Annotated in this window: 110 protein-coding genes and 3 pseudogenes (1 of these 113 running past the window's edge); 63 read left to right on the top strand and 50 right to left on the bottom strand. The window is 68.6% G+C overall.

All coding sequences use genetic code 11. From position 1 onward, the window contains the following. Window positions 1-30 precede the first annotated feature (30 nt). Window positions 31-873 carry an alpha/beta fold hydrolase gene (locus ACZZZQ_RS05530; RefSeq protein ID WP_056276350.1) on the bottom strand — a complete coding sequence of 281 codons (843 nt, stop codon included), beginning with the start codon at window positions 871-873 and terminating at the stop codon, window positions 31-33. Window positions 874-967: 94 nt separating this feature from the next. On the opposite strand from ACZZZQ_RS05530, the gene ACZZZQ_RS05525 reads away from it, so the two are divergent. Next, entirely contained in the window at window positions 968-1,531 is a 564-nt protein-coding gene (locus tag ACZZZQ_RS05525; RefSeq protein WP_463507075.1) for a TetR/AcrR family transcriptional regulator, read from the top strand. A 98-nt stretch (window positions 1,532-1,629) separates the two neighbouring features. Continuing rightward, the gene (locus ACZZZQ_RS05520) at window positions 1,630-2,424 is read left to right on the top strand and encodes a TspO/MBR family protein (protein ID WP_072590580.1); all 795 of its coding nucleotides are present in this window, start codon (window positions 1,630-1,632) and stop codon (window positions 2,422-2,424) included. Between the two features lie 131 nt (window positions 2,425-2,555). Here ACZZZQ_RS05520 and ACZZZQ_RS05515 read toward each other — a convergent pair whose 3' ends face one another. From ACZZZQ_RS05515 to ACZZZQ_RS05490, 6 genes are read right to left on the bottom strand one after another with little or no spacing between them, the layout of a single operon-like run. After that, the gene (locus ACZZZQ_RS05515) at window positions 2,556-3,227 is read right to left on the bottom strand and encodes a response regulator (protein ID WP_053098537.1); all 672 of its coding nucleotides are present in this window, start codon (window positions 3,225-3,227) and stop codon (window positions 2,556-2,558) included. Next, window positions 3,224-5,746 carry an ATP-binding protein gene (locus ACZZZQ_RS05510; RefSeq protein ID WP_463508088.1) on the bottom strand — a complete coding sequence of 841 codons (2,523 nt, stop codon included), beginning with the start codon at window positions 5,744-5,746 and terminating at the stop codon, window positions 3,224-3,226. The genes ACZZZQ_RS05515 and ACZZZQ_RS05510 overlap by 4 nt, the downstream gene beginning before the upstream one ends. 14 nt (window positions 5,747-5,760) lie before the next feature. Then, window positions 5,761-6,360, bottom strand: coding sequence for a potassium-transporting ATPase subunit KdpC (gene kdpC / locus ACZZZQ_RS05505; RefSeq protein WP_463507074.1), 600 nt, complete (start codon window positions 6,358-6,360; stop codon window positions 5,761-5,763). Between the two features lie 41 nt (window positions 6,361-6,401). Beyond that, window positions 6,402-8,546, bottom strand: coding sequence for a potassium-transporting ATPase subunit KdpB (gene kdpB / locus ACZZZQ_RS05500; RefSeq protein ID WP_463507073.1), 2,145 nt, complete (start codon window positions 8,544-8,546; stop codon window positions 6,402-6,404). Window position 8,547: 1 nt separating this feature from the next. Further along, entirely contained in the window at window positions 8,548-10,233 is a 1,686-nt protein-coding gene (gene kdpA, locus ACZZZQ_RS05495) for a potassium-transporting ATPase subunit KdpA (RefSeq protein WP_463507072.1), read from the bottom strand. Further along, window positions 10,233-10,322, bottom strand: a complete 90-nt coding sequence (locus ACZZZQ_RS05490) for a potassium-transporting ATPase subunit F (protein ID WP_056276367.1) — start codon at window positions 10,320-10,322, stop codon at window positions 10,233-10,235. The genes kdpA and ACZZZQ_RS05490 overlap by 1 nt, the downstream gene beginning before the upstream one ends. A gap of 283 nt (window positions 10,323-10,605) precedes the next feature. Here ACZZZQ_RS05490 and ACZZZQ_RS05485 point away from each other — a divergent pair, with 283 nt between their 5' ends. The 9 genes from ACZZZQ_RS05485 to ACZZZQ_RS05445 all read left to right on the top strand — a co-directional run bounded on the left by ACZZZQ_RS05485 (window position 10,606) and on the right by ACZZZQ_RS05445 (window position 21,069). Further along, window positions 10,606-10,797, top strand: a complete 192-nt coding sequence (locus ACZZZQ_RS05485) for a hypothetical protein (protein WP_150115145.1) — start codon at window positions 10,606-10,608, stop codon at window positions 10,795-10,797. A 95-nt stretch (window positions 10,798-10,892) separates the two neighbouring features. Further along, window positions 10,893-12,167 (top strand): RNA polymerase sigma factor, encoded by a 1,275-nt coding sequence (locus tag ACZZZQ_RS05480; protein WP_463507071.1) that lies wholly within the window; start codon window positions 10,893-10,895, stop codon window positions 12,165-12,167. Further along, entirely contained in the window at window positions 12,164-12,520 is a 357-nt protein-coding gene (locus ACZZZQ_RS05475; RefSeq protein WP_053098543.1) for a YciI family protein, read from the top strand. Before ACZZZQ_RS05480 ends, ACZZZQ_RS05475 begins: the two co-directional genes overlap by 4 nt. Window positions 12,521-12,655: 135 nt before the next feature. After that, entirely contained in the window at window positions 12,656-13,744 is a 1,089-nt protein-coding gene (locus ACZZZQ_RS05470; RefSeq protein ID WP_463507070.1) for an RHS repeat-associated core domain-containing protein, read from the top strand. A gap of 36 nt (window positions 13,745-13,780) precedes the next feature. Further along, window positions 13,781-14,887 (top strand): DUF4240 domain-containing protein, encoded by a 1,107-nt coding sequence (locus ACZZZQ_RS05465; RefSeq protein ID WP_463507069.1) that lies wholly within the window; start codon window positions 13,781-13,783, stop codon window positions 14,885-14,887. A 1,084-nt stretch (window positions 14,888-15,971) separates the two neighbouring features. Then, a complete protein-coding gene (locus tag ACZZZQ_RS05460; protein ID WP_463507068.1) occupies window positions 15,972-16,949 on the top strand; it encodes an RHS repeat-associated core domain-containing protein in 978 nt (325 codons plus the stop codon). Window positions 16,950-18,234: 1,285 nt separating this feature from the next. Continuing rightward, window positions 18,235-19,413: an SLC13 family permease gene (locus tag ACZZZQ_RS05455; RefSeq protein WP_463507067.1), complete on the top strand. Its 1,179-nt coding sequence runs from the start codon at window positions 18,235-18,237 to the stop codon at window positions 19,411-19,413. 212 nt (window positions 19,414-19,625) lie between these two features. Then, window positions 19,626-20,366, top strand: coding sequence for a GntR family transcriptional regulator (locus ACZZZQ_RS05450; protein ID WP_072590588.1), 741 nt, complete (start codon window positions 19,626-19,628; stop codon window positions 20,364-20,366). A gap of 1 nt (window position 20,367) precedes the next feature. Then, window positions 20,368-21,069 (top strand): GntR family transcriptional regulator, encoded by a 702-nt coding sequence (locus ACZZZQ_RS05445; protein WP_053098545.1) that lies wholly within the window; start codon window positions 20,368-20,370, stop codon window positions 21,067-21,069. Here ACZZZQ_RS05445 and ACZZZQ_RS05440 read toward each other — a convergent pair. Genes ACZZZQ_RS05440 through ACZZZQ_RS05430 form a run of 3 tightly spaced genes read right to left on the bottom strand, consistent with a single transcriptional unit; the run spans window position 21,033 to window position 23,227 of the window. Further along, entirely contained in the window at window positions 21,033-21,656 is a 624-nt protein-coding gene (locus ACZZZQ_RS05440; protein ID WP_394194886.1) for a GNAT family N-acetyltransferase, read from the bottom strand. The two genes, ACZZZQ_RS05445 and ACZZZQ_RS05440, sit on opposite strands and share 37 nt — an antisense overlap. Before the next feature lie 9 nt (window positions 21,657-21,665). Further along, window positions 21,666-22,277 (bottom strand): FMN-binding negative transcriptional regulator, encoded by a 612-nt coding sequence (locus tag ACZZZQ_RS05435; RefSeq protein ID WP_463507066.1) that lies wholly within the window; start codon window positions 22,275-22,277, stop codon window positions 21,666-21,668. Continuing rightward, window positions 22,277-23,227: a DMT family transporter gene (locus ACZZZQ_RS05430; protein WP_463507065.1), complete on the bottom strand. Its 951-nt coding sequence runs from the start codon at window positions 23,225-23,227 to the stop codon at window positions 22,277-22,279. The genes ACZZZQ_RS05435 and ACZZZQ_RS05430 overlap by 1 nt, the downstream gene beginning before the upstream one ends. On the opposite strand from ACZZZQ_RS05430, the gene ACZZZQ_RS05425 reads away from it, so the two are divergent. Beyond that, a complete protein-coding gene (locus ACZZZQ_RS05425) occupies window positions 23,226-24,632 on the top strand; it encodes an aminotransferase-like domain-containing protein (protein ID WP_463507064.1) in 1,407 nt (468 codons plus the stop codon). The two genes, ACZZZQ_RS05430 and ACZZZQ_RS05425, sit on opposite strands and share 2 nt — an antisense overlap. Window positions 24,633-24,638: 6 nt before the next feature. Here the strand turns inward: ACZZZQ_RS05425 and ACZZZQ_RS05420 are convergent, their stop codons facing one another. Both ACZZZQ_RS05420 and ACZZZQ_RS05415 read right to left on the bottom strand, forming a co-directional pair. Beyond that, entirely contained in the window at window positions 24,639-26,726 is a 2,088-nt protein-coding gene (locus ACZZZQ_RS05420) for an APC family permease (protein ID WP_463508087.1), read from the bottom strand. 92 nt (window positions 26,727-26,818) lie between these two features. Further along, window positions 26,819-27,178 carry a nuclear transport factor 2 family protein gene (locus ACZZZQ_RS05415; RefSeq protein ID WP_056276387.1) on the bottom strand — a complete coding sequence of 120 codons (360 nt, stop codon included), beginning with the start codon at window positions 27,176-27,178 and terminating at the stop codon, window positions 26,819-26,821. A 108-nt stretch (window positions 27,179-27,286) separates the two neighbouring features. On the opposite strand from ACZZZQ_RS05415, the gene ACZZZQ_RS05410 reads away from it, so the two are divergent. From ACZZZQ_RS05410 to ACZZZQ_RS05390, 5 genes are all read left to right on the top strand, one after another. Then, window positions 27,287-27,985, top strand: coding sequence for a GTP pyrophosphokinase (locus ACZZZQ_RS05410; RefSeq protein WP_053098552.1), 699 nt, complete (start codon window positions 27,287-27,289; stop codon window positions 27,983-27,985). Between the two features lie 83 nt (window positions 27,986-28,068). Continuing rightward, window positions 28,069-28,338 (top strand): hypothetical protein, encoded by a 270-nt coding sequence (locus ACZZZQ_RS05405; protein WP_053098553.1) that lies wholly within the window; start codon window positions 28,069-28,071, stop codon window positions 28,336-28,338. 84 nt (window positions 28,339-28,422) lie between these two features. Next, complete coding sequence (locus tag ACZZZQ_RS05400) at window positions 28,423-30,063, top strand: molybdopterin-dependent oxidoreductase (RefSeq protein WP_463507063.1); 1,641 nt, start codon at window positions 28,423-28,425, stop codon at window positions 30,061-30,063. Between the two features lie 41 nt (window positions 30,064-30,104). After that, window positions 30,105-30,593: a MogA/MoaB family molybdenum cofactor biosynthesis protein gene (locus tag ACZZZQ_RS05395; protein WP_285363782.1), complete on the top strand. Its 489-nt coding sequence runs from the start codon at window positions 30,105-30,107 to the stop codon at window positions 30,591-30,593. Then, on the top strand, window positions 30,590-31,030 hold the full coding sequence (locus tag ACZZZQ_RS05390) for a molybdenum cofactor biosynthesis protein MoaE (protein WP_463507062.1): 441 nt from the start codon (window positions 30,590-30,592) through the stop codon (window positions 31,028-31,030). Before ACZZZQ_RS05395 ends, ACZZZQ_RS05390 begins: the two co-directional genes overlap by 4 nt. 125 nt (window positions 31,031-31,155) lie before the next feature. On the opposite strand, the gene ACZZZQ_RS05385 is transcribed toward ACZZZQ_RS05390, so the two are convergent. From ACZZZQ_RS05385 to ACZZZQ_RS05370, 4 genes are read right to left on the bottom strand one after another with little or no spacing between them, the layout of a single operon-like run. After that, window positions 31,156-31,392, bottom strand: coding sequence for a MoaD/ThiS family protein (locus ACZZZQ_RS05385; RefSeq protein ID WP_187248955.1), 237 nt, complete (start codon window positions 31,390-31,392; stop codon window positions 31,156-31,158). After that, entirely contained in the window at window positions 31,389-31,868 is a 480-nt protein-coding gene (gene moaC, locus ACZZZQ_RS05380) for a cyclic pyranopterin monophosphate synthase MoaC (RefSeq protein WP_053098558.1), read from the bottom strand. The genes ACZZZQ_RS05385 and moaC overlap by 4 nt, the downstream gene beginning before the upstream one ends. Further along, entirely contained in the window at window positions 31,865-33,112 is a 1,248-nt protein-coding gene (locus ACZZZQ_RS05375; protein ID WP_463507061.1) for a molybdopterin molybdotransferase MoeA, read from the bottom strand. Before ACZZZQ_RS05375 ends, moaC begins: the two co-directional genes overlap by 4 nt. After that, on the bottom strand, window positions 33,109-33,879 hold the full coding sequence (locus ACZZZQ_RS05370; protein WP_285363787.1) for a HesA/MoeB/ThiF family protein: 771 nt from the start codon (window positions 33,877-33,879) through the stop codon (window positions 33,109-33,111). Before ACZZZQ_RS05370 ends, ACZZZQ_RS05375 begins: the two co-directional genes overlap by 4 nt. A 150-nt stretch (window positions 33,880-34,029) precedes the next feature. Here ACZZZQ_RS05370 and ACZZZQ_RS05365 point away from each other — a divergent pair, with 150 nt between their 5' ends. From ACZZZQ_RS05365 to moaA, 6 genes are all read left to right on the top strand, one after another. Next, a complete protein-coding gene (locus ACZZZQ_RS05365; protein ID WP_056276411.1) occupies window positions 34,030-34,422 on the top strand; it encodes a TOBE domain-containing protein in 393 nt (130 codons plus the stop codon). Window position 34,423: 1 nt separating this feature from the next. Continuing rightward, window positions 34,424-35,203 carry a molybdate ABC transporter substrate-binding protein gene (gene modA, locus ACZZZQ_RS05360; RefSeq protein ID WP_463507060.1) on the top strand — a complete coding sequence of 260 codons (780 nt, stop codon included), beginning with the start codon at window positions 34,424-34,426 and terminating at the stop codon, window positions 35,201-35,203. Further along, window positions 35,200-35,988 carry a molybdate ABC transporter permease subunit gene (gene modB, locus ACZZZQ_RS05355; RefSeq protein ID WP_072590601.1) on the top strand — a complete coding sequence of 263 codons (789 nt, stop codon included), beginning with the start codon at window positions 35,200-35,202 and terminating at the stop codon, window positions 35,986-35,988. The genes modA and modB overlap by 4 nt, the downstream gene beginning before the upstream one ends. After that, window positions 35,985-36,770: an ATP-binding cassette domain-containing protein gene (locus tag ACZZZQ_RS05350; RefSeq protein WP_463507059.1), complete on the top strand. Its 786-nt coding sequence runs from the start codon at window positions 35,985-35,987 to the stop codon at window positions 36,768-36,770. Before modB ends, ACZZZQ_RS05350 begins: the two co-directional genes overlap by 4 nt. Then, window positions 36,767-37,063 carry a hypothetical protein gene (locus ACZZZQ_RS05345; RefSeq protein ID WP_463507058.1) on the top strand — a complete coding sequence of 99 codons (297 nt, stop codon included), beginning with the start codon at window positions 36,767-36,769 and terminating at the stop codon, window positions 37,061-37,063. The genes ACZZZQ_RS05350 and ACZZZQ_RS05345 overlap by 4 nt, the downstream gene beginning before the upstream one ends. Window positions 37,064-37,231: 168 nt before the next feature. Next, window positions 37,232-38,317, top strand: coding sequence for a GTP 3',8-cyclase MoaA (gene moaA, locus ACZZZQ_RS05340; protein ID WP_295101794.1), 1,086 nt, complete (start codon window positions 37,232-37,234; stop codon window positions 38,315-38,317). 116 nt (window positions 38,318-38,433) lie between these two features. Here moaA and ACZZZQ_RS05335 read toward each other — a convergent pair whose 3' ends face one another. Together ACZZZQ_RS05335 and ACZZZQ_RS05330 are read right to left on the bottom strand one after the other, a co-directional pair. Continuing rightward, entirely contained in the window at window positions 38,434-39,648 is a 1,215-nt protein-coding gene (locus tag ACZZZQ_RS05335; protein WP_463507057.1) for an amidohydrolase, read from the bottom strand. A gap of 9 nt (window positions 39,649-39,657) precedes the next feature. Further along, window positions 39,658-40,305: a TetR/AcrR family transcriptional regulator gene (locus ACZZZQ_RS05330; RefSeq protein ID WP_053098566.1), complete on the bottom strand. Its 648-nt coding sequence runs from the start codon at window positions 40,303-40,305 to the stop codon at window positions 39,658-39,660. A gap of 166 nt (window positions 40,306-40,471) precedes the next feature. On the opposite strand from ACZZZQ_RS05330, the gene ACZZZQ_RS05325 reads away from it, so the two are divergent. The 6 genes from ACZZZQ_RS05325 (at window position 40,472) to ACZZZQ_RS05300 (ending at window position 48,295) form a co-directional block, all read left to right on the top strand. Further along, window positions 40,472-42,139: an ABC transporter substrate-binding protein gene (locus ACZZZQ_RS05325; RefSeq protein ID WP_072590603.1), complete on the top strand. Its 1,668-nt coding sequence runs from the start codon at window positions 40,472-40,474 to the stop codon at window positions 42,137-42,139. A 71-nt stretch (window positions 42,140-42,210) separates the two neighbouring features. Then, window positions 42,211-43,035: an ABC transporter ATP-binding protein gene (locus ACZZZQ_RS05320; RefSeq protein ID WP_053098568.1), complete on the top strand. Its 825-nt coding sequence runs from the start codon at window positions 42,211-42,213 to the stop codon at window positions 43,033-43,035. Then, entirely contained in the window at window positions 43,032-43,838 is an 807-nt protein-coding gene (locus ACZZZQ_RS05315) for an ABC transporter ATP-binding protein (RefSeq protein WP_053098569.1), read from the top strand. The genes ACZZZQ_RS05320 and ACZZZQ_RS05315 overlap by 4 nt, the downstream gene beginning before the upstream one ends. Then, complete coding sequence (locus tag ACZZZQ_RS05310) at window positions 43,835-44,923, top strand: ABC transporter permease (RefSeq protein ID WP_463507056.1); 1,089 nt, start codon at window positions 43,835-43,837, stop codon at window positions 44,921-44,923. Before ACZZZQ_RS05315 ends, ACZZZQ_RS05310 begins: the two co-directional genes overlap by 4 nt. A gap of 1 nt (window position 44,924) precedes the next feature. Beyond that, complete coding sequence (locus tag ACZZZQ_RS05305; protein ID WP_463507055.1) at window positions 44,925-46,049, top strand: ABC transporter permease; 1,125 nt, start codon at window positions 44,925-44,927, stop codon at window positions 46,047-46,049. Next, window positions 46,049-48,295 (top strand): exo-beta-d-1,3/1,6-glucosidase, encoded by a 2,247-nt coding sequence (locus tag ACZZZQ_RS05300; RefSeq protein ID WP_463507054.1) that lies wholly within the window; start codon window positions 46,049-46,051, stop codon window positions 48,293-48,295. The genes ACZZZQ_RS05305 and ACZZZQ_RS05300 overlap by 1 nt, the downstream gene beginning before the upstream one ends. 17 nt (window positions 48,296-48,312) lie before the next feature. On the opposite strand, the gene soxR is transcribed toward ACZZZQ_RS05300, so the two are convergent. Next, complete coding sequence (soxR, locus tag ACZZZQ_RS05295; protein WP_053098572.1) at window positions 48,313-48,789, bottom strand: redox-sensitive transcriptional activator SoxR; 477 nt, start codon at window positions 48,787-48,789, stop codon at window positions 48,313-48,315. 79 nt (window positions 48,790-48,868) lie between these two features. Here soxR and fdxA point away from each other — a divergent pair, with 79 nt between their 5' ends. From fdxA to ACZZZQ_RS05280, 3 genes are read left to right on the top strand one after another with little or no spacing between them, the layout of a single operon-like run. After that, a complete protein-coding gene (gene fdxA, locus ACZZZQ_RS05290; RefSeq protein ID WP_053098573.1) occupies window positions 48,869-49,195 on the top strand; it encodes a ferredoxin in 327 nt (108 codons plus the stop codon). Further along, window positions 49,192-49,716, top strand: a complete 525-nt coding sequence (locus tag ACZZZQ_RS05285; protein ID WP_053098574.1) for a flavin reductase family protein — start codon at window positions 49,192-49,194, stop codon at window positions 49,714-49,716. Before fdxA ends, ACZZZQ_RS05285 begins: the two co-directional genes overlap by 4 nt. A gap of 10 nt (window positions 49,717-49,726) precedes the next feature. Then, on the top strand, window positions 49,727-50,356 hold the full coding sequence (locus ACZZZQ_RS05280; protein ID WP_053098575.1) for a superoxide dismutase: 630 nt from the start codon (window positions 49,727-49,729) through the stop codon (window positions 50,354-50,356). Window positions 50,357-50,529: 173 nt separating this feature from the next. Here ACZZZQ_RS05280 and ACZZZQ_RS05275 read toward each other — a convergent pair whose 3' ends face one another. After that, on the bottom strand, window positions 50,530-50,934 hold the full coding sequence (locus tag ACZZZQ_RS05275) for an arsenate reductase ArsC (protein WP_053098576.1): 405 nt from the start codon (window positions 50,932-50,934) through the stop codon (window positions 50,530-50,532). Then, window positions 50,931-52,264, bottom strand: a pseudogene (locus ACZZZQ_RS05270) (NAD(P)-binding domain-containing protein). Before ACZZZQ_RS05270 ends, ACZZZQ_RS05275 begins: the two are co-directional and overlap by 4 nt. Before the next feature lie 83 nt (window positions 52,265-52,347). Between ACZZZQ_RS05270 and ACZZZQ_RS05265 the strand changes: the two are divergent. The 3 genes from ACZZZQ_RS05265 to nhaA all read left to right on the top strand — a co-directional run bounded on the left by ACZZZQ_RS05265 (window position 52,348) and on the right by nhaA (window position 54,259). Then, window positions 52,348-52,689, top strand: a complete 342-nt coding sequence (locus ACZZZQ_RS05265; protein WP_053098578.1) for an ArsR/SmtB family transcription factor — start codon at window positions 52,348-52,350, stop codon at window positions 52,687-52,689. Between the two features lie 51 nt (window positions 52,690-52,740). After that, window positions 52,741-52,914 (top strand): hypothetical protein, encoded by a 174-nt coding sequence (locus ACZZZQ_RS05260; protein ID WP_171821976.1) that lies wholly within the window; start codon window positions 52,741-52,743, stop codon window positions 52,912-52,914. Window positions 52,915-52,978: 64 nt separating this feature from the next. After that, window positions 52,979-54,259 carry a Na+/H+ antiporter NhaA gene (nhaA, locus tag ACZZZQ_RS05255; RefSeq protein ID WP_463507053.1) on the top strand — a complete coding sequence of 427 codons (1,281 nt, stop codon included), beginning with the start codon at window positions 52,979-52,981 and terminating at the stop codon, window positions 54,257-54,259. 9 nt (window positions 54,260-54,268) lie between these two features. Here nhaA and ACZZZQ_RS05250 read toward each other — a convergent pair whose 3' ends face one another. The 5 genes from ACZZZQ_RS05250 to ACZZZQ_RS05230 form a co-directional block, all read right to left on the bottom strand. After that, window positions 54,269-55,768 carry an arylsulfatase gene (locus ACZZZQ_RS05250; protein WP_463507052.1) on the bottom strand — a complete coding sequence of 500 codons (1,500 nt, stop codon included), beginning with the start codon at window positions 55,766-55,768 and terminating at the stop codon, window positions 54,269-54,271. A gap of 85 nt (window positions 55,769-55,853) precedes the next feature. After that, window positions 55,854-56,747, bottom strand: coding sequence for a formylglycine-generating enzyme family protein (locus ACZZZQ_RS05245; RefSeq protein WP_463508086.1), 894 nt, complete (start codon window positions 56,745-56,747; stop codon window positions 55,854-55,856). 94 nt (window positions 56,748-56,841) lie between these two features. Further along, window positions 56,842-58,314, bottom strand: a complete 1,473-nt coding sequence (locus ACZZZQ_RS05240) for an alanine/glycine:cation symporter family protein (protein ID WP_187248937.1) — start codon at window positions 58,312-58,314, stop codon at window positions 56,842-56,844. A gap of 46 nt (window positions 58,315-58,360) precedes the next feature. After that, the gene (locus tag ACZZZQ_RS05235) at window positions 58,361-59,368 is read right to left on the bottom strand and encodes a LacI family DNA-binding transcriptional regulator (RefSeq protein ID WP_187248936.1); all 1,008 of its coding nucleotides are present in this window, start codon (window positions 59,366-59,368) and stop codon (window positions 58,361-58,363) included. Window positions 59,369-59,458: 90 nt separating this feature from the next. Beyond that, window positions 59,459-61,120, bottom strand: a complete 1,662-nt coding sequence (locus ACZZZQ_RS05230; RefSeq protein ID WP_463507051.1) for a glycoside hydrolase family 13 protein — start codon at window positions 61,118-61,120, stop codon at window positions 59,459-59,461. Between the two features lie 139 nt (window positions 61,121-61,259). Between ACZZZQ_RS05230 and ACZZZQ_RS05225 the strand changes: the two genes are divergently transcribed. Then, on the top strand, window positions 61,260-61,688 hold the full coding sequence (locus tag ACZZZQ_RS05225; protein ID WP_053098583.1) for a DUF1761 domain-containing protein: 429 nt from the start codon (window positions 61,260-61,262) through the stop codon (window positions 61,686-61,688). On the opposite strand, the gene ACZZZQ_RS05220 is transcribed toward ACZZZQ_RS05225, so the two are convergent. Then, on the bottom strand, window positions 61,685-62,134 hold the full coding sequence (locus ACZZZQ_RS05220) for a VOC family protein (RefSeq protein ID WP_400340002.1): 450 nt from the start codon (window positions 62,132-62,134) through the stop codon (window positions 61,685-61,687). The genes ACZZZQ_RS05225 and ACZZZQ_RS05220 overlap by 4 nt on opposite strands. Window positions 62,135-62,289: 155 nt before the next feature. Here ACZZZQ_RS05220 and ACZZZQ_RS05215 point away from each other — a divergent pair, with 155 nt between their 5' ends. Beyond that, window positions 62,290-63,546, top strand: coding sequence for a hypothetical protein (locus ACZZZQ_RS05215; RefSeq protein WP_463507050.1), 1,257 nt, complete (start codon window positions 62,290-62,292; stop codon window positions 63,544-63,546). 233 nt (window positions 63,547-63,779) lie between these two features. On the opposite strand, the gene purQ is transcribed toward ACZZZQ_RS05215, so the two are convergent. The 3 genes from purQ to ACZZZQ_RS05200 all read right to left on the bottom strand — a co-directional run bounded on the left by purQ (window position 63,780) and on the right by ACZZZQ_RS05200 (window position 65,343). Continuing rightward, the gene (purQ, locus tag ACZZZQ_RS05210; protein ID WP_053098585.1) at window positions 63,780-64,487 is read right to left on the bottom strand and encodes a phosphoribosylformylglycinamidine synthase subunit PurQ; all 708 of its coding nucleotides are present in this window, start codon (window positions 64,485-64,487) and stop codon (window positions 63,780-63,782) included. Beyond that, window positions 64,484-64,732: a phosphoribosylformylglycinamidine synthase subunit PurS gene (gene purS, locus ACZZZQ_RS05205; protein WP_053098586.1), complete on the bottom strand. Its 249-nt coding sequence runs from the start codon at window positions 64,730-64,732 to the stop codon at window positions 64,484-64,486. The genes purQ and purS overlap by 4 nt, the downstream gene beginning before the upstream one ends. A gap of 80 nt (window positions 64,733-64,812) precedes the next feature. Further along, window positions 64,813-65,343, bottom strand: a complete 531-nt coding sequence (locus ACZZZQ_RS05200) for an adenine phosphoribosyltransferase (RefSeq protein ID WP_056276456.1) — start codon at window positions 65,341-65,343, stop codon at window positions 64,813-64,815. 181 nt (window positions 65,344-65,524) lie between these two features. On the opposite strand from ACZZZQ_RS05200, the gene ACZZZQ_RS05195 reads away from it, so the two are divergent. The 5 genes from ACZZZQ_RS05195 to ACZZZQ_RS05175 all read left to right on the top strand — a co-directional run bounded on the left by ACZZZQ_RS05195 (window position 65,525) and on the right by ACZZZQ_RS05175 (window position 71,429). Continuing rightward, on the top strand, window positions 65,525-66,832 hold the full coding sequence (locus ACZZZQ_RS05195; protein WP_072590620.1) for an ABC transporter substrate-binding protein: 1,308 nt from the start codon (window positions 65,525-65,527) through the stop codon (window positions 66,830-66,832). Window positions 66,833-66,944: 112 nt separating this feature from the next. Beyond that, window positions 66,945-68,051 carry a carbohydrate ABC transporter permease gene (locus tag ACZZZQ_RS05190; RefSeq protein ID WP_053098589.1) on the top strand — a complete coding sequence of 369 codons (1,107 nt, stop codon included), beginning with the start codon at window positions 66,945-66,947 and terminating at the stop codon, window positions 68,049-68,051. Then, on the top strand, window positions 68,048-68,935 hold the full coding sequence (locus ACZZZQ_RS05185) for a carbohydrate ABC transporter permease (protein ID WP_463507049.1): 888 nt from the start codon (window positions 68,048-68,050) through the stop codon (window positions 68,933-68,935). Before ACZZZQ_RS05190 ends, ACZZZQ_RS05185 begins: the two co-directional genes overlap by 4 nt. Window positions 68,936-68,940: 5 nt before the next feature. Then, window positions 68,941-70,377 (top strand): GH1 family beta-glucosidase, encoded by a 1,437-nt coding sequence (locus ACZZZQ_RS05180; protein ID WP_463507048.1) that lies wholly within the window; start codon window positions 68,941-68,943, stop codon window positions 70,375-70,377. Between the two features lie 56 nt (window positions 70,378-70,433). Then, window positions 70,434-71,429 carry a LacI family DNA-binding transcriptional regulator gene (locus ACZZZQ_RS05175; RefSeq protein WP_056276469.1) on the top strand — a complete coding sequence of 332 codons (996 nt, stop codon included), beginning with the start codon at window positions 70,434-70,436 and terminating at the stop codon, window positions 71,427-71,429. 97 nt (window positions 71,430-71,526) lie between these two features. Here ACZZZQ_RS05175 and ACZZZQ_RS05170 read toward each other — a convergent pair whose 3' ends face one another. Further along, a complete protein-coding gene (locus tag ACZZZQ_RS05170) occupies window positions 71,527-72,330 on the bottom strand; it encodes a DUF1266 domain-containing protein (protein ID WP_463507047.1) in 804 nt (267 codons plus the stop codon). Between the two features lie 116 nt (window positions 72,331-72,446). Between ACZZZQ_RS05170 and ACZZZQ_RS05165 the strand changes: the two genes are divergently transcribed. Continuing rightward, the gene (locus tag ACZZZQ_RS05165; protein WP_363519347.1) at window positions 72,447-73,112 is read left to right on the top strand and encodes a TetR/AcrR family transcriptional regulator; all 666 of its coding nucleotides are present in this window, start codon (window positions 72,447-72,449) and stop codon (window positions 73,110-73,112) included. A gap of 34 nt (window positions 73,113-73,146) precedes the next feature. On the opposite strand, the gene ACZZZQ_RS05160 is transcribed toward ACZZZQ_RS05165, so the two are convergent. Beyond that, complete coding sequence (locus tag ACZZZQ_RS05160; RefSeq protein WP_053098594.1) at window positions 73,147-73,803, bottom strand: GntR family transcriptional regulator; 657 nt, start codon at window positions 73,801-73,803, stop codon at window positions 73,147-73,149. 173 nt (window positions 73,804-73,976) lie between these two features. Here ACZZZQ_RS05160 and ACZZZQ_RS05155 point away from each other — a divergent pair, with 173 nt between their 5' ends. From ACZZZQ_RS05155 to ACZZZQ_RS05135, 5 genes and pseudogenes are all read left to right on the top strand, one after another. Then, window positions 73,977-75,254 carry an NRAMP family divalent metal transporter gene (locus ACZZZQ_RS05155; protein WP_053098595.1) on the top strand — a complete coding sequence of 426 codons (1,278 nt, stop codon included), beginning with the start codon at window positions 73,977-73,979 and terminating at the stop codon, window positions 75,252-75,254. A gap of 4 nt (window positions 75,255-75,258) precedes the next feature. Further along, entirely contained in the window at window positions 75,259-76,023 is a 765-nt protein-coding gene (locus ACZZZQ_RS05150; protein WP_053098596.1) for a LamB/YcsF family protein, read from the top strand. A gap of 1 nt (window position 76,024) precedes the next feature. Further along, a complete protein-coding gene (locus ACZZZQ_RS05145) occupies window positions 76,025-76,825 on the top strand; it encodes a putative hydro-lyase (RefSeq protein WP_463507046.1) in 801 nt (266 codons plus the stop codon). Further along, window positions 76,825-78,414: a 5-oxoprolinase subunit B/C family protein gene (locus ACZZZQ_RS05140; RefSeq protein ID WP_463507045.1), complete on the top strand. Its 1,590-nt coding sequence runs from the start codon at window positions 76,825-76,827 to the stop codon at window positions 78,412-78,414. The genes ACZZZQ_RS05145 and ACZZZQ_RS05140 overlap by 1 nt, the downstream gene beginning before the upstream one ends. Next, a pseudogene (locus tag ACZZZQ_RS05135) lies at window positions 78,411-80,122 on the top strand (acetyl/propionyl/methylcrotonyl-CoA carboxylase subunit alpha). Before ACZZZQ_RS05140 ends, ACZZZQ_RS05135 begins: the two are co-directional and overlap by 4 nt. Before the next feature lie 81 nt (window positions 80,123-80,203). On the opposite strand, the gene ACZZZQ_RS05130 reads toward ACZZZQ_RS05135, so the two are convergent. Then, a complete protein-coding gene (locus ACZZZQ_RS05130) occupies window positions 80,204-81,559 on the bottom strand; it encodes a uracil-xanthine permease family protein (RefSeq protein WP_056276489.1) in 1,356 nt (451 codons plus the stop codon). A 222-nt stretch (window positions 81,560-81,781) separates the two neighbouring features. After that, complete coding sequence (locus ACZZZQ_RS05125) at window positions 81,782-82,660, bottom strand: phosphoribosylaminoimidazolesuccinocarboxamide synthase (RefSeq protein ID WP_295103404.1); 879 nt, start codon at window positions 82,658-82,660, stop codon at window positions 81,782-81,784. A gap of 99 nt (window positions 82,661-82,759) precedes the next feature. Here ACZZZQ_RS05125 and ACZZZQ_RS05120 point away from each other — a divergent pair, with 99 nt between their 5' ends. The 6 genes from ACZZZQ_RS05120 (at window position 82,760) to ACZZZQ_RS05095 (ending at window position 88,199) form a co-directional block, all read left to right on the top strand. After that, window positions 82,760-82,975: a hypervirulence associated TUDOR domain-containing protein gene (locus ACZZZQ_RS05120; RefSeq protein ID WP_072590630.1), complete on the top strand. Its 216-nt coding sequence runs from the start codon at window positions 82,760-82,762 to the stop codon at window positions 82,973-82,975. 88 nt (window positions 82,976-83,063) lie between these two features. After that, window positions 83,064-83,675, top strand: coding sequence for a PadR family transcriptional regulator (locus ACZZZQ_RS05115; RefSeq protein ID WP_400340027.1), 612 nt, complete (start codon window positions 83,064-83,066; stop codon window positions 83,673-83,675). Further along, window positions 83,672-85,249: a DHA2 family efflux MFS transporter permease subunit gene (locus ACZZZQ_RS05110; RefSeq protein WP_463507044.1), complete on the top strand. Its 1,578-nt coding sequence runs from the start codon at window positions 83,672-83,674 to the stop codon at window positions 85,247-85,249. Before ACZZZQ_RS05115 ends, ACZZZQ_RS05110 begins: the two co-directional genes overlap by 4 nt. A gap of 96 nt (window positions 85,250-85,345) precedes the next feature. Further along, window positions 85,346-85,876, top strand: a complete 531-nt coding sequence (locus tag ACZZZQ_RS05105; RefSeq protein WP_072590632.1) for a GNAT family N-acetyltransferase — start codon at window positions 85,346-85,348, stop codon at window positions 85,874-85,876. A 119-nt stretch (window positions 85,877-85,995) separates the two neighbouring features. Next, window positions 85,996-87,474 (top strand): amino acid ABC transporter substrate-binding protein/permease, encoded by a 1,479-nt coding sequence (locus ACZZZQ_RS05100; RefSeq protein WP_072590633.1) that lies wholly within the window; start codon window positions 85,996-85,998, stop codon window positions 87,472-87,474. After that, window positions 87,471-88,199, top strand: coding sequence for an amino acid ABC transporter ATP-binding protein (locus ACZZZQ_RS05095; protein ID WP_056276496.1), 729 nt, complete (start codon window positions 87,471-87,473; stop codon window positions 88,197-88,199). The genes ACZZZQ_RS05100 and ACZZZQ_RS05095 overlap by 4 nt, the downstream gene beginning before the upstream one ends. A 61-nt stretch (window positions 88,200-88,260) precedes the next feature. Here the strand turns inward: ACZZZQ_RS05095 and ACZZZQ_RS05090 are convergent, their stop codons facing one another. The 4 genes from ACZZZQ_RS05090 to ACZZZQ_RS05075 all read right to left on the bottom strand — a co-directional run bounded on the left by ACZZZQ_RS05090 (window position 88,261) and on the right by ACZZZQ_RS05075 (window position 92,145). Next, entirely contained in the window at window positions 88,261-89,580 is a 1,320-nt protein-coding gene (locus ACZZZQ_RS05090) for an MFS transporter (RefSeq protein ID WP_463507043.1), read from the bottom strand. Beyond that, window positions 89,577-90,041, bottom strand: a complete 465-nt coding sequence (locus ACZZZQ_RS05085; RefSeq protein WP_463507042.1) for a winged helix-turn-helix transcriptional regulator — start codon at window positions 90,039-90,041, stop codon at window positions 89,577-89,579. The genes ACZZZQ_RS05090 and ACZZZQ_RS05085 overlap by 4 nt, the downstream gene beginning before the upstream one ends. Before the next feature lie 98 nt (window positions 90,042-90,139). Further along, a complete protein-coding gene (purD, locus tag ACZZZQ_RS05080; RefSeq protein WP_463507041.1) occupies window positions 90,140-91,417 on the bottom strand; it encodes a phosphoribosylamine--glycine ligase in 1,278 nt (425 codons plus the stop codon). Window positions 91,418-91,464: 47 nt separating this feature from the next. After that, on the bottom strand, window positions 91,465-92,145 hold the full coding sequence (locus ACZZZQ_RS05075) for an NUDIX hydrolase (RefSeq protein WP_320489674.1): 681 nt from the start codon (window positions 92,143-92,145) through the stop codon (window positions 91,465-91,467). Between the two features lie 197 nt (window positions 92,146-92,342). Between ACZZZQ_RS05075 and ACZZZQ_RS05070 the strand changes: the two genes are divergently transcribed. Together ACZZZQ_RS05070 and ACZZZQ_RS05065 are read left to right on the top strand one after the other, a co-directional pair. Next, window positions 92,343-92,714: a sterol carrier family protein gene (locus ACZZZQ_RS05070; RefSeq protein ID WP_463507040.1), complete on the top strand. Its 372-nt coding sequence runs from the start codon at window positions 92,343-92,345 to the stop codon at window positions 92,712-92,714. 65 nt (window positions 92,715-92,779) lie between these two features. Then, window positions 92,780-93,094: a hypothetical protein gene (locus ACZZZQ_RS05065; protein ID WP_053098612.1), complete on the top strand. Its 315-nt coding sequence runs from the start codon at window positions 92,780-92,782 to the stop codon at window positions 93,092-93,094. A 15-nt stretch (window positions 93,095-93,109) separates the two neighbouring features. Here the strand turns inward: ACZZZQ_RS05065 and ACZZZQ_RS05060 are convergent, their stop codons facing one another. Further along, window positions 93,110-93,742, bottom strand: coding sequence for a hypothetical protein (locus tag ACZZZQ_RS05060; protein ID WP_053098613.1), 633 nt, complete (start codon window positions 93,740-93,742; stop codon window positions 93,110-93,112). 62 nt (window positions 93,743-93,804) lie between these two features. Between ACZZZQ_RS05060 and purM the strand changes: the two genes are divergently transcribed. From purM to ACZZZQ_RS05045, 3 genes are read left to right on the top strand one after another with little or no spacing between them, the layout of a single operon-like run. Continuing rightward, a complete protein-coding gene (gene purM, locus ACZZZQ_RS05055) occupies window positions 93,805-94,935 on the top strand; it encodes a phosphoribosylformylglycinamidine cyclo-ligase (RefSeq protein WP_053098614.1) in 1,131 nt (376 codons plus the stop codon). A gap of 6 nt (window positions 94,936-94,941) precedes the next feature. Next, window positions 94,942-96,414 carry an amidophosphoribosyltransferase gene (purF, locus tag ACZZZQ_RS05050; protein WP_053098615.1) on the top strand — a complete coding sequence of 491 codons (1,473 nt, stop codon included), beginning with the start codon at window positions 94,942-94,944 and terminating at the stop codon, window positions 96,412-96,414. After that, complete coding sequence (locus ACZZZQ_RS05045; RefSeq protein WP_056276518.1) at window positions 96,411-97,718, top strand: MFS transporter; 1,308 nt, start codon at window positions 96,411-96,413, stop codon at window positions 97,716-97,718. The genes purF and ACZZZQ_RS05045 overlap by 4 nt, the downstream gene beginning before the upstream one ends. Window positions 97,719-97,767: 49 nt before the next feature. Here ACZZZQ_RS05045 and ACZZZQ_RS05040 read toward each other — a convergent pair whose 3' ends face one another. Beyond that, complete coding sequence (locus tag ACZZZQ_RS05040) at window positions 97,768-98,589, bottom strand: MOSC domain-containing protein (RefSeq protein WP_463507039.1); 822 nt, start codon at window positions 98,587-98,589, stop codon at window positions 97,768-97,770. 132 nt (window positions 98,590-98,721) lie between these two features. Continuing rightward, on the bottom strand, window positions 98,722-98,910 hold the full coding sequence (locus ACZZZQ_RS05035) for a DUF3073 domain-containing protein (protein WP_042537993.1): 189 nt from the start codon (window positions 98,908-98,910) through the stop codon (window positions 98,722-98,724). A gap of 149 nt (window positions 98,911-99,059) precedes the next feature. Between ACZZZQ_RS05035 and ACZZZQ_RS05030 the strand changes: the two genes are divergently transcribed. Beyond that, window positions 99,060-99,602 carry a universal stress protein gene (locus ACZZZQ_RS05030; protein ID WP_053098618.1) on the top strand — a complete coding sequence of 181 codons (543 nt, stop codon included), beginning with the start codon at window positions 99,060-99,062 and terminating at the stop codon, window positions 99,600-99,602. Between the two features lie 106 nt (window positions 99,603-99,708). On the opposite strand, the gene ACZZZQ_RS05025 is transcribed toward ACZZZQ_RS05030, so the two are convergent. The 8 genes and pseudogenes from ACZZZQ_RS05025 to ACZZZQ_RS04990 all read right to left on the bottom strand — a co-directional run bounded on the left by ACZZZQ_RS05025 (window position 99,709) and on the right by ACZZZQ_RS04990 (window position 107,251). Continuing rightward, complete coding sequence (locus tag ACZZZQ_RS05025; RefSeq protein WP_053098619.1) at window positions 99,709-100,335, bottom strand: PadR family transcriptional regulator; 627 nt, start codon at window positions 100,333-100,335, stop codon at window positions 99,709-99,711. Beyond that, the gene (locus ACZZZQ_RS05020) at window positions 100,332-101,171 is read right to left on the bottom strand and encodes a DUF4097 family beta strand repeat-containing protein (protein ID WP_053098620.1); all 840 of its coding nucleotides are present in this window, start codon (window positions 101,169-101,171) and stop codon (window positions 100,332-100,334) included. The genes ACZZZQ_RS05025 and ACZZZQ_RS05020 overlap by 4 nt, the downstream gene beginning before the upstream one ends. 294 nt (window positions 101,172-101,465) lie before the next feature. Continuing rightward, a pseudogene (locus ACZZZQ_RS05015) lies at window positions 101,466-103,932 on the bottom strand (glycogen/starch/alpha-glucan phosphorylase). Between the two features lie 85 nt (window positions 103,933-104,017). After that, window positions 104,018-104,539 (bottom strand): hypothetical protein, encoded by a 522-nt coding sequence (locus tag ACZZZQ_RS05010; RefSeq protein ID WP_463507038.1) that lies wholly within the window; start codon window positions 104,537-104,539, stop codon window positions 104,018-104,020. A 1-nt stretch (window position 104,540) separates the two neighbouring features. Next, a complete protein-coding gene (locus tag ACZZZQ_RS05005; protein WP_053098623.1) occupies window positions 104,541-104,855 on the bottom strand; it encodes a hypothetical protein in 315 nt (104 codons plus the stop codon). Beyond that, window positions 104,839-106,260: a hypothetical protein gene (locus ACZZZQ_RS05000; RefSeq protein WP_463507037.1), complete on the bottom strand. Its 1,422-nt coding sequence runs from the start codon at window positions 106,258-106,260 to the stop codon at window positions 104,839-104,841. The genes ACZZZQ_RS05005 and ACZZZQ_RS05000 overlap by 17 nt, the downstream gene beginning before the upstream one ends. Next, complete coding sequence (locus tag ACZZZQ_RS04995) at window positions 106,257-107,012, bottom strand: ATP-binding cassette domain-containing protein (RefSeq protein WP_463507036.1); 756 nt, start codon at window positions 107,010-107,012, stop codon at window positions 106,257-106,259. The genes ACZZZQ_RS05000 and ACZZZQ_RS04995 overlap by 4 nt, the downstream gene beginning before the upstream one ends. Before the next feature lie 29 nt (window positions 107,013-107,041). Further along, entirely contained in the window at window positions 107,042-107,251 is a 210-nt protein-coding gene (locus ACZZZQ_RS04990; protein ID WP_201778466.1) for a hypothetical protein, read from the bottom strand. Between the two features lie 196 nt (window positions 107,252-107,447). Here ACZZZQ_RS04990 and ACZZZQ_RS04985 point away from each other — a divergent pair, with 196 nt between their 5' ends. The 3 genes from ACZZZQ_RS04985 (at window position 107,448) to ACZZZQ_RS04975 (ending at window position 109,602) form a co-directional block, all read left to right on the top strand. Further along, window positions 107,448-108,236, top strand: coding sequence for a MerR family transcriptional regulator (locus ACZZZQ_RS04985; protein WP_463507035.1), 789 nt, complete (start codon window positions 107,448-107,450; stop codon window positions 108,234-108,236). Window positions 108,237-108,398: 162 nt separating this feature from the next. Next, complete coding sequence (locus ACZZZQ_RS04980; RefSeq protein ID WP_053098628.1) at window positions 108,399-108,773, top strand: hypothetical protein; 375 nt, start codon at window positions 108,399-108,401, stop codon at window positions 108,771-108,773. Between the two features lie 4 nt (window positions 108,774-108,777). Beyond that, window positions 108,778-109,602, top strand: coding sequence for a nitroreductase family protein (locus tag ACZZZQ_RS04975; protein ID WP_053098629.1), 825 nt, complete (start codon window positions 108,778-108,780; stop codon window positions 109,600-109,602). A gap of 3 nt (window positions 109,603-109,605) precedes the next feature. Here the strand turns inward: ACZZZQ_RS04975 and ACZZZQ_RS04970 are convergent, their stop codons facing one another. Further along, window positions 109,606-110,795, bottom strand: the 3' portion of a protein-coding gene (locus ACZZZQ_RS04970; RefSeq protein ID WP_463507034.1) for an FAD-dependent oxidoreductase. Its footprint extends 340 nt past the window's final position; the window shows 1,190 of its 1,530 coding nt (coding positions 341-1,530); its start codon lies beyond the right edge, outside the window; it ends in the stop codon at window positions 109,606-109,608.

The following is a 110,795-nucleotide window of genomic DNA, read 5'->3' as shown; positions in this document are numbered from 1 at the left end:
CGGATGCCGGGCTCTCGGGCCGTTCGCGGACTACTTGCTGAGGAAGTCCTTCAGCGCGGCGTTGACCTCGTCGGCGTGGGTCCAGAGCAGACCGTGGGGTGCGCCCTCGACCTCGACGTAGGTCGCGGCGGGCACGGCCTGGTGGAACCGGCGGGCGGTGGCGTCGATCGGAAGGATGTTGTCCTTCGTGCCGTGCAGGATCAGGGTGGGCTTGCCGGCGTCGCGCACGGCGTCGACGTCGCCGCGGAAGTCCTCGATCCAGCTCGGGACGACCGCGTAGGCCGCGACCGGGGCGCTGGTGACCGAGAGGTTCCAGTTGGCGTCGACGACCTGCTGGCTGATGCGGCTGCCGAGGTTCTCGTCGAGGTTGTAGAAGTTGTTGTAGAAGTCGGTGAACCACGCGTAGCGGTCGCCCTTGGCTGCAGCCTCGATGCCGTCGAAGACCTCCTGCGGCACGCCCTCGGGGTTGTCATCGCGCTGCACGAGGAACGGCTCGAGCGAGGCGAGGAAGGCGAGCTTGGCGACCCGCTCGTGACCGTAGGTGCCGACATAGCGGGCGAGCTCTCCGGTGCCCATCGAGAAGCCGACGAGCACGACGTCGCGCAGGTCGAGGGTCTCGAGCACCGTGTTGAGGTCTGCGGCGAAGGTGTCGTAGTCGTATCCGGTGCCGACCTTCGAGGACTGGCCGAAACCGCGGCGGTCGTAGGTGATGACGCGGTAGCCCTGAGCGAGCAGCTCACGGGTCTGGCGCTCCCAGCTGTGGCCGTTCAGCGGGTACCCGTGGATCAGGACGACGGGCTGACCCGATCCCTGGTCTTCGTAGTAGAGCTCGATCGGGGTGCTGTTCTCGTTTCCGACGGTGATGTAGCCCATGATCCTGATCCTTTTCGGTCCGGTGAGAACGGTCGTTCTCGCTGATGTCTTCACTGTAGAGAACGCTCGTTCTCATGTCAAGTACACTGGGGTGATGACCGACGACATAGTGCGTGAACAGATCCTCGCGGCGGCCGACGAGCTCTACTACCGCAAGGGATACGCGGCCGTCGGCATGGATGAGCTGCGGGCTGCGGCCGGCGTGTCGCTGCGTCGCCTCTATGCCCTGTTCCCATCCAAGACCGACATCGTCACGGCCGTCCTCGCGCGCAAGCATCGGGAGTGGGAGTCGGGACTCACGGGAGCCGTGGCGGATGCCGGGGCAGACCCCCGCGAACGCCTGCTCGCCGTCTACGGGTACCTCGAGGACTGGTTCTGCACTGACGACTTCCGCGGCTGCGCGTTCATCAACGCGTTCGGCGAGCTCGGTGGCACGAACCCCGAGGTGGCCGAGATCGTGCGCGATCACAAGGCGTCGTTCCAGGCGTACATGGCCGACCTCGTCGTGGCGGCCGGAGCGCCGGCATCCCTCGCCGCGCAGCTGTCGATCCTCGCCGAGGGTGCGCAGAGCACCGCGGCGATCGCCGCCGACCCGCAGGTCGCCGTGCAGGCGCGCAACGCCGCCGAAGTGCTGATCGACGCCGCCGTCGCCGCCTGACCGCAACGGGAGAGCAGATTTAGCTAGCTTGGCTAGCGTTTATGCATCCCGGTGTCAAGGCTGGTGCGTTTGCGCCCTCGCGCGCGTATGTTGCGAGCATGGACTCCCGGACGCAGGACATCGCCCGCCAGACGATCATCATCGCCTCGGCCACCTTCATGCTCATCGCAGCGGCCGTCGGATCCGGTGCCTTCGGTGGCACCTCGGTCAGCGAGCTGCAGGATGGAGCGCTCTCGGCGCAGGGCTCATACCTCGCGCCGGCCGGCCCCGCCTTCTCGATCTGGTCGCTGATCTACATCGGCCTCATCGCCTACACGGTGTGGCAGGCGCTTCCGGCGCAGCGGGCGGATGAGCGCCAGCGAGCTGTCGGCGGATGGATCGCCGCGTCGATGATCCTCAACGGGCTCTGGCTCGTGACGGCGCAGTTCCTGTCGCTGCCGCTGACGGTCATCGTGATCGCCCTGCTGCTCGCGACCCTCGCTCGCGTCATCGTGATCCTCGGCCGCAGCCGTGCCCGCACCTGGCCCGAGCGCATCGTCGTCGACGGCGCGAACGGCCTGCACTTCGGCTGGGTCACCATCGCGACCGTCGCGAACACCACGGCCTGGCTCACGCAGATCGCGCCCGAGAGCTGGGCTGATCAGGCCGAGATCTGGGCGGTCGCCGTGCTCGCCGTCGTGCTCGTGATCGGGGTTGCCAGCGCCCTCGTCACCAAGCGCATCGCCCCTGCCCTCGCGACCGCATGGGGTCTCGGATGGCTCGCCGTCGGTCGTCTGACCGGCGAACCCGAGAGCACCGTGACCGCGATCGCCGCGATCATCGTCGCGGTCGCCCTGGTCGCCGCGGGTGTCTGGGGAGTGCTGCGCCGCCCTCGCGCCGACATCGCCCTCTGACTCTGCGCTCGGTCGGCGTTCACAACTCAGCACAGATCGTGCGTGCGACGAGGTGAACCCGCCGATTCCGTCGGTTGACAGCAGCTCATGCTGAGTTGTGAACCGAGAATGACGAGAACGGCAGACCTGGCTCAGAGGACGAGCCGGTAGCCCATGCCCGACTCGGTGAGCAGGTGCACCGGTGCGCTCGGCTCGGCCTCGAGCTTCTTGCGCAACTGCGACATGTACAGCCGCAGGTAGCCCGAGTCGGACACCTGTTCGCTGCCCCAGATCTCCTTGAGCAGATCCTGCCGGGTGACCAGGGCTCCGGGATGCCGGGCGAGGTGCTCGAGCATGCGCCATTCGGTCGGTGTCAGGTGCACGCGCGCACCCGCCCGGGTGACGGTCTTCGTCGCGAGGTCGACCACCACATCGCCGAACCCGACGGTGGATTCCCCGCCCGCGGGCACCGCCCGACGAGACAGCGCCCGCAGCCGCGCGAGCAGCTCGTCGACCTGGAAGGGCTTGGTGACGAAGTCGTCGGCTCCGGCATCCAGGGCCTCGACCTTGTCGGCGGACCCGGTGCGACCCGACACGACGATGATCGGCACGGTCGTCCAGCCGCGCAGCGCCTGGATCACCTCGATGCCGTCGAGTCGCGGCATGCCGAGGTCGAGCATGATGAGGTCGGGGTGAGTCTGTGCGGCGACGGCCACGGCGGCGGCGCCGTCGGGGGCGACCACCACCTCGTACCCGTGGGCGGCGAGGGTGATGCGCAGTGCGCGCACCATCTGCGGGTCGTCGTCGGCGATGAGGAGCTTCACTCCGTCTCCTCCTGCCTGATGTCGGGCTCTGCTGCGAGGGGCAGCGAGATGACCATGGTGAGTCCACCGCCGGGGGTGTCCTCGGGTGTCAGGGTACCGCCCATGCCCTCGGCGAATCCGCGCGAGAGGGCGAGGCCGAGGCCGAGGCCGGTGGTGTTGTCGGTGTCGCCGAGGCGCTGAAACGGCTGGAAGATCTCGTCGCGCTTCTCGGCGGGAACGCCGGCACCGCGGTCGATGATGCGGATCTCGGCGTGGTCGCCGATCGTGCTCGTCGAGACGATCACCCGGCTGTCGGCGGGCGCGTGACGGTGGGCGTTCGCGATGACGTTGACGAGCACTCGCTGCAGCAGCACCGGGTCGGCCGACACGGCGGGTAGCTGGGCATCGAGCGCGAGCTCGACATCCGACGGCCCGAGGCCGAGCTCGTCGACGGCAGCGAGCACGGGGCCAGCGACATCGAGCCGCATGGTCGAGACGGCGAGCACTCCAGCCTGCACCCGGCTGACGTCGAGCAGGTCTGTCACGAGCGACGACAGGGTCGCGAGGCTCTCGTCGGCGGTCGCGAGCAGCTCTTCCCGATCGGATGCCGACAGCGAGTGCGCCCCGCGGAGTCCGCCGATCGCGGCGACGGCCGAGGCCAGAGGGCGGCGCAGGTCGTGGCTGACCGCCGAGAGCAGGGCGCTGCGCACCTGGTCGGTCTCGGCGAGGGCAGCGACCTCGCGCGCCGTGGCGCGCAGGTCGGTGTGCTCGATGGCCGCCGTCAGCTGCGCGACGATCGCGTCGAGCAGGCGTCGGGCGGGGGTGTCGAGCGGTTCGCCGTGCAGCTCGAGCACGGCGGGTGCCGATCCTCCGGCACCGACCGGGATGGTCGTGGCGCGTCCGTCGGGCACGGGTTCGCCGTCGCTGGCGAGCACCTCGCCGTCGGCGGTGAGCAGGCGGACGCCGGTGAGTCCGAACGCCTCGCGCGTGCGGCTGACGAGGGCGAGCACCGCGTTGTCGCCGCGCAGCACGTTGCCGGCCACGGCCGCGAGCAGCTCTGCCTCCGCGGCGGCGCGCTGGGCGGTGCGGGCTCGCCGGGCGGCCTGGTCGACGATGATGCTGACGAGGATGGCGATGGTCACGTACAGCGCGAGGGCGAGCACGTGCAGCGGGTGCGCGATCGTGATGGTGAAGAGCGGGGCGACGAACAGGAAGTCGAGGGTGACGCCCGACAGCACCGCCGCGAAGACGGCAGGCCGCACGCCTCCCACCAGGGCCACGATCACGACGAGCAGCTGGAAGGCGAGCACTTCGACCGTGATCGACTCGGGGCTGCGGAACGCGAACATCGCCCACGAGAGCAGCGGGCCGACGACGAGCGCCAGTGCGAACCCGAGCGCTTGACGTCGCCAGCCGAGGGCGCCGCCGGTGATGCGGGGGAGTGCGACGCGGCCGCCCGCGGCGGCGTGGGTGACGATGTGCACGTCGATGTCGCCGGAGCGGCGGATGACCTCCGAGCCGATGCCCGGTCCCGTCAGCGCCGCCGCGAGACGCCCACGCCGGCTGACACCGATCACGAGCTGAGTGGCATCCGCCCCGTGGGCGAACTCGACGAGCGTGCCGGGGATGTCGTCGCCGATGATCTGGTGGAAGCTGCCGCCGAGGGATTCGACGAGCGACCGCTGCGCGGCGAGGGCGCCGGGGGTCTCATCGCGCAGCCCGTCCTGCGCGGCGACGTGCACGGCGAGCAGTTCGCCGCCGGCCGAGCGTGCGGCGATGCGGGCCCCTCGGCGCAGCAGCGTCTCGCCCTCGGGTCCGCCGGTGAGGGCGACGACCACGCGCTCGCGCGCCTGCCAGGTGCCCTCGATGCCGTGGTCGGCCCGGTAGCTGCGCAGCGCGCTGTCGACCTCGTCGGCGAGCCACAGCAGTGCGAGTTCACGCAGAGCCGTGAGGTTGCCCAGACGGAAGTAGTTGGACAGGGCCGCGTCGATCCGCTCCGCCGGGTAGACGAGTCCGGCGGAGAGACGGTCGCGCAGCGACTGCGGCGCCAGGTCGACGACCTCGATCTCGTCGGCGGCGCGCACCACGGCATCCGGGATCGTCTCCTGCTGCGCGATGCCGGTGATCTTCTCGACCACCGCGTTCAGCGACTCGATGTGCTGCACGTTCACCGTCGTGACGACGTCGATGCCCGCGTCGAGCAGCGCACCGACGTCCTGCCAGCGCTTCGGGTTCTGCGAGCCGGGGGTGTTGGTGTGCGCGAGTTCGTCGACCAGCGCGATCTCGGGTCGGCGTGCGAGCACCGCATCCAGGTCCATCTCGCTGAGCGGCACGCCCCGGTGCAGATCGGTGCGACGGGGGACCTCGGGGATGCCGATGGTCTGCGCGGCGGTCGCCGCGCGCTCATGCGTCTCGACGATCGCGATCACGACGTCGCGGCCCTCGTCGAGCAGCCGACGCCCTTCGACCAGCATCTCGAAGGTCTTGCCGACACCGGGGGCTGCGCCGAGCAGCACGCGGAGTCGGCCGCGCCGCGGCATCCGCTCTGCCGTCATCAGCCCTCCTGCTCATCGAGCGCGAGATTGAGTTCGGCGACGTTGATGCGTTCTTCGCCGAGGAATCCCAGATCCCGCCCTTGAATCCTAGACTCCACGAGGTCGCGCACCTGCTGCGCGGGCAGGTCGCGCTCGGCCGCCACCCGCGGCACCTGCAGCAGCGCGTACGCGACGCTGATGTGCGGGTCGAGGCCGGATCCGGATGCCGTCACAGCGTCGGCCGGCACGGCATCCGTGCTCACACCCTCGCGCTCGGCGATGGCCGCCTGGCGCTCGTCGATCGCCGCGACGAGGTCGGGGTTCTCCGGTCCCAGGTTGCTGCCGCCGGACGCGGCCCCGTCGTAGCCGTCACCGGCGGCCGACGGACGCGCCTGGAAGTACTCGGGCAGTGCGTCGCCGTCGGCATCCGTGAAGGACTGACCGATCAGCGAGCTGCCCTTGTCGTCGCCCAGCGGCGAGCCGTTCGCCTGGAACGGCAGCAGCAGCTGACCGATGCCGGTGACGACGAGCGTGTAGCCGACGCCGAGCACGAGGGTGAGCACGAGCATCGCGCGGATGGCGACGCCGGTGGTGCGGGCGACGGTGCGGGAGGAGGACATGGAGTGCCTTTCGATGAGAGAAGGACGAAGACGGACGCCGGTCAGAAGCCGGGGATGAGGGTGATGACGAGGTCGATCAGCTTGATGCCGATGAACGGTGCGATCACTCCGCCGAGGCCGTAGACGAGCAGGTTGCGCTGCAGGATCTGCGAGGCGCTCGCCGGGCGGTACTTCACCCCGCGCAGCGCGAGCGGGATGAGGAAGACGATCACGATCGCGTTGAAGATGATCGCGCTGGTCACGGCGGATGCCGGCGAGTGCAGCTGCATGATGTTGAGCGCCGCGAGGCCCGGGAACACCCCCATGAACATCGCCGGGATGATGGCGAAGTACTTGGCGATGTCGTTCGCGAGCGAGAAGGTCGTGAGCGCGCCGCGAGTGATGAGCAGCTGCTTGCCGATGCGCACGATGTCGATGAGCTTGGTCGGGTCCGAGTCGAGGTCGACCATGTTGCCGGCCTCCTTCGCGGCCGACGTTCCCGTGTTCATCGCGACGCCGACGTCGGCCTGGGCGAGAGCGGGGGCGTCGTTCGTGCCGTCGCCCGTCATGGCGACGAGTCGCCCGCCCTCCTGCTCACGCTTGATCAGCTCGAGCTTCTGCTCGGGTGTCGCCTCGGCGAGGAAGTCGTCGACGCCCGCCTCCTTCGCGATGGCCGCGGCGGTCAGCGGGTTGTCGCCCGTGATCATGACAGTGCGGATGCCCATGCTGCGCAGCTCCTCGAACCGCTCGCGCAGGCCGTCTTTCACGATGTCCTTGAGGTGCACGACGCCGAGCACCTCGCCGGATCCCGCCGGACGCTTCACGGCGACCACCAGCGGGGTGCCGCCGCTCGAGGCGACGCCGTCGACGAGGCCGGCGAGTTCGGCATCCGTGTCGAGCCCGAGCCAGGCGTCGATCGCCGAGCCTGCGCCCTTGCGGATCTGCGTCCCGTCGGCGAGGTCCAGTCCCGACATGCGGGTCTGCGCGGTGAACGGCACGACCACGGCATCCGCCGGCTCGTCGACCCGGATGCCGCGGCTCAGCGCCAGCTCGACGATCGAGGCGCCCTCGGGCGTGGGGTCGGCGAGGGATGAGAGGGCAGCGACACGCAGCAGCTCGTCGGGGTCGACGCCGCCGAGGCGAAGCACCTCGTGGGCGCGCCGGTTGCCGTAGGTGATGGTGCCGGTCTTGTCGAGCAGCAGCGTCGTGACGTCGCCTGCGGCCTCGACGGCGCGGCCCGACATCGCGAGCACGTTGCGCTGCACGAGACGGTCCATGCCGGCGATGCCGATGGCCGAGAGCAGGGCGCCGATCGTGGTCGGGATCAGGCACACGAGCAGGGCGATCAGCACCGGGATGCTGACGGGCGAGGCCGCATACGAGGCGATCGGGTTGAGCGCGAGCACCACTACGACGAACACGATCGACAGGCTCGCGAGCAGGATGTTGAGCGCGATCTCGTTGGGTGTGCGCTGACGGCTGGCGCCCTCGACGAGCGCGATCATGCGGTCGACGAACGTCTCGCCGGGCTTCGAGGTGATGCGCACGACGATGCGATCCGACAGCACGCGGGTGCCTCCGGTGACAGCGCTGCGGTCACCGCCGGATTCGCGGATGACCGGGGCGCTCTCGCCGGTGATGGCCGATTCGTCGACGGTCGCGATGCCCGCCACGATGTCGCCATCGCCGGGGATCAGCTCGCCCGCCGTGACGATCACGATGTCGTCGCGCTGCAGCTCGGCCGATGAGACGTCGACCGCCTCGGTGCGCTCGGCCGTGGCATCCGTCGCCGAGTCATAGCGGACGACCTTGCGGGCCATCGTGCTGGTGCGGGTCTTGCGCAGACTCGCGGCCTGGGCCTTGCCGCGGCCCTCGGCCACGGACTCGGCGACGTTGGCGAACAGCACGGTCAGCCACAGCCAGATCGCGATGCCCCAGGTGAAGGGTGCGGGCACGGGTGTTCCGCCGGAGTCGGCCGGGCCGCCGAGGAACGGCTCGGCGATCGCGAGCACGGTCGTGAATGCGGCACCGACCCAGACGAGGAGCATCACGGGGTTGCGCACGAGCGACGCGGGGTTGAGCTTGCGCAGGGCGCCGGGCAGGGCCTGGGTCAGCTGCGCCCAGCCGAACGAGCGCGGCGGTTCGGTCGAGGCGGGGGCGGATGCCGCAGCATCCTGCTGTTCCGAGGGCGTGGTGATGAGGGTCATGTCAGACGAGTCCTTCAGCGAGGGGTCCCAGTGCGAGCACGGGGAAGTAGGTGAGTGCCGTGATGATGACCGCGACGGCGGCGAGGAGCCCGACGAACTGCGGCCGGTGCGTGGGCAGGGTTCCGGTGTTCTCGGGTACGCGCTGCTGTGCGGCGAAGGAACCGGCGAGAGCCAGCACGAGCACGATCGGGATGAACCGGCCGAGCAGCATCGCGATGCCCAGTGCGGTGTTGAACCACGGGGTGTTCGCGGTGAGGCCGGCGAATGCCGATCCGTTGTTGTTCGACGCCGAGGTGAAGGCGTAGAGCACCTCGCTCATGCCGTGCACGCCCGGGTTCAGGATGCTGGTCGCTTCGACATCCGCTCGGATGCCGGGAATCGCGAAGCTCAGTGCGGTGCCCGCCAGCACGAGGGTCGGCGTCACGAGGATGTAGAGGCTCGCGAGCTTGATCTCCTTCGGGCCGATGCGCTTGCCGAGGTATTCGGGTGTACGGCCCACCAGCAGTCCGCCGACGAACACCGCGATGATCGCGAGCACGAGCATCCCGTAGAGGCCGGAGCCGACGCCGCCGGGCGCGACCTCGCCGAGCATCATGTTGAGCATCGGCATCATCCCGCCGAGTGCCGTGTACGAGTCGTGCATCGAGTTGACGGCGCCGGTCGACGTCAGGGTGCTGGCGCTGCCGAACAGGGTCGAGCCGAGGATGCCGAAGCGCACCTCCTTGCCCTCCATCGCCGCACCCGCGAGTTCCGGAGCGCTGCCGCGGCCGGCCAGCTCGAGGGCCGAGAGCGCGAAGGTCGAGATCAGGAAGATCGTTCCCATCACGGCGGCGATCGCGTAGCCCTGGCGGTTGTCGCCGATCATGCGACCGAACGTGCGGGGGAGTGAGAACGGGATCACGAGGATCAGCAGGATCTGCAGCAGACTGGTCCAGCCGGTCGGGTTCTCGAACGGATGCGCCGAGTTGGCGTTGAAGAAGCCGCCGCCGTTCGTGCCGAGCAGCTTGATGGCCTCCTGTGAGGCGACGGGTCCGCCGGGAATGGTCTGCGTGCCGCCCGAGACCGTGGTCACGTTGGTGAAGCCGGCGAAGTTCTGCACCACGCCGCCCGCGATCAGGGCGATGGCGGCGATCAAAGCGATCGGCAGCAGGATGCGTCCGAGCCCGCGGATCAGGTCGACCCAGAAGTTGCCGATCGTGGTCGAGCCGCGGCGCGAGAGGCCGCGGATCAGCGCGACCGCGACGGCTAGACCGACGGCGGCCGAGACGAAGTTCTGCACCGTGAGGCCGGCGAGCTGCACGGTGTAGCCCATGGTCTGCTCGGGCGAGTACGACTGCCAGTTGGTGTTCGCGACGAATGACGCCGCGGTGTTGAACGCGAGCCCTTCGGGCACGGCCGGGAGTCCGAGCGACTGGGGCAGGAAGCTCTGCAGTCGCTGCAGCCCGTAGACGAGCAGCAGGCCGACGACCGAGAACGCGAGCACGCTGCGGGCATAGGCCCGCCAGGTCTGCTCGGATGCCGGGTCGACGCCGATCAGTCGGTACAGGCCGCGCTCGGCCTTCAGGTCGCGCGGGGTGCTGAAGACGTGGGCGATGTAGTCGCCCACCGGGCGGTACAGCAGCACGAGGGCGATGATGAGGACCGCGGTCTGCAGGATGCCGAACCAGAGGTCGGCGCCGGCGCCCATCAGAACTTCTCCGGGGCGACGAGAGCCACCACGAGGTAGACGACGGCGGCCACGGCGAGGGCGGCGGCGATGATCTCGAAGACGATCACAGTCGTTCCACCCCCTTCGCAACCAGGGAGACGAGGGCGAACAGCGCGAGAGTCAGCGCGATGTAGATGATGTCGAGCACGAGACTCGATACAACTCCCGTGCAGACCGGAATATCGCGATCCTCACGCTTTGCCTACGGGGCCGTGCGGGATGCATGCGACTTGCTCACATCTCGGGGTCGATCCGACTTTCTCGCGTCTCGTTGTCGCATTCGTCGTTCGTCGTTCGTGGTTCGGGTAGGAGGTCCCCGATCGGGTGGCCTCAGACGCGAGAGGTGCGGTGGTGACTGTGTACAACGACCCGATGGTGGCGAACCTCGTCTACCGGCTCGAGGCTGAGCACGCCGAGGAGCAGATCGTGCGACGTCGGACGGCGCTCGAGCATCCTGGTCTGATCCGGCGCCCTTCCCTCCGTGTGCGCGCTCGCCGGCTCTGGGCGCGCATCTCTTCCGGCGGAAGCGGGGAACCGGGATGATCGTCCTGACGGCAGGATCGGAGCGGAAACTGCTCGATCGAGCGGACGGAGAGAGTCTGAGTGATGCAGCGCCGGAATCGAATCGAGGAGCCTCGGTGAACGCCGACGCCGGTGCGCGGGTCACGCAGGTCTATCGCGACGAGTGGGCGCGCATCGTGGGAGGACTCACCCGACGGTGCGGTGATCTCGACCTCGCCGAGGAGATGGCTGCTGAGGCGTTCGCCTCGGCCGCTGAGCGATGGCCGGACGAGGGAGTGCCGCCCAATCCCGCCGGGTGGATTACCACCACGGCCTACCGCAAGGCCATCGATCGACTGCGTCGTGAGTCGTTCCGCGATGCCAAGCAGCGGGAGGCTCTCATGCTGCACGATCCCGAACCGCCGGAGCCGACGGGCGTCATCGACGACGATCGCCTCCGCTTGCTCTTCACCTGCTGCCACCCGGCGCTGTCGCTCGAAGCGCGCGTCGCCCTGACCCTGCGGATCGTGGGCGGGCTCACCGTCGAAGAGATCGCCCGGGCCTTCCTCATCCAGGAATCTGCGGTGCGGCAGCGCATCACCCGAGCCAAGGCGAAGATCAAGACCGACCGGATCCCGTATCGGATGCCGGCTGCCGACGACCTCCGCCTCCGGATCGACGGAGTGCTCGCAGTGCTCTATCTGATCTTCAACGAAGGGTATTTCGCGTCCGGGGCCGGAGTGCCCGCACTGCGTCGCGAGCTGACGGGCGAGGCGATCCGGCTCGCCGGACTGCTCCGCGAGCTGCTGCCCGCCGACGAGGAGGTCACGGGTCTGCTGGCGTTGATGCTGCTCAGCGAGGCGCGCGCCGCGGCACGCGTCACCGACGGCGGCGAGCTGGTGCGCCTGGACGAACAGGACCGTGGCGCGTGGGACCACGAGCTCATCGGTCGAGGCCTCGCACTGCTCGACGAGCCACCCACCGCGGCCCCCGGTCGTCACCGACTGCTGGCCGAGATCAACGCGGTGCATGTGCGGGCGACGGATGCCGAGCACACCGATTGGGCGCGCATCGTCGGACTCTACGAGCAGCTCGAGCGGATCGATTCCAGCCCGGTCGTGACCCTCAGCAGGGCGGTCGCCGTCGCAGAGCGGGACTCGCCCGAACGAGCACTGCTGATCGTGGAGACGCTGCGCGATGCGCTGGATCAGTTCCATGCCTTCCACGTGACGCGCGCAGAGCTGCTGCGCGCTGCGGACCGGCCGGACGATGCTCGGGCTGCCTACGAGCGCGCGATCGCCCTCGCCGACAACACCGCGGAGATCATCCACCTGACCCGACGCCGCGACGAGCTCGCGGCGCCCCTCGCACCCGGGGAGCCCGGGCGCACGACGAATGGAGAGAGCAGATGAGCAACAAGTACCTCGTGATCCACATGACCGACCCGACCGGCGGCACGATGCCGCAGGGAGAGGATCAGCGCCTTCTCGAAGACTGGGCGGATGAGGGCAGGGCGGCCGGCAGCCTGGGCGAGGGCGCACCCGTCGCCGGGGCGGACCAAGCCAAGTCGGTGGCGGTGCGAGACGGCAAGGTGCTCGTCACCGACGGCCCGTTCCCGGAGTTCAAGGAATGGTTCGCCGGCTACGACATCGTCACCGCCGAGTCGATCGACGAGGCGGCGAGCTTCATGGCGAAGCATCCGACCGCAGTGATGGGGCGGGTGTATATCCTGCCGGTGGTGAAACTCCCCTGGGACGAGGACTGAAGGCCGGACTGCTTAGATCGGTTGCGCTCGACGGCGGTGACGGGGGCGATCCCTGGTGCGTCGAGTGTGGCGGATGGTGTTCCGGCTGCGGAGATCGTCTATGACGCGCGGGGCAACACGACGCGTCTGGGTGACATGCAGTTCACCTATGACGCGGCAAACCGTCACGTCGGGACGACCTACGCGGATGGTTCGACGGTGGTGATCGCCCGGGATTCGACGGGGCGGATCGTGTCGCGGACGATGGACCCGGCGGGGTCTTCTCCCGCAGTGGTGACGCGGTATCTGTTCGCGGCCGCGGGGGATGCGGCGTGGGGCCAGAAGATCGGCACTGCCCTGACCCGCAGTGTGGGGTTGCCCGGTGGGGTGTCGTGGACGAATCAGGCGGGCACGGTGACGTGGTCGTTCCCGAATCTTGCCGGTCACGGGTTGATGACCCGGTCGGGTGGGACGAATGGGGCGTTGCTGCTGTGGGATCCGTTCGGGCAGCCGGTGGACCCGGTGACGTTCGCGGTCGGCACGGCGGCGTCGAATGACACTGGTCAGGTGGCTGGCAACACGCTGTGGCATCAGGGGTCGTTGAAGCCTGCGGAGTCGGCGGGGTCGACATTGGTGGTCGAGATGGGTGTCCGGTTGTATGTGCCCGCGTTGGGCCGGTTCCTGCAGGTCGACCCCATCGAAGGCGGTGTCGCCAACGACTATGTGTGGCCACCGGACCCCATCAATCAGCACGATCTGAGCGGGAAGTTCGCGTTGCCTCTGTTCATCGTTGCAGTCCTTGTCGCGGTAGTGCTGTTGATGGCTGCTTATGTGGTTCTGAGGACTCTGTCGCGACTGCCCGCGATCAACTTCACAGTCCCCAGGGTGGATAGCCGCACCAAGACCGGGGGAGACGCCGGCACCGTTCCGCGGTCGATTCCGCGTCCGGTCTCGACGACATTCCGGAAGGACAAGAAGTATCAGGTATATGAGATCTATCAACTGGGAACGGCGAGCACATACAAGTATGGGATCACAAGCGGCGCGGACCCTTCTGCGAGGCCAAAGTCTCAGGTGGTGGCGTGTGAGCGGTACTACGGGAGTGCCTGCGGATGGGGATGGACGGCCATGCAGCCGATCACTCCCGGCTACTACGGGGCACGAAAAGTCGAGTATGGGTACATACTCGACTACTACTGGGAGCATGGACAGTGCCCGCCCGGTCAGAATCCAAGCTGCAAGTGACATGGCTGTCAGGCAAGGATGTCGGAGGAAGTGGCGATGGACTCGATGATCACCCCTGGTTGGGCAGTGAGGGTGCTTTATCGCCGAGGTCGGCGAGTGCAAGATTCGGTGCGCTTTCAGACGTACGAGAACGACTGGTTCGGAGTTGAGGCTCCGGAAGATGGGTCGGAACTCGAGGTACTCTCGCATTGGCCCATCCGTGTAAGGCATGAGGGTCCGGCTCTCGTGGTGAATCGCATCCTTTCGGCGACGTTCCGAGACCCGGGGGCCTGGATCACCGAAGCGCTCCGAGGCATCGAAGAGCCCCAGCTGATAAGCGTGGAGCGGTTCCCGATGTCTGACGACGAGTTCTGGCAGCACATCAGCGTGCTCCGCGAAGGTCTAGACCGGACCTCCCTGTCGCGATTGATCGACCGATTGAGTGGTCTTTCGTACAGGGAAATTGTCGGATTTCGGGACGCACTCTGGCAGAAGCTTCATGATCTCGATCATCCGGGAAACACGGTGCGCAGCAACTTCGGCGACGAGAGCATCGTGAGTGCCGATTCTTCCCTCTACTATCGCTGCGAGATTGTGGCACGTGGAGAGCTGGCGTACCAGAAGGCGATACAAGCGCCTCAGGCTGGTGCGCATGACGACGGGGCTTTGGGCGAGAGGTTGTTGGGGATCGTTGATGACGTCGCCCCCTCACCACTCATACCTGCACTCGTGGAAATCGAGACGGGGCGAAACTCGGCAAATTGGTCCAACGTCGAACCGGCTCCGTGGTTTCGTACACCCAGTCTCAGTGCGTTCTCCCCGAGTGTCCTCGACCCGCGGCGCGAGACAGGAGACTCGGAACTACTGAAGAGACTGGTCTTCTTTTCCTTCGTTGCATACAGCGCAAGCGCTGATGGACACGTTCGGGAGCTCATGGGGTGCCTTATGGCTGTATCCCAGAGGCGAGCGCGGGAGGAGCTGATCCCTTTCCTCGCCTCGCAACTCGAGGACGAGGAGGTGCTGGACTCTCGGGTACGAGTCTGGAGGTCTGGCGCCCGAGGACCGATGAGCGGCGTTCCGATCGCCGAAACGACCCGTCGAACTTCGCTGGCTCTCGAGCAGTACAGAAAGCTCTATATCGACGGGGAATCAGCAGATCAGTGATTATGCGGTATCTGTTCGTGTAGTCGGTGAATCGAGATTGCGGTGTTGGCTGGGGCGGTTGGTGAGGACGCCGCAAACTTGGGACAGGTATTGATCTACTTGATTTTCGGATTGGGAGCCATCGTGGCGGGCGTCATGATTGTCCGATTCCGCAAGGCACTATGGGAGCAGACTAGGAAGCGGCAAAGGCGACTGGTCGGGCGGAGCGCGTCTGCGGCGTTCGAACTCCTTCAGAGCTCATTCTGGGTTGGTTTCGTCGGTGTGATCGCTGTGAGTATCGGGCTGGCGATGATCTGTCTCGGTATAGCGTCAGTAGTTCGCCTGGCTAGCTCCTGAGCGGGGCAAGTAGAGATTGATGTGTGAAGATGCCTGGTGTCCGAATACGTTCGTGGGCACGTCGGGCCCTGAACGCGGCCTCGGCACGTGCCATCGCGACTCAGGATCAGTCTCACCGCCGGCGCCTCGACAGAGTCTGGCCCCGGATTCTGGCTTGATAGATCTCGTGAGGGGACGGTCGCGTCGCTTGGCGTCTATGTCGAAGTCGGCATTCGAGAGAATGGCCCGCTCGGATATGCAGGGGGCGGATTAGGATCCGGAGTGAAGGCCAGATGTAGCGCGCAAGGCGGATGGGGGTGGTGAAGAGATGATCAATCCAGGAATCATCGTTTCCGGACTCATCGCTGGTCCTCTGATCATCCTGGTTGGCGCGTGGATCGCCATGCACGCGAGACGCACGAACGAAGCGATCTACAGGTCGCAGCGAACGCTTCTCGGAAAGCGCGTCGCGGATGCGTCAGCTGGCACGCAGTCCTCGCGGGCCACGCGAGTTCTGGGAGCAGTGTTCGTCTTGTTCGGGTTATGGGTCGTGGGCGGTGCCACAGTCGCCCTGGTGCAGCACTTCAACTAGCATCTACGCCGCTATCTTGCACCTTCGCTAAGCGCGGACGGTGATTCGGTTCGAGCGCCTTCGTGGAAGAGTCGAGGATGAAGGCGCCACTAGCTTGTTGCTCAGGCCCGAATCAGGCCTACATGGATTTGTACTTTGTCGCGGACGATGGATCCGGCGGGGTCTGCGCCTGCGGTGGTGACGCGGTATCTGTTCGCGGCGGCGGGGGATGCGGCATGGGGTCAGAAGGTCGGCACTGCCCTGACCCGCAGTCTCGGATTGCCGGGTGGGGTGTCATGGACGAATCAGGCGGGCACGGTGACGTGGTCGTTCCCGAATCTCGCCGGTCACGGGTTGATGACCCGGTCGGGCGGGGCGAACGGGGCATTGCTGTTGTGGGATCCGTTCGGACAGCCGGTGGATCCGGTGACGTTCGCGATCGGCACTGCGGCGTCGAATGACACCGGTCAGGTGGCCGGCAACACGCTCTGGCATCAGGGCGCGTTGAAGCCGGCAGAGTCGGTGGGCTCGACGCTCGTTGTCGAGATGGGTGTCCGGTTGTATGTGCCCGCGCTGGGCCGGTTCCTGCAGGTCGACCCCGTTGAGGGTGGCGGCGCGAACGACTACGCGTGGCCCACCGATCCCATCAACATGCACGATCTGGCGGGAGACAAGTGGAAGGGACCCGCCCTTACGAAGAACAGCGCCACGAGCAGCACAACGCAGCGGAGTCAGCGGACGCAAGCCACCACGGCGGCCAGGTTTCTGGGGGTGCCAGTTGTGAAAAACAGGCTCGCCGTGCGGACGGCGTCGCGTCCGCTTCTGCCTACAGATGAGATCTCGGACAATGACATCTGGAACGGACTGTCAGTAGGTTTCGGCGTCGTATCTGTCGCGCTCAACGGCCTAGGTGCGGCTGCGTCCCTCGGGTGCCTCGGCGGCCCACATGCGTGCCTCGTCGCAGCGGTAGTTTCTAAGGGGCTTGGAGTGGCCGCATTGCCGTTCTCCGTCGCGTCTGCAGCCACGGACTGTCTGGGGAACGGGTGGGATAGCAAGTGCTGGGCGGGATGGCTCTACGCGGGAGGGATCACAGCTTCGACGATCATGGCGCCCCCATTTGAATCGAACGGAGTGTCGGGGGGAGCGGGATTACTATGGTTGTTTACTCAACGTTGAACGTAACGCAACTCAGTTGTCATCGTGGGAGTCGAATGCAAACAGGCAGGTTGGAAGTATGAATGTCATCTCTGCAGTTTTCCTTTTCCTCGGTGCGATCCTCATAGCGGGCGGGGTTGCCGTAGTTGTGCTCCGACGCCGATTCGCCCATAACCTGTCGAATTCGGGGTTGACGCGTGGCAATGGAAGGTCCCCTGTCGTGTACGCCGTGGGAGTTGGTCTGATGCAGATGGCGTTTGGCCTTGCGTTGACCGTTGCCGCAGCGGCCAGCGGAAGTATCTCTGGCGGAAGTGACTTTGACCACATTCTGTCGTCAATCTTTGCAGGGGGTGGCGTTGCCTGGAAAGTAACCTCTGTCTTGCTCGTTGTGTCTGGTGCTGGTGCTGCGGGTTTCGGTCTCGCGGTGGGAATTCGCGCGTGGGGGCGAAGGGCGGAATGGCAGGGCGCGCACGAGCTTCGACTGCCAAAGCGGCACTCGATAGCTATAACCGTGGGAACCATCTTGCTCGCCTACGGACTGCTCGCACTGGTTTCGGGATCCATTCTCTTTGCGGGAGTTTTCTGAAGCCGCAGAGTTGAGTCTCGGGCCATACTGTCGACCGAGATAAATCTGCAGTGCAGATAGCGAATGTTCGCGGCTACGACTTGAACTGTGAACTGGGGCAAGCCTTATAGGGAGATGTGACCGGCGTGGGGAAGGTGAGAGGTTCTGGTGGCGGTGCCCGGCTGGGCTGCTTGCTCTGGGGTGCGACGGCTAGTGGCCTGTTCGTCTTGGTCAGCTGGGGCTCGGAGTATTGGTGGATTGGTGTTCCGGTATACGGCGTCGCCGTGGCCGCACTCCTTCGGTCGTTCTTCCTTGGCGTGTGGGCTGGGCCTGGCGAAGTAGTCGTGGTGTCGTGGTTTCGCCGCTACTCCTTCACTCGCGGACAGGTCTCGGCTTTCGATGTGACTCGCTACTACGGTGCGGGTGGCGATGGCGTCGGATGGCTCCCGTTCATCGGTTCCCTGCGCATGATCGAGGTAGAGCGTGTGACAGGTCGACGGGTGCCTCTGCCCGTCACCGTCGGGCGTAGCCGCAACGTCGTTCTCCTCGCTCGGCTCATGAGGGAAGCGCTCGAGATGAACCCCCACTAGCGTAGGAGCAGACGCAAGTGAGAAATCCCGGTGAACGCCTTCCGGAGTGCGATCAGATCCTTCGCCCAGTGCGCCGCAACCATCAGCGGATGCGGCGCGGCGGTCCCGGACGCTCACCGGATCACACCCCCTCCGGATCTACACTCAGCGAGTGAGTGCGACGCGGCGGCGGCTGGGAGCGGGGACGATCATCGTCCTGGCGCTCATCGCCGTCGCACTCGTCTGCATCGTCACGGGCATCCTTCCACCCGCGGATGCCGGGGCGCTCGGCGCTCGCATCGCACCGGTGCTGGGGTTCGTCATCGCGATCACGGTCGTCGCCGAGCTGGCCCGGGACGCTGCGGTGTTCGACGTCGTCGCGCAGCGTCTTGCTCGATGGGGCCACGGGCGGGTCATCCTGCTGTGGCTGTCGGTCGTGGTGCTCGCCGTCATCAGCACGGTGTTTCTGTCGCTCGACACCACGGCGGTGATCGTGACGCCGGTCGTGGTCGTGCTCGCGCAGAGCGTCGGCATCCCGCCGCTTCCGTTCGCCCTCGTCACCGTGTGGCTGGCGAACACGGCGTCCCTCGCCCTGCCCGTCTCGAACCTCACGAACCTGCTCGCGGCACGGTCGATCGGTGACGACCCGCTCGCGTTCCTCGCGCTGAGCTGGGCGCCGACTCTGGTCGGGGTGCTCGTGCCCGTCGTGATCCTCACGCTGCGACACCGGCGCACGCTTTTCGGCGGGTATCGCACTCCGACAGGCGGTGCCCCTTCCGACCGGATGCTCTTCTGGGCGGCGTCCGCCATCCTGCTGCTCCTGATGCCGCTGCTCGCAGTGACCCATGACGTGTGGATCCCCGCGACGGTCGCAGCGCTCGTGCTCATCGTCGTGTTCGGCATCCGGCGTCGCCATGTGCTGCGACTCTCGCTCGTGCCATGGCCGGCGATCGGCCTGGCGGCGGCCCTGTTCGTCGTGGTCGAGACCGCGCACGCGAACGGCATCCTCGACTTCCTGTCGGTCCTCGCGACCAGTGGCCACGCGCCCGCAGAACTGCTGCGTCTCTCTGCGGCGGGCGCGCTCGCCGCGAACGGGGTCAACAACCTGCCCGCCTACCTGATCCTCGAACCCACAGCCGGCGATCCGGTCGCGCTCATGGCGCTGCTGATCGGCGTGAACCTCGGCCCCCTGATCACCCCGTGGGCATCGCTCGCCACGCTGCTCTGGCACCACAGGGTGGTGTCGCTGGGGGTCGAGATCCGCTGGGGCAGCCTGATGCTCTGGGGTGCGATCGTCGCCGTGCCGACGGTGCTGGTCGCCACGCTCGCGCTCGCCTTCGTCGCAGGCTGAGACCGGCATCCCGATCCCGGCCGCAGGGGAGGGAACAGGGCAGCGACTCGCGTCACGGGATCTGGGGGAGGTCCGCGGCACGACATGGGGAGTGTGTGCCGGGTGAGGGTCGCTGCCCTACTCCGCAACGCTACGCACATGCCGTCGGATCCGGTGAAACTTCAGTGCCTGATGTATGGTGCGTCGGCATGACACCGGCATAAAGTGTGCCCGTGGGCGACATCAGCGCATCTCTGCCGATCCGGCCGCGGCAGCTGATCCGCGACCAGGTCTTCGCCACGCTCGCCGAAGAGATCATCTCTGGGCGCATGCAACCCCTCGAAGAGATTCGCGACCAGGACTTGCAGGCCGAATACGGCGTCTCCCGCACGCCCATCCGCGAGGCTCTCAACCGTCTCGCCGACCTCGGACTCATCGAGGTCAGCACCAACCGGTTCACACGCGTCGCGCCGGTCGACCTCGAGGCACAGGCGGAACGTGTCGAGACCGCCGTCGCCATGATCGGATACTGCGCCGTCAGAGCAGTGCCGACCTACACCGACGAGCAGGTCGCCTCTCTGCACGAGAGGATCGACGGACTCCTGGTCGCCGAGCTCGCAGGAACCTCGAGTCGCGAGGGGCTCAGCCTCTGGTACGCGCTGTGGGGCGAGATCGTGCTCAACGCGCACAACCAGACGATGATCGACATCCTCGACGGTCAGCTGGTGCTGCACCTCACCCGAACAGTGCCCGCGCAACGCGTGCCCGACGAACTCGTCGACTACATGCGCGCGGCCCTCGATCAGCTGCGTGCCCTGCTCGATCGGCGCGACGGCGTCGGGGTACGCGACCTCATCGAACCGCTGTTCCTGAGATCGACGATCGAACCTCTCCGCGCGGCGGCGGCGCTCGCCGCGGCATCCGCCTCCGTCTCCGCCGGCTCGACGCCCGCCGTCCTCTTACCCGGGGACTGACATGCCCGACCGGCGGATCGACAGGCTGAACTCCACGCGACTGCTGGGAGGGGTCGAGCAGCCACCGCCCGTCATCACCTCCCGAGCGGATGCCGTCGTCGACTCGCTCGCGCACTCGATCGAGTCGGGCGAACTGGCGCCCGGCGATCCCTTATCGGTCACCGCCCTCGCACAGCGGCTCACCGTCGCCGCGGCGACCGTGCGATCAGCCCTCGGCACCCTTGAAGCGATGCATCTGATCGAGCACCGTCTGAACAGGGCGTCGGTCGTCGTGACGCCGACCCCCGCGTGGTTCGTCGCTGTCGCCGCTGAGTGCTCCGGCCTGTCGATCGCGGCGGCCGACCTCGGCATCGCGGAGGCGACCGAGGCGCAGATCGCCGATCTCGCCGAGCGGGCGGCGACCGTCCGCGAACTCTGGGCGTCGGACGAGAGCGATCAGGTCATCGGAGCGGAGGGGCTGTGGGAACTGCTCGACCTGCTCGCGGTGTTCTCGCGCAACCGACACCTCAGCGCCCTGCACGCGTCGAAGCGCACGGCGCTGGTGCTCGGCATCCGCTCGCTCAGCCGGCCCCGCAACCCCGCCATGCTCCGATCGGTCGTCGACGCGCTCGTCGCCGCAGCGCGCGATCGCGACCGCCTCGAAGCGACTGATCTGGTGAGAGACCTCTACACGTTCGTGGTCGACGGGGTCACAGAACTCTGACGCGTCGGTGTCCACTCCTCCGCGAGGATGCCGTAGTTGAGCCCGTCGAGCCACTCGCCCGACCGGTGCAGAGCGGTCTTGCGGCTGAACTCCTCCCGGCGCATGCCGAGCCGCTCCATCAGACGCCACGAGGGCTCGTTGTCGGCGAAGCATCCGGCGTGCACCCGGCGCAGCCCCAGCGGACCGAAGCAGACGTCGATCACGGCGCGGATGGCCTCGGTCGCATAGCCGCGACCGGTGTGCGCGGGGTCGAGCACCCAGCCGAGCTCCGCCTCGACGCCCCTCGCCTGATCGGCGACCTCGAGCTGCGCCCAGCCGTCACCGATCCTGATCATGATGTCGCCGATCGGCGTGGGCCCGTCGTTCTCCGTGATCAGCTCGACGAGGTACATCGACGTGAGCCGGCCGGGGTCGAGATACAGCTCGCGGAACTCCTCGAGTGTGGCCGGCGCGAGTCCGAGCCACCGGTTCACCTCCGGCCGTCGACGCCACTCCCACATGACGTCGACGTCGGGTGCCGTCATCGGCCGGATCTGCAGCCGCTCGGTGCGGACGGGCCAGACGTCGGTGTGCGGCGAATCGGTCATCGCCCCAGCCTATTGAGGGGCGTGGCCGGACACTCGACGCATCTCGGCCGCGAGTGCCGCGTTCGTCTCGTCGAACCGCCCGGTGATGGTGTCTCGCACCTCGGGAGACTTGTTCTGGCTCAGCTTGGCGCGCGCGTCGAACCGGTCGACACGCATCCTCAGTCCGACGGTTCCCTTCGCCGCTCGCCGGGTGCCGGCCTCGTCCTCCGACAGGCTGCGCCCGTGCGGCATTCCCTTCTCGAAGTGGTCGGTCAGCTGCGCGAGCATGGCGTAGTTCTCCTCCTCGGTGAGGATCTCGGGAGTGCCGTAGAGATGAGCGGTCACGTGGTTCCAGGTGGGCACGAGGTCGCCGGGTGCATAGAGGCTGGGCGACACGTAGTCGTGGGGGCCCTGGATGATCACGAGCACCTCGTGCGCGCCCAGTTCATGCAGCTGCTCGTCGGGGCGACCGAAGTGGCTCGCGATCACGATCTCGTGTTCGTCTTCGATCAGCAGCGCGGGGTAATGCGAAGCGACCAGCCCTGTGCTCGCGGGGGACACGAAGGTCGCCCACGGGTTGCCGCGGATCAGGCGCTTCACCTCGAGCGGGTCGGTCATCAGGTAACGGGGTGTGTGGCGCATCAGAACTCCTCGTTCAGGGGGCGGGTGGTGGGTCGGGGATGGATCAGTCGGGTGCGCACCGCGAGCGCGGCGCACACGATGACGGCCAGGCCGCCGAGCGCGGTGGGCCATCCGATCTGCTCATGAAGAAGCAGCGCGGCCCACGCGATGCTCATCACGGGTTGGACCAGTTGGATCTGGCTCACCGGGGCCATGGGCCCGATCGCGAGCCCGCGGTACCAGGCGAAGAATCCGAGGAACATGCTCACCACGGCGAGGTAGGCGAAGGCGAGCCACTGCACCGGCGATGCCGTCGGCGGGTCGGCGACCGCCGAGGCCAGGGTCAGCACGAGCATCAGCGGCGCGGCGAGCACGAGCGCCCACGACACGGTCTGCCAAGCTCCGAGCTCCCGAGCCAGCAGGCCGCCCTCCGCATAGCCGACAGCCGCAGCGAGCACCGCGGCGAACAGCAGCAGATCGGCCCAGTGGAGTGCGCCGAGATCCCCGTTCTGCAGTGACGCGAAGACCACCGCCGTGATGGCGCCGAGTGCGGCGAACCACCAGAACGCACGTCCCGGCCGTTCGCGCGTGCGGAGCACGACGATGACGGCCGTCGCTGCGGGGAGCAGGCCGATCACCACGGCGCCGTGGCTCGCCGGTGCGGCGGTCATGGCGAACGACGTCAAGAGGGGGAACCCCGCGACCACGCCGCCGGCGACGATCGCGAGTCGCCACCATTGCACCCTGGTCGGCGGATGCTGCCGGGTGGCCGCCAGAGCGATGGCAGCGAGCGCTGCGGCGACGACCGCGCGGCCGGATCCGATGAACAGCGGCGAGAGGCCGCCGACCGCGATGCGGGTGAACGGGAGAGTGAACGAGAAGGCGGTGACGCCGAGGAGTCCCCACCAGAGCCCGGGACTCGAGGATAGCGGCGCACGTGGGCGGACGATAACGCTACTCTTTTGTTTCATGAGTCAGGATAGCAGTGACCGAATCGTGGCCGGCCTCCGCCGGTGGATCGCGTCGGCTCCGCCGGGCGCCCGCGTGCCGTCGAATCGCGCCCTCGTCGCGGAGTACGGTGCGAGCCCCGTGACGGTGCAGAAGGCCATGGCACACCTGGCGCGACTGGGGCTTGTCGAGTCGAGACCGGGGGCGGGCACGTTCGTGCGGGCGCAGCGACCGCCCCGCGCTGCGGACTACGGATGGCAGACATCCGCCCTCGGGGCGCCTCCCGCCAGACTCGCCGGTCTCACCTCGACGCAGCGCACCGTCGCCCCCGATGCGATCGGCATGCACTCGGGGTACCCCGCCGTCGAGCTGCTTCCCGAACGGCTCGTCCGCCAGGCGATCACCCGCGCGGCGCGAACCTCCTCGGCGCTCACCCGTTCACCCGCCGCCGGGCTGCCCGAACTCCAGGCATGGTTCGCCGCCGAGCTCGCGGCATCCGCACCGGCAGACGTCGCTCCGGCGTCCGCGAGGGATGCTCTCGTGATCGCGGGCAGTCAGAGCGGGCTGAGTTCGATCTTCCGAGCTGTGGTCGGCGCCGGCCAGCCGCTGCTGATCGAGTCCCCCACCTACTGGGGTGCGCTGCTCGCTGCTGAGCAGGCAGGGGTGGTTCTGGTGCCGATCCCGTCGGGCCCCCACGGTCCGGATCCGGATGCCGTCGAGCGAGCCTTCGCCGAGACCGGGGCTCGCGCGTTCTACGCGCAACCCACATTCGCGAACCCGACCGGCGCCAGGTGGCCGGCGGCGACGGGCCTCGCCGTGCTCGAAAGCGTGCGTCGACACGGGGCCTTCCTCATCGAAGACGACTGGGCGCACGATCTTGCCATCGATGGCGATCCGCGGCCGATCGCGGCGATGGACGATGACGGCCATGTCGTCTATCTCCGCTCGCTGACAAAGAGCGTCTCACCGTCGCTGCGGATCGCAGCGCTGATCGCCCGCGGCCCGGCTCGCGAACGCATCCTCGCCGACCGCGCCGCCGAGTCGATGTACGTGAGCGGGGTGCTGCAGGCCGCAGCGCTCGACGTCGTGACCCAACCGGCCTGGCGGACTCACCTCCGCGGATTCAGAGAACAGTTGCGGGCGCGACGGGATCTGCTGCTCTCGAGCCTCGCCGAGCACGCTCCGACGGCGATCGTCGAGACGGTGCCGACCGGCGGCCTCAACCTCTGGGCGCGGCTTCTGGAGGGCACCGATGTCGTGGCCGTCGTTCGCGCATGCGAGGCGCGCGGCCTCATCATCTCTCCCGGGGCCGAGTGGTTCCCCGCCGAGCCCTCCGGGTCGTATGTGCGCCTCAACTACGCCCACGCCGACCCGTCGCGATTCACGGAGGCGGCGAGAATCCTCGGGGGTGTGCTCGCCGCATCCTGAGCAGCGTCAGCTCTCGGGCGGACCTTCGGGCCGGTGCGCGCGACGCCCGCTGACGACGACCGGACGCCCCGCACGCTCCTGCCCGGGCAGGGGACGCGAGCGCCGTCCATAGATCAGCTCGGACGAGTCGAGCAGCCACGGCACGAGCGTGATCGACACCCCGTGCACGAGCATCAGCTGGTTGGCGAGACGACGCGAGCGCCGGTTGTGGAGGAATGTCTCCCACCAGTGCCCCACGATGTACTGCGGCAGGTAGACCGTGACCACCGACGAGCCGTGCTTCTCGCGGTACTGCGTGATGAACTGGGTCACCGGCTGAGCGAAGGACCGGAACGGCGACTCGACGATCACCAGGGGGATCGGCACGAGGTGGTCGGCCCATTCCTTCTGCAGCTGCGCGGCATCGTCGGATGCCACGGCGACGTGCACCGCCAGCGTCTTGCCGTGCTTCGCGGCGACCGCATAGTCGATGGCCTTGATGACGGGCTTCTGCAGACGGTTGACGAGCACGATCGCCAGGTCGCCCGTCGCGCCGAACTTCGTCGTGTCGTCGATCGCGATCTCGTGCTCGACGTCGCGGTAGTACCGCTTCACACCCATCATCAGGAACGCCAGCACCGGGATCGCGAAGAACACCAGGTAGGCGCCGTGCGTGAACTTCGTGATCGTCACGATCAGCAGCACCGCCACCGTCATCGCGGCGCCCACCGAGTTGATGACCAGCCCGATCTTCGCCGAGCGGCGGTCGGATGCCGAGGCGCCGTCGACGCCCGATCCGGGAGTCGTCTCGAGCGGCCCGCGCAGCACGCGGCGCCAGTGCCGGACCATGCCGATCTGCCCGAGCGAGAACGACACGAAGACGCCGATGATGTAGAGCTGGATCAGCGTGGTGAGCTTCGCCTGGAACACCACGAGCACGATGATCGCCGCGATCCCCAGCACGATCATGCCGTTCGAGAACACGAGGCGGTCGCCGCGGGTGTTCAGCGACTTGGGGGCATAGCCGTCACGGGCGAGCACCGAGCCGAGCAGCGGGAATCCGTTGAAGGCGGTGTTGGCAGCCAGCAGCAGCACGCAGGCGGTCGCCGCCTGGATGATGAAGAACAGGATGCTGCCGCCGCCGAACGTCGCAGACGCGATCTGCGCCATCAGGCTCGGCTGCGGGTTCGAGCAGTCGAAGCCGATCAGGTCGCACGGGTTCTCGGCGTAGTGCACGCCGGTGATCAGGGCCAGGGCGGTGAGCCCGGCGAACAGGCACGCGGCGATGGAACCCATCAGCACGAGCGTGGTCTGGGCGTTGCGGACCTTCGGGGTGCGGAAGGCGGGCACGCCGTTCGACACCGCCTCGACGCCGGTGAGGGCCGAGCATCCGCTCGAGAACGCCCGCAGGATGAGAAGGATCACCGCGGCCTGGCCGAGGTCTTCGGAGTGCACGGCGAACTCGGCGCTCGAGGCGACCGGCGCATCGCCGAGGAAGGTGCGGAACAGCCCGGTCACGATCATGAAGCCGACGGAGGCGATGAACACGTAGGTCGGGATCGCGAAGACGAGCGAGGCCTCGCGCACTCCTCGCAGGTTCACCAGGATGATGAGGATCACGAATCCGACCGCCAGCTCGACGCGCAGCGGATCGAGGCCCGGCACCGCCGAGATGATGTTGTCGACGCCGGATGCCACCGACACGGCGACCGTCAGCACGTAGTCGACCAGCAGCGCGGCCGCGACGATGACGCCGGGGATCTCGCCGAGGTTCTTCGAGGCGACCTCGTAGTCGCCGCCGCCCGAGGGGTAGGCCTTGATGAGCTGCCGGTAGCTGAGCACGACGACGATCAGCAGCACGACGACCGCGACCGCGACGAGCGGCGTGAACGACAGGAACGTCAGTCCGCCGATGAGGAGGATCATCACGAGCTCCTGCGGCGCGTAGGCGACCGAGCTCAGAGCGTCCGACGCGAAGATCGGCAACGCCATCTTCTTCGGGAGCAGCTGATCGTCGACCTGTGCGCTCGTCAGCGGGTCGCCGATGAGAATGCGCTTCACGCGAGGAGGAGCGTCGAGGTTGTCCCGGGTTTCATCTGACACGTCGGGCGACATTACGCCCGCGAACGGCTTCCTCACGCGTTCCTCACGGAATCCCTACGGGTGCCCCCGGTGTCCCTAACGGAATCCTTACGGGGCCGAGGCGGTCACTCGGAATGAGGGCGCGGCATGTACCACTCGGTGAACGCGGTCGCCCGGCCCTCGGCATCCAGTCGGACGATCCAGAGATTGAGATAGTCCCTTTCAGACGGGTACTGCGTGCGCCCCTCGATCGCCACGAAGTCGTCATCCTCGCGGACGATCCACCACTCGAACGACCACGTGCCCGGATCGTCGAGGTCCTCGAGCCAGCCGGCGACGATGTCGGCCCGACCGACCCGCGGCTCGGCGTCGGGGCTCGTGAGGTAGATCGCGTCTTCGCTGAAGAGCGCCGCGATCTGCTGCGGGTCGTTCGATCGCCACGCCTCGACGTACGCCTCTGTCCACTTCTCGCCTGCGGTAGCCATGTCGTCCGTTGTAGACCCGGCCTCCGACATCGTCAAGACCGCGCCGGACCGAATTTCTCATCGGCGATGCACAGCCTGCGCCGATCACGAACGCGTAACGTCGGATGCATGACGTCCCTTCAGCTCACCGACGATGCGATCCAGCAGACTCGGGAGCTCCGCGATGAGTTCCAGCGCTTCCTGCGCGAGTACGAGTTCGGGATGCGGGAGGTGGAGACGAAGATCTCGATCCTGCGTGACGAGTTCACCCATCACCACGCGTACAACCCGATCGAGCACGTCAAGAGCCGGTTGAAGACCCCCGACAGCATCGTCGAGAAGATCGCCCGCAAGGGCATCGTCGAGCCGGACTTCGAGCGCATCCGCTCCGAGATCACCGACATCGCCGGCGTGCGCGTGACGTGCAGCTTCGTCGCCGACGTGTACCGCCTGTTCGACCTGCTCACCGCGCAGGACGACGTCACCGTGCGCACCGTCAAGGACTACATCGCCACGCCGAAGGAGAACGGCTACAAGAGCCTGCACGCGATCATCGAGGTGCCGGTGTTCCTGTCGACCGGGGCGCTCGCGGTGCCGGTCGAGGTGCAGTTCCGGACCATCGCGATGGACTTCTGGGCCAGCCTCGAGCACAAGATCTATTACAAGTTCTCGAACCAGGTGCCCTCGCACCTCGTCGACAGCCTGACCGATGCGGCCGAGGCCGCCGCCGAGCTCGACAGCCGCATGGAGCGTCTGCATCGCGAGGCGCACGGAGTGCCGCAGCGCCAGCTCGCGCCGCCGCCCCCGCCGCACGTCGTGCAGGTCTGACCCGACGCTCGTCGTCTCCGGTGCGCGGCGCACGCGAGCGGCGCGGTGTTGCGCGCGGCGGCGGGCTCCGGGAGCATGGGCAGGTGGTGAAGACGCAGCAGCCCCCGGTCGCCGACCTCGAGCGCACCCTCGTCGAGCTCCCCGGTCTCGACCGAGGACGCCAGCTGTGCGAGTGCGACCACGGCGACGACGAGGCCTATGCCGCCTGCGGACGCAAGGCCAAGTGGCGCGTCACGGTCGACTGCGTCTGCGGGGAGAACCACCCGCGTCGCGTCGAGATCCTGTGCTCCCGGTGCCTGCGCACTCTGCGCCAGCTGCAGGACCGCGACACCATCACCGCGCGGCGTCTCTGACGCACCGGCGCTCGCGACCATCCGTTCGCGCCTTCGCTCCGAACAACCGCTGACCACACCGTCGGCGGTGCGAAGGAGCAGATCATGGCACAGCGCAGCAAAGACCCACAGCGCAGCAAGGGCAGGCGATTCATCCTCTGGGCAGCACTCTCGGGTGTGATCAGCGGTGCCGTCTTCCTGGCCACCGCAGAGCTGTTCGCGCTGATCTTCGCGCGCTCAGCGAGCCCGATCCTCGCGGTCGGCGGATTCGTGATCGACATCGTGCCGCAGCCCTTCAAGGAATTCGCGATCGCGACCTTCGGCGAGTACGACAAGATCGCGCTGCTGGTCGGTCTCGGTCTCGCGGTGGTGATCGCGTCGGCGATCGCCGGAGTCCTTCAGCTGCTCCGTCCCCCGCTCGGCGTGATCGCCCTGGTGGTCGCGGGCGCGCTCTCCACCGCGGCGATCGTGACGAGGGCGGGAGTCACGCCCCTCGCCTTCCTGCCTCCCGTGCTCGGCACCATCGCAGGGTCGATCCTGATGGTGCTCCTGATCCGCCGTCTGAAGACGTGGAGGGCCTCGGCGGTTCCCGCCGTGATGACCGACCGCAAGGGCGAGGGTCTCGCCGCGACCGGCACCGGGACGGTGGGCCAGGATGCCGCGCAGCCGCCGAAGGATCTGGGGCGTCGGCAGTTCTTCATCCTCGCCGGGATCGCGAGCGTCTCGGCGGTCGTCGTCGGCATCGCGTCGCGCACGGTGAGCATGACGGTCGCCTCCGTGGCGTCGATCCGGGAGGCGCTGAAGCTCCCGGCGCCGAAGTCGACGGTCACGGTGCCGAAGGGCGCCGAGCTCGACATCCCGGGCCTGAGCAAGCTGTTCACCCCGAACAAGGACTTCTACCGCGTCGACACCGCGCTGACCGTGCCCACGATCGACCCCAGCACCTGGCGTCTCGTGATCGACGGCATGGTCGATCAGCGCGTCGAGATGAGCTTCCAGGACATCCTCGACATGGGGCTCGACGAGTATGCGATCACCCTCACCTGCGTCTCGAACGAGGTGGGCGGCGACCTCGTCGGCAATGCGAAGTGGCTCGGCGTCCCGCTGCGCGATGTTCTCAAGAAGGCAGGGGTGAAGTCCGGAGCCGACATGGTGCTGTCGAAGAGCGTCGACGGATACACCGCGAGCACGCCGCTGTCGGCGCTGACCGACGACAACCTCGATGCGATCCTCGCGGTGGGCATGAACGGCGAGCCGCTGCCGCTCGAGCACGGGTTCCCGGTGCGCATGGTCGTTCCCGGTCTCTACGGCTACGTCTCGGCGACGAAGTGGCTGACCGAGCTCAAGGTGACGACGTTCGACAAGGACGAGGCCTACTGGACCCCGCGCGGATACAGCGCCGAGGCGCCGATCAAGTTCGCCTCGCGCGTCGACACTCCCAAGGTCGGCGAGGCGGTCAAGGCCGGCCGCATCCCGATCGCGGGCGTCGCGTGGGCGCAGTCGGTCGGCATCGAGCGTGTCGAGGTGCGCATCGATGAGGGCGACTGGATGCCGGCGACGCTGTCGGCACCGATCAACGAGGACACCTGGGTGCAGTGGTTCATGGAGTGGGATGCCACGCCGGGCACGCACTACGTGGCCGTGCGAGCCATCAACAAGAACGGCGACCTGCAGATCGAGGAGCGGGCGCCGATCGCGCCGAACGGTTCGTCGGGTTGGCAGCGGTCGCTGATCCGCGTCGCCTGATGCCGGTGCGCGACCCCGGGTCTCGCCCTAGTGTGGGAGCCATGACGTCGCTCCCCGCCTGCGTGATCACTGTCTCGGATCGATCCTTCGCGGGTGAACGCGAAGACAGGGGAGGGCCGATCGCGGTCGGGCTGCTGCGGGATGCCGGGTGGCACTGCCCGGATGCCGAGGTCATCGCCGACGGCGCCACCTCGGTCGCGGATGCGCTGCGCCGAGCGGTGGCCCGCGGCGTGAGGCTGATCGTGACGACCGGGGGGACCGGCGTCAGTCCGCGCGATGAGACGCCGGAGGGCACCCGTCGGGTGATCACCCGCGAGGTGCCCGGCATCGCCGAGGAGCTGCGCCGCAGCGGCCTCGCCGACACCCCGCTGTCCGTGCTCTCTCGTGGCGTGGCGGGCATCGTCGACCCGGCCGGATCGCTCGTGGTGAATCTTCCCGGGTCGCCCCGGGCCGTGGCATCCGGTGTTCCCGTCGTGCTCACCGTCGCCAGACACGTCGTCGACCAGGTCGAGGGCGGTGATCACTCGTGAACGAGGTGCGGATCGCAGCGATCTCGGAGGAGAAGCTCGACGTCGACGCGCATCTCGCTGCGGTGGACGACCCGGCCCTGGGCGGGGTCACGACCTTCATCGGGCGCGTGCGCGACAACGACCCCGATGCGACGACCCCGGTGGTCGGGCTCGAATACAGCTCGCACCCCGATGCGGAGCCGACGCTGCGACGCATCGCCGAGGAGGCGGCAGCGCATGCCGTCGGCGACGCCAGGGTCTTGGTCGCCGTGAGCCACCGAATCGGTCGCCTCGACGTCGGGGATGCGGCCGTGGTCATCGCGGTCGCGGCAGAGCATCGTGCCGAGGCCTTCGAGGTGTGCCGCGCGGTCATCGAGGACATCAAGACGTCGCTGCCGGTGTGGAAGCGCCAGGTCGAGTCGGACGGCTCGACCTCGTGGAAGGGCATCGGCGGCTGAGTCGAGTTGCGGCTGCTTCACGCGGCCATTCGCGCTTCTGAAGGCCGTTTTCGGCATCCGCGTCCTTCTGACGCGCAGATCGCCGCACGAAGCGCACGCCCAGCGGGCATCGCTTCGCCTGCGGCCTATCCCCCGGCGAACGGGGGGAGCACGTCGATCAGCTGGGCGTCGTCGAGCGGACGGTCGTCATCGCTGCGCACACCGTCGACCATGACCGCGCACCGCGGAAGGATGTCGGCGAGCGCCGGATGGTCGACGACGACGGCGGCGCGCAGCTGCTCGAGCGAGTGCTCGCCGCGGTCCTCGGCGTCGGTGCCCGCGGCCTCGGCGGCCGCAGCGAAATAGCGGACGCGGGTGGTCACAGCGTCTCTCCCTCGCGCACCCAGTCGCCCGAGCGCCCGCCCGACTTCGCGACGATGCGCACGTCTTCGATCACGACCGAGCGGTCGAGGCCCTTGATCATGTCGACGATCGCGAGGGCGCTCACCGAGACCGCGGTGAGGGCCTCCATCTCGACGCCCGTGCGGTCGGCGGTGCCCACGGTCGCCTCGACGTGCACGCCGTCGTCGACGATGTCGAGCTCGACCGACGCGCGGTGCACGCCGATCACGTGGGCGAGGGGCAGCAGAGCGGGTGTCGACTTGGCGGCCTGGATGCCGGCGATGCGGGCGACCGCGAGCACGTCGCCCTTGGGTGCGGTGCCGTCGCGCAGGGCCGCGATGACCTCGGCGCCGCAGCGCACGAATCCGCGCGCGGTGGCGGTGCGGACCGTCGGCTGCTTGCCGGTCACATCGACCATGTGGGCGTGGCCGGCCGAATCGAGATGCGTGAAGCTCATCCGACCAGCATGACATCGATCGCATCGCCCACGGCGACGGCCTCGACCTCAGCGGGCACGACGGCGAACGCGTGGGCGCGGGCGAGTCCGCCGGCCAGGTGCGATCCCGAGCCGCCCGAGGTCGCCGGGCGCACGGTCCTCTTCACGAGGTCGACGACGGCGGGCAGGTACTGACGGCGTCCTGGCGGGGTGGTCCACGCGGCATCCGCGGTGAAGGATGCGCGCGGGCGGTGGATCTCGGAGCGGCCCTGCAGCGCCAGCAGCGCGGGGCGCACGAATACCTCGAACGACACCGCCACGCTCACGGGGTTTCCGGGAAGACCGAACACCAGAGTGCCGGCGTCGAGCACGCCGAACGCCTGCGGCTTGCCCGGCTGCATCGCGACGCTCGCGAACTCGACCTCGCCCTGTCCGTCGAACGCGCCGCGCACGGGCTCGTACGCACCGGCGCTCACGCCGCCGGTGAACACGATCACGTCAGCGCCGCGTTCTACGGCGGTCGCCGTGACGGTGCGCACGGCATCGGCGTCATCCGCGACGCGGGCGACGAGCACGACCTCGGCGTCGGCATCGGCGACGAGGAGCTCGAGCAGCGGACCGTTGGAATCGGGGATGCGGCCGCGCGCTGCGGGCTCGCCCGGCTCGAGCAGCTCACTGCCGGTGGATACGACGGCCACCCGGGGTGCGCGTGTCACCGTCACGCTCTCGACCCCGGCGGCGACGGCAGCGGACAGCTGGAACGCTCCGAGGCGCTCGCCGGCGAGCACCACTGCGTCACCGGCGCGCAGGTCGGCGCCGCGACGGCGGATGAACGCTCCTGCGGTCGACGGTGCGCGCAGCACCCGCACCTCGCCCAGCGAATCGGCGAGACCGCCGACGGTGTCCTCGAAAGGCACGATCGCGTCCGCCGTCGTCGGGGCGGGCGAGCCGGTCATGATGCGTGCCGCCTCGCCGGCTCCGAGTGCCGGGTCGTCCGACACCCCGGCGGGCAGATCTGCGACGACGCGGAGCACGACAGGGCTCTCGTCGGATGCCGAGGCGACATCCGCTGCCCGCACGGCGAAGCCGTCCATCGCGGAGTTGTCGAAGAGCGGGATGTCGTGCGCCGCCGTCGCAGCCTCTGCGAGCGTGCGCTGGGCCGCGTCCCGGATCGCCCGTGCCTCGGCGGGCAGTGCGCGTACGGCATCCAGCACCCGCGCGAGCTGATCCTCGACGGATCGGCGGCCGCCGCCCGCGGCGCTCATGCCGACACCGCCGAACGGATGGCGATCTCGTGCTGTCTCGAGGTGAGGGAGTCGATCATCGCGAGCCGGCCGAGCAGCGGCTCGCCCGCGCCGGTGATGAGCTTCACGACCTCGCCCGCCAGCATCCCGCCCACCTGCACGCACAGGGCCCCGAGCACGCCGACCTGCGCGCAGCTGGGCGGCTCGCCCTCGGTGCCGAGCGGGAAGAGATCGGTGAGCACCACGGGCGTGTGGCCTTCGGGGGGATTCGACCAGAACACGGTGGCCTGCGCGTGCCACTCCTGCACGGCACCCCACACGAGCGGGATGCCGAGGCTCTCGGTCGCCGCGGCGACGTCGCGGCGGGTCGCGAAGGAGTCGCTCGTGTCGACCACGATGTCGGCCCCGGCGAACAGGCGCTCGGCGTTCTCGGAGTCGAGTCGCTCGGAGGCCGTCACGACCTCCGCCCCCGGTGACAGTGCGCTGATCGCGCGCGCCGCCGAAACGGTCTTGGGGCGGCCGATGTCCTCGACACGGTGAGCGAGCTGGCGCTGCAGATTCGTCAGCTCCACGATGTCGTCGTCGATCACCGTGATGCTGCCGATTCCTGCCGCGGCCAGTGCGAGGAGCACGGGGGAGCCGATGCCGCCGGCGCCGACCACGGTGACGTGTGCCGCGGCGAGACGGCGCTGCCCCTCCTCCCCGATGCCCGTGAGCACCGCATGCCTGGCGGTGCGGACGAGTTCGGCCGGGTCGAGGGCGGGCGCGGGAGCGACGAGCGGCTGCATGGCACCAGGCTATGCCCGGGGTGAGCGATTGCGGCGGGCGCGAGGGGATTCGTCCGGAGTTCGCAGCGGACGGATGCCGCGCGAGCGTCTTGCTTCCGCGAATGCGGTGATTTTCGGTGTCAGCATCCGCGTCTGCGGTAGTGTTCACCCATGCAGAGCTTTCGGATCGCCCGCGCAGCGCAGCTGCTCGGAGTGAGCGATGACACGGTGCGGCGCTGGATCGATCAGGGCCTGCTGCCGACGACGGATGCCGTCCCTGCCGAGATCCCCGGTGACGCTCTCGCCGCCCGCGCTGTGGAGCTCGCCGAGGAGGCGCAGGCGTCGGATCATGCTCTCTCGAGCGCCCGCAACCGCTTCGTCGGCATCGTGACGCGCGTGCAGATCGACGGAGTCATGGCACAGGTAGATCTGCAGTCCGGACCCCACCGCGTCGTCTCGCTCATGTCGGCCGAGGCCGCCCGCGAGCTGAACCTGGAGGTCGGCTCGCTCGCCACCGCATCCGTCAAGGCGACCAACGTCGTCGTCGAAGTGCCGAAGGGCTGACATGAATCGCGCCCTGCGTCGCACCGTCGCGGTCGTCCTGGCCGCCGCCGCTCTCGCCCTCACAGGGTGCACCGCCGAAGCCCCGGCCCCTGCCAGCTCGGGAGATGCACCGGAGAGTGCTGTCAGCGGCGAGCTGACGGTGTACGCCGCCGCATCGCTGTCGGGCGCCTTCGACGAGATCGGTGCGGCCTTCACCGACGAGAACCCCGATGTGACGTTCAGCGGCGTCTACGACGGATCGTCGACGCTGGTCACCCAGCTGCGCGAGGGCGCTCCGGCCGACGTCTTCGCCTCAGCCGACGAGGCGAACATGGACAAGCTCGAGGATGCCGCGGTCGACCCGACCCTGTTCGCCTCCAACACGCTCGTGATCGCCGTTCCCTCGGGCAATCCGGGTCGCGTCGAGACCCTCGCCGATCTGCCCGACGTCACCACCGTGCTGTGCGCCCCCGAGGTGCCGTGCGGCGCCGCCTCGGCGACGCTGCTCTCGAACGCCGGCGTCGTGGTCGACGCCGCGAGCCTCGAGCAGAACGTCACCGCGGTGCTCACCAAGGTCGCAGCCGGTGAGGCGGATGCGGGCCTCGTCTACGCCACCGACGTCGTCGGTCGTGACGATGTCGAGGTGATCGTGCCCGACGGTGCCGACGCGGTCGTCAACCACTATCCGATCGCGACGCTGTCGGAGGCATCGAACTCTGCGGCCGCCGACGCGTTCGTCGCGTTCGTGCTGTCGGATGGTGGCCAGAGCATCCTGGCCGACTTCGGCTTCGGAGCGCCGTGACTGCGGCCGCTTCACACGGATACGCGCCGCGTGCCCTGGCCATCCCGGCCCTGATCGGTCTCGCGTTCCTCATCCTCCCGCTCGCGGCGCTCGTCGCCCGTGTCGAGTGGTCGACCTTCATCACCGACGTGACGTCGGAGTCCGCGCGCTCGGCTCTGCTCCTGTCGCTCGGCACCGGCCTCGTCGCCACTCTGCTGTGCATCGTGATCGGTGTGCCGCTGGCGTTGACGATCGCCCGCTCCGGGCCCCGCCTGGCCGCCGTGCTGCGGGCCGCTGTCACGGTGCCGCTCGTGCTGCCGCCGATGGTCGGCGGTGTCGCCCTGCTCTACCTGTTCGGGCGGGCGGGGTGGTTCGGCGGTCTCGGGATCTCCTTCAGTACGCCGGCCGTCGTGCTCGCGCAGACCTTTGTGGCGCTGCCGTTCCTCGTGCTGGCGGTCGAAGGGGCTGTGCGCACCTCCGGTGTCGAGTACGAGCGGACAGCCGCCGCGCTCGGAGCCGGCCGCTGGACGATCCTGCGCCGCATCACGCTGCCGCTCGCGGCGCCCGGGATCGTCGCGGGCGTGGTGCTGTGCTTCGCCCGGGCCATCGGCGAGTTCGGCGCGACGGCACTCTTCGCGGGCAACCGACCCGGCGTCACGCAGACCATGCCCCTGGCGATCTACACGGCCTTCAACGGCGCGGGCGTCACCCAGGGGGCCGCGGTCGCCCTCGCGCTGCTGCTGCTCGCCACGGCGATCCTCGTGCTGCTGCTCGTGCGCGGCTGGCGGCCGGGGGCGGCGCGATGAGCGCGCCTGCTGTCGCCGGGCTGCGCGCCCGCGTGGTCGTGCCGCGAGAGCACTTCACCGTCGATGTCTCGCTGCAGGTGGAGACCCGCGAGACGGTCGCCGTGATGGGACCCAGCGGAGCGGGCAAGTCGACGCTGCTGCAGGCGCTCGCCGGACTCGAGCCGCTGGGCGGGGGCGAGATCGCCGTCGAGGGCCGGGTCGTCGACCGGGTCGCGAAGCCTCGGATGAGGGCCGAGCCGATGCGCCGCGGGGTCGTGCTGCTCGGGCAGAAGCCGCGGCTGTTCCCTCATCTCTCGGCGCGCGCAAACGTGGAGTTCGGGCCACGGGCGGCGGGCACTGACGCCCGCGCGGCGCGGGCGGGGGCCGACGATTGGCTCGCACGGGTCGGACTCCCCGGCTCCGGAGAGCGGATGCCGCACGAGCTCTCCGGCGGTGAGCAGCAACGGGTCGCGGTCGCTCGCGCGCTCGCCGCATCCCCTCGCATCGTGCTGCTCGACGAGCCACTCGTCGCGCTCGACCCCGAGACGGCAGGCGACATCAGGCGGATGCTGCGCGACCAGCTCATCTCGACCACGACCGTCGCGGTCACGCACGATGCCGCGGATGCCGTCGCGCTCGCCGACCGGCTGATCGTCGTCGAGGCTGGTCGCGTGACGCAGGAGGGCCCGGTGCGCGAGGTGCTCGCCGCCCCGGCATCCGGTTTCGTCGCGTCGATCGCCGGGGTGAACCGGCTGGTGGGCGTCGCGAGCGGGGAGGGTGGAGCTGCGGCGACGCGCGGTTGACCAGCGCCCATCCTGCATCGCGTGCTCTCGCGGCGACCGACGGCGCGGCACTCGCCGCGGTCTTCCGCCCGGGCGATGTGCGGATCGCCGAGGCGGGACCGGAGTCGTGGCCGGCTGTGGTGGTGCGAATCGAGCCCACGCTGGGAGGCGTGCGCGTGCACACCGATGCAGGCGTGATCGAGCTGTCGCTGGATGCTGCCGGAGGGCTGTCGGCGGGCGATCTGATCCGTCTGCGTGTGGATCCGGCGCTGGTGCGGTTCGTCGCAGTTCCTCGAGCTGCAGCCGTGCGCTGAGCTCGCCCGATGACTGGTGGTCTCCCGGCTGAATCTCCAGCCAGGTGGCCTGGGCGAGCGCCGCGCGTCCCGAGAGGACCTGTCAATATGCCGGTCGTCGCGCCCGCATGGGCCGCGCGACGCGGGGCGCGGGTAGTCTCGGAACATGTCGGGGAGAGGGAAACTGCGATGACGGCCGTGCCGGTCGTGATCGGTGTGCGCTCGCCGCATCCCGTGGTCGCCACAGACCCCGCGCCCGCGTCGCAGGGACTCGTCGACACCCACGGTCGCGTGCACCGCGACCTGCGCATCTCGCTGACCGACCGCTGCTCGCTGCGCTGCACCTACTGCATGCCCGAGCAGGGAAACGAATGGCTCGCGCGCACCAGCATCCTGTCGACCGACGAGATCGTCGAAGTGGCGCAGGTCGCCGCATCGCTCGGCATCCGCACCTTCCGGCTCACCGGCGGTGAGCCGCTGCTGCGTGCCGACATCGTCGACGTCGTGCGCCGTGTCTCGGCGATCGAGGGGGACGAAGGCCCTGTCGAGGTCGCCATGACGACGAACGGCATCACGCTCGCGAAGCACCTGCCCGACCTGATCGACGCCGGCCTCACGCGACTGAACATCAGCATCGACACGGTCGATCGTCAGCGCTTCGCCGACCTCACGCGTCGAGACCGCATCGACGACGTGTTCGAGGGCATCGCGGCAGCGGCGGCATCCGAACTGCGCCCGCTCAAACTCAACACGGTCGCGATGCGCGGCGTGAACGACGACGAGCTGCCCGACCTGGTCGCGTTCGCGATGGAGGTCGGTGCGCAGCTGCGCTTCATCGAGCAGATGCCGCTCGACGCCGGGCACACCTGGGATCGCGCCTCGATGGTGACGCGCGAGGAGATCCTCGAGAAGCTCAGCGCGCGGTGGGATCTGGAGCCGGTTCCCGGCCGCGGCGGTGCGCCGGCGGAGAAGTGGCGCATCGACGGCGGACCGCACGAGGTCGGCGTCATCGCCTCGGTCACCGCCCCCTTCTGCGGCGCGTGCGACCGACTTCGACTGACCGCCGACGGACAACTGCGCAACTGCCTCTTCTCGAATGCCGAGTACGACCTGATCGGCGTGCTGCGCGGCGACGGAGCATCCGACTCCGCCCGGCGTGCTGGCGGGATCGCCGACATGCTGCGCTCCTGCGTGCACGGCAAGCTGCCGGGGCACGCGATCAACGACCCGTCATTCCTGCAGCCCGCCCGTGGCATGAACGCCATCGGCGGCTGAGTCAGCCCCGCTCGCCGTTCACAATTCAGCAGAGAACGTGCGTTCCGCGCGTCCAGAGTGCGTATCCGGCGCAGTTCCGGCTGTTCATGCTGAATTGTGAACGGCGAGAACGCGCGTCAGCCGAGGAACTCCCGCGCGGCGGCCGACAGTGCGGTGACGCCGACCTCGATCGTCGGGTGGATCTCGGGCGCGAAGAACGGCGAGTGGTTGGTCGGGATGTCCTTGTCGAGCGTGCCGGCGGCGGCGGATGCCGCGAACTTCGCCGCATCGATGCCGCCCCAGAACCAGAAGACCAGCGGCGCGCCGGTGTCGCGGGCGAACCACGACACGTCCTCGCTGCCGGTGAACATCCCGGGGTCGACGACCGACGCCTCGCCGAGCGCGCGCTGCAGGGCGGAGGTGACGCGCGCGGTGGCATCGGCGTCGTTGATCGTCGGCGGCAGGGTGTGGTCAGTGCGGATCTCGGGCTCGCGCTCGGCTCCGGATGCCGCCGCCTCGGCCCGCACGATGCGCTCGACGCTCGCGAGCACCTTGTCGCGCATCTCGTCGTTCGGATAGCGCAGGCTGAGCTCGAGCTTGGCCTCGGCCGGGATGATGTTGTTCTTGAGGCCCGCATGGATCGAGCCGACCGTCACCACCGCGACATCGCGCGGGTCGACCTCGCGCGATGCGATGGTCTGCAGTCGCATGACGGTCGCCGCGGCCATGACGACCGGGTCGATCGTGGAGTGCGGGCGTGAGCCGTGTCCGCCGCGTCCGTGCAGCACGACGGTGAGTCCGTCGGATGCCGCCATCTGCGTACCGGGGCGCACGCCGATGGTTCCGGCGGGCAGGGGAGTGACGTGCTGGCCGAGCACGACGTCGGGGTGCGGCACGAGCTCGCGCAGTCCGGCGTCGAGCATGGCACGGGATCCGGCGCCGTACTCCTCGGCGGGCTGGATGAGCACGACCACGGTTCCCGACCAGTCGGCCTTCTCGGCGACGAGCTTCTCGACGGCGCCGATCATCGCCGTGACGTGCATGTCGTGGCCGCAGGCGTGCATGACGGGCACGGTGTTGCCGGCCGGATCGATGCCGGTCGCGGTGCTCGCGTACGCCAGCCCGGTCTCCTCGCCGACGGGCAGCGCGTCCATGTCGGCGCGCGCCCACACGACCGGGCCGTCGCCGTTGCGCAGGATGCCGACCACGCCGGTGACGCCGATTCCCTCGTGCACCTCGAGGCCGAGATCCCGCAGGTGGCCCGCGGCGATGCCGGCGGTGCGCGTCTCCTGGAACGAGAGCTCGGGATGCTGGTGCAGGTCGGTGTAGAGCGCTTCGAGGTCGATCGTCATGGCCCGAGCCTAGTCGCGGCGGTACGACTCCAGTGCCGGTCCTGGATGCAGTACGCCGTTGACGATCGACCGGATCGCGAACTCGCTCGCCTCGCCGAGGTCGAACACGTCGCGATGCAGCAGCCATTGCAGCTGCAGGCCGTCCATCACGGCGAGGATGCTGGCGGCGGCCGTCGTGATCGTCGAGGGCTCGGTCACTCCCTCCTGCGCGCACAGGGCGTGGAAGGCATCCGTCACCTCGCGTCGCAGCGTCGTGTAGCGCTCTTCGAAGTACTCGCGGCCGGGGTGGTTGTCGGTCACGGACTCCGATGAGAGCACGGTGTACGCCTGCACGATCCCGGGGCGCCGCTCGTTGGCGATGGCGGTGCGCACGAGGTGCAGGAAGAGCTCGGGTCCGCCGGGGATGTGCTTCTCGGCGAGCTCGGCGACGTCGGCCTGGTCGCGGTAGGCGAGCACCTCGAGCAGCAGCTTCTGCTTCGACCCGAAATGGTGCAGCACGCCGGCGTGGGTGATGCCCACCTGCTCGGCGACATCGGCGAGGGTGCCGTTGGTCGATCCCTTGTTGCCGAAGATCTCGACGGCGGCTTTGAGGATCTGCTCGCGCTTCTCGCGGGTGGCAGGCCGGACGGACGTGTGGGCGACAGCATCCTTCGACATGGTCCATCCTCTTCTGCACGGAATCCTGCACTGGATCGTACTTGCCAACTCTACTTACCAACGAGTAACCTCGCACCAGCTTACTTTCTCGCCAGTAAGCGAATGCAGTCGGATGCCCGGGCACCGACAGCCACACAGCACAACGACCCGTGCCCAAGGAGAAGCAATGAAGCTCAGAAAGTCCATGATCGCCGTCGCGGCGATCTCCGCCCTCGGCGTCTCGGCCCTCGCCGGCTGCGCAGCCGGCGGATCGAACGACGGTGACGCCGGATCAGGCGGCGCAGCACTGACGATCGCCAAGCCCGACGGCGCGATCACCACCGAGTCGAACAACCCCTACGTCGGCGACTCGTCGGCGTCGAAGTACGGCTACGGCAAGGTCATCTTCGAGACCCTCGGTCTCGTCAACCAGACCGGCGACCGCGAGGTCACCCCCTGGCTCGCCGAGAGCATCGAGTGGAACGACGACTACACGGCCCTCACCGTCGTGCCCCGCAAGGACGTCACCTGGAGCGACGGCGAGCCGTTCACCGCCGACGACATCGTCTTCACCTATGAGCTCGTGTCGACCCCCGAGCTCGACACCGCCGGCCTCAAGTTCGAGGGGGCGACCGTCGAGGGCGACGCCGTCACCCTGAACTTCGGCGAGTCGAAGTACGTGAACCAGGCGCGCGTCCTGCACGTGCCGATCGTGCCGAAGCACATCTGGGAGAACCTCGACGAGCCGGCCACCGACCCCGTCAAGGGCGACGACCTGGTCGGCACCGGCCCCTACGCCCTGTCGAACTGGTCGACCGAGTCGGTCACGCTCGAGGCCCGCGACGACTACTGGGGCGGCGATCTCGCGGTTCCCGAGCTGCACTACGTCTCGTACGGCGACAACACCGCTCTGACGACGGCTCTCGCGCAGGGCGAGGCCGACTGGGCGCAGGCGTTCATCCCGCAGATCCAGGAGCAGTTCCTCGACGCCGACCCCGAGCACAACAAGTTCTTCGTCGCGCCGACCACGGGTTCGGCGACGCTGTTCATGAACCTGCAGCAGAAGCCGTTCGACGATGTGGCGTTCCGCCAGGCGCTCGCCTGGGTCATCGACCGCGACGCCTACGTCGACATCGCCCGTGAGGGCGCGAGCGAGCCGGTCTGGTCGGTGACCGGTCTGTCGTCGATCCTCGAGGACGAGATCCAGCCCGAGTTCCAGGGCGAGGAGTACTCGGTCGACGCCGAGAAGGCGCGCGACCTGCTCGAGAGCGCCGGATACACGTGGAAGGACGACGCGCTGATCGACCCCGACGGCACGCCCGTCTCGTTCACGCTCTCGGTGCCCTCGGGCTGGAGCGACTGGAACACCGCGCAGGAGCTCATCGCCGAAGACGTCACCGAGGCCATCGGCGCCGAGGTCAAGATCGACATGCCCGACTGGGGCGGCTGGGCAGGCCCCCGCGACGACGGCTCGTTCTCGGCCATCATCCACTGGCTGGAAGACAGCGGCACGGCCTACGGCCTGTACACGTCGACGATGGACCCGCGCTGGATCTCGCCCGAGGGCATCGCCGGGTTCAACTTCGGACGCTTCGAAGACCCCGCGGCCACCGAGGCACTCAACACCTACGCGAACGCGTCGTCCGATGAGGAGCGCACCGCGGCGATCACCACGCTCGAGCAGATCTTCGTCGAGCAGGTCCCGGCGATCCCGCTGGGCGCGCACCCGCTTCTCGGCGAGTACAACACCCGCAACTACGTCGGGTGGCCCTCGGAGGACGACCCGTACGCCTCGGGCGACCCGACGCAGCAGAACATCGTGCAGATCCTCACGAAGCTGAAGCCGGCCGAGTAAGCAGTCCCGGAGGGGCGGATGCAGCAGCATCCGCCCCTCCCACCGACCTCCCGACCGACGAAGGACCCCTCATGTCAGAACCACTGCTCAGCGTGCGCGACTTCTCGGTCGTGTACGACGTCGACCCTCCCGTCGAGGCGGTGAAGAACGTCACGCTCGAACTGCAGAGAGGCGAGATCCTCGGTCTCGCCGGGGAGAGCGGATGCGGCAAGACCACGCTCGCCTACGGCGTGCAGCGTCTGCTCCGGGCCCCTGCGGTGATCGCGGGCGGCAGCGTGACCTTCCACGATGCATCCGGTGTCGACGTCGACATCAACGCGCTCGACGTCGAGGCGATGCAGAAGTTCCGCTGGGACAAGGTCTCGATGGTGTTCCAGGGTGCGATGAACGCACTGAATCCGGTGGCGACGATCGGCTCGCAGCTCGAGGACGTGTTCGAGATCCACCGCCCTGACATGACGCGACGGCAGCGCAGGGCCGAGGCCGAGGAGCTGCTCGAGATCGTCAAGGTCGGGCGTCAGCGCACCCGGTCGTTTCCGCACGAGCTCTCCGGCGGCATGCGCCAGCGTGTCATGATCGCGATGGCCCTGGCGCTGCGCCCGCAGCTGATGGTCATGGACGAGCCGACCACGGCGCTCGACGTGCTCGTGCAGCGAGAGATCCTCAAGCAGATCTCGCAGCTGAGGCACGAGTTCGGCTTCTCGGTGATCTTCATCACCCACGACCTTCCGCTGCTGCTCGAGATCAGCGACCGCATCGCCATCATGCGCGAGGGCGAGATCGTCGAGCTGGCCTCCGCCGAGCAGATCTGGACCGACCCGCAGAACGACTACACGAAGACCCTGCTGTCGTCGTTCCCCCGACTCACCGGTGCGAGAGGAGTGCTGACCCGATGACCACTCTCGAGTTCGCCCACGTCAGCAAGATCTACAACGTCCGCGGAGCCGGCCAGCTCAAGGCGCTCGACGACGTCAGCTTCACCCTGAACTCCGGCCAGACCATCGGTCTCGTCGGCCAGTCGGGCAGCGGCAAGTCGACCATCGCGAAGATCCTCACCCAGCTCGAGACGCCCACGTCCGGCGAGGTGCGGCTCGACGGCGCACCCATCCCGCGGCGCGGCAGGGGACTGCGGAAGTACCGCCAGCAGCTGCGGATGGTGTTCCAGGACCCGTTCGCCTCGCTCAACCCGTACCACTCGATCCGCTATCACCTCGAGCGCCCGATCCGTCTCGACGACGTCGTGCCCAAGAAGGACACCGAGGCCGAGGTGCGCCGACTGCTCGAGCGCGTGCGCCTCGACGCGGATGCCGTGATCGACCGCCGCCCTCATGAGCTGTCGGGCGGCCAGCGTCAGCGCGTCGCCATCGCCCGTGCGCTCGCCTCGCGGCCGTCGCTGCTCGTCGCCGATGAGCCGGTGTCGATGCTCGACGTGTCGATCCGTCTCGGAGTGCTGAACCTGCTCGCCGATCTGCAGCGCGAGGAGGGCCTCGGCGTGCTCTACATCACCCACGATCTCGCCACCGCCCGTCACTTCAGCGACAAGATCATGGTGCTGAACCAGGGTCGGGTCGTCGAGTACGGCGACGCCGACGACGTGATCCTCACCCCGCAGGACCCCTATACGCGCGAGCTGCGGGCGGCGTCGCCCGACCCCGACAAGCACTTCGCGACGACCGGATCGCACGGAGGTGCACTGTGACCACCGCATCCCCCGATCTGGGTCAGATCGACAAGGAGGACCGCGACGCGCTCGAGGTCGGCACCACCGCGACCGTCGCGCAGAAGGGGCGAGCCGTCGTGCCCTGGCGGTTCTTCGCCGGTCGGGCCGGCTTCTACCTGTTCACGCTGTGGGCGGCCATCACGATCAACTTCTTCCTCCCGCGGTTCATGAAGGGCGACGCGGTCAGCTCGTACCTCGCGCGCAACCGCAACATCAGTCCCGAGGCGGCGGACTCGCTGCGGGCGCTGCTCGGCATCGACACCGACAAGTCGATGTGGCAGCAGTACATCGAGTACTGGGCGATGCTGTTCCGCGGCGACCTCGGCATCTCGACACTGCACGGCCTGCGTCCGGTGAGCGAGGTGCTGGCATCCGCTCTCCCGTGGACGCTCGGTCTCGTCGGTCTCGCCACGATCATCTCGTTCGCGCTCGGCACGGTCGGCGGCGCGATCGTCGGCTGGAAGCGCGGCAGCAGGCTCGACGCCCTCATCCCGATCACGACGTTCTTCAACACGATCCCGTACTTCTGGCTCGGTCTCATCGCGATCGCGATCTTCTCGTCGACGCTCAAGTGGTTCCCGTCGTCTCACGCCTACGACAAGGGGCAGTCACCCGAATGGAGCCTCGACTTCATCGGCCAGGTCATCGTGCACGGCACCCTGCCGGCGGTCACGATCATCATCGCCTCGCTCGGCGGATGGATGCTGGGCATGCGCAACATGATGCTCACGGTGCTCGACGAGGACTACATCACCGTCGCCCAGGCCAAGGGCATGCCGAACAGGCGGGTGCTGTGGGCGTATGCCGCTCGCAACGCGGTGCTGCCGCAGATCCAGAGCTTCGCCCTCTCGATCGGGTTCATCGTCGGCGGCACGATCGTCATGGAGATGGTCTTCAGCTACCCGGGCGTCGGCAAGCTGCTGCTCGACGCCACGAACGCGAAGGACTTCGCCCTCATGCAGGGCGTGTTCCTCGTGATCACGCTGTCGGTGCTGGTCGCCAACATCCTGGCGGACATCGTCTACGCATACCTCGACCCGCGCACGCGCCAGACGGAGGCCTGACATGAGCGTTCCCACCTCGACCGACACGACCGCGCCCGACGGCACCACGATCCCCACCGGGATGCCGGAGACTGCCACGTTCCGCACGGCCCGCGGCGACCAGCCGAGCCGCAAGACGTTCTGGTCACAGCTCGCTCGATCGTTCGCGATGTTCCGCAACCCCAAGTCGATCGCCGGCCTGATCATCCTCGGGGTGTTCGTGCTGATCGCGATCTTCGCGCCGCTGCTCGCCCCCTACGGACCCACGCAGAAGGACCGCACGGCGCTGCGGCAGCCGCCCTCGCTCGACCACTGGCTCGGCACCACGCACATGGGCGAGGACGTGCTCAGCCAGCTCATCTTCGGCACGCGCGGCGTCGTCGTGGTCGGATTCCTGTCGGCGATCATCGCCACCGTCATCGCGATCACGATCGGCGTCATCGCCGGATACGTGCGCGGGTGGAAGAGCGAGTCGCTGTCGGCGCTCACGAACGTGTTCCTGGTGATCCCCGGCATCCCGCTGATCATCATCGTGGCGTCGCAGTTCGAGAACCCGCCGCTGATCGTGATCGCCGCAGTGCTGGGCCTCACGGGCTGGGCATGGGGCGCGCGCGTGCTGCGCGCGCAGACCATGTCACTGCGCAACCGCGACTTCATCCAGGCGGCGCGCGCCAACGGCGAACCACTGCACCGCATCATCACCGTCGAGATGCTGCCGAACCTCATGGCGCTGATCGCGTCGAGCTTCGTCGGCACCGTCACCGCCGCCATCCTCGGCCTGACGACCCTCGCCTTCATCGGGGTGATCCCGGTGAGCAACCTCAACTGGGGCACCATCCTGTTCTGGGCGCAGCAGAACGGCGCCTTCCCGAGGCTGTGGTGGTGGTACGTGCCCGCAGGACTCTGCATCGCGATCATCGGCGTCGCCCTGTCGCTCATCAACTTCGGCATCGACGAGTACGTCAACCCGAGGCTGCGGTCGGCCGGTGAGCGTGCCCGCGCGATGAAGAAGAAGGGGCTCGACGTGAACGATCCGGTGACGGCGGTGCGCAGCGCGCCGACGACCGACTCGGGTACCGTGCAGAGCGCGGCGACAGCGACGACGACCCATACGAAGACCGACAAGAAGACACAGAACGCCGAGTGATGACCTCTCAGACCCTGACCGAATCCCTGCCCTACCTCGACCCAGAACTGCCGATCGCCGCGCGCGTCGCCGACCTCCTCGACCGCATGACGGTCGAGGAGAAGATCGGGCAGATGCTGCAGCTCGACGCTCGCGACGACCTCGACGATCACGTGCTGGGCAAGCACGTCGGCTCGATCCTGCACACCTCGCCCGAGCGCATCATCCGGGCGAACGAGCTGACCGCCCAGACGCGACTGCGCATCCCGCTGCTCGTCGCCGAGGACTGCATCCACGGCCACTCCTTCTGGCCGGGAGCGACGATCTATCCGACGCAGCTCGGCATGGCCGCCACGTGGGACGCCGAGCTGGTCGAGAAGGTGGCGAGGGCCACCGCGGTCGAGGTCGCGGCGACCGGCATCCACTGGACCTTCTCGCCGGTGCTCTGCATCGCGCGCGACCTGCGCTGGGGCCGCATCGACGAGACGTTCGGCGAAGACCCGTTCCTCATCGGCGAGCTCGCCTCCGCCATGGTGCGTGGCTACCAGGGCGAGGGCCTCGACGACCCCACCGCGATCCTCGCGACGGCGAAGCACTTCGCCGGCTACTCCGAGACGCAGGGCGGGCGCGACGCCAGCGAGGCCGACATCTCGCGACGCAAGCTGCGGTCGTGGTTCCTGCCGCCGTTCGAGCGGGTGGCCCGTGAAGGATGCCGCACGTTCATGCTCGGCTACCAGACCACCGACGGGGTGCCGATCACGGTGAACGACTGGCTGCTCAGCGATGTGCTGCGCGGCGAGTGGGGCTACACCGGCACGCTCATCACCGACTGGGACAACGTCGGACGCATGGTCTGGGAGCAGCATGTGCAGCCCGACTACGCGCACGCCTCGGCCGCCGCGGTGAGCGCGGGCAACGACATGGTGATGAACACTCCGGGCTTCTTCGCCGGAGCTCTCGAGGCGGTGTCGAACGGCCTGCTCGAGGAGGACGCCTTCGATGACGCCGTGGCGCGCATCCTCACGCTCAAGTTCGAGCTGGGGCTGTTCGAAGACCCGCGACTTCCGCAGGCGGATCTGGATGCCGTGGTCGGCAGCGCCGCCCACGCCGAGCTCAACCTCGAGACGGCCCGCCGTTCGATCGTGCTGCTCGAGAACGACGGCGTGCTGCCGCTCGACGCGTCCGCGCCGCTGACGGTCGCGGTCGTCGGGCCCCTCGCCGACGACGCCCAGACGCAGCTCGGCGACTGGGCGGGCGGATCGGGTCAGGCCGGATGGCTCGACGGACAGCCGCGCGAGATGATCACCACCGTGCTCGACGGTCTCGCCGGTATCGACGGATGGTCGGTGACGCACGCGCGCGGCGCCGAGATCCTCACGCTCGAAGACGATCCGCGGGGCACGAAGTTCCCCGACGGACAGCCCCGCCCCTCGGTCGTCGTCCCGAGCGCACCCGACGACACGATGATCGCCGAGGCCGTCGCTGCGGCTGAGGCGTCCGATGTCGTGGTCGCCGTCGTCGGCGACCGTATCGAGCTCGTGGGCGAGGGCCGCTCGACGGCGACGCTCGAGCTGATCGGCGGACAGAACGCGCTGCTCGACGCGCTCATCGCGACGGGGAAGCCCGTCGTCGTGGTGCTCCTGGCCTCGAAGCCGCTCGTGCTGCCGGCATCTGCATCGAAGGCCGCCGCCGTGATCTGGGCGGCGAATCCCGGCATGCAGGGCGGCCGCGCGCTCGCCGAGATCATCTCGGGTGCGGTCGAGCCGTCGGGGCGCCTGCCGATCTCGTTCGCGCGCCACGTCGGCCAGCAGCCGACGTACTACAACCAGATCCGCGGCCAGCACGGCGACCGCTACGCGGACCTCACGCAGTCTCCCGCGTGGGCGTTCGGCGAGGGGCTGTCGTACTCGACGGTCTCGTACGGCGAGCTCTCGCTCGACACCGACCGGCTCGGCCTCGCCGACACGATCGTCGCCGAGGTGACGGTGACGAACACCGGTTCGCGCCCGGTGCGCGAGACGGTTCAGGTCTACGTCCGCGCCTCCGTCACGAGCGTGAGCTGGGCTGACAAGGAGCTCAAGACCTACCGCCAGGTCGACGTCGCGCCCGGAGAGTCGGCGCGCGTGCGGCTCGAGGTGCCGGTCGCCGAGTGCTCGATCGTGGATGCGGCCGGCAACCGTCGTGTCGAATCAGGCGCGTTCGAACTGCTGGTCGGTCCGAGCTCGCGCGAAGAAGCCCTGCGGAGTGCTGCGTTCACCGTGGCATGAGTCTGCGACGAGGGCGCTCAGGCGTCCTCGTCGCGGAGGCGCTGCGGCCCCGCGCCCTGACTTCCCAGGGCGTCGTCGGGGTTGAGCAGACCGCACGCCTTCATCGACAGGCATCCGCAGCCGATGCATCCCGTCAGCTCTCGTTCGAGTCGCTCGATGCCCTCGCGGCGCTTCTCGAGTTCGCGCTTCCAGCGCCGTGACGCCCGCTGCCAGTCGGCGTGACTCGGGGTCTGCGTGAGCGGGACGTCGGCGAACGCGTCCTGCACATCCGACAGCGGGATGCCGAGGCGCTTCGCCACGGTGATGAGCGAGACCCGGCGCAGCATGTGTCGGGCGTAGCGGCGCTGATTGCCGGCGGTGCGCGTCGACGCGATGAGACCGAGGCTCTCGTAGAAATGCAGGGCGGACGGGGCGACGCCGGTGCGCCTGCTCATCTCGCCGATCGTCAGCGGCTCGTCGGGTCCGTGCGCAATCCGGTCCGGATCGGTGCTCATCGCGGCCTCCTCGATTTGACCTCAAGTGTACTTGAGGTCATACGGTGGCAACCGTGACCCGAACGGAGACCGCCACCCGATGACCTATGTGATCGCCCTGCCCTGCGTCGATGTCAAGGACCGTGCGTGCATCGACGAATGCCCTGTTGACTGCATCTATGAGGGCGAACGCTCGCTGTACATCCACCCCGACGAATGCGTCGACTGCGGCGCGTGCGAACCCGTCTGCCCCGTCGAGGCGATCTACTACGAAGACGACCTGCCCGACGAGTGGCAGGACTACTACAAGGCCAACGTGGAGTTCTTCGATGAGCTCGGGTCGCCCGGTGGCGCCGCGAAGCTCGGCATCATCGAGCGCGACCACCCGATCATCGCCGCACTTCCGCCCCAGGAGGCACCCGAATGAGCAGTCAGCAGCACCCCGCCGCGCCGGTTCCGTCCGAGGTCGGTGAAGGGCTCAAGGCCGCGTTCCGCGCGCATCCGGCAGGTGTCGCGATCATCACCGCGATGACCCCTGCCGGTCCCGTCGGTCTCACGGCGTCGAGCGTCGCATCCGTCGCGGTCGACCCCGCGGCGATCGTGTTCTCGGTCACCAGGGCCACCGGCAGCGCGGGCTCGATCCTCAACGCCGAGTCGTTCGTCGTGCACCTGATCGACGACGAGCACTCGGCCCTGGCGCAGAGCTTCGCGGTGAGCGGCGCCGACCGCTTCACCCCCGAGCAGGGGTGGGGCACCCTTCCGACCGGTGAGCCGTACCTCGCTGAGGCGCGCGCCGCGATGCGCGGTCACACGATGTCGACGGTCGCGGTCGGCTCATCGACCGTCGTGGTCGCCGAGATCGACGAGGTGCTGCTCGGGCGGGCGGGCCGACCGCTCGTCTACCTCGACCGCCGATTCCACTCACTCCCCACCGATCAGAACGACTGAAAGGAACAGCATGCCCACTCCGTACACCCTTCCCGAGCTGCCGTACGACTACTCGGCGCTCGCCCCGCACATCTCCGGCAAGATCATGGAGCTGCACCACTCGAAGCACCACCAGGCCTACGTCACCGGTGCCAACACGGCGCTCGAGCAGCTCGGCGCGGCCCGCGAGTCCGGCGACTTCGCCGCCGTGAACAAGCTCGAGAAGGACCTCGCGTTCAACCTCGGCGGTCACATCAACCACTCGGTGTTCTGGGAGAACCTGTCGCCCGACGGCGGCGGCAACCCCGAGGGTGAGCTGGAGGCCGCGCTGACCGACGCGTTCGGCTCGATCGACGCCTTCCGCGCGCACTTCACCGCCACCGCGCTCGGTGTGCAGGGTTCGGGCTGGGCTGTGCTCGCGTGGGACAGCGTCGGCGCGCGTCCGGTCATCTTCCAGCTGTTCGACCAGCAGGGCAATGCCCCGCTCGGCGTCACGCCGCTGCTGCAGCTCGACGTCTGGGAGCACGCCTACTACCTCGACTACCTCAACGTGCGCGCCGACTACGTCAAGGCGTTCTGGGAGCTCGTCAACTGGTCCGACGTGCAGCGCCGGTTCCAGGCCGTGCAGGAGAAGACCGCGGGCCTCATCGTCGCCCGCTGAATCTCACGGATCTCCTCCCGGCGCCAGCGCGTCGGGAGGAGATTCGCGCCGCATTGCCGCCAGCGCGCCGCGTTGCGGCCAACGCGCCGCATCGGGAGGAGATCCGCGATCCGGAGGAGGATGCCGCGGCATCCGCCCTCCGGATCGCAGATCTCCTCCCGATTGAGCGAGCGTCAGGCGAGCAGTTCGCCCGCGAGCGCCTCGATGCGACGGCGGATGTCGTCGCGGATCGGGCGCACGGAGTCGATGCCCTGCCCGGCCGGGTCGTCGAGCTCCCAGTCCTCGTAGCGCTTGCCGGGGAAGAACGGGCAGGCGTCGCCGCATCCCATCGTGATCACGACATCAGAAGCCTGCACGGCCTCGGTCGTGAGCACCTTGGGCTGCTCGGCGGTGATGTCGATGCCGAGTTCGCTCATGGCCTCGACCGCGATCGGGTTGATCTGGTCGGCGGGCATGGATCCGGCGGAGCGCACCTCGATGCGGTCGCCGGCGACCTCGCGCAGAAAGCCTGCGGCCATCTGCGAGCGTCCGGCGTTGTGCACGCACACGAAGAGGACGGAGGGTTTGGTGGTGGTCATGATGTCTCCAGGGTAAGCGAGCGTGCGGGGTCGAGGGTCGTCAACGGCGTCCTGCCGATCTGCAGCACCGCCGGAGCCGCGCAGCAGCCGCCCGCGCCGTCGTCGAAGTCTCCTGATCCCCCGCATACCCCGGTCGCGGGCAGGGTGAGTTCGTTGCGGGCCGCGCCCTCCCGATCACCGACGAGGTGGGCCGCGACGCTGCGCACCTGCTCGTAGCCGGTGAGGGCGAGGAAGGTCGGAGCTCGACCGTAGGACTTCGCGCCGACGATGAAGAGGCCCTCCTCCGGCTGCATGAGCTGTCGGGCACCGGTCGCGCCCACCGAACCGCAGGAGTGGATGTTGGGGTCGATCTCGGAGGCGATGCCGGCGACCGCATCGAGAGCGGGGTCGAGATCGATTCGGAGTTCGCGCAGGATGCCGGTGTCCGGCCGGAATCCGGTGAGCGCGAACACGTGCGCGATCTCCGCCATCTCGCGTCCGTCTTCGGCGACGATCACCAGGCCCCTCCCGTCCCGCCGGAACTCGGCGACTCGGAATCCTGTCACCACCTCGACGACACCGTCATGGATCACCTTCGACACCAGAGAGCCGAGCGCTGCGCGTTCGGGCAGCTCGTCTCCGGCGCCGCCCCCGAGAACGTTCGCGGCGCTCCCTCGGCGGAGCAGCCAGGTGACGCGGGTCCCCGGCGACCGGCGGGCCAGTTCGCTCAGGCGCAGCACGGCGTGCGTGGCGGAGTGTCCCGCTCCGACGACGACCACATGCGAACCCGCGAGCTCGGACACGTCGTCGGGGATGCGATAGGAGATCAGATCGGATGCCGCGGCCTCGCCCACGGCGGGGAAGCCGTCTGCGCCCGCAGGGTGGGGAGACCCCAGGTGCCGCTCGCGTCGATGACCGCCCGGGCGAGGATCCGCGACTCGGTGCCGTCCGTGTCGAGGGTGTGCACGACGAACGGCTGGTTCCTGCGTCCGGACTCGACGACCTTGTCGCGACCCTGGCGAGCGACGCCCGTGACGGCGGTGCCGTACCGGATCCGCTCACCGAGTGCGCCCGCGAGAGGCGCCAGGTAGTCGCTCACCCATTGCGCCCCGGTCGGACAGCCCGCGGTCGGTGCGGTCCACCCGGTCGGCTCGAGCAGGTGACGCGCGGCGGCATCCGTCAGCTCGGGCCACGCCGAGAACAGGCGCACGTGGCCCCATTCGGAGACCGCGGCGGCAGGGCCGCTCCCTCGTTCGAGGACGACGACGTCTTCGCGGCGTTCGACGAGATGCGCCGCCGCTGCGAGACCCTGCGGCCCCGCGCCGATGACGACGATGGGAAGCTCGGACACGACATCTCCTCAGATCGAAAGACTTCAATATGAGAAGCGTCGCCCACGTATCGAAGATTGTCAATACGTGAGAGGATGAGCGTATGACGCTTCCGGTGACGATCGAGCAGACGGGCTGCTGCACGCCGCGCGCGGCATCCGCTCTTCCGCTCGCCGAGGCCGAACGGATCGCCCGCCTGTTCAAGGCGCTCGGCGACCCGACGCGCATCCGCCTGCTCTCGCTGATCTCGTCGGCCGCGGGTGGCGAAGCCTGCATCTGCGACCTCACCGATCCGGTCGGTCTGTCGCAGGGCACGGTCTCTCATCACATGAAGCTGCTGGCGGACGCCGGACTCGTCACGCGTGAGCAGCGCGGCAAGTGGGCGTACTTCTCCCTCGCCGAGGGCGCTCTCGACGCCGCCGGCGACGCGCTGCGAGCCGTCTGATCCTGCTGCGCTCCTCAGGTCGGCGTGCGGTCATCCCGATAGGCTGATTCCATGGCCCTCCTCTCGATCGCCGGTTCGGCGCGCGCTCCGCATGAGCTGCGCTCGGCGACTCCGATGAAGGAATGGATGCGCGTCGTGCTCCACCCGGGCACGAACGGGTGGACCAGCGTCTGGGGCACTCTCTCGCACGGCGAGATCGCGGGCTGCCCGCCGCCACGCGACTAGACCGCGCCTCTGTGGGGTGCGGTCTTCCGCGTCGTTCACCCCTTCTCTCGCGTGAGGTCTCGTCATGTCCGCTTCTCCTGTCCGTCCCCGTGCCCGTCTCCGCCTGGCTCCCCATGAGCTGTGGCGAGGCATCCGCTCCAACGCCCGCAGCGAGGTGCTCGGGGGTTCGCTGCTGCTCGCCGCCACCGTCGCCGCGCTGATCCTCGCCAACACCCCCGCCGTGTCGTGGTACGAGTCGGTGCGCGACTTCACGTTCGGCATCCCCGAGCTGCATCTCGATCTGAGCATCGGGGCCTGGGCCGCGGACGGCCTGCTCGCGATCTTCTTCTTCGTCGTCGGTCTCGAGCTGAAGGAGGAGTTCGTCACCGGCCGACTGCGCGATCCGCGTCAGGCGGCGCTGCCGATCGCCGCAGCCGTCGGCGGGGTGATCGTGCCGGCGATCATCTTCGCCCTGATCAACGCGGGCGACGGCGACGCCCTGCGCGGCTGGGCCATCCCGACCGCCACGGACATCGCATTCGCGGTCGCCGTGATCGCCGTGGTCGGGAAGTTCCTCCCACCGGCGCTCCGTGTCTTCCTGCTCACACTCGCGATCATCGACGACCTGATCGCCATCACGATCATCGCGACCTTCTACACCGACTCGATCAGCTTCCCCTGGCTGACTCTCGCGCTGCTGCCCCTCGCAGGATTCGCGCTGCTCGTGCGGAAGGGCGTGCGGGCGTGGTGGATCCTGATGCCTCTCGCGATCGCCGTGTGGGTCTGCATCCATGCCGCCGGCATCCACGCGACCGTCGCCGGAGTCCTCCTCGGTTTCGTCGTTCCTGTCATCCCGACCGAGCGCGCTCGGGTGCCGCGAGGGACGGATGCCGACGGCGAGCCCCTCTACGACGGCCTCGCCCCGCACTTCGCCGACCGGTGGGGTGTCGTGGCGACGCTGTTCGCCGTGCCCGTGTTCGCCTTCTTCGCGGCGGGCGTCACGATCGGCGGACTCGCGGGGCTCGCGTCGGCGCTGACCGATCCGATCGCGATCGGCATCATCGTCGGCCTCGTCCTGGGCAAGCCGATCGGGATCCTCGCGACCACGTTCCTGCTCAGCCGTGTGCCCGCTCTGCGTCTCGACGAATCGCTGCGCTGGCCCGACCTCACCGGCATGGCGTTCCTCGCGGGAATCGGATTCACCGTCTCCCTGCTCGTCGGAGAGCTCGCCTACGGGTCGAGTTCGGTCGCCGACGAGCACGTCAAGATCGGCGTGCTCCTCGGCTCCCTGATCGCCGCGGTGATCGGCGGGCTGATGCTCGCGAGGCGCAACGCTCTCGCCCGCCGATCGCCGCTCGACGCCTGAGGGCGATGGTCAGGAGCTGCCGACCGTCGACTGCAGCTTCGCCATCACCTGGGTGATCGTGAACGATGCCGATTCCTGGCGAGCGGGGAACTCGGCAAGGGTGTGCAGCATGTTCGCCACATACGCCTGAGCCGGGATGAACAGGAAGATGTGGTCGAGCACCCAGTCCCAGTAGGTGTTCGAGGTGATGTCGGCGCGCTCGAACGGATCGGTGCGCAGATTGAAGAGCTTCGGGAACCGCAGCTCGATGTAGGGCTCCTGCCACACCTGCAGGGTTCCGACCGCGCGCTGCTCCAGGAAGACGAACTTCCAGTTCTCGAAGCGCAGCGCCGTGAGGTCGCCGTCGTCCGAGACGTAGAAGAAGTGTCGTCGCGGGCTGTGCTCGGCGACTCCCGTGATGTAGTCGAGCTGGTTGTTGCCGTCGAGATGGACCCTGAAGTCGGTGCCATGCAGATCCGTGCCCGCGTTCAGACGCTCGGCGATGTCGGTGTCGCCGGCCGCCGCGAGCAGCGTCACGAACCAGTCGTTGTGGCTCACGATGCCGTTGAGCGTCGTGCCCGCGGGGACGTGCCCGGGCCAGCGCACCATCGCCGGGACCCTGTAGGCACCCTCCCAGTTCGAGTTCTTCTCGTTGCGGAACGGCGTCATGCCGGCATCCGGCCAGCTGTTCATGTGCGGGCCGTTGTCGGTGGAGTACATGACGATCGTGTTCTCGGCGAGGCCGAGCTCGTCGAGCAGATCGAGCAGACTGCCCACCACGTCGTCATGATCGAGCATCGTGTCGTGATACTCCGACTGCCAGCGTCCGGCGCGCCCCTTGCTCTCCTCCTTGGTGTGGGTGCGGAAGTGCATGTGGGTCGAGTTGAACCACACGAAGAACGGGGTGTCGTCGTCGGCCTGGGCGCGGATGAAGTCCGCCGCAGCATCGCGGAACTCCTCGTCGACGGTCTCCATGCGCTTCTTCGTCAGCGGACCGGTGTCTTCGATGCGCTGCGTGCCGTCGTCGTTCGCCCACGAGTGGATCACGCCGCGCGGGCGGAACCGCTCGCTGAACCCGGGGTACTCCTCGTCGGTCGGGTAGTCCGGGTGCTCCGGCTCCTCCTCGGCGTTCAGGTGATAGAGGTTGCCGAAGAACTCGTCGAAGCCGTGCGCCGTCGGCAGGTGCTCATCGCGGTCGCCGAGATGGTTCTTGCCGAACTGGCCGGTCGCGTAGCCGTGGTGCTTGAGCGCATCCGCGATCGTCGGATCCTCGGGCTGGAGCCCCAGCTTCGCCCCCGGCATCCCCACCTTCGTGAGACCCGTGCGATAGGGGTTCTGTCCGGTGATGAACGCCGCACGCCCGGCGGTGCAGCTCTGCTCGCCGTAGTAATCGGTGAATTTCGCGCCCTCATCGGCGATCCGGTCGATGTTCGGAGTCCGATAGCCCATCAGGCCGTCGGTATAGGTGCTCAGATTGGCGATGCCGATGTCATCGCCCCAGATGATGAGGATGTTGGGCTTGTCGGACATTGTCGCTCCTCGGTCGGCGGTGAGGCCGGGCAGGCGCCCGTGCCGCTCAGCCAACCAGGGGCTCGGGCCGATGCCCAGGGGGGCCTCACACCGAGCGGGTGAGGCGGAATCCGATGTGCGACATGCCGGTGTCCTCCGCCTGGGGCGAGCGGGCGGCCGGGCGGAAGCGCAGGCAGTAGTCGGGGGAGCACAGGTGTGATCCGCCCTTCAGCACCCGGCGCGGGATGCTCGGGAAGCCCTCCTGCGCGCTCGCCGCTGCCAACAGGTTCGCGCGCTTGCCGGGATCCACCGGCTTGTCCGACAGCTTCAGATGCCGCGGCGTGTAGAAGTCGCTCGTCCACTCCCAGACGTTCGCGATCATGTCGTAGAGCCCGTAGCCGTTGGGGGCGTACGACCCGACCGGCGCCGTGCCGCCGACGCCCTGGTTGTCATACGGGAAGCGACCCAGCCAGGAGTTCGCCTGCGCCTCGCCACCGGGGTAGATCTCCTCGCCCCAGGCGAAAGGCGCGCCGTCGACCCCGCCCCGGGCGGCGTACTCGTGCTCGGCTTCGGTGGGCAGCCGCATCCCGACCCAGTCGGCGTAGGCGACCGCGTCCTCGAACGCGATGTGCACGACCGGATGCTGCAGCCGATCGTCGATCGACGAGTCGGGGCCGAACGGATGCCGCCAGGAGGCGCCAGCCTGCCAGCGCCACCAGTTGCGCCAGTTGCGCAGGTCGGTCGGGCCGGCGGTCGGCGTGAAGACCATGGAACCGGGCACGAGGTCCTTCGGATCCGCATCCGGGAAGGCAGCCGGGTCGAGAGGCCGCTCGGCCACGGTGATATATCCCGTGGCATCGACGAATTCCGCGTACTGCGCGTTGGTCACCTCGTAGCGGTCGATCTCGAACGAGGCGACCTCGCGCTCGTGCACCGGGCGCTCGTCGGGGTAGAAGTCCTCGGACCCCATCCGGAAGGTTCCGCCGGGGATCAGCACCATGTCGCGAATGTTCGTCACCCGCGTCAGCGTAGCGTCCGCGCCGGAGCGGGAGCGGCTACGGTCGCCCGCGCCGGGTTAGCCGACCAGCCGCGCGCTAGCCCCGGCGGGTGCGCTGCTCGCCCTGGACGGGGATCGGACCGGTGACGCTCAGCTCGTCCTCCCAGCACTGGATGCCCGTGACCTCGGGCATCCGCGCGCGGGTGAAGACAGGGTCGAGCCCCGCGCGCCGCTGATCGGAGTAGTCGCGCAGCAGCTTGAACGCGATGCCCGACAGGAGCGCGATCGCCACGAGGTTCACGATCGCCATGAGCCCCATGATGCCGTCGGCCGTGTTCCAGATGATGTCCGCCGAGGCGATCGATCCGAGGAAGATGATCGCGACGACGAGCACGCGGTAGGCGGTGAGGACGGCGGGTCGGCTGCTGATGAACTCGATGTTGGATTCGCCGTAGTAGTAGTTGCCGAGGATCGAGCTGAACGCCAGCAGGAAGATGATGATGCTCAGGAGGATGTTCGACCATTCGCCGAGGTTGCTCACGATCGCATTCTGCGTGAGCCCGATGCCCCGGGTCGCGTTCGCGAGGTCGGGCGTGGACACCAGGATGATGAACGCCGTGATCGAGCAGACGAGGAACGTGTCGAAGTAGACCCCGAGGGTCTGGACGAGTCCCTGCTTCACCGGGTGGGTCACCGCCGCGGTGGCGCCCGCGTTCGGCGCAGAGCCGAGACCCGCCTCGTTCGAGAACATGCCGCGCTTGACGCCGGTCATGATGATGGTTCCGAGTGCGGCCCCGACGACCTCGTTGAACCCGAACGCCTGGGTGTAGATCGAGGCGAACACCTCGGGGAGGCGCTCGAAGTTCATACCGACGATCACGAGGCCGAGCAGCAGGTATCCCAGCGCCATGGCCGGGACGACCGCCTGCGTGACGCTGGCGATGCGACGGATGCCACCGAAGACGACGAGGGCGGTCAGGACGGCCAGGATGATGCCGACGACCCAGGGGATCCAGCCCACTTCGCCGCCGAAGCTCGAGGAGACGGTGGCGCTGATCGTGTTCGCCTGCAGGGAGCTGAAGGCGAAGGGGAAGCAGACGATCAGGATGACGGCGAACAGGATGCCCATCCAGCGCGCCTTGAGTCCGTGCTGCATGTAGTACGCGGGACCGCCGCGGAAGCCGTCCTTGTCGCGGACCTTGAACGCCTGACCGAGGGTCGACTCGATGAAGCTCGACGCTCCGCCGATGAACGCCATCGTCCACATCCAGAAGATCGCGCCGGGGCCGCCGATGGCGATCGCTGTGCCGACGCCCGCGATGTTCCCGACGCCGACGCGGGAGGCCGCCGAGATCGTGAACGCCTGGAACGCCGAGACCGATTGCGGCTCGCCGTTCTCCTTCCGGGGTGTCCGGTCGGTGAGGGTGCGGAACATCTCCGGTATCAGCCGGAACTGCACCACGCCCGATCGCGCGGTGAAGTACAGGCCGAGGACCACGAGGATCGGCAGCACCACCCACGTCCAAAGCCCATCGCCGGCAGAGAGCACGAAATCGTTGAGCGCGTCCATCGCATCAGTATGGCGGCATGCTGGCGCCCGTGGTGATATTCCGCTTCTAGACCAAGCGCGCGGTCGTGCCTCGGACGTTCAGCTCGTAGGGGAGCTCGGCCGGTATTCCCGCGGCTTCGCCGTCGGCGAGCTTCGCGAGCACGGCATCTGCCGCACGCTCGCCCTGCCCGAGGGGGAACTGGTCGACGGTGCTGAGTCGGAAGAACTCGCCGAGCTCGTGACCGTCGATGCCGACGATCGAGAGGTCGTCCGGCACGGCGAATCCGAGGTCGCGGGCGGCGAGGATCGCCCCGATCGCCATCTCGTCGGATGCCGCGAACACGGCGGTGGGTCGCGGGCCGGGGCGTCCGAGCAGCTGCTTCGCCGCGCGGTATCCGCCCTCGACCGTGAAGTCGGCGGGCTCGAGGAAGGCCGGATTCAGAGGGATGCCGGCCTTCGCCAGTGCCTTCTCGAAGCCCAGGCGACGATTCGTCGGGATGTGGAAGTCGATGTCGAACTCGGGGTTCGCGCCGATGTGGGCGATGTCGCGGTGTCCGAGACCGATCAGGTGCTCGGTCGCCAGCTGGGCCACGGCGACGTCGTCGACGGTGAGGGTGTCGAGCTTGGGGTTCGGCCCGCCGATCGCGATCACCGGCAGGCCGAGGTCGAGCAGGTACTGCGTCTCGTCGTCGTCGAGCTCGATCGACACCGCGATCACCGCATCCACTCGCTGCCGTCGCAGGAAGGTGTCGAACACGTGGCGGCGCACGTCCTTGTCGGCGGTGATGTTGTAGAGGGTGATGTCGTAGCCCTCGCGCATCAGCGCGGACGATACCCCCGACAGCACGGTGCTGAAGAACCATCGGTCGAGGAAGGGCACCACGACCCCGATGTTGCGGGTGCGGCCCGATGCCAGGCTCGACGCGCGGGAGGACACGACGTAGCCGAGCGCCGATGCCGCCTCCTGCACGCGCAGGCGGGCCGACTCCGACACATGGCCTCGGCCGCTCAGCGCGCGCGAGACCGTCGCGGTCGAGACGCCGGCGAGCCGGGCGACCTCATCGATGCTCGCCATGGGGGATCCTCTCTGAGCCGTTCCGGTCGCAGTTCGTGCCGTCGGGCGGTGCCGTGGGCGGCGCGAACTGCGACCTGAACGTCGTGCGGCTTACGCCGTGGTGTACCAGACCGCCGTGTCGACCGGCACGGCGCCACCGTCGAACGGCTGGCTCTGCAGGATCACGAACGCGTCGGTCGGCAGCGGCAGCGGCTCGGTGCCGAGGTTCGCGAGGACGTGCACGTCGCCGCGGCGGAACGCCACCGCATCTGCGCCGGCGTCTTCCCAGACGAGCGATCCGCTGCCGAAGCCGTGCTCACGCCGTCCGGCGAGCAGGCGCTTGTAGAGCGCCAGCGTCGAGGCGGGGTCGACCTCTTCGACGTCGCGCGAGTACGACGCCCAGTCGGCGGGCTGGGGCAGCCACGACGCACCGGTCTCGTTGAAGCCGAACGCCGGAGCATCCGCCTCCCACGGCAGCGGCACACGGCATCCGTCGCGACCGTAGCGCTCGCCGTTGGTGCGGAACCACGTCGGGTCCTGACGGAAGGCGTCGGGGATCTCCATCGCCTCGGGCAGGCCCAGCTCCTCGCCCTGGTAGAGGTATGCCGAACCCGGAAGCGCGAGCATCACGGTCGTCGCCGCGCGAGCGCGGGCGAGTCCGATGGCGGTGTCGGGCTTGTGCGGGGTGTTCGGGCCGATGCCCTCGCCCTGCGGGTTCTCGGCCGTGAGCGCGAGTCGCGACGCGTGGCGCACGACGTCGTGGTTCGACAGCACCCAGGTGCTGGGTGCGCCGACCTCGCCGAACGCGTCGAGGGATTCGCGGATGACAGACCCCAGAGCCTTCGCGTCCCACTCGGTCATGAGGTAGGGGAAGTTGAAGGTCTGGTGCATCTCGTCGGGGCGCACCCACAGGGCGGTCTGCTTGAGCGTCGGCATCCAGGCCTCACCGCACAGCGCGCGGTCGCCGTCGTACTCGGCCAGCACCTTGTGCCAGTCGCGGTAGATGTCGTGCACTCCGTCCTGGCCCCAGTACGGCACGTTCGCCTCGCCGCCGCCCATCGAGTCGGCGTCTGCCGGGGGCGTGTAGTCGGGCAGGCCGTCGGCCTTGATCATGCCGTGGGCCACGTCGACCCGGAAGCCGTCGACGCCGCGGTCGAGCCAGAAGCGCAGGATCGAGCGGAACTCCTCGCGCACCTCTTCGTTGTTCCAGTCGAAGTCGGGCTGCGTCGGGTCGAAGATGTGCAGGTACCACTGGCCCGGCGTGCCGTCGGCCTCGGTCACGCGCTCCCACATGCCGCCGCCGAAGACGGACTCCCAGTTGTTCGGGGGCAGCTCGCCGTTCCTGCCCTTGCCGTCGCGGAAGATGTACCGCGCGCGCTCGGGGCTGCCGGGAGCAGCCTTGAGGGCCTCCTGGAACCAGGCGTGCTGCGCCGACGAGTGGTTGGGGACCAGGTCGACGACGACGCGGATGCCGCGGGCATGCGCCTCGTTCAGCATCGTGTCGAAGTCGTCGAGGGTGCCGAACAGCGGGTCGACGTCGCGGTAGTCGGCGACGTCGTAGCCGGCGTCCCGCTGCGGGCTCGTCATGAACGGGCTCAGCCAGATCGCGTCGACGCCGAGCTCCTTCAGCGAGTCGAGCCGGCTGGTGATGCCGGGCAGGTCGCCGATGCCGTCGCCCGAGGCGTCGGCGAACGAACGGGGGTAGATCTGGTAGATGACCGCGCTGCGCCACCACTCGGAACCGGGGGCTGCGATCTGCTCAAGCTGTGCCATGGCAACAGATTAGTGCAAACGCTTACATGATTGCCAGAGCGAGCATCGAATCGATTCGGGGAGCCGATATTCTGCGCCGGTCCGCAGCCGCTTGCAGGCCCGGGAGTATGCTTCGGGCATCCGACCACAGGAGGCTGTCATGGTTCCCGAGATCAACTACTGGGCCGTTCTGCTCGCGACCGCCTCGAGCATGATCGTCGGCTCGATCTGGTACGCGCCGAAGGTGTTCGGCACCCGCTGGTCGAAGCTCGCGAACGTCGACATGGACCGTCCGGGGGCGAGCGCGACGATGGCGATCATCACCACCGTGATCGTGAGCTTCGCGACGGCGTGGGTGCTCGCCGGGGCATCCGCGATCGCCTGGCACTTCTACGACGGATCGTTCTTCTGGGCCGCCGTCGTCACCGGCGTGCTGCTGTGGGCCGGGTTCACGGCCGCGCGGTTCATCACGCACGACGCCTTCGAGGGCCGCCCGACGGCGTTGACCACCATGAACATCGCACACGAGATCGTCACGATCGTGGTCATGGCCGTGATCATCGGCGTCTGGCCGCCGGCTCTCGGCTAGCTCGCCGCGGCATCCTTCGTGAGGTCCTGCGCGAACATGACGAGGATCCCGCTCGGGCCGCGCAGATAGGTGAGCCGGTAGACGTCCTGGTAGTTCGCGACTCCTCGCAGCGGGTGATATCCGTGCCGGGCAGCGATGGCCAGGGACTCGTCGATGTCGTCGACGGAGAACGCCACCCGGTGCATCCCGATCTCGTTCGGCAGGGTCGGCTCGGTCTCGATCGCGTCGGGATGGATGTATTCGAACAGCTCGAGCTGACCGTGGCCGTCGGGTGTCTGCAGCACGGCGATCTTCGCGTGGTTGCCGTCGAGGCCGACGGCGGTGTCGGCCCATTCGCCGCTGACCTCGTCCCGACCGAGCACGGTGAGGCCGAGATCGGTGAAGAAGGCGATCGTCGCCTCGAGGTCGCGCACGGCGATGCCGACGTTCTCCAGTGTGATGGGCATGGCTCGCATGCTACTCGCGGGGCGCGACACGCCGGGCGCCTCGAAAGACTAGACCTTCGCCACTTCCGCCGAGACTTCCTGGTATGCCAGCATTTTGCACGTGACCTCCTGGTCGCCTGCGGTCGCCGACTGCGGTTCAGACCGAGGGGGTCTTCATGTCGGGTTCATCGCGCCGTTCAGCGCCATGGATGATCGCCGCCGCACTCATCGCCGCCGCGATGGTCGCGGGCGTGACCACCGCGGCCTCCGGTGATGCCCCCGCCGACGACCCGACCGCCGCACCGGATCCGACTCTGTCGGTCGCCCTCGCCTACGAGTTCCTCGATGCGCGCGTCGACGAGTTCTGCGACGGCGCGGGGCACTGCCTTCCCCGCAGCTACCAGGGAGGCTTCTTCACCGACCTGCCGACCTGGGACTTCACCCCGTCGTTCGTCTACGACGACGCCCTCGTCGTGATCGCGTACACGGCACGCGGGCTCCCCGACGACATCCGTCGGGCGCGGACCATCGGCGACACCCTGCTCTTCGTGCAGGCGAACGACCCGATCGGCGACGGCCGAGTGCGCACCTCGTACGAGCCGCACGGCATCCGTCAGGGGAGGGTCGAGATCACCGGCCCCGGCACGTTCACCGGCAACCAGGCCTGGACCGGTATGGCGCTCGCGCGTCTCTTCCACGCGACCGGTGACTCGAAGTACCTCGCCGGGGCGGTGCAGATCGCCGAATGGATCCAGAACAACACCGCCGACATGGTGCGAGCGCCCTTCGGATACACCGGCGGTCAGCTCGAGAACGGCTCGTCGCTGGAGTGGAAGTCCACCGAGCACAACAGCGATATCGCCGGCTTCTTCACGCAGCTCGCACAGCTCACCGGCGACTCCGTCTGGGCCGATCGGGCGGGCGTCGCGTCGGCCTTCGTGGCCGCGATGCAGAGCGCCGACGGCCATGTCGACACGGGCACCCTGCTGGACGGGTCGACGGTCAACACCCGCCCCATTCCCCTCGACGCGCAGACCTGGAGCTCGCTCGCCACGCGCGACCCCCGCTACGACACCTCGCTGGACTGGACGCTGACCCACCTGATCGCGACGGACGGGCAGTCTCAGGGCGCGTCGATCAGCGACGCCGACGTGTCGAAGGTGTGGTTCGAGGGATCCGGCCACCTGGCGCTCGCTCTCACGCTGCGCGATGCGCCCGGTGACGCCGAGCGCGTGGAGTCGCTGCTGAGCAGCATCCGCCTCGGTCAGCGCGATGCGCTCAACGGCGACGGCAAGGGGATCGTGGCGACGTCGACCGACGGCCTCGACTCGGGCTTCGGCGACCTCTACTACGCCAGCCTGCATACCGGTGCGACGGCCTGGTACCTGCTCGCCGCCGCGGGCGACAATCCCTTCGCGCTGCCCGTCGACTGACCCGTCGCGCGCGGTGACCACTGCCGCCACGTCGGGCGCGGTGCGGGGTCACTAGTGCACCTCCGGCGCGGTGCGTGGTCACTATTGCACCGGAATCGCCAGTTTCGGGTGCAGAACTGGCCCCGGCTGTGCGCGTGGGTGCGGAACTGGCCCCGGCTGCGCGAGCGGGTGCGGAACTGGCCCCGGCTGCGCGAGCGAATGCGGAACTGGCCCCGGCTGCGCGCGCCTACCGCTTACGCGGCGACGCGGGCGACGGCGGCGATCGCGCTGGTGAAGAAGTCGACGCCGTCGATGCCCGAGCGCATGGCGGCCGAGGTGTCGGGGCCGAAGCCGGCCTCGGTCGCGTGCTCGGGGTGCGGCATGAGACCCACGACGTTGCCGGCCTCGTTGGTGAGTCCGGCGATGTCGCGCAGCGAGCCGTTCGGGTTCACGCCCGCATAGCGGAATGCCACGAGGTTCTCGCCCTCGAGACGGTCGAGCGTCTCCTCGTCGGCGATGTACCCGCCGTCGGCGTTCTTCAGCGGGATCGTGATCTCCTGGCCCGTGCGGAAGCGGTTGGTCCACGCGGTGTCGGAGTTCTCGACGATCAGCTTCTGATCGCGCCGCACGAAGTGCTGGTGGTCGTTGCGGATCAGGCCGCCGGGCAGCAGGTGCGCCTCGACCAGCATCTGGAAGCCGTTGCAGATGCCGAGGATCGGCATGCCCTTGGCCGCGGCGTCCTTGACCTCCGCCATGATCGGCGAGAGCGCGGCGATCGCACCGGCGCGCAGGTAGTCGCCGTAGCTGAAGCCGCCGGGCAGCACGAGGGCGTCGACGCCCTCGAGATCGTGCGAACCGTGCCAGAGGGCGACCGGCTCGGCGCCGGCGATGCGCACGGCGCGCTGTGCGTCGCGGTCGTCGAGCGAGCCCGGGAAGGTGATGACGCCGATGCGCGTGGTCACTCGGCGACCTCGATGCCGACGACGTCCTCGATCACGGAGTTGGAGAGCACCTCATCGGCGATGCGGCGGGCCTCGGCGAGGATCTCGTCGGTGACCTCGCCTTCGACGGTGAGCTCGAAGCGCTTGCCGATGCGGACATCGGAGAAGCCCTCGACGCCCAGACGGGAGAATGCGCCGGACACGGCCTTCCCCTGCGGGTCGAGCAGTTCGGGCTTGGGCATGACGTCGACGACGATGGTGGGCATGAACGGCTCCGGAAGTCGCGGGCGGACGGGCGTGTCCAGTCTACCGGCTCGGGACTCGCCCGATTCCCGGGTGGCGGGGCTCAGGCGTGGAAGACGGTATGCAGGTCGCCGATCGCCTCGCGGCCGCCGAGGCCGTCGATCTCGAACAGCACGGAGATGCCGACGACGTGGCTGCCCAGGCGCTCGACCAGTTCGCGTCCGGCGGCGAGCGTGCCCCCGGTGGCGAGCACGTCGTCGATGAGCAGCACGCGGGATCCGACGGGCAGATCGTCGTGCATCTCGATCGTCGCGGTGCCGTATTCGAGGGCGTAGTCGACGGATGCCGCGGGGCGGGGCAGCTTGCCGGCCTTGCGGATCGGGATGAGGCCGACACCTGCGGCGATCGCGGCCGCTCCGGCGAGGATGAAGCCGCGCGCCTCGATGCCCGCCACGACGTCGAACTGTCCGGCGAACGGCGCGATGATCGCATCGGTGGTCGCCTGCAGGGCCTCGGCGTCGGCGAGCAGCGGGGTGATGTCGCGGAAGATGATCCCCGCCTCGGGATAGTCGGGGATGCTGCGGATCAGGGATTCGGCGCGGACGAGGGCGGGGGAGAGATCGGTGTCGGGCACCGGTCAAGGCTACGCGAAAGGCTCGGGCTTGACACCGTGGGAGCGCTCCCATAGAGTCACTGGACAGTGCATGGGAGCGCTCCCACAGGAATCCTCACGGGAAGCCATCACGGAAAGCCCACGCACGACCCCGAGCACCACCCGCACCACCACTGCACGACCCACCACAAAGGAGTGAACTGTGAACACACGTGCCCGCAAGCGGATCCTGACGACAGCAGCCGTCGCATCCGTCTCCGCCCTGGCCCTCGCCGGCTGCGCCTCCGCCGATGCCGGCGACAGCGCTTCCGGTGACGAGAAGGTCACACTGACCGTCACCACCTTCGGCACCTTCGGATACGACGACCTCTACGACGAGTACGAGAAGGCGAACCCGAACGTCACGATCGAGGCGACCAACATCGACACCGGCGGCAACGCCCGCACCGACGCGTTCACGAAGATCGCAGCCGGCTCGGGTCTCAGCGACGTCGTCGCGATCGAGGAGGGGTGGCTCGGCGCGATCATGGACGTCTCCGACACCTTCGTCGACCTGCGCGACTACGGCATCGAAGACCGCAAGTCCGACTGGGTCGACTGGAAGTACGGACAGGCGACCGACGCCGAGGGCCGCGTGATCGGCTACGGCACCGACATCGGCCCGAGCGGCATCTGCTACAACGGCGCCGCCTTCGAGGCGGCCGGCCTGCCCAGCGACCGCGAGTCCGTCGCCGAGCTGCTGAACGGCGACTGGGAGAACTACTTCGCGGTCGGCGCCGAGTACACGGCCAAGACCGGCAAGGCCTGGTACGACCACTCCGGTTTCGTCTGGAACGCCATGGTCAACCAGCTCGACGAGGGGTACTACACCTCTGACGGCGAGCTGAACGTCGAGGACAACGCCGAGCTGAAGGAGCGCTTCGAGCTGCTCGGAGCCGCGACCGAAGGCGGTCAGTCCGCTGCGCAGACCGCGTGGGACTGGAACGGCGGCAAGTCGTTCGTCGACGGCACCTTCGCCACGTTCGTCTGCCCGGGCTGGATGCTCGGCGTCGTGCAGGGCCAGGTCGAGGCCGGCGGCGGCGACGCCTCCACCGGCTGGGACTTCGCCGACGTCTTCCCCGGCGGCGCAGCCAACTGGGGCGGCGCATTCCTGTCGATCCCCGAGAGCTCGCAGCACAAGGAGGCCGCGGCCGACCTCGCCGACTGGCTGACGCAGCCCGAGCAGCAGGTCAAGCAGTCCGCCGCCGCGGGCAACTTCCCGTCGACGATCAAGGCGCAGGAGACCCTCTCGTCCGAGGCGACTCCGAACGCGTTCTTCAACGACGCACCCACCGGTGCCATCCTCGCCGAGCGTGCCAAGGGCGTCGTCGCCCAGTTCAAGGGCGCCGATGACTCGGTGATCCAGGAGAACGTCTTCGGTCCGGCCCTCAGCGGCCTCGACCGTGGCGAGACCGACACCCAGGGCGCCTGGGATGCCGCGGTCGAGCTCCTGAACGAGCTGGTCGACTGACCCAGCCACCGCATCCGTTCCGGTCGCAGTTCGTGCCGCGCCGCCTTCACCGGGGCGGCACGGACTGCGACCGGAGCACCACGGAAGCCCGGAACAGGACCAAGGAAGAGTCATGACCCTCACGCATGAGCGCTCGGAGACGGCATCCGCGTCGTCGAACGACGCGAAGAGCCCGAAGACGGATGCCGCGGCTCGGCGTCCCTGGCGGCACCGCATCTCGCGGTTCGACCAGAACGCCTCCCCGTACTTCTACATCTCGCCGTTCTTCCTGCTCTTCGGGCTGGTCGGACTCTTCCCGCTGCTCTACACGGTGTGGGTGGCCGTGCACGAGTGGGACCTGCTCAAGGGGCAGGGCGAGTTCATCGGCGCCGGGAACTTCGTCGAGATCCTCGGCGACCCGATGTTCTGGAACTCGATCTTCAACACCCTGAGCATCTTCCTTCTGTCGGCGATCCCGCAGCTCGCGGTCGCCCTGGTGATCGCCTACCTCCTCGACCGCGGCCTGCGTGCCCCGACGTTCTGGCGCATGAGCGTTCTCATCCCGTTCGTCGTCACCCCCGTCGCCGTCGCCATCATCTTCTCGAGCATCTTCAACGAGGCCGACGGCCTCGCCAACAACCTGCTCAATCTGATCGGCATCGCCGACCAGGAGTGGAAGCACAACACGGCCCTGTCGCACCTCGCGATCGCCGTGATGGTGAACTTCCGCTGGACCGGCTACAACGCCCTCATCCTCCTCGCCGCCATGCAGGCGGTGCCGCGCGATCTCTACGAGTCGGCAGCCCTCGACGGAGCCGGCGCTGCCCGCCGGTTCTTCTCGATCACGATCCCCACGATCCGCCCGACGCTGATCTTCGTGATCATCACGGCGACGATCGGCGGTCTGCAGATCTTCGCCGAGCCGCGGCTGTTCGACGTCTCGACCGCGGGGGGCATCGGCGGCAGCGACCGGCAGTTCCAGACGACCGTGCTGTTCCTGTGGGAGCTCGCCTTCTTCCGCCGGGACCTCGGCGAAGCATCCGCCGTCGCCATCCTGCTGTTCCTGCTCATCGTCGGCATCGGCGTCATCAACTTCCTGATCTCCCGACGCATCTCGACCGGGGATGCTCCGAAGAGCCGCGCCGCGCGCCGACGAGCCCGCACCGCCGCTGCCGCCGCAGCCGCGACGGCCGCCGCCGGCACGACGATCGCCACCACGACCGAGGAGAATGCGCGATGACCGCCACCCAGGCGCTGAGCGTCCCCGAGAAGATCCGCCGTCGAGGCGCCGTGGGCGGCAACGCCGGGATCGGCAGCCGCCCCGGCTTCCTCACCTACGGCCTGCTCGTCGCGTTCATCATCGGCAGCGTCTACCCGCTGTGGTGGTCGGTCGTCGTGGCGAGCGGCACGAACGCCACGCGTGGCGAAACCCTGCCGCTGATCCCCGGCGGCAACTTCTTCACCAACGCCGCCAAGGTGTTCGACGCGATCCCGTTCTGGCTCGCTCTGGGCAACTCGTTCCTCATCTCGGCGATCATCACGGTCTCGGTCGTCACGTTCTCGACGCTGGCCGGCTATGCCTTCGCCAAGCTGCGCTTCAAGGGCCGCGACGGACTGATGATCTTCGTGATCGCGACCATGGCGATCCCGACGCAGCTCGGCATCATCCCGCTGTTCATGCTGATGCGGGAGCTCGGCTGGACCGGATCGATCGGCGCGGTCATCGTGCCGACACTGGTCACCGCCTTCGGCGTCTTCTTCATGCGGCAGTACCTGGTCGACGTGATCCCCGACGAGCTGATCGAGGCGGCGCGGATGGACGGCGCGAACCAGTTCCGCACGTTCCTCACCGTCGGCATCCCGGCCGCTCGCCCTGCCATGGCGATCCTCGGCCTCTTCACCTTCATGACTGCGTGGACCGACTACCTCTGGCCGCTGATCGTGCTCTCCCCGCAGAACCCGACACTGCAGACGGCGCTCAGCCAACTGCAGTCCGGCTACTACATCGACTACTCCATCGTGCTCGCCGGTGCGGTGCTCGCGACCCTTCCGCTGCTCGTCCTGTTCGTCGTGGCGGGCCGGCAGCTGGTCAGTGGCATCATGGCGGGCGCGGTGAAAGGATGACCCCTATGACCCGTGCCTTTCCCGAGAACTTCCTGTTCGGCGCCGCGACAGCGGCGTACCAGATCGAAGGGGCGGCTTTCGAAGACGGGCGCACCGCGTCGATCTGGGATGCCTTCAGCAGGGAGCCCGGCGCCGTGATCGGCGGCGACAACGGCGATGTGGCGTGCGACCACTACCACCGCTATCCGCAGGACGTCGCTCTCATGAAGGAGCTCGGGCTGCAGACCTACCGCTTCTCGACCTCGTGGTCGCGCGTCCGGCCCGACGGCGGCGCGGTCAACGCGAAGGGCGTCGACTTCTACGAGCGCCTGGTCGACGAGCTGCTCGCGAACGACATCCTGCCCTGGCTGACGCTCTATCACTGGGACATGCCGCAGGCGCTGCAGGAGACCGGCGGGTGGACCAACCGTGACACCGTCGGACGCTTCCTCGAGTACGCCGGCACGATGCACGACGCCCTGGGCGATCGGGTGAACGTGTGGACGACCCTGAACGAGCCGTGGTGCTCGTCGTTCCTCTCTTATACCGGCGGCGAGCACGCTCCGGGTCACACGAGCGTCGCCGAGGGTCTGCTCTCGGCGCACCACCTGCTGCTCGCCCACGGCGAGACGGTCCGTGAGCTGCGTGGCCGGGATACGAGCCTGAATCTCGGCATCACGCTGAACCACACGGTCGCAGACCCCGCCGATCCGACCAACCCCGCAGACATCGACGCCGCGCGTCGCGTCGACGGCCAATTCAACCGCTGGTTCCTCGACCCGATCTACCGGGGCGTGTACCCGGACGACATCATCCGGGACATCCGGTCGGTGGATGCCGATGCCGTCGCCCGCTTCACGGATGCCGTGCACGACGGCGACCTCGACGTCATCTCTCAGCGCATCGACACGCAGGGCGTCAACTACTACCACGGCGACTTCGTCTCGGGCACGGCTCCCGCCCCTGAGCGGACCCCGCTCAGCGGCGGCCCCGCGACCGACCGGGTCGGTCGGAGCCCGTATCCGTCGAGCGAGGGCATCCACCCCGTCGAACGCGGACTGCCCCGCACGGCGCAGAACTGGGAGGTGCAGCCCGAGGGGCTCACCCGTCTGCTGCAGCGCGTGTGGACCGAGTACGCCGAGCCCGCCGGAACCGTGCTGTACATGACCGAGAACGGTGCCGCCTATGACGACGTCGCGGTCGTCGAAGACGGCGAGACTCGCGTGCACGACGAGGACCGCACCGAGTTCCTGCGCCTGCACCTGGCCGCCGTGCTCGATGCGGCGGATGCCGGCGTCGACGTGCGCGGCTACTTCTACTGGTCGATGTTCGACAACTTCGAGTGGGCCTGGGGCTACGACAAGCGGTTCGGCATCGTGCGCGTCGACTACGACACCCAGGAGCGGAGTCTGAAGGACTCCGGTCGGGAGTACGCTCGCATCATCGCCGCTCGCGCTCTCTGACGCCGGGCGGCGTCACCAGGGAGCATCCGGCCTCGCCGCCGGACGGAGGGAGAGTCGTGTCGTCACGAGCGACCATCGAAGAGGTGGCATCGGCCGCCGGAGTCTCACGATCGACGGTGTCACGCGTCGTCAACGGGTCGACGGCGGTGAGTCCTGAAGCCCTCGAGTCGGTGAAGCGGGCCATCGAGGAGCTCAGCTACGTGCCCAATCGCGCGGCTCGCTCACTCGCGTCCCGACAGACCCACGCGATCGCCCTGATCGTCCCCGAGGACACCACGCGGTTCTTCGGAGATCCCTTCTTCGCGGCGATCGTCGCGGGCATCACGGGGGCGCTCCGCGGCTCTGACTACCTGCTCAACCTGCTGATCGCGAGCGACGACCCCGGCGACAAGATGACGAGCTTCGTGCGCAACGGCGGTGTGGACGGCGCGCTCATCGTCTCGCACCACACGAGCGACGCGTTCATCGACCGGGTCGCCGATGCCGTGCCCGTGGTCTGGGGCGGCAGGCCGGTGCGCATCCGCGAGGGCGACTACGTGGTCGACGTCGACAACGTCGCCGGCGCCCGCACCGCCACCCAGCACCTGATCGAGACCGGTCGCACGCGGATCGCCACGATCTCGGGGCCCATCACGATGGTCTCGTCCGTCGACCGCGTGCAGGGCTTCCGCGGGGCACTGGCCGATGCAGGGCTCTCGCCGTTCGCCGAGGAGGCCGGTGACTACAGCGAAGCCAGCGGAGCGGATGCCGCGCGCCGCATCCTCGCGGCGGGGCGTCCGGATGCGATCTTCGTCGCCAGCGACCTCATGGCCCGTGGCGCGCTCACGGCGCTGCGCTCGGCCGGCATCCGTGTTCCCGAGGACGTGGCGCTCGTCGGGTTCGACGACTCGTCGGTCGCGCTGAGCACCGACCCGCCGCTGACCACCATGCGGCAGCCCATGTACGCGCAGGGCGAGGCCATGGCCGGAGTGCTGCTCTCGCGCCTGGCCGGACGCGACCCGGCGCACACGACGATCCTGCCGACCGAACTGGTGGTGCGCGCCTCGTCGTGACCTCGCGCGGGCCGGGATCGAACGGGTGCGACCGAAGAACACGGATGCGGACCATACGCCCCTCCAGGTCGGTCCGCATCCGTGGGTCTTCGGGCGATCAGCCGATCCGGTCCCGTGACCGCTGATCGATCGTCGCGGGCCATGACAGCGTCGCCCACGGGCCGTTGCGCTTGGGCGTCACTGCCGTCGCAAATTCCGTCCACACCTCGCCGTACTTCTCGAACGACTCCGCGTCGAGGTTCCCGTCGCTCCAGTGCATGACCCGCCCGGCGATGTAGCTCAGGCCGAAATCGACCCATGACACGAACGACGGGCGGGTGTCGACGTTGATCCGGTGGATGATGCGGCGGGCCTCTGCGACGTCGGCGTATCCGAGCGCGACACCCCACGTCGTCATCGCCACGGCCTGACCGAGCGCATACGCGTCGAGTGTGCGCACATACACATCGGGCGTAACGACATCTTTTCCGACTCGTCTGCGCACCTCGCGCTCGATGCGCTCGATGCCGGCCACGAACGGCAACGCGTCGCGCGCGTCTCCGCCTTCGGCGACGATCCCCGCGAGCCACTCCCGCGTGGTCGGCACACGCCCGAGGGCGGTGTCCAGGTCGTTGCGGACAGCCAGACGGAGCATCCAGGCCTGACGTCGACGTCGCACGGTGCTGAGATGGTCGATCATGCCGAGCCAGTCGTCACGGGAGCGGATGCCCCACGTCTCGGCGACGAGCGCCCTGTCGTCAGGTCCCAGAGAGGGGGCCGTCGGGTCGTTCCAGGGCCCGGACGGGAGGGAGCTGATCTGCAGCAGGCCCAGCGCGATCTCGTTCGCCTCGGTGTCGGTGGTGGAGAACCGCTCGGATGGCGCGAGCCTCTGGGGACGCGTGAACCATGATGTCGGGCTCATCACACTCCTGAGGGTGGGGCCTGGGGCCGCTCATAGCTTGAACAGCTATTCAGTCGCTAATATATAGCCTCCGGGGGGAAATCCGAAGTCGTCCGATGCTGGGGAGCGGGACACCGATGGCACGTTCAGACGAACACAACCGGGCCGCGCGGGAGCGCGCCCGCGAAGCCATTCTCGAATCGGCCATCATCCTGTTCGCCGAACGAGGCGTCTCCGGCGCGAGCATCGCCGAGATCACCCGCCGCGCCGGGGTCGCGCAGGGACTCGTGAGCTACCACTTCGGCGGCAAGGACCAGCTCGTGGCCGCCGTGATCGACCGCTGGTACGAGGCGCTCTTCGCGATCCCGCAGGTCGAGGGGCCCGCCGACGTCCGGCTCGCCGGGATCATCGACGGTGCTCTCGCCGCCACCGGTTTCGCCCTCCCGGTGCAGCGAGCGGTGTTCGCGATGCAGCAGCAACCCAGCACCCACCGCATGTTCGCCGAGGCCGAGACCCGGTTCGCCGAGCAGGCGATCGCATCGGAGAACGCCGTCCGCGAGATCTTCCGCGAGAGGGGTGCCGCCGATCCTCCGCTCGAGGAGATCATGCTGCGCACCACCCTCGAGGGCGTCTTCATGAAGTACGCCGTCTACGGCGACACCTACCCGCTCGAAGACGCCCGACGCTGGGTGCGGCGTCTCTACGGCCTGCCCGAGCCCGAGGCGCCGCTTCCGCTGCATCTCGCGCCCCGGGATCCGGACGCGAGGACCAGGGCGGCGGGGGCTCTGCGGGACGAGGAGTGACCGAGCTGCGGCCGACCCTCCATCGCGGACGGCGTCAGCCCAGCTGCATCCGGGCGAAGGCCCCGAGCACCACGCGCTCGGACTGCACGAGGTAGCGCTCGAGCTCGGCCGCACCGGCCGCCGCACCGCGGGCGAGGAAGGTGTCGAGCACCGCGCGGTTCTTGCGCACGAACGGCTCGTGCAGCGAGCGAGGATCGTCGATCTTCAGGAACGCGAGTCTCAGCTCTGCCGCGAGGTCACGGTAGGTGCGGGCCAGACGGGGGCTGTCCGCGAGCGACACCAGGGCGACATGGAACGCCATGTTGGCGCTGCCCACCGCGCGCCACGTCTCGGCGTCGTCGAGGAGTGCGTCGTGCGCCGCGGCCTCGGCGGCGAGCACGGCCTCCTGCATCTGCTGGACCGCCGGATGCTCCGGCTCGGAGTGCAGGAGCGCGGTGCACTCGATGATGCGACGTGCGCGATAGATGTCGATCACGTCGGCGATCGACGGCGAGGCGACGGAGACGCCCCGGTGCGGCACGTGCTCGAGCAGACCCTGCTCGGAGAGGGCGCGGAACGCCTCGCGCAGCGTGTTGCGTGCCACGCCGAAGTGCTCCGCGATGGCCGATTCCGACAGTCGGGAACCGGGTGCGAAGGCGCCGTCGATGATCTGCTGTCGGAGCGCATCGGCGAGCATGCCCTGCTGGTTCATGCCTTCATCGTAGGCGGCGGCCGGGGCGGATCGTTCGAGGAAGCGTCTCCGCCATCACGCGAATGCAACTCCGCCGTAGCACAGCGGAAACAAAGTTGTTGAACAATATTGCTCGATCCGTTCTACACTGGGTGTCACTCGACACCCACCAACGACGATGGGAATCCCCCGCAATGTCAGAGAACACCGCAGCCCCGCTGTCCGCCGAAGACGAAGTCCGGCTCTCCGCCGCCAAGAGACGCGCCGGCCGCAGCGCCGTGATCGGCGCCATCTTCCTGATGGCCACCAGCGCCATCGGTCCCGGGTTCATCACCCAGACGGCCACCTTCACCGCGACGATGGGGGCGGCCTTCGCGTTCGCGATCCTCGTCTCGATCCTCGTCGACATCGCCGTGCAGCTGAACGTGTGGCGCATGATCACCTCCTCCGGCATGCGCGCCGGGGAACTCGCCAACAGGGCCATCCCGTTCTCCGGGCACGTGATCGCCGTGCTCGTCGTCATCGGCGGCCTCGCGTTCAACATCGGCAACATCGCGGGTGGCGGCCTGGGCATGAACGCGCTGCTCGGCATCGATCCCAAGCTCGGCGGAGCGCTGACCGCCGCCCTCGCGATCATCATCTTCCTCATCAAGAAGGCCGGTCCGGTGATGGACATCGTGCTCGTCGTGCTCGGCATCGGCATGATCGTGATGACCGTGATCGTCGCGGTGATCGCCCAGCCGCCCATCGGCGAGGCGCTGCGCCAGACGTTCGCGCCGGACGAGCTCAACTTCGCCACGATCACCACGATCGTCGGCGGAACGGTCGGCGGATACATCACCTACTCGGGTGCCCACCGCTACCTCGACTCGGGTCACACCGGTCCCGAGCAGGCGGGTCCTGTGATGCGCGCCGCGGCGAACGGCATCCTCGTCACCGGCATCATGCGCTACGTGCTGTTCCTCGCGATCCTCGGCGTGGTCGCCTCGGGCGTCTCGCTCGACCTGTCGAGCCAGGCCGCGAACCCCGCGGGACAGGCCTTCGGCGCCGTGCTCGGCGACGCGGGACTCCGCATCTTCGGCGCGATCTTCTGGGCCGCCGCGATCAGCTCGGTGATCGGAGCGGCATACACGTCAGCGACCTTCCTCTCGACCTTCACGAAGAAGCTCCGGGGCGGGTGGCCGCTGCAGCTGGCCACCGTCGCCTTCATCGTCGTGTCGCTGATCGTCTACCTCTCGATCGGCACGGCGCCGGCCGCGATCCTCGTCTTCGTCGGCGGCTTCAACGGGCTCATCCTCCCCATCGGCCTCACGGTGTTCATGTACATCGGCTGGTTCCGCCGTGACCTGCTCGGCTCGAAGAAATACCCGCTGTGGCTGCTCATCGCCGGCACGCTCGTGACGCTGCTGACCTGGTACATGGGCATCGTCTCGGTCGGCCCCATCTTCGCCTTCCTCGGAATCGGAGCGTGACCCCATGACATCGATCGACCTGAACTCCGACCTCGGCGAGAACGTCCCCGACCGGGTGGTCAGCGACGATGAGAGCATGCTGCGCCTCGTGACGAGCGCGAACGTGGCGTGCGGGTTCCACGCGGGCAGCCCCGAGGGCATCCGATCGACTCTCGAGAGCGCCGTGGCCGGAGGCGTCGTGATCGGCGCGCACCCCGGCTACCGCGACTACGAGAACTTCGGCCGCACGAAGGTCGAGATCGACTCGGCCACCCTGCAGGCGCACGTCGAGTACCAGCTCGGTGCCCTGATCGGTCTTGCCGCAGCCGTCGGTGGCACGGTCGCCTACGTCAAGCCGCACGGAGCGCTCTACAACACGATCGCCCGCGACGAGCGGCAGTCGAAGGACGTGGTGGCGGCGATCCGCGCGATCGACCCGAACCTCGTGCTGCTGGGTCTGGCCGGAGGCGTCGTGCTCGACGTCGCCGAGCGTGCGGGCCTGCAGATCGCGGCCGAGGCCTTCGCCGATCGGGCGTATCAGCCCGACGGCCAGCTCGTCTCACGAACCGAGGCGGGCTCGGTGCTGCACGACCCCGTCGCGGTCGCCGAGCGCATGGTGCGCCTCGCCGGCGAAGGAGTGATCCGCGCGATCGACGGCACCGACGTGCCCGTCAGCGCGCAGTCGATCTGCGTGCACGGCGACAGCCCCGGCTCGGTGGCCATGGCCGCCGAGACCAAGCGGATGCTGCAGGACGCCGGCATCACGATCGCACCGTTCGCGGGAGTCTGAGATGACCGTTCTCGCCACCCCCGACCAGCTCGCCGCCGCGCGGGCAGCGCGAGCCGCCATCCGGGCGGGGCACGCCGCGCCGACCAGCGGCGTCGCCGTCGGACTGACGCAGGCGAACCTCATCTCGGTGCCCGCGGACTGGGCTTTCGAGACGCTGCTCTTCGCGCAGCGCAACCCGAAGCCGTGCCCCGTGCTCGAGGTCATCGAACAGGGCGAGGTGGAATCGCGGCTCGCCCCGGGCAGCGACATCCGCACGGATATCGGCCGGTACCGCGTCTGGCGCGACGGCGAACTGGTCGACGAGGTCTCCGATGCGACCGAGGCGTGGGAGGAGCAACCCGACCTCGTCTCGTTCCTGATCGGATGCAGCTTCACGTTCGAGTCCGGGCTCGTGCAGGCGGGCATCCCGATCCGCCATCAGGAACTCGGACGCAACATTCCGATGTACCGCACCGCAGTGCCCTGCACCCCCGCGGGCAGGCTGAGCGGCGAGATGGTCGTGTCGATGCGACCGATCCCCGCGGACCGTGTGGCCGATGCCGTGCAGATCTCCGGCCGCACCCCCGCCGTGCACGGGGCCCCGGTGCACATCGGCGACCCGGCATCGCTCGGCATCGCAGACCTCGCCCGCCCCGACTTCGGCGATGCCCCTGAGGTGCGCGAGGGCGAGGTGCCGGTGTTCTGGGCGTGCGGCGTCACCCCGCAGGCCGCCATCATGGCCTCGAAGCCGCCGTTCGCCATCACCCACGCGCCCGGCTACATGTTCATCACCGATGTCCCCGATGCGGAGTACCTGGTCTGATGCGCATCCTCACGGCATCCGACCACGCGCTTCTCGTCGAGGCGGCCGACCTCGACGAGGCGATGCGTCTGAACCTCGCGTGGGACGGCGTGCACGGCGTGGTCGAGCGCATCCCCGGCGCTCGCACGGTGCTCGTGCGGTTCGATCCGCTGGCGGTGTCGGCCGCCGATCTCGCCCGCGCGCTCGCCGCGACCGAGATCGACACCGCTCATCTGCCGGCCACGGGCGAGGTCACCGTTCCGGTGCGGTACGACGGGGAAGACCTCGACGAGGCGGCATCCCTGCTGGGCGTCTCGGCATCCGAGCTCGTGAACCGCCACCTCGCCGCCGAGTGGACGGTCGCCTTCTCGGGCTTCGCCCCCGGCTTCGGGTATGTGGTGAGCAGGGATCCGCTGTTCGATGTGCCCCGCCGCTCGTCGCCCCGCACCCGTGTGCCGGCCGGATCCGTGGCCCTCGCCGGCCCGTTCACCGGCGTGTACCCGCGCGAGAGCCCCGGCGGATGGCAGCTCATCGGACGCACGGATGCCCTGATGTGGGACATCGATCGCGACCCTCCTGCGCTGCTGTCGCCCGGCACGACGGTGCGGTTCGAGCAGGTGCGGGCGCAGGCCGTGATGTCGGACAACGCAGACGATCGTGCCGACGCGCGGCGCGTCACCGAGCGAGACGCCGCGGCGAGCGCGACGGACCCGGGTTCTCCGGCGTCCCCGGCCGTCGAGGTCGTGCGTCCGTCGATGCAGCTGCTGGTGCAGGATGCCGGTCGTCCGGGATTCGCGGCGCTCGGCGTCTCAGCGTCCGGTGTCGCCGATCGCCGCGCCATGCGCGAGGCGAACCGCGCAGTGGGCAATGCGAGCGGCGCGGCGGTGCTCGAGAGCGTCGGCGGTGCAGTGCTGCGATTCCGGGGCGCCGGGGTCGCCGCTGTCACGGGCGCTGTCGGGACGCTCGACCTGATCGACGCGGACGGTGTGGCGCGTCGCATCGCCCATGGCGCGCCCTTCGCCACCGTCGAGGGCGACGAGCTCACGCTGGGGCATCCGACCAGCGGGCTGCGCTACGTCATCGCGGTCCGTGGCGGAGTGGCCGTCGACACGGCGCTCGACAGCCGCGCGAGCGACACCCTCGCCGGGCTCGGGCCCGATCCGCTGGCTGCAGGCGACGTGCTTCGCGTCGGCGACTCCGCCCGGCATCCGGTCGAGCCGGAGGCCACCCCGCGCACACTGCCGGCACCCGGCGAACTCGTCGATCTCGAGATCACGCTCGGCCCCCGCGACGACTGGTTCACCGCTTCGGCGCTCGCGACGCTCACCGGCCAGGAGTGGACCGTGACCCCGCGGTCCGACCGCGTCGGCATCCGGCTCGAGGGCGACAGGCCCCTCGCACGCTCCGTCGGGGGCGAGCTGCCCAGCGAAGGGGCGGTCACCGGGGCGATCCAGGTGCCGCCTGACGGTCAGCCCGTGCTGTTCCTCCCGGATCACCCGCTCACCGGCGGGTATCCGATCATCGGCGCCCTCACCGATCGCAGTCTCGACCTCGCCGCGCAGTTGCCGCCCGGCGTGCGCATCCGTTTCATCGTCAAGGAGACCTCATGACCAAGGTGCTGATCGCGAATCGCGGAGAGATCGCCGTGCGCGTCATCCGCGCCTGCGCCGAAGCCGGGTACACGTCGATCGCGGTCTACGCCGACCAGGATGCCGATGCTCTGCACGTGCGGCTCGCCGATGAGGCCGTCGGACTGGGGGGAGACACCGCTGCGACGACCTATCTCTCGATCGATGCGCTGCTGGACGCGGCCCGCACGAGCGGAGCGGATGCCGTGCACCCGGGCTACGGATTCCTCTCGGAGAGCGCGGAGTTCGCGCGGGCCGTCGAGGGTGCGGGCCTCATCTGGATCGGCCCGTCGCCCGACAGCATCGATGCGCTCGGCGACAAGATGACCGCGCGCCGGATCGCGCAGCGCGTCGGGGCCCCCTGGCCGCCGGCACCGATCAGCCGCTCGCCGGCCCCGAGGAGGCCGTGGCCTTCGCTGAGGAGCACGGGCTTCCAATCGCGATCAAGGCGGCGTTCGGCGGAGGCGGCCGGGGGCTGAAGGTGGTGCATGAGCTGTCGGAGGTCGCGGATGCCTTCGAGGCCGCGACGCGCGAGGCCATCGCCGCCTTCGGGCGGGGGGAGTGCTTCGTCGAGCGCTTCCTCGAGAGCCCGCGCCACATCGAGGTCCAGGTGCTCGGTGACGGACTCGGCGGCGTCGTGGTCGTCGGCGATCGAGACTGCTCGATGCAGCGACGCAACCAGAAGCTCATCGAAGAGGCACCCGCGCCGGGCCTGTCGAGGGATCAGCGCACGCGGTTCCACGACGCGGCCAGGGCGATCTGCGCCGAGGTGCAGTACCGCGGCGCAGGGACCGTCGAGTTCCTCCTCGCGGCCGACCGGACGATCTCCTTCCTCGAAGTGAACACCCGACTCCAGGTGGAGCACCCCGTCACCGAGGAGGTCACCGGCACGGATCTCGTGCGCGAGCAGTTCCGCATCGCCTTCGGCGAGGGGATCTCGTTCACCGAGACGCCCGTGCCGACCGGGCACGCCTTCGAATTCCGGATCAACGCCGAAGATCCGGGTCGCGGATTCCTGCCCAGCCCCGGTCGTGTCGAGTCCCTGCGGATCCCCGGCGGACCCGGTGTGCGCTGGGACAGCGGCATCGAGGCGGGCGACGTCGTTCAGCCCGCCTTCGACTCGATGATCGCGAAGCTCGTCGTGCATGCCGACGACCGCGACGCGGCCCTCGTGCGGGCGCGTCGGGCGCTGCGCGAGCTTGTCGTCGAGGGGCCGGCCACGGTCATCCCGTTCGATCTGCTCGCGCTCGACGACGAGGCGTTCGCCACCGAGACCTTCGCGGTGCACACCCAGTGGATCGAGAGCACCCTGCTGCCGCGCCTCGAGCCGCAACTGCGTCCCGCCCCCGCACCGGACGCCGCTCTCCAGCGCTTCCCCGTCGAGATCGACGGGCGCCGTGTCGTGCTCGGGCTCCCGATGGCGCTGCTCGCGGGGCTCGGCGGACTGAGGAATGCCGGAGGTGCGCCGCCCGCATCCGATCCGACCGAGCTGCGTGCTCCGGCACCGGGAACGCTCGTGCGGTGGCTCGCAGACGACGGGGCGAGCGTCGCCGAGGGCGACCCGATCGCGGTGCTCGACGCCATGAAGATGGAGACCACGGTCACCGCCCATCGTGCCGGCACGCTGTCGCACCGCGTGGAGCTCTCGGCCTCGGTCGCGCCCGACGCGGTGCTCGCCGTCATCGCCTGAGAGCTACCGCGCCCTGACACAGAGATCCCGGATGCCGCCGCAGCGGCATCCGGGATCTTCGCGTTCGCGAGTCGAGTGTGATTACGCGGGGTCTCCGCCCAGCGGCCCCACGGCCTCGAGGGGGCGAGGGTCGTCGGCGCCGGTCTTGCGGGCGCGGGCGATGAGGTTGCCCACGTGGTAGATCAGCAGAGCCGCGACCGTGCCGAGCACGATGCCGCCGAAGGCGAAGTCGCCGAGCTGCATCGAGAAGCCGGCGACGCCGATCACGAGCGAGACGGCCGCGGTGTACTGGTTGACCGGTCGTGAGAAGTCGACCTTGCTGTCGACCCAGATCTTGATGCCGATGATGCCGATGAGACCGTAGAGCGCGGTGGTCGCACCGCCGAGCACACCGGCGGGGATCGAGTTGAAGACCTCGCCGACCTTCGGGGAGAACGCCAGCAGGATGGCGAAGAGACCGGCGACCCAGTAGACGGCGGTCGAGTAGACGCGGGTCGCGGCCATGACGCCGATGTTCTCGCCGTACGTCGTCGTGCCCGAGCCGCCGAAACCACCGGCGATGGTCGTGGCGACCCCGTCGGCGATCAGCGCGCGACCGGTGTGCTTGTTGATCGCGGGGTCTTCGGTCATCGTCGCGACGCCGCGCACGTGCCCGACGTTCTCAGCGACGAGCACCAGGACGACCGGCAGGAACATCGCGATGGTCGACCAGGTGCCGGGAGCGACGAAGTCGGGAAGCTGGAACTCGGGCAGACCGACCCAGGGGGCGTCGGCGATGAGCTCCGCCGGCGTCTTGCCTCCGCGCAGCGCGTTGGGGACCTCGAACGAGCCCGTGAAGGCGGCGTAGATGAAGCCGACGGCGACGCCGAGGAAGATCGAGATGCGTCCGAGGAATCCGCGGAACAGCACCGCGAACAGGATGATCGCGACGAGCGTGATGGTCGCGGTCACGGGGTCGATCCGGAAGTTGTTCCACGCGGTGGGGGCGAGGTTGAAGCCGATCAGGGCGACGATCGCGCCGGCGACCACCGGGGGCATCAGAGCGTCGACCCAGCGGAGGCCGGCGAACTGCACGACCAGGCCGACGACCGTGAGCAGGATGCCGACCGCGACCACGCCCGCGAGGGCGGATCCGGTGCCGCCGGCTGCGACCGCGGCGGTGATCGGCGCGATGAACGCGAACGACGAGCCGAGGTAGCTGGGCAGCTGGTTCTTCGTGATCAGCAGGAAGATCAGGGTGCCGAGGCCGCTGAACAGCAGCGTCGTCGAGACCGGGAAGCCGGTCAGCGTCGGCACCAGGAACGTGGCTCCGAACATGGCGACGACGTGCTGGGCACCGATCGCGATCGTGGCCGGCCAGTTCAGGCGCTCTTCGGGCTTGACGACGGCACCGGGTTCGACGGTGCGTCCGTTTCCGTGGGTCTTCCACAGGGGCATGCGGGCTCCTCAGGATCGGGGGGAGTGGGAGTGCTGGAGCAACACTACCGATTCCTGAGTGTTGGCTGGGTGCGCGGGGGACGGAGGAGCGGCGGGGTCGCCGCGCGCTACGAAGGAGAACTCGCGCAACGAAGGGCCGCATCCGCAGATCGCCCCTTCGCTGGGTGAGATCTCCTTCGCAGCGAGTGGGAATGGAGTGAGGGACGGGGGCGGTACCGGGCCTCAGGCCCCGAGGCGCTCGATGAGCTCGCGATACCGGGCGGCGGTGCGCTCGACGATGTCGTCGGGCAGCACGGGCGGTTCACCCTGCTTGTCCCAGTTCGCGGCCAGCCAGTCGCGCACGATCTGCTTGTCGAAGCTCGCCATGCGCTCGCTCGGCGTGGTTCCGGTGCGCCAGGCCTCGGCATCCCAGTACCGGGACGAGTCGCTCGTGAGCACCTCGTCGGCCAGGTGCAGGACGCCGTCGGCATCCGTCCCGAACTCGAACTTGGTGTCGGCGAGGATCAGGCCCTTCTCCTCGGCGATCGCGGCGGCGCGTGTGTAGAGCGAGATCGAGACGTCGCGCAGCTCGGCCGCGCGATCGGCCCCGACGAGCTCGACGGTCTGCTCGAAGGTGATGTTCTCGTCGTGCTCGCCCATCGGCGCCTTGTAGGCCGGGGTGAACAGCGGTTCGGGCAGGCGGTCGCCGTTCTGCAGGCCGGCGGGCAGCGGGATGCCGCACACGGTGCCGCTCTCGGTGTACTCGGCCCATCCGGATCCGGTGATGTAGCCGCGCACGACGCATTCGACCGGAAGCATCTCCAGCGACTGCGCGAGCATGGCGCGGTCGGCGACGCTCGCGGGGATCTCACCCTCGGCGAGGTGGTTGGGCACATCGTCGAGCTCGCTGAACCACCAGCGGCTGAGACGCGTGAGCAGCGCGCCCTTCTCGGGGATGCCGGGCGAGAGCACGAAGTCGAACGCGCTCACGCGATCGGACGCGACCACGAGGATGCGGGTGTCGGCGGCGTCGTCCGAGGCGTACAGGTCACGGACCTTGCCCGAGTAGATGTGGCGCCAGCCGGGGATGGTCTGCGCGTTGCTGTCCGAAGGTGTGCTCACCCGCCCATTATCCCGGGTCGACGTCACCGGTGTCGTGTCAAGCCCTGGTGGGACCTCCGATGCATCGGCGAGGCTCGACGGAAGACGAACGGAGGAGTCATGACGAAGGATCTCTCCACGGGGGACCGGGTGAGCTGGAACACGTCGCAGGGGCGCACGCACGGCACCGTCGAGGAGAAGCGGACGAAGGACTTCCGGTTCGCCGGGCAGAGCTTCACCGCCTCCGACGATGATCCCGCCTACATCGTGAAGTCGGAGAAGAGCGGCGACACCGCGGCGCACAAGGGATCGGCTCTGCGCAAGCTGAGCAGCTGATGCTCGCGGGCGCCGTCTTGTCGCGGACGCGTGCCAGGCGTATAGTCCACATGGACTATTTCAAGCGGAACCATCTGGGGAGGGGCCGATGCAGCGATTGACCCCGATGGGCGTCATGGTGCTGGCGCTGCTGCGCGAAGGCGACATGCACCCCTACGAGATGGTGCGCCTGATGCGCGTGCGCCGCGACGAACGGCTGCTCGCCGTCACGAACGGGACGCTCTATCACACGGTCGGCCGACTCCAGCGGGCCGGTCTCATCGACGAGGTGGGCATCGACCGAGAGGGCAACCGCCCCGAGCGCACCACCTACACGCTCACGGATGCCGGACGGGACGCGCTGATCGCCTGGCTGCGTCGCGAGCTGTCGATCATCGAGCGCCCGGCCGAGTTCCGCATCGCACTCGCCGAGGCTCACAATCTCGAGCGTCCCGACGTCATCGACCGCCTCCGCGAGCGCCGCTCCGCGCTCGCCGAAGGCCACGCGCTGCACCGTGACGGGCTGGTCGGCGCTCGCAGAAGGGGCGCCCCCGAGCAGGTGCTCGTCGAGTTCGAGCGCCAGGAGGTGCTGCTCGACGCCGAGCTGCGCTGGCTCGACTCGCTCCTCGATCGTCTCGAGGCCGAGGAATTCCCCTGGGGGCCCACGGCTTTCGAGAACACCGACCGCTACATCGCTCAGCGAAAGGCTGCACAGCAATGACCGATTCCCCCTCGACCGGAGGCCGGCCCACGGCATCCGGGTCATCCGGTCCCTCGACCGGCACCTTCGCCGCCGGGCATCGACCCGCGAGCCCCTGGCCCGCGCTCTGGGCGCTCGTCATCGGCTTCTTCATGATCCTCGTCGACACGACGATCGTCTCGGTCGCGAACCCCGCGATCAAGGCGGCGCTCGACCCGACCACCAACAACCTCGACAACGTCGTGTGGGTCACCAGCGCCTACCTGCTCGCCTACGCGGTGCCGCTGCTGATCACGGGCCGTCTCGGCGATCGGTTCGGCCCGAAGAACATCTACCTCATCGGCCTCGCGATCTTCACGCTCGCCTCGCTCTGGTGCGGGCTGTCGAACTCGCTCGAGATGCTGATCGCCGCTCGCGCCGTGCAGGGGCTCGGCGCCGCCTTCATGACGCCGCAGACCATGGCCGTGATCACCCGCACGTTCCCGCCCGAGCGCCGCGGCGCCGCCATGGGGCTGTGGGGTGCGACGGCCGGCGTCGCGACCCTCGTGGGACCGCTCGTCGGGGGACTGCTCGTCGATGGCTTCGGCTGGGAGTGGATCTTCTTCGTGAACATCCCCGTCGGGATCGTCGCCTTCGTGCTCGCGTGGAGGCTCGTCCCGAAGCTGCAGACCAGTGCGCACCGGTTCGACATCCTGGGCGTCATCCTCAGCGCGGTGGCGCTGTTCCTCATCGTCTTCGGACTGCAGGAGGGCGAGAAGTTCGATTGGGGCGTGATCTGGGGACCGATCTCGGTGTGGAGCATCATCATCACCGGCCTCGTCGTGCTCGCGCTCTTCATCGTGCGGCAGGCGCGCACGCGCAGCGAGGCCCTGGTGCCTCTCGCACTGTTCCGCGACCGCAACTTCTCGGGGGCGAACGTCGCGATCGCCGCGGTCGGCTTCACCGTGACGAGCATGTCGCTGCCGATGATGTTCTTCCTGCAGACGGCGCGAGGGCTCACCCCGACGCAGGCCGCGCTGCTGCTGATCCCGATGGCCGTGCTGTCGGGCGTGCTCGCCCCGTTCGCCGGCAAGCTGCTCGACCGCATCGACCCGCGGATCATCCTCATCCCCGGTCTGCTCTGCGTGGTCGTGGCGCTCGTCTGGTACTCGGCCCTGATCAACATGGACACCGCGATCTGGATGTTCCTGCTGCCCTCAGCGCTCATGGGCGTCGGCAACGCCGGAATGTGGGGACCGCTCGCCACCACCGCGACGCGCAAGCTGCCTCCCCGCCAGGCCGGTGCCGGCGCGGGCATCTACAACACGACCCGCACCATCGGATCGGTCATCGGCTCGGCATCCATCGCCGCGTTCATGCAGTCGCGTCTCGAAGCGAACCTGCCGGGTCTCGCCGACGCACCCGCGGGGATCGAAGGCGGAGGATCGCTTCCTCCGCAGGTCGCCGAGGGATTCGCCGCCGGCATGTCGCAGGCGATCCTGCTGCCGGCGTGCGTGATGGTCATCGCTCTCGTGGCGTCGCTCTTCCTCGGCCGCTACGACAAGGCGGATCCCGCGGCATCCGCCCCCGCAGAGGCGCCCGCCCCCGCAGCCTGACCGGTCCGTCGGCGAGCCGGGTCGACTGCGCGATCGTGCAGCGGGCCCGGCTCTCCCGGTTTGCGGCCGTGACGACAGATGTGATCTCATCGGGCGATGACGATCGAGCTCACGAGGCCCACCACCGACCTGTTCGACTCCTGGGCGGCTGCGGTCGCCGAGTTCGGTGACGGGCACGTCGACGGGTCGGGTCTGCAGGCGCCGGTCACCCCGGATCGGGCGACGCTGGACGCGCTGATCGAGAAGTCGGCGGTTCTCTCCGACACCTCCGCGCAGCTGCCCGAGGATGCCGTGCACAACGATCTGTATTGGATCGTGGATGACGGCGAGGTCGTCGGGTTCCTGTCATTCCGGCACGAGCTCAACGAATGGCTGCGTGAGGCGGGCGGTCACATCGGCTACTCGGTGCGCGCCTCCCGTCGTCGCCAGGGCTACGCATCGGCCGCGCTGCGGCTCGGACTCGAGCGTGCCCGCGAGATCGGACTCGAGCGCGTGCTGGTCACGTGCGACGACGACAACGTCGGCTCCTACCGAACGATCGAGGGGGCCGGTGGCGTGCTGCAGGACGTCAGCGACCAGTCGGAGCGTGGACACGCCATGCTCCGGCGCTACTGGATCACGCTCTGACGCCGATCCGCGAAGCGCCTCCGGGACAGGGGTGCCGGTCGTCGCCGGTTAGGGTTGATGGTCGACGACCATCCCGGTGGCAGCATCCTGCCGCCCGTCCCCTCTGAGGAGCATCCGTCGTGATCCGAAATCCCACCTCTGCTTCCGCGCGCCTGCGCGCGCTCGGACGCACCGCCGGGGCGATGGCGCTCACGGCGTTCGTCGCCGTCGGAGCCCTGCTCGGCGGAGCCTCCGCCGCGACTGCGGCCGATGACTCCGAGACCTACGTCATCGGCACGGACACCACGTTCGCGCCGTTCGAGTTCACCTCTCCCGACGGTGAGCTCGTCGGCATCGACATGGACCTGCTGCGTGCGATCGCGAAGGACCAGGGCTTCGAGGTCGAGATCCGTCAGCTCGGATTCGACGCCGCCGTGCAGGCCTTGCAGGCGAACCAGGTCGACGCGGTCATGGCCGGGATGTCGATCACCGAGGAGCGCCAGGAGACGTTCGACTTCAGCGAGCCGTACTTCACCAGCGGCATCCAGCTCGGAGTGCTCGAGTCGAGCGACATCCAGTCGCTCGACGACCTCGACGGCGAGGCCGTGGCGGTCAAGACCGGCACGCAGGGCCAGACCTTCGCGGAGGAGAACCAGGACGAGTACGGCTTCCGCATCACGCCCTACCAGGACACCACCGACATGGTCGACGCTGTCAAGGCAGGCCAGGCCGTCGGCTACTTCGAGGACTTCCCGGTGCTCGCCTACGGGATCCAGCAGGGGTCGGGCTTCCGCCTGATCGGTGAGCCGGAGCTCGGCGGCGAGTACGGGTTCGCCGTCAACAAGGGGCAGAACCCCGAGCTGATCGAGATGTTCAACGAGGGTCTCGCGAATCTCCAGGCCTCCGGAGAGTACGACGAGATCGTCGACAGCTACCTCGCCGGCGGCGAGGAGACCACGCAGGCGACCGACATCTTCTCCGTCGCCGTGAAGTACTGGCCCGCTCTCATGGAGGGCCTCTGGCTCACGATCCTCGCGACGCTCGTCGCGATCGTGGCCGCGTTCATCCTCGGCCTCATCTTCGGCTTCGGCCGCGTCTCGGCCTTCGCGCCGTTCCGCTGGGTGGCCACGGCCTACGTCTACGTCTTCCGCGGCACGCCGATCCTCGTGCAGGCGTTCTTCGTGTTCTTCGCCATCCCGCAGCTCTTCCCCGGGCTGACGTTCAACCCCTTCGTCGCCGGAGCCATCACGCTCTCGCTCAACACGGGCGCGTACATGACGGAGATCATCCGCGGTGGCATCCAGGCCGTCGATCCGGGCCAGGCCGAAGCGTCGCGTTCGCTCGGTCTCGGACACTGGAAGACGATGCAGAAGGTCGTGCTGCCTCAGGCGTTCCGCATCATGGTCCCCTCGTTCGTCAACCAGGGCATCATCACCCTCAAGGACACGTCGCTCATCAGCGTCATCGGCCTCGCAGAGCTGACCTTCGTGTCGCGTCAGATCATCGCCTCGACGTACTTGTCGGCGCAGGTGCTGACGATCGTCGCCATCATCTACTTCGTCGTGATCACGCTTCTGACGCTGCTCGCGAACCGCCTGGAGAGGAAGTTCACCGCATGAGCAAGATCGAGGTCAGAGACCTGCACAAGTCCTTCGGCGACAACCACGTGCTCAAGGGCATCGACCTCACGGTCGAGGACGGCGAAGTCGTCGCGGTCATCGGCCCGTCGGGGTCGGGGAAGTCGACCCTGCTGCGCTGCCTCAACAAGCTCGAGGAGCCGACGTCGGGCCATGTCATCGTCGACGGCGTCGACCTGACCGACAAGAGCGTCAAGCTCGACGAGGTGCGCCAGCGCATCGGCATGGTGTTCCAGCACTTCAACCTGTTCCCGCACATGACGGTGCTCGAGAACATCACTCTCGCTCCCGTCGAGCTCGGCAAGCTCTCGAAGGCCCAGGCGAAGGAGCGCGCTCTGGCTCTGCTCGACCGCGTGGGCCTGGCTGAGAAGGCCGATGCCAAGCCGGCATCCCTGTCGGGCGGTCAGAAGCAGCGCGTGGCGATCGCCCGCGCGCTCGCGATGGACCCCGAGATCATGCTGTTCGACGAGGCGACCAGCGCCCTCGACCCCGAGATGGTGGGCGAGGTGCTGCAGGTCATCCGCGACCTGGCGTCCGGCGGCATGACGATGGTGCTCGTGACGCACGAGATGGGCTTCGCCCGCGAGGTCTCGGGCCGCACGGTGTTCATGGACGCCGGAGTCGTCGTCGAGGAGGCGCCGCCCGCCGAGCTGTTCGGCGCGCCGAAGAACGAGCGGCTGAAGGACTTCCTCTCGAAGGTCCTCTGAGCGGATCTCCTTCGCGAAGGCCCCCATCCGGTTCCGGACGGGGGCCTTCGTTCGTGTCGGGTCAGGGCGTCGGAGTCGGCGTCGGCGCCGGATGCCGGCGGATCGTCGCGCTGACCAGCCCCGCGACCGCGCAGAGCCCGGCGGCGGCGAACCAGGCGAACGTGTACTGGCCGGTGTGGTCGCGCACCATGCCCGCGAGGAACGAGGCGATGCCGGCGCCGATCTGGTGCGCGGCGAACACCCAGCCGAACACCAGAGGCCCTCGGCCTCCGAAGACCTCGCGACACAGCGCGATGGTCGGCGGAACAGTCGCCACCCAGTCGAGGCCGTAGATCACGATGAAGACGATGATGCTCGGCTGCACCTCGGCCGACAGCAGGCTCGGCAGGAAGAGCAGGCTCACGCCGCGCAGCGCGTAGTAAGCGGCCAGCAGGATGCGGGGGTTCACCCGGTCGGTCAGCCACCCCGAGAACACGGTGCCGGCGATGTCGAAGATCCCGACGACGGCGAGCAGTCCGGCCGCGGTCGTCGTCGGCATCCCGTGGTCGTGCGCGCTGGGGATGAAGTGGGTGCCGATCAGACCGTTGGTCGTGGCGCCGCAGATCGCGAACCCGATCGCGAGGGCCCAGAACGTCTTGGTGCGGGCGGCGTCGCGCAACGTGGTGAGGGCGAGGCGGGCGGCGCCCCACGCGTTGCCCTTCGGCCGCGCGGCCACGGTGACGGGGCCGGTGTCGCCGTAGCGGGTGACGCCGAGGTCGCTCGGTCGGTTGCGCACGAAGATCCAGACCAGGGGGACGACCGCGAGAGCACCGCCGGCGATGATGAGAGATGCTCCGCGCCATCCGATGTCCTCGGCCGCCGCGGCGATCACGGGCAGGAAGATGAGCTGTCCGGTCGCGCTGCCGGCGGTGAGCACACCCGAGACCAGCCCACGTCTGGTCGCGAACCAGGTGTCGGTGATCGTCGCAGCGAAGACCAGCGCCATGGACCCGGTGCCGAGTCCGATCAGCACACCCCACGTGAGTATGAGCTGCGCCGGGGTGGCGACGAAGACGCTCAGCGCGGCGCCGGCGCCGATCACGAACAGAGCGGTCACGGTCACCGCGCGGATGCCGAAGCGCTGCATCAGCGCGGCGGCGAAGGGAGCGGTGAGGCCGAACAGCAGCAGGTTGACCGTGACGGCGAGGGAGAGCTCCGCGGTGGTCCAGCCGAACTCGTCCTGCAGGGGCAGCATCAGCACCCCGGGCGCGGCGCGGAATCCGGCGGCTCCGATCAGCGCGATCAGGGCCACGAGTGCGACGATCCAGGCGGGATGGATGCGGCGCTGCCGGAGTGCGGGTGTCGGGGTGCCGGTCGGCTCCTCGACCGAGTCTGCGGTCACGCTGCGTCGCCCGACGTGAGGGCGAACGGCTCGCCGCCCACGCTGCGGCGGGTCCATCGCGTGCTGTCGGCGTCGAGTGGGGCGGCGCAGGTCGCGCACCAGTCGGCGGATGCCGTCGCCTCGCCGCAGCGACCGCAGCTGACGGTCAGGCCCCAGGACCCGTCAGGATCGGTCGTGCTCGTGAAGCGCGCGTAGGCGTGCAGGATCGGGAGGGTCTCGCGTCCGGCATCCGTGAGCCGATAGCCGGGGTCACCGTGTGCGACGAGACCTGCCTCGCCCATCGAGGCGAGGCGCCGGGCGAGCACGGAGTCGGCGGCGCCGGTCGCATCGCGCAGCTCGTCGAAGCGCGAGCGGCCGGAGAAGAGCTCCCGCAGGATCAGGAGGACCCACGGGTCGGCGAGCACATCGGCGGAGCGGGCGATCGGGCAGGTGGCTGTCGACCAGTCGGAGCGGAGCGGCATCCGCCAACTTTCTTGAAGAAAGCTGGCGGTGTCAACAGTTCTCGGCCGAGTTGGCGGAGTACCTGCGCGAATCGGCAGGAAAGCGACGACGGGTCGGACTACTCCGCGACGCGGGCAGCGATGTCCGTGCGGAAGTGCGAGCCCTCGAGGGTGATGAGACCGATGGCCTCGTATGCCCGGTCACGCGCGGTGCGGAAGTCCGATCCCACGGCGACGACATTGAGCACGCGGCCGCCGGTGGCGATCAGCGATCCGCCGGGTGCGTCGGGGCTCGCGGTCGCCGCGTGCACGAGACGCACGCCCTTGACCGCGGCCGCATCGGAGAGGCCCTCGATCGGGCGGCCGGTCTGCGGAGCCTCGGGGTAGCCCTCGCTCGCGAGCACCACGGTGATCGCGACGTCGTCGCTGAACACGGGCTCGGGCTGGTCCTCGAGCGTGCCCGATGCCGCGGCGAGCAGCAGCTCCGACAGCGGGGTCACGAGACGCGGCAGCACGATCTGGGTCTCGGGGTCGCCGAAGCGGGCGTTGAACTCGATGACGCGCACGCCTGCGGGAGTAAGGATGAGGCCGGCGTACAGCAGGCCGATGAACGGCGTGCCCTCTTCGTCGAGCTGACGGATCACGGGCAGGGCGACGTCGCGGGTGACCTCGTCGACGAAGGCCTGCTCGCTGCCGAACTGGTCGGCGAGCCAGGGCAGCGGCGAGTAGGCGCCCATGCCGCCGGTGTTGGGGCCTTCGTCGCCGTCGAGCGCGCGCTTGAAGTCCTGGGCCGGGCTGAGCGCTCGGACGGTGTCGCCGTCGCTCAGGAAGAACAGCGAGACCTCGGGGCCCGAGAGGAACTCCTCGATCAGCACGGGACCGGACGGCAGGTAGTGCTCGGCATGAGCGAGAGCCTCCGCGCGATCGGATGTCACGATGACACCCTTGCCGGCAGCGAGGCCGTCGGCCTTCACGACGTGCGGGGCGCCGAGGTCGTCGAACGCGGCCTCGACCTCTGCGGTGGTGGTGGCGCGCACTGCGCGACCGGTGGGGACACCGGCGGCATCCATGATGCGCTTCGCGAACGACTTGGACCCCTCGAGCTGGGCCGCGGCCTTGCCCGGGCCGAACACGGGAATTCCGTGGGCCCGGAGGACATCGGCGACTCCGGCGACCAGAGGAGCCTCGGGGCCGACGACCACGAGATCGACCGCATGCTCGTTGGCGAAAGAGGTCACCGCGGCGCCGTCGAGCATGTCGAGGGTGACGGGGGTCGCATCCTGGGCGATGCCGGCGTTGCCGGGGGCGACGAAGATCTCGTGCTCCGCGGTCTCTGCTCGCAGAGCGAGGATGATCGCGTGCTCACGGGCACCGGAACCGAGGACGAGAATCTTCACCCGTCCAGACTACCGAGGCGGGGGCGCGGGTTTCGGCGGGTTCCCGGTCAGACGTCGATCGCCCGCTCGATCGACGGGTCCCACGGCAGAGTCCACCCGGCTGCATCGAACAGCGCATCGAGAACCATCGCCGTGAAGCCCCACACGATCGTGCCGTCGATGTCGAACGCGGGCCCCTTCCACGTGCGTCCCATGCGATGGATGGTCGACGTGTGCCGATTGGCGGGGTCGAGCAGCTGCGCCACGGGAACGCGGAAGACCTCGACCGTCTCGGCGTGATCGACGGCGGCGACGCGCGACGGAGTGCGCCACCACCCGAGCACGGGGGTGACGACGTGGTTGCTGGCGGCGAGAGGAAGCTCGGGCAGGGTCGCGAGGACCTCGACGCCGTCCGGGTCGAGTCCGGTCTCCTCCTCGGCTTCGCGCAGGGCGGTGGCGACGGCATCCGCATCCGTGTCCTCGGCCCGGCCGCCGGGGAAGGATACCTGGCCGGGGTGCGACGAGAGGGTCGCGGCCCGACGCTGCAGCAGTACATCGAGGTCGGCGGCGACAGTCGCCTCGTCGGTCCCGGCCGCGATGCTGTCCAGCCGCCCGAACAGCACGAGCACCGATGCCGGATGCGCACCGTCGCCGACCGCCGGGAACGGCTTCGCCCACGCATCACCGCGCCGCGTCGCCGCGATCAGCTCGGCTCGCGCGCCACGCAGGGTATCGGGATTCTGGCTCATCGCCTCGAGCCTATTCCTGTGCGCGCGGGCGCCAGGCGACTATCGGTCCGATCCAGGTCACCGGCGAAGGAGATCTCCGCGTGCGAAGGAGAGATTCGGGTGATCTGTCCTTCGGAAGCGCAGCTCTCCGTCCGAGGCGCCCGCGCCTACGAGGCACCCCCGCCTGCGCCGCACAAGCCTCGGCGTACCCTTTCTCCATGCCCTCCAGGAAGATCGACATCATCGACGGACGCGCCGCCCTCGACGAGGTCAAGCGCGCGGATGCCGCAGGTGAGAAGCCGCAACGCGCTCCCCTCGCGACCGCCGTGCGCTACCTGCTGCAGCTGCTCGACGAGAAGGCCCCGGGCAACAGCGTCGAGGTGCGGGTGCCCCCGTTCGGCGCCGTGCAGGTGATCCAGGGCCCCCGTCACACCCGCGGCACCCCTCCGAATGTCGTCGAGATGGACCCGGCGACCTGGATCGCGGTCGCGACGGGCACGGAGCACTGGTCGGATGCGGCGGGCTCGGGGCGCGTGAGCGCTTCCGGAACCCGCGCAGATCTCTCGGACGTCCTGCCACTGCGCCCCTGACCCGTCGCACGGCTGAGTGCGCAGGAGGGGGAGCGACCCGCAGCCAACGGTGGGACAATGGATGCATGTCCTCCCACGATTCCTCCCAGACGGTCGAGGCGACCGTCCGCCGCGTGCCGCGCTTCGGCGTGTTCATGGGCATCGGCGTCGTGCTCGGCATCATCGCCGCCGGCATCCTGACGATGATGGGCAGCTACGAGCCGTCCGAAGCGGTCAACGTCGTCTACCCGCCAGGGCAGGTGTTCGGATTCCTGCTGCTGTGGACGGTGCCGATCGGCTTCGCCCTCGCGAGCGTCGTCGCGCTGATCCTCGAACGCGTCGCGCGTCGCCACGACCACGTCGTCAGGGTCGAGCACGAGACGATCATCGCGAACGACTGATCACGCCCCGGGGCGTCACGCCAGTTCGGCGATGATGGGCCGGATCGCCGCGTCGAACGAGACCACGTCGCGGCGCAGGCCGTCGGTCACCGCGACGGTGAGCGCGCCGATCCACCAGATCCCCCGCTGCGAGAACGGCAGCACCTGCACGTTGAGCTCGAACGAGTGCGCACGGCGACCGATCTCGCGCTCGAACTCGGCGATCGCGCTGGCATAGGCGCGATACGACTCGCCCCCGATCGTCCCGCCACCCGACCGGTTGGCGATCGAGCTGTGGATCGACGACACGTAGCGATCGTGTGCGACGCGGGCGTAGTGCATCGCCGATGCGGCATGCGGCGCGATCGCCTCGGCGAGCTGTTCGGCACCGGTCGCCGGCAGCGCCACCAGCGTGTCGAACCCGTCGACGAGCTCGAGCGGCACGCCGGACGGATGCGCTCGGGGCTCGACGGTCATGTCCCAGTAGTCGCGCCACTGCTTCTCGAGCTCGGGCGTCACCTCGGCCGCATCCGGTGCCCGGACGGGCAGATCGCGCAGGCTCGGAAGATCTTCCGGGGCGCGGATGCCGAGCGATTGCCGCAGCGCGAGCGCGACGAGCACCGGAACGCTCGCGTCCTCGCGGATCAACCACTGCGGCTTGTCGGCCATGGCCCCATCGTAGGAGATGGAGGGAGGGGAGAGGAGGTCTCCGCGGGCGGTAGGCTGGAGGTGTGGCTGCCTCCCCCACCAATCCCTATTCCGAAGCCGGCGTCGATACCGCTGCAGGCGATCTCGCCGTCGAGCTGATGAAGTCCTCCGTGCGCGCGACGCACGGCCCTGAAGTGCTCGGCGGTGTCGGCGGATTCGCCGGACTGTTCGACGCGAGTGCGCTGCGCGACTTCCGTCGTCCGCTGCTCGCCACGAGCACAGACGGCGTCGGCACGAAGGTCGCCATCGCGCAGGCCATCGACAAGCACGACACGATCGGCCAGGACCTGGTCGGCATGGTCGTCGACGACATCGTCGTGGTGGGCGCCAAGCCGCTCTTCATGACCGACTACATCGCGTGCGGCAAGGTCTTCCCGCAGCGCATCGCCGACATCGTGCGCGGCATCGCCGAGGCGTGCACCGCGACGGGCACCGCGCTCATCGGCGGCGAGACCGCCGAGCACCCCGGTCTTCTCGGCCCGCGCGACTACGACGTCGCAGGAGCCGCGACCGGAGTCGTCGAGGCCGACGGCATCCTCGGGGCCGACCGCGTGCAGGACGGCGACGTCGTCATCGCCGTCGAGTCCAGCGGACTGCACTCCAACGGCTATTCGCTCGTGCGCCACATCGTCACGAACGCGGGCATCGGCTACGGCGACAACGCCGCCGACTTCGGCAAGACGTGGGGCGAGGCGCTGCTCGAGCCGACTCGTCTCTACACGCTCCCGCTGCTGCGCCTCATCGAGCAGCTCGGCGGCGGCACAGGCTCGGGCGGGGTCCACTCGCTCAGCCACGTCACCGGCGGCGGCATCGCGGCGAACCTCGCGCGCGTGCTCCCGCAGGGCAGCTGGGCCGAGGTCGACCGCAGCACCTGGTCGCCGAGCCCGGTCTTCCGCGTGCTCAGCGACATCGCCGGGTCCACGCTGGAGTCCGCCGAGGGCACCTGGAACCTCGGAATCGGGTTCCTCGCGATCGTCGCAGCCGACAAGAAGGATGCCGCGATCGCAGCGCTCGCGGCCGACGGCATGCCCGCGTGGCAGGTCGGAACCGTGGGCTTCGGCGCTCGGCCGGCAGGAGAGTTCGAACAGGGCGCCAAGGGCGTCGACGGTGGAGCGGTGCGCCTGATCGGCGCCTACGCGGACGGAGCGAAGTAAGAGTCCATGTGCGGCATCGTCGGAATGGTGGGCTCTGCCCCGGTCAATCAGGACATCTACGACGCACTCCTGCTGTTGCAGCACCGCGGTCAGGATGCAACGGGAATCGCGACCGCCGAGGCGAACGGCGTGATGCACAACGCCAAGGCGCAGGGCATGGTCCGCGAGGCGTTCCGCACTCGTGACATGCGCGGACTCCTCGGCAACGTCGGCCTCGGCCATGTGCGCTACGCGACCAAGGGCACCGCGTCGAACGAAGAGGAGATGCAGCCGTTCTACGTGAACGCGCCCTACGGCATCATCCTCATCCACAACGGCAACCTGACGAACACGCGCGAGCTCACGGCCGACATGGCCAAGCGCGACCGCCGTCACCTCAACTCGTCGAGCGACACCGAGCTGCTGCTCAACGTCCTCGCCGGCGAGCTGCAGAACACGACGTCGACGGTCGACCTCGACGCCGAGCGCGTCTTCGAGGCCGTCGAGCGCACGCACGAACGCATCGAGGGCGCGTACGCCGTGATCGCAGTGATCGCGGGCTACGGTCTGCTCGCGTTCCGCGACCCGTTCGGCATCCGTCCCCTGATCCTCGGCCGTCGTCCTTCGACCGTCCCCGGCGCGGAGGGCCGCGACGAATGGGTGGTGGCGAGCGAGTCGCTGGTGCTCGAGAACGCCGACTACGAGGTCGTGCGCGAGGTCGAGCCCGGTGAGGCGATCTTCATCACCAACGAGGGCGAGCTGCACAGCCGGCAGTGTGCGAAGGAGACCACTCTCGCGCCCTGCGCGTTCGAGTACGTCTACCTCGCCCGACCCGACTCGGTCATGAACGGCGTCTCGGTCTACGAGTCGCGCCTGCGCATGGGCGACCGTCTCGCCGACACGATCGCGAAGCACGTGCCGATGGACAAGATCGACGTCGTCATGCCGATCCCCGACTCCTCCCGGCCCGCCGCCATGGAGGTCGCCCGCAAGCTGGGCATCGAGTACCGCGAGGGCTTCTACAAGAACCGCTACGTCGGCCGCACCTTCATCATGCCCGGGCAGGCCGTGCGCAAGAAGAGCGTGCGTCAGAAGCTGAACGCGATGTCGACCGAGTTCCAGGGCAAGAACGTGCTGCTGATCGACGACTCGATCGTGCGCGGGACCACGTCGAAGGAGATCATCCAGATGGCCCGGGATGCCGGTGCCACCTCTGTGACGTTCGCCTCCGCGGCTCCGCCGGTGCGTCACCCGCATGTCTACGGCATCAACATGCCGTCGCGTCACGAGCTCATCGCCCACGGCCGGACGATCCCCGAGATCGCCGCCGAGCTGGGCTGTGATCACCTGGTCTATCAGGAGGTCGAAGACCTCAAGGCTGCGATCACCGAGGGATCCGTGCTGAGCGACCTCGACATGAGCTGCTTCGACGGCCGGTACGTCACCGGCACGGTCTCCGACGAGTACCTGGCCTGGGTGGAGGGGTCGCAGACCTCGTGACCTCGGGTGCGCAGCCGCTCTGGCGTGGCCGTGCGCTCGCGCTGGTCGGCATCGTGCTGGTCGCGTTCTCGCTGCGCTCGGCCGTGGCGTCGCTGTCGCCCGTGCTCGACCACGTCGCCGACGACTTCCCGGTCTCGTCGGTCGTCGTCGGCCTGATCGGAGCCGCGCCGCCGGTGTGCTTCGCGGTGTTCGGGCTGTTGACGCCGCTGTTCGAGCGGAGATTCGGACTCGAGCGCGTGGCTGTCGTGGCGATCGCCCTGATCGCCGCCGGACTGCTGCTGCGCAGCCTCGCCGTCGACTCGACATCGCTGCTCGCCGCGACGGCAGTGGTGTTCGCGGGCGTCGGCTCGGGGAACGTGCTGCTGCCGCCGCTGGTGAAGAAGTACTTCCCCGATCGCCTCGGCCTGATGATGACGGTCTACTCGACCACCATGGCGGTGTCGACGTTCGTGCCGCCGCTGGTCGCAGTGCCGCTCGCCGACTCGGCCGGGTGGCGGGTGTCGCTGGGGCTGTGGGGCGTGTTCGCCGCGATCGCGCTCGTGCCCTGGGTGGCGATGCTCGTCACGAGCCGGGCGGATGCCGTCGCCTCGGCTCCCGCGCGTACGGAGTCCGCCGCGACCGAGATCGAGCGCGACGGCTACGACGCAGCATCCGTGGCGACCGGACCGATCGCGACGACGCCAGCCAATCCGCGGGTCTTCGGTCGGCTGTGGCGGCTGCCCATGGCCTGGTCGATCGCGCTGGTGTTCGCGTCGTCGTCGACGCTGGCCTACGTCTCCTTCGCATGGCTGCCGTCGATCATGATTGACGTGGGCGGGGTCTCGCCGGCGAATGCGGGGCTGCTGCTCTCGCTGTTCGGCCTGATGGGCCTGCCGTGCTCTCTGCTCGTGCCCATTCTCATCGTCCGGTTCCAGGCGACCCGTCCTGTGTTCTTCATCTCGATCGCGTGCGGGCTCATCGGGCTGTTCGGATTCCTGTTCCTGCCCACGGTGGCGCTGCCGCTGTGGGTGGTCTTCTACGGCCTCGCACCCGGGCTCTTCCCGCTCGCCCTCGTGCTGCTCAGCATCCGGGCCCGCACGCCCGAGAGCGCGGTGGCCCTCAGCGGTTTCGTGCAGAGCATCGGCTACGCGGTCGCCGCGGTGTTCCCGCTGCTGATCGGCCTGCTGCACGACATGACCGACAGCTGGGAGATTCCCCTGTGGGTGCTCGTGGGGGTTCTGATCGCGGTGATCCCCGCCGGATGGATCGCCGGTCGACGTCGCACCATCGAAGAGGACTGGGAGCGTCGCCACGGTCGCTGGTGACTCGCGGCGGTGAAGGGGCGCCGGTGGATCGGCGTGGGCCCGAGGTCCGTCAGTGCGCTCGCACCTCGTCGCCGACGCTGATCGTGCCGCCGACCCATGGCGCTGACGCATCGGCCGGGTCCTGCGGCGGCAGAAGGAGTCGGCCGAGAGTCGGCTCGTCCTGACCGTGGGCGCTCGTGAGGGTTGTGAGCACCTTCGCGTCGCGAACGCCGGTGTCGGGGTTGGCGTGTGTCGCGAGGCAGCGCACGATCGGCCCCGCGGTGCGGAACATCACCTCGCCGATGCTCAGCTCGCCGGCCCAGTCGAGCTCCGACCAGGGGGCGACGTCGTCGATGACGACGTTGGAGCGGAACCGGCGGTCATCGATGCCGAAGCCGAGAGAGTCGCTCAGTGCGTCGACACTGCCACGACTGTGCACGGAGACGTAGCCGCGCTCACGATCCTGGAACCTCGACGTCACACCGTCGCCGACGAGTACGAGCGGCAGTCGTCCGGGGCGCCGGATCCGCCGGCCTTCCGGGCTCGCGAGCACGAACTCGGTCACCGCGTCCGCGAGCTCGCCACGACCGGAGTCATCGAGTCCCGCCTCGACGAGCACGGAACCCTCGTGCTCTATCCGCACGCGCTGCCGATCGTCGTCGTAGTCGGTGCGCAATGCCGCGAGGCCAGGGAAGTCCTGCAGGGAGAGTCCCTTCGCCTTCGGCCAGTGGTCGAGTCCGTCACGAGACTCCGGCGCGATCGCGTCGGCGAAGCGGAACGCCAGCACCCGATCGCCGGCGATGCGCCCATCAGACTGCACGGTGAGGGACTCGACCGACTCGGGCGTGAAGCCCTTGATCGGATGACGGAAGAGGGAGACGACGCGGGCCATGGGTCGATCCTCTCAGGGCACGCGGTGTCCGTCCGTCACGAGCCCGGCGTGGATGCCGAGAGTTCCGGGATTTCGGACACGACGAAACCCCCGTGCGGTGCACGGGGGAATCGATGACGAGCGAAGAGGCGGTCAGGCCTTTTCGAGTTCGTCCTCGTCTTCGTCTGCATACTCGTCGGCCCACTTGTCGACGTATGCGTCTTCAGCGTCGCTCGGGTGCGCGAGTTCGCGCTCGAGCGCCGAGTAGTTCACCGACGGACTGAACGACTTCAGTTCGCGGGCGATCTTGGTGTGTTTCGCCTTTTGACGGCCACGGCCCATGCCTGAGACCCCCTCACGAGTTAAGCTGCGGGCAACGACTGGCCCGAGTCATTCACGACACCGGCTGAGGGCCGGTAAGAGTAGCATTCAGAATAGCACGCGGCCAGACCGCACTGGCCCGTTGGCAGCTGGTGAAGGGAGCGATCCTCATGACCGACAACACCTCGACGCCCTCCGACGAGGCCGCGCAGAACGCGACACTGCAGAAGGCCGTGATCGTCGGGATGCAGCCGGGTCAGCCGAAACGGGTGATCGAAGAGGCGGCGCGATTCGCACGGCTCCTCCGCGTGCCGCTGGTGGTCGCACACGTCGACGTCACGCGCTTCGTCACTTATGAGGACCCCGACGGCTACGTGCACTCGGCGCCCATCGACATCAACTTCGATGCCGGTACGGCCGAGTTCGAGGCCGTGCAGGCGGAGGCGGCTGCGGCCCTCGACGGAACGGGCCTGACATGGACGGCCCGGCAGCTCGTGGGCGATCCGGCGCTCGCCATCAAACAGCTGGCGAACAAGCTCGACGCCCAGCTGATCGTGGTCGGCACACGCAAGCGCGGCATCGGAGAGTCGATCCGCGAGTTCTTCACGGGGTCCGTCGCTGCCCGCCTCGCGCACCGCCAGCACCGGTCGGTGCTCGTCGTGCCGCTGCAGGAGCCCGTGCCCGACGAGCAGCCCGAGATCTGGACCGAGTAGGTCTCGGCATCCCTCGCTGAGTTCCTGGGGAGGCGAACGGCCGAAGCCCCTCTCGTCGTGTGACGGGAGGGGCTTCGAGCGTCTCAGCAGGCGTCGGCCGCTGAGCTCAGCGGCCGAGTGACGCCAGCGCGGTGGTGATGCCTCGTGCCGCGGCGTCCAGGCCGTCCTCCAGCTGCGAGACGACGGATGCCGGCAGCGTGCCGCCCTTCGCCACGTGGGTGCGGAGGTCGGTGCGCACGCGTGCGCGGAAGGCGTTGATGACGGCATCCGCTCGGTGCAGCTCCTCACGGGTGACGATGCGCTCGTCGTCGCCTGCCGTCCGCGGACGGGACTTGGATGCAGCGCGGTCGTCCTTCTCCGCCGTGGCGAGGTCAGCGCGGAGGCTCTTCATGGCCTCCTTGACGCTCTGCCGCACCTCGTTGGCGATCAGTCGCACCGAGTCGGTCAGGCCCGCCTCGATTCCCGCGAGGTCGCCTTCGCGAGATGCCAGCTCGGCGCGTCCCGCATCCGTGATCGCGTAGATCGTGGTGCGACCGTCGACCGTCTTGGTGACCAGCCCCTCTTCCTCGAGCTTGGCGAGCCGAGGGTAGATGGTGCCGGCGCTCGGCGTGTAGGTGCCGCCCGTGCGATCGGTGAGTGCCTGGATGATCCCGTAGCCGTGCTGCGGCGCCTCGGCGAGCAGCGAGAGCAGGTAGAGCCTGAGGTCGCCGTGCGAGAAGACTGCGGGGCTCATGCTTCCCACTCCGCATCGTCGGTGATCGACTCGGGCGTGCGCCGCAGCACGGTCACGCCGCCGGAGACCGAGTTGGCGCGCAGATCGACGAAGCGTCCTGCGAGCTCGCCCGTCGAGCCGGTGTAGTTGTTGATGCCGGAGGAGCCGCGTTCGACGCCGTCGATCAGCAGTCGCCCGCTCAGCGAGCGGATGACGTAGTTCGCAGCGAGCGACTCGTCGAGGCGCACCGTGGTGCCGCCCGAGACCGAGTTGACGTTGATCGTGTTCACGTCGCCTGCGGCGTCGACCAGTGTCGAGCCCGAGACGATGTCGACGGTCGCGCGACGGATGGTGCCCGTGACTGCGACATCGCCCGAGACGCTGTTCGCGCTGATCGATCCCGTGAGTCCGCGCACCTGCACGTCGCCGGAGACCGAGTTGACGGTCAGGTCACCGATGAGGGTGTCGACGATGAGGTCGCCCGAGACGGTGTTGAGGCGGGCGTCGTTGCGGATGCCCGAGACGAGCGCTCCGGCGCTCACGACGCCGAGGTTGAGGGCGATCGAGCGGGGGACGGCGACGCTCACCTCGGCCTTGGGGCCGCCCGATCCGAAGTTGCGGAACACCTCGAGGAAGTTGTCCCAGCCGAGCTGCGGGTGGTCGATCTCGACCTCGCCGTTGTTCGCCTCGATGCGGAGGTCCTTGGTCGTGACGCCGTGCACCTCGATGCGGATGCCGGGTTCGTCGTGTGCGATGACATCGACCTGACCGCCGACCAGGCCGATCTTCAGTCGGGTGACGTTCTCGATGTCGATGACGCGTTCTTCGCCGGGGGCGATGAGCCACTTCTCGGTCATGTCTGCTTCTCCTGGTTCGAGGGATCACGATATATCGTGTCTGCACAGAGTAACACGATATATCTCGACTCTGTCAAGGGGGGTCCGAGCATCCCGTCTGCAGGATCGCGGCACGTCTGCAGGAGAATCCGTGTGGGATGTTCCTGCAGACGTGCTTCGGTCCTACACACGGTCTGGACGATCCGGCCTGTACACGGTCTGGACGATCCGGCCTGTACACGGTCTGGACGATCCGGCCTCCACACGGTCTGGACGACCGGGCCTGAAACACAGGAAACAGCCCAGGAGGACGCCTCAGACGAGAGGCGGGGTGTGCCAGATCCGGTCGATGTAATCGCGGATCGAACGGTCGGACGAGAAGAAACCGGTGCGGGCGACGTTGAGGATCGCTGAGCGGTTCCACGCGTCTTGGTCGGCGTACGCGGCATCCACTCTGCTCTGTGCCTCGATGTACGACGCATAGTCGGCGAGCACCATGAAGCGGTCTTCGTAGAGGAGATTCGAGACGACCGGCTCGAACACCGAGCGGTCGCCGCGGGAGAAGGCCCCGGATGCGATCAGGTCGATCGCTCGGCGGAGTCCCTCGTCGTGCTGGTAGAACTCCTGCGGCCGGTAACCGCGGATGCTGAGCGCCTCGACCTCGGGCTCGCTCATGCCGAACAGATAGAAATGGTCGTCTCCGACGAGCTCGCGGATCTCGACGTTCGCCCCGTCGTCCGTCCCGATCGTGAGCGCGCCGTTCAGCGCGAACTTCATGTTGCCGGTGCCCGACGCCTCCTTGCCTGCGAGCGAGATCTGCTCCGACAGGTCGGCGGCGGGGATGACCCGCTCGGCCAGCGTCACGTTGTAGTTCGGAGGGAAGACGACCGTGAGGCGGCCTTCCAGCCGAGGGTCGGTGTTCACGACCTCGCCGACCGCGTTGATGAGGTGGATGATGCGCTTCGCCATCGCGTAGCCGGGAGCCGCCTTCGCCCCGAAGATCGCGGTGCGCGGCACGACATCCGACACTGCGAGGCGTCCGGAGATCACCCCCTCGTAGGTGGTGACGATGTGCAGCACCTTGAGCAGCTGACGCTTGTACTCGTGCAGGCGCTTGACCATCACATCCAACATGTGGCCGTCGCTGATCTCGACACCGTCGCGTTCGCGCAGCGCGTCGCTCAGGCGGCGCTTGTTGGCGGCCTTCACCGAGGCGAACGCGGCGCGGAACTCGGCATCATCGGCGAAGGGCTCGAGTTCGCGCAGGCGTTCCAGATCGGTGGTCCAGCCCTCGCCGATCGCCGCGGTGATGAGCGACGAGAGCTCGGGATTGGCGAGGCGGAGGAAGCGCCGCGGCGTCACGCCGTTGGTCACGTTCGTGAACTTGTCGGGGAAGAACACATCGAAGTCGCTCAGCACCTTGTCGCGCAGCAGCTGCGAGTGCAGTTCGGCGACGCCGTTGACCTTGGCGCCCGCGACGGTCGCCAGGTATGCCATGCGCACCGAGCGGACCGGGTGCTCCGCGATGATCGACATGTTGCGCACGAGCATCTCGTCATCGCCGAACCGCTCGCGCACTGCGACGAGGAATTCGTCATTGACGCGATAGATGATCTCGAGGTGGCGGGGCAGCAGGCGCCCGAGCAGCTCGACCGGCCACACCTCCAGCGCCTCCGGAAGCAGCGTGTGGCACGTGTAGGCGAAGCACTGCTGCGTGATGGCCCACGCGGCATCCCACTCGAGATGCCTCTCGTCGACGAGCACCCGCATGAACTCGGGCACAGCGATCACCGGGTGCGTGTCGTTGAGCTGGAAGATCACGCGGTCGGGGAGGTTCGCGAGCTCGAAGCCGTCGGCGAGCATGTTGTCGAGGAAGTCGTGGATCGATGCGGCGACGAAGAAGTACTGCTGCTGCAGACGCAGTTCCTTGCCCTGCGGCGTGGAGTCCTCGGGGTAGAGCACCTTCGAGATGGTCTCGGCGTAGGTCTGCGCGCGCACCGCCTCTTCGTAGTCGCCGGAGTTGAAGATGCGCAGGTCGAACGCGCTGGTGGCGACGGCGCTCCACAGGCGCAGGGTGTTGACCCGCCCGTTGCGGAACCCAGGGACCATGTAGTTGTACGGCACCGCCTGCACGTTCCACGCCGGCACCCAGCGGCTGCGCGTGATGCCGTCGTCGTCGTACTTCTCGGTGTGGCCGCCGAACGCGATGGTCTGTGCGTCTTCGGGACGGGCGAACTCCCACGGGCGAACCGAGCGTGAGCCAGGAGTCGGGCTGTTCGACCTGCTGGCCGTCGACGAACGTCTGTCGGAAGATCCCGTACTCGTAGCGGATGCCGTATCCGATGCTGGGCACGCCCATCGTGGCGAGCGAGTCGACGAAGCAGGCCGCGAGGCGCCCGAGCCCGCCGTTGCCGAGACCGGGCTCGACCTCGTGCGCGCGCAGGTCGTCGAGCGAGACGCCGCACGCGGCGAGGGCCTGGTCGGCGATGTCGGTGAGACCGGCCGCGAGCAGATTGTTGTCGAGCTGGCGACCGAGCAGGTACTCCGCCGAGAGATAGCAGACGCCCTTCGCCTGCGTCTCTTTCTGGTGACGCAGATCCTCGAGCCAGCGAGCCATCAGGTAGTCGCGCACCGTGTGCGCGAGCGCGAGATAGCGGTCGTTCGCGCTCGATGCCGACAGCGCGACGCCGCGCTCGAGATTGAGGTTGTGCAGAAATCGCTTCACGAACTCGTCGACGGTGCTCGGGGGAGCGATCACCGGAGCGAGGGCGAGCGGATGCATGGCGGAGTGTGATTCGGGCACGTGTCGACCGTAGCGATGGTGGGGCCACAACGTGTGACGAGCGGATGAAGAATATCGGTTGGCGTCACTCGACCGCCCGCGAGGAGGCGGTGCGGCGAGCCCGACTGACGGACCACAGGATCCGGCCGTCGTTGAAGACCGGAATGAGGAACACGGCATGCGCCAGGTACCACCCGTGCAGCTGGAGTCCCGGCGCGAGCAGCCACAGGGCGGCTCCGACGACGACGCACGCGCCAGGACCCGCGAGGGCGGCGAGCACGGCGTTCCGGTCGCCGACTCGGCCGTGCGGACTGATCGACGTCCTCCACAGCGAGCGCTCGAGCGTGATCGCCGTGACGCCGGTCGCCCGGGACAGCACGGCGAGGTGCCCGAGTTCATGCAGCGCGAACGCCCCGCCGAGGCCGGCGGCGTAGTGGACCGCGATCATCAGTGCAGCCCCGACGATCGCCGACTGCCCGGTGATCGCGCCCAGAGCGACGGTCGCGGTGAGCAGAACCGCGAACACGGTGTTCATCGGCCAAGCGGCGAGCAGCAGCCATCGGCAGACCAGAACCCCATCGATGCGCGACGCACTGACCGACCACATGTCAGTCGGCCTCGGCGAGGAGCTGCCTCTTCCGTTCGAGAAGGCCGTCATGCACGACGAACACGGCGAGGATGAACACGGCGACCACGATCACGCCGAGGATCAGCGGAAGGGGATCGTTGATGCCGGTGCCGAGCTGGACCGCGCCCTCTGCGCTCTGCCGGACGTCGACGAAGACCGAGTCGAAGAACCCCAGGCGTCTACCCTCGGCGGATCCTCCGGTGAACATCAGCCAGATCGCGGCGGTGACGGCGGATCCTGCGATGACGACGAGCGCTCCGACGACGCTGATGGCGGCCCTAAACAACCACTTCATGACGAGAGGTCCTTTCTATCCTGTCCATCCCTGCGATGGAGAGTGCGGCGGCGATCAGGGTGAGCGCGAGCATCACTCCGACCGTGAACAGTGGGGGAAGACCCAGGAGGTTGGTGCCGAGCATGATCGTGCCCGTCACGAGGCCGGCAACGGCGGCTCCCGCGATGACCGAGAAGGGGTTGCCCTTCTCGGGCGGGAAGGCGATGCCGGCGAGGGTGAGCACGATGACGTTCGACACCGCGAAGCCGACGACGGAGAGGATCTCGTCGAGCCTCGCCCCGGTGAGAGCGGACAGGATGCTGATCGGCGGTGCGATGATCGCGAGGGTCGCCAGCTGGGGTCCGATCACGAGCAGATACCGCATGCCTGGACCATGGCGACGAGGACCGCACGCCCGCAGGGGCTCCGTCGAGACGTAGGCGTACACGGACTGCACGGTGACGGCCAGCAGCAGGATCGGCGGGAGTCGGATGTCGGCGAGGAAGAGCGCGTAGGAGCCTGCGAGGGAGATGCCGCAGACCGTCACCGTCTCGATTCCCCTGATGTGGGCGGCGAAGTACGCGCCGAACTCCGTGGGGCCGAACAGGCGGGGCACGATCGCGAAGCGACGGGTCGGATCGAACTGTCGCGGCGCGATCGCGAAGACGGCGCAGACCAGCAGCGCCAGCATGGCCAGCCAGATGCCCGTGGCCGCCATGATCCCGTGACTCGCGGCGATGTCGGCGAAGAGCAGCTGCACCGCGAAGTAGTCGTCGCCCTGGCCGACCGCCGCGAAGAGCACGGATTCCGACTGCGTCGACACGCCGAGGTAGAGGGCGACAAGCGTGGCCGCCAGCACCACCGGCACGATGAACGCCCGGAGCCTCGCCAGCCGCAGACGCAGCAGCAGTCGCTCCAGGCCCAGGTAGTAGACGCTCGCGACGAGATAGGCGACGGTCGAGGGCATGACCAGGCAGGTGATGACCTGATCGAGGATCCCGAATCCGCCGATCGAGATCGTGCCGGTGACCAACGCGCCGAGCATGAGCATCACGCCGAGGCCCACGACCAGCGACTCGAAGAGCATGAATCCCAGCGTTCGCGCCCGATTGGTCAGGGGGAAAGAGAACGTGAGCTCGACCAGATCGCTCGCCTTCATGAAGAGCACGCGCACGACCGTGAAGACCGTCAGGACCCACAGCGGGGTGGACACGCCGACGACGCGCAGAAGCGGGGAGAGCTGCTCGGGCTCGCTGGTCAGTTGGCGGAGGATCACCACCCCGAACGCGCAGAAGCCGACGAAAGCGGCAAGACCGGCGAGAGCGATCGTCCAGCGCACCGACGGCAGGCGCAGCACGCCCCGACGAGCGATGCGCCTGACGAGGAACACCGAGAGGAAGCCGGCGAGCTGCAGGGCGGGGGTCATTCCACCGCCCTCGACGGCTGCGCGATCGCGGTCTTGACGAGGGAGTCGACCGAGCCGAATTCGCGCAGGATGCGGGGGAGCGGGAGGTCGAAGGCGATCTCTCCGCGACGCAGCACGATGATGCGGTCGCACACGGCCTCGAGAAGACGGAAGTCATGGCTGCACAGCAGCAGCCCCTTCGCCCCTCCGATCCGGGATGCATCCGTCTCGAATTCGAAGAGCGCATCGACGTCGACGCCGTTGAGCGTCTCGTCGATGATCGTGAGCGGGCGCTCGAGCAGAAGCGTCGAGATGAGCTGGATCTTCTTGCGCATGCCGTGCGAGTAGTCCTCCATGAGGTCGAACTGACGCGCCTCCATCTGATAGCGGCTGAGGAGTTCGTCGGCCCTGGTCGGGTCGGCACGGTGGCGATAGAGGCGGAGCATCAGATCGAGGTACTCGCGCCCGGTCAGGAACTGCGGCAGGTAGTCGTTGCTCGCGATGAAAGCCAGCTGCTCGCGCGATGCGCGGTCCTGATGAGGGCGCCCGGTGATGCGGATGCTCCCCTGGCCGAGCTGCAGCAGATCGGCGGTGAGGCGGATGAGCGTCGACTTGCCCGATCCGTTGGGTCCGACGAGACCCACTTTCTCGCCGCGCTCGATCGCGAACGACACATCACGGAGCGCCGGAGCGCGCTTCGAGTAGGCGAACGAGACCGATGAGACGTCGAGGAGGACGTGCGGGTCCGGTGCGAAGCCGCCGCTTCCGGACATCGGGGTCGATGTCCGGAAGCGACGAGGGGTTAGACGCATTCGATCCACACTGAGACGCCGCTCTTGCCCCACTGCCAGTTGCCGGTGAAGCGCCTGCCACCCGCCTTGAAGAAGCACCACAGCGCCAGCGCTGCCAGGAACGCGACGCCGAACACGAGAATCGCCGCGATCACCACCAGCCACCAGGCATCGAGACGCATGATCGCCTCATCCAGTGCGTCCTGTGCGCGGCGCTTCATCAGCGTCGGCTCCATTGCCGCCATTAGGGACATCTGTCCACCTCCGTTTTGTTGTTACACACGGAGGCTGTCATCGCTGCGCCACGAAAGCTAGTCATTCGAGTGCAGAATGCTGACATGCGTGGATTCACTTGACATTGACGCAGCGTCAACTTCTACCGTGGAGTCATCATCAGTTCCAGGGAAGGAGGACGAGATGGCCGGTCGCGAATGGTCGATCCAGGACATCGCCCGTCTCGCGGGCACCACGAGCAGAACCCTGCGTCACTACGACGACGTGGGCCTGCTGCCGCCCTCGCGCATCGCGCACAACGGCTACCGGCACTACGACGAGGCGGCGCTCGTGCGCCTGCAGCGCATTCTGCTGCTGCGCGAGCTCGGACTCGGTCTGCCGCAGATCGCCGAGGTGCTCGACCCGGTGAACGCACGGCAGAGCGAGGAATCCGCGCTGGAGACGCACCTCGAGCTGCTGCGCGAGGAACAGAACCGACTGGCGCGGCAGATCGCGTCGGTCGAGAACACCATCAACGCATTGAGAGGAGGTGAAGAACTCATGGCAGAGAACATGTTCGACGGTTTCGACCACACCCGCTACAAGGAGGAGGTCGAGCAGCGCTGGGGTCGGAAGACCTACGCCGACAGCGACCGCTGGTGGCGCGGGATGACCGACGCCGACCGCGCCGACTGGCAGCAGCGCGTCTCCGACCTCGGCCGGGACTGGACAGCTGCCGCCGAGAGCGGCATCGATCCGGCATCCGCCGAGGCTCAGGACATCGCCCGCCGTCACGTCGAGTGGCTGACCGGCATCCCGGGCACTCCCGCGGCCGTGCCCGGCGGCGACGTCAAGGCGTACGTCATCGGCCTCGGCGAGATGTACGTCGCGGACCCGCGCTTCGGCGCGAACTACGCCACGTCCGCCGGCGGAACGCAGGGCGCCGAGTTCGTCCGCGACGCGCTCCGCATCTACGCGGACCGCAACCTGTGACCCGCTGCACCGCCTTCGCCGGTCGCCGCGGGGTCGAGAGCGCATCCGAATCACCCGATTCCGATGCGTTCTCGACCCCGCACGGGAGTCACGGCATTGCACAGGTGCGGACACCGGATCAAGGCCGGGAGCGGATGCCGGAGGTGGGCGTAGGGTCAAGGCATGGGCCACCGACGCAGACGCACGGATGCCGCGCCGCTGTTCGCGGCGGCGGCCGTCGCCTACACCGCGAACGTCGCCCTCGGTTCGGCCGTCGCCGCGAGACTCATCGACACGAGCAGCTTCCGCTGGCTGCATCATGCGATCTACATCGCGACGTGCGCCACTTCGGCCGCCGCGTTCTCGGCGATCCTCTGGGGCCGGCCGAAGCGCGCGAGTCGTCGCGCGGCCCTGGCGCTCGCGCCCGCCGCCGCACCGCTCGCCGCCATCCCGTATCTCGGCACGCACAGCCGACGGCATCCGCTCGTCGCGCTCGCCGCAGCCCCCTTCATCGTCGCGGGCCTCGTCTGCTCGCGCCTCGCCACCGACCGGAAGTGAACGCATGGAACTGCTCGACGCCATCCGCCGCCGCAAGACCACGAACGGGCCCTTCCTGCCCGACCCGGTATCGGAGGAGCATCAGCGCATCCTGCTGGAGGCGGCAGGTCGGGCGCCGTCGCAGCTGAACAGCCAGCCGTGGCGGTTCGTGGTCGTCGAGAACCGCGACACGATCGACAAGATCGCACGCATCTCGGGCGACAGCATGACCGAGGCGATGTCGAACGGCACGTTCTTCGAACGCTACAAGCCGTACTTCCGTTTCAGCCAGGCCGAGATGGAGGAGAAGCGCAGCGGGATGCTGTTCGACAAGCTCCCCGCGGCCCTCCGCCCGTTCACGAGTCAGGTGTTCACCAAGCGCGGCCAGAAGCTGATGAACACGTTCGGGGTGCCGAAGACCCTCGGGGAGGAGAATCACAAGCTCGTCGCGGGATCGCCGCTGCTGCTCGGCGTGATGCTCGATCGCAGCGAGTACCGACCGGGCCAGCTGTCGTCGTTCTACTCGGTGTTCAGCATGGGCGCGGCGATGGAGAACGTCTGGCTCACCACGGTCGAGCTCGGCATGGGCATCCAGTTCATCTCGTTCCCGATGGAGGTCCCTGGGCAGTGGGACGAGATCGTGAAGCTGCTGCGCGTGCCGGACGACCTCGAGCTCATGGCGGTGTACCGCCTCGGCTATCTGCCGCCCGAGCAGCGCCGCCCGGCCATCGACTGGTCGAGCCATCAGCGCAAGCTCGCTTCGCAGTATGTGTTCCGCGAGAACTGCGACCAGCCGCAGCAGGGATGGGACGCGCCGCCGCCGGGCGCTGGAGCGCCGACGGCGGGCTGAGCCTCAGCCGCCGACCTTGCGGGGCAGGGGCTTGAGGTCCTGCAGCGCCGGCCCCTCGATGCGCGTGCCGTCCGCCGTGAAGCGCGAGGCGTGCAGCGGGCAGTCCCACGTGCACTCGGCGTCGTTCCAGTCGAGCACGCCTCCGAGGTGCGGGCACACGGCCGAGACGGCCCGAGTGACGCCGTCGACCGTCGAGATGCCCACGGGTCGGCCGCTGCGGTTCGCGACCACGCCCTCGCCCTCTGCCGGCTGCGGGACCGGCACGGGCCGACGCTCGGCGTCGACCCACCCGGTCGTCGCTGCGGCGGCGACCTTGGCGCCCTCGATGGCCCCGCGGGCAAGATCGGCCGGCACGGTGAGCCTCGTGCCGATCTTGACCATCCACGACGGTCGGTCGTGCCAATTCGCACCGAGGATCTCCGCGGTGAGACGCAGAGCGGCAGCGGGGGCGTTCGACAGGCCCCACTTGGCGTACCCGGTCGCGAAGCGGATGCGGCCGAGACCCCGGGGCATGGCGCCGACGAAGGGGATCTGGTTGTTCGACTGATAGTCCTGGGCCGACCAGCGGTGGGTCTCCTCGGCATCCGGGAAGTACCGCCTCGTCCACTCGACCAGATCGTCGATCGCGGCGGTCTCGCCGTCCGAGCGGCCGACGGAGTGGCCGTTTCCGCCGACCACCAGTCGCGCAGGACCGCCGGGGCCGTCCGCATCCGACACCGGGCGGATCGAGCGCGTGGGGCTGTCGACCGAGATGAACGTGCTGTCCGGCACGCCGCCGGGGAGCCGGAACGAGACGCAGTACGAGCGGAAGGCGCGCATCTTCGCGAAGTAGAGTCCCCGGTCGAGGATCGGGTACCCGGTCGCGATCACGATGTGATCGGCGAACAGCGGGCCGAGCGGCGTCTCGACTCGAGGGTCGGGCAGCGCATGCGTCGCCGTGACCCGGACGCCGGTGTGCAGGGTTCCTCCGGCGGAGAGAAGCTCGTCCGCGAGCGCGTGGGTGACGAGTGCCGGATCGATGGTCACCTGGTCGTCGAGCGCCACGGCTCCCGCCGCAGGGAAGGCCGCACCGGCCAGCTCTCCTCGCGTGAGCATCCTGGTCTCGAGGCCCGCCTCCCGCGCCGCCTCGTGCACTTCGCGCACCGAGTCGATGCCGCCGGCGTCCTGCGCGTACGAGTGGTCGATCCGTCGCT

The sequence above is a fragment of the Microbacterium sp. AC132 genome, assembly GCF_979258525.1.
Note: the sequence above shows the minus strand (reverse complement) of the source record. Positions and strands in the feature narration are given on the sequence as shown.

Bases quoted from the DNA above. Each gene is read 5' to 3' on its own strand.
- ACZZZQ_RS05400 (WP_463507063.1), top strand. From the start codon at position 28,423: ATGGCACAGCGCAGCAAAGACCCACAGCGCAGCAAGGGCAGGCGATTC.
- ACZZZQ_RS05085 (WP_463507042.1), bottom strand. From the start codon at position 90,041: ATGCCGCTCCGCTCCGACTGGTCGACAGCCACCTGCCCGATCGCCCGC.
- ACZZZQ_RS05095 (WP_056276496.1), top strand. From the start codon at position 87,471: ATGAGCAAGATCGAGGTCAGAGACCTGCACAAGTCCTTCGGCGACAAC.
- ACZZZQ_RS05010 (WP_463507038.1), bottom strand. From the start codon at position 104,539: ATGTGGTCGGTCAGTGCGTCGCGCATCGATGGGGTTCTGGTCTGCCGA.
- ACZZZQ_RS05440 (WP_394194886.1), bottom strand. From the start codon at position 21,656: ATGACCGATTCGCCGCACACCGACGTCTGGCCCGTCCGCACCGAGCGG.
- ACZZZQ_RS05470 (WP_463507070.1), top strand. From the start codon at position 12,656: ATGCAGTTCACCTATGACGCGGCAAACCGTCACGTCGGGACGACCTAC.
- purS (WP_053098586.1), bottom strand. From the start codon at position 64,732: ATGCCCACCATCGTCGTCGACGTCATGCCCAAGCCCGAACTGCTCGAC.
- moaC (WP_053098558.1), bottom strand. From the start codon at position 31,868: ATGAGCTTCACGCATCTCGATTCGGCCGGCCACGCCCACATGGTCGAT.
- ACZZZQ_RS05005 (WP_053098623.1), bottom strand. From the start codon at position 104,855: ATGAAGTGGTTGTTTAGGGCCGCCATCAGCGTCGTCGGAGCGCTCGTC.
- ACZZZQ_RS05510 (WP_463508088.1), bottom strand. From the start codon at position 5,746: ATGCCGCGGCGCGGCCGACTCCGCGTGCTGCTCGGCGCAGCCCCCGGT.
- ACZZZQ_RS05070 (WP_463507040.1), top strand. From the start codon at position 92,343: ATGCCCTCCAGGAAGATCGACATCATCGACGGACGCGCCGCCCTCGAC.
- ACZZZQ_RS05520 (WP_072590580.1), top strand. From the start codon at position 1,630: ATGGACTCCCGGACGCAGGACATCGCCCGCCAGACGATCATCATCGCC.
- ACZZZQ_RS05000 (WP_463507037.1), bottom strand. From the start codon at position 106,260: ATGACCCCCGCCCTGCAGCTCGCCGGCTTCCTCTCGGTGTTCCTCGTC.
- ACZZZQ_RS05025 (WP_053098619.1), bottom strand. From the start codon at position 100,335: ATGAGCCCCGCAGTCTTCTCGCACGGCGACCTCAGGCTCTACCTGCTC.
- modA (WP_463507060.1), top strand. From the start codon at position 34,424: ATGAATCGCGCCCTGCGTCGCACCGTCGCGGTCGTCCTGGCCGCCGCC.
- ACZZZQ_RS05170 (WP_463507047.1), bottom strand. From the start codon at position 72,330: ATGAGCCCGACATCATGGTTCACGCGTCCCCAGAGGCTCGCGCCATCC.
- ACZZZQ_RS05110 (WP_463507044.1), top strand. From the start codon at position 83,672: ATGACCGATTCCCCCTCGACCGGAGGCCGGCCCACGGCATCCGGGTCA.
- ACZZZQ_RS04980 (WP_053098628.1), top strand. From the start codon at position 108,399: ATGGGCCACCGACGCAGACGCACGGATGCCGCGCCGCTGTTCGCGGCG.
- ACZZZQ_RS05315 (WP_053098569.1), top strand. From the start codon at position 43,032: ATGACCACTCTCGAGTTCGCCCACGTCAGCAAGATCTACAACGTCCGC.
- ACZZZQ_RS05225 (WP_053098583.1), top strand. From the start codon at position 61,260: ATGGTTCCCGAGATCAACTACTGGGCCGTTCTGCTCGCGACCGCCTCG.
- ACZZZQ_RS05375 (WP_463507061.1), bottom strand. From the start codon at position 33,112: ATGAGCGCCGCGGGCGGCGGCCGCCGATCCGTCGAGGATCAGCTCGCG.
- ACZZZQ_RS05190 (WP_053098589.1), top strand. From the start codon at position 66,945: ATGACCCTCACGCATGAGCGCTCGGAGACGGCATCCGCGTCGTCGAAC.
- ACZZZQ_RS05130 (WP_056276489.1), bottom strand. From the start codon at position 81,559: ATGCCCCTGTGGAAGACCCACGGAAACGGACGCACCGTCGAACCCGGT.
- ACZZZQ_RS05335 (WP_463507057.1), bottom strand. From the start codon at position 39,648: ATGACGATCGACCTCGAAGCGCTCTACACCGACCTGCACCAGCATCCC.
- ACZZZQ_RS05265 (WP_053098578.1), top strand. From the start codon at position 52,348: ATGACGCTTCCGGTGACGATCGAGCAGACGGGCTGCTGCACGCCGCGC.
- ACZZZQ_RS05525 (WP_463507075.1), top strand. From the start codon at position 968: ATGACCGACGACATAGTGCGTGAACAGATCCTCGCGGCGGCCGACGAG.
- ACZZZQ_RS05285 (WP_053098574.1), top strand. From the start codon at position 49,192: ATGAGCAGTCAGCAGCACCCCGCCGCGCCGGTTCCGTCCGAGGTCGGT.
- ACZZZQ_RS05300 (WP_463507054.1), top strand. From the start codon at position 46,049: ATGACCTCTCAGACCCTGACCGAATCCCTGCCCTACCTCGACCCAGAA.
- ACZZZQ_RS05105 (WP_072590632.1), top strand. From the start codon at position 85,346: ATGACGATCGAGCTCACGAGGCCCACCACCGACCTGTTCGACTCCTGG.
- ACZZZQ_RS05030 (WP_053098618.1), top strand. From the start codon at position 99,060: ATGACCGACAACACCTCGACGCCCTCCGACGAGGCCGCGCAGAACGCG.
- ACZZZQ_RS05325 (WP_072590603.1), top strand. From the start codon at position 40,472: ATGAAGCTCAGAAAGTCCATGATCGCCGTCGCGGCGATCTCCGCCCTC.
- ACZZZQ_RS05040 (WP_463507039.1), bottom strand. From the start codon at position 98,589: ATGGCCCGCGTCGTCTCCCTCTTCCGTCATCCGATCAAGGGCTTCACG.
- ACZZZQ_RS05035 (WP_042537993.1), bottom strand. From the start codon at position 98,910: ATGGGCCGTGGCCGTCAAAAGGCGAAACACACCAAGATCGCCCGCGAA.
- ACZZZQ_RS05465 (WP_463507069.1), top strand. From the start codon at position 13,781: ATGGACTCGATGATCACCCCTGGTTGGGCAGTGAGGGTGCTTTATCGC.
- ACZZZQ_RS05220 (WP_400340002.1), bottom strand. From the start codon at position 62,134: ATGCCCATCACACTGGAGAACGTCGGCATCGCCGTGCGCGACCTCGAG.
- ACZZZQ_RS05420 (WP_463508087.1), bottom strand. From the start codon at position 26,726: ATGTCGCCCGACGTGTCAGATGAAACCCGGGACAACCTCGACGCTCCT.
- kdpA (WP_463507072.1), bottom strand. From the start codon at position 10,233: ATGGGCGCCGGCGCCGACCTCTGGTTCGGCATCCTGCAGACCGCGGTC.
- ACZZZQ_RS05395 (WP_285363782.1), top strand. From the start codon at position 30,105: ATGACGTCGCTCCCCGCCTGCGTGATCACTGTCTCGGATCGATCCTTC.
- ACZZZQ_RS05350 (WP_463507059.1), top strand. From the start codon at position 35,985: ATGAGCGCGCCTGCTGTCGCCGGGCTGCGCGCCCGCGTGGTCGTGCCG.
- ACZZZQ_RS05260 (WP_171821976.1), top strand. From the start codon at position 52,741: ATGGCCCTCCTCTCGATCGCCGGTTCGGCGCGCGCTCCGCATGAGCTG.
- ACZZZQ_RS05215 (WP_463507050.1), top strand. From the start codon at position 62,290: ATGTCGGGTTCATCGCGCCGTTCAGCGCCATGGATGATCGCCGCCGCA.
- fdxA (WP_053098573.1), top strand. From the start codon at position 48,869: ATGACCTATGTGATCGCCCTGCCCTGCGTCGATGTCAAGGACCGTGCG.
- ACZZZQ_RS04995 (WP_463507036.1), bottom strand. From the start codon at position 107,012: ATGTCCGGAAGCGGCGGCTTCGCACCGGACCCGCACGTCCTCCTCGAC.
- ACZZZQ_RS05530 (WP_056276350.1), bottom strand. From the start codon at position 873: ATGGGCTACATCACCGTCGGAAACGAGAACAGCACCCCGATCGAGCTC.
- ACZZZQ_RS05240 (WP_187248937.1), bottom strand. From the start codon at position 58,314: ATGGACGCGCTCAACGATTTCGTGCTCTCTGCCGGCGATGGGCTTTGG.
- ACZZZQ_RS05445 (WP_053098545.1), top strand. From the start codon at position 20,368: ATGCCCGACCGGCGGATCGACAGGCTGAACTCCACGCGACTGCTGGGA.
- ACZZZQ_RS05235 (WP_187248936.1), bottom strand. From the start codon at position 59,368: ATGGCGAGCATCGATGAGGTCGCCCGGCTCGCCGGCGTCTCGACCGCG.
- ACZZZQ_RS05165 (WP_363519347.1), top strand. From the start codon at position 72,447: ATGGCACGTTCAGACGAACACAACCGGGCCGCGCGGGAGCGCGCCCGC.
- ACZZZQ_RS05060 (WP_053098613.1), bottom strand. From the start codon at position 93,742: ATGGCCGACAAGCCGCAGTGGTTGATCCGCGAGGACGCGAGCGTTCCG.
- ACZZZQ_RS05305 (WP_463507055.1), top strand. From the start codon at position 44,925: ATGAGCGTTCCCACCTCGACCGACACGACCGCGCCCGACGGCACCACG.
- ACZZZQ_RS05150 (WP_053098596.1), top strand. From the start codon at position 75,259: ATGACATCGATCGACCTGAACTCCGACCTCGGCGAGAACGTCCCCGAC.
- ACZZZQ_RS05430 (WP_463507065.1), bottom strand. From the start codon at position 23,227: ATGAAACAAAAGAGTAGCGTTATCGTCCGCCCACGTGCGCCGCTATCC.
- soxR (WP_053098572.1), bottom strand. From the start codon at position 48,789: ATGAGCACCGATCCGGACCGGATTGCGCACGGACCCGACGAGCCGCTG.
- ACZZZQ_RS04990 (WP_201778466.1), bottom strand. From the start codon at position 107,251: ATGAAGCGCCGCGCACAGGACGCACTGGATGAGGCGATCATGCGTCTC.
- ACZZZQ_RS05320 (WP_053098568.1), top strand. From the start codon at position 42,211: ATGTCAGAACCACTGCTCAGCGTGCGCGACTTCTCGGTCGTGTACGAC.
- ACZZZQ_RS05155 (WP_053098595.1), top strand. From the start codon at position 73,977: ATGTCAGAGAACACCGCAGCCCCGCTGTCCGCCGAAGACGAAGTCCGG.
- ACZZZQ_RS05275 (WP_053098576.1), bottom strand. From the start codon at position 50,934: ATGACCACCACCAAACCCTCCGTCCTCTTCGTGTGCGTGCACAACGCC.
- ACZZZQ_RS05280 (WP_053098575.1), top strand. From the start codon at position 49,727: ATGCCCACTCCGTACACCCTTCCCGAGCTGCCGTACGACTACTCGGCG.
- ACZZZQ_RS05120 (WP_072590630.1), top strand. From the start codon at position 82,760: ATGACGAAGGATCTCTCCACGGGGGACCGGGTGAGCTGGAACACGTCG.
- ACZZZQ_RS05475 (WP_053098543.1), top strand. From the start codon at position 12,164: ATGAGCAACAAGTACCTCGTGATCCACATGACCGACCCGACCGGCGGC.
- ACZZZQ_RS05365 (WP_056276411.1), top strand. From the start codon at position 34,030: ATGCAGAGCTTTCGGATCGCCCGCGCAGCGCAGCTGCTCGGAGTGAGC.
- ACZZZQ_RS05145 (WP_463507046.1), top strand. From the start codon at position 76,025: ATGACCGTTCTCGCCACCCCCGACCAGCTCGCCGCCGCGCGGGCAGCG.
- ACZZZQ_RS05410 (WP_053098552.1), top strand. From the start codon at position 27,287: ATGACGTCCCTTCAGCTCACCGACGATGCGATCCAGCAGACTCGGGAG.
- ACZZZQ_RS04975 (WP_053098629.1), top strand. From the start codon at position 108,778: ATGGAACTGCTCGACGCCATCCGCCGCCGCAAGACCACGAACGGGCCC.
- kdpC (WP_463507074.1), bottom strand. From the start codon at position 6,360: ATGTCCTCCTCCCGCACCGTCGCCCGCACCACCGGCGTCGCCATCCGC.
- ACZZZQ_RS05435 (WP_463507066.1), bottom strand. From the start codon at position 22,277: ATGCGCCACACACCCCGTTACCTGATGACCGACCCGCTCGAGGTGAAG.
- ACZZZQ_RS05020 (WP_053098620.1), bottom strand. From the start codon at position 101,171: ATGACCGAGAAGTGGCTCATCGCCCCCGGCGAAGAACGCGTCATCGAC.
- ACZZZQ_RS05185 (WP_463507049.1), top strand. From the start codon at position 68,048: ATGACCGCCACCCAGGCGCTGAGCGTCCCCGAGAAGATCCGCCGTCGA.
- kdpB (WP_463507073.1), bottom strand. From the start codon at position 8,546: ATGACCCTCATCACCACGCCCTCGGAACAGCAGGATGCTGCGGCATCC.
- ACZZZQ_RS05115 (WP_400340027.1), top strand. From the start codon at position 83,064: ATGCAGCGATTGACCCCGATGGGCGTCATGGTGCTGGCGCTGCTGCGC.
- ACZZZQ_RS04985 (WP_463507035.1), top strand. From the start codon at position 107,448: ATGGCCGGTCGCGAATGGTCGATCCAGGACATCGCCCGTCTCGCGGGC.
- ACZZZQ_RS05250 (WP_463507052.1), bottom strand. From the start codon at position 55,768: ATGTCCGACAAGCCCAACATCCTCATCATCTGGGGCGATGACATCGGC.
- ACZZZQ_RS05370 (WP_285363787.1), bottom strand. From the start codon at position 33,879: ATGCAGCCGCTCGTCGCTCCCGCGCCCGCCCTCGACCCGGCCGAACTC.
- purF (WP_053098615.1), top strand. From the start codon at position 94,942: ATGTGCGGCATCGTCGGAATGGTGGGCTCTGCCCCGGTCAATCAGGAC.
- moaA (WP_295101794.1), top strand. From the start codon at position 37,232: ATGACGGCCGTGCCGGTCGTGATCGGTGTGCGCTCGCCGCATCCCGTG.
- ACZZZQ_RS05415 (WP_056276387.1), bottom strand. From the start codon at position 27,178: ATGGCTACCGCAGGCGAGAAGTGGACAGAGGCGTACGTCGAGGCGTGG.
- ACZZZQ_RS05065 (WP_053098612.1), top strand. From the start codon at position 92,780: ATGTCCTCCCACGATTCCTCCCAGACGGTCGAGGCGACCGTCCGCCGC.
- nhaA (WP_463507053.1), top strand. From the start codon at position 52,979: ATGTCCGCTTCTCCTGTCCGTCCCCGTGCCCGTCTCCGCCTGGCTCCC.
- ACZZZQ_RS05180 (WP_463507048.1), top strand. From the start codon at position 68,941: ATGACCCGTGCCTTTCCCGAGAACTTCCTGTTCGGCGCCGCGACAGCG.
- ACZZZQ_RS05160 (WP_053098594.1), bottom strand. From the start codon at position 73,803: ATGAACCAGCAGGGCATGCTCGCCGATGCGCTCCGACAGCAGATCATC.
- ACZZZQ_RS05075 (WP_320489674.1), bottom strand. From the start codon at position 92,145: ATGAGCCAGAATCCCGATACCCTGCGTGGCGCGCGAGCCGAGCTGATC.
- ACZZZQ_RS05230 (WP_463507051.1), bottom strand. From the start codon at position 61,120: ATGGCACAGCTTGAGCAGATCGCAGCCCCCGGTTCCGAGTGGTGGCGC.
- ACZZZQ_RS05245 (WP_463508086.1), bottom strand. From the start codon at position 56,747: ATGGTGCTGATCCCCGGCGGAACCTTCCGGATGGGGTCCGAGGACTTC.
- ACZZZQ_RS05425 (WP_463507064.1), top strand. From the start codon at position 23,226: ATGAGTCAGGATAGCAGTGACCGAATCGTGGCCGGCCTCCGCCGGTGG.
- ACZZZQ_RS05140 (WP_463507045.1), top strand. From the start codon at position 76,825: ATGCGCATCCTCACGGCATCCGACCACGCGCTTCTCGTCGAGGCGGCC.
- ACZZZQ_RS05330 (WP_053098566.1), bottom strand. From the start codon at position 40,305: ATGTCGAAGGATGCTGTCGCCCACACGTCCGTCCGGCCTGCCACCCGC.